This window comes from Streptomyces sp. NBC_00631 (genome assembly GCF_045206895.1).
In the GTDB taxonomy this organism is placed as follows: domain Bacteria; phylum Actinomycetota; class Actinomycetes; order Streptomycetales; family Streptomycetaceae; genus Streptomyces.
In genome coordinates this window covers 10104394-10216460 of record NZ_CP107734.1, presented here as the reverse complement: position 1 = coordinate 10216460, position 112067 = coordinate 10104394, and the positions used below count along the sequence as shown (strand labels likewise).

Annotated in this window: 108 protein-coding genes and 4 pseudogenes (2 of these 112 only partly in view); 46 read left to right on the top strand and 66 right to left on the bottom strand. The window is 72.1% G+C overall.

Features of this window, described 5'->3' with window-relative positions; translation table 11 throughout:
- The 3 genes in view from hisD to OHB00_RS46010 are tightly spaced (at most 29 nt apart) and all read right to left on the bottom strand, a layout consistent with a single transcriptional unit that may run on beyond the window.
- Positions 1–191: the start of a histidinol dehydrogenase gene (gene hisD / locus OHB00_RS46020; protein WP_406444272.1), read on the bottom strand. Its footprint begins 1111 nt before the window's first position; 191 of the gene's 1302 nt are visible here — the first part of the coding sequence; its start codon is at positions 189–191; the stop codon falls past the left edge of the window.
- A 29-nt stretch (positions 192–220) separates the two neighbouring features.
- The gene (locus OHB00_RS46015; protein WP_406444270.1) at positions 221–1156 is read right to left on the bottom strand and encodes a VOC family protein; all 936 of its coding nucleotides are present in this window, start codon (positions 1154–1156) and stop codon (positions 221–223) included.
- Complete coding sequence (locus tag OHB00_RS46010; protein ID WP_406444268.1) at positions 1153–2118, bottom strand: fumarylacetoacetate hydrolase family protein; 966 nt, start codon at positions 2116–2118, stop codon at positions 1153–1155. The genes OHB00_RS46015 and OHB00_RS46010 overlap by 4 nt, the downstream gene beginning before the upstream one ends.
- A gap of 254 nt (positions 2119–2372) precedes the next feature.
- Here OHB00_RS46010 and OHB00_RS46005 point away from each other — a divergent pair, with 254 nt between their 5' ends.
- From OHB00_RS46005 to OHB00_RS45970, 8 genes are all read left to right on the top strand, one after another.
- On the top strand, positions 2373–2678 hold the full coding sequence (locus OHB00_RS46005) for an antibiotic biosynthesis monooxygenase family protein (RefSeq protein ID WP_406444266.1): 306 nt from the start codon (positions 2373–2375) through the stop codon (positions 2676–2678).
- A gap of 49 nt (positions 2679–2727) precedes the next feature.
- Positions 2728–3852 carry an FAD-dependent monooxygenase gene (locus OHB00_RS46000; RefSeq protein WP_406444264.1) on the top strand — a complete coding sequence of 375 codons (1125 nt, stop codon included), beginning with the start codon at positions 2728–2730 and terminating at the stop codon, positions 3850–3852.
- Positions 3849–4853 (top strand): amidohydrolase family protein, encoded by a 1005-nt coding sequence (locus OHB00_RS45995; protein WP_406444262.1) that lies wholly within the window; start codon positions 3849–3851, stop codon positions 4851–4853. The genes OHB00_RS46000 and OHB00_RS45995 overlap by 4 nt, the downstream gene beginning before the upstream one ends.
- Positions 4850–5686, top strand: a complete 837-nt coding sequence (locus OHB00_RS45990; RefSeq protein WP_406444260.1) for a cyclase family protein — start codon at positions 4850–4852, stop codon at positions 5684–5686. The genes OHB00_RS45995 and OHB00_RS45990 overlap by 4 nt, the downstream gene beginning before the upstream one ends.
- A gap of 8 nt (positions 5687–5694) precedes the next feature.
- Entirely contained in the window at positions 5695–7065 is a 1371-nt protein-coding gene (locus tag OHB00_RS45985) for an FAD-binding oxidoreductase (RefSeq protein WP_406444258.1), read from the top strand.
- 6 nt (positions 7066–7071) lie between these two features.
- Positions 7072–8028 (top strand): fumarylacetoacetate hydrolase family protein, encoded by a 957-nt coding sequence (locus OHB00_RS45980; RefSeq protein WP_406444256.1) that lies wholly within the window; start codon positions 7072–7074, stop codon positions 8026–8028.
- A gap of 184 nt (positions 8029–8212) precedes the next feature.
- Positions 8213–9196, top strand: a complete 984-nt coding sequence (locus OHB00_RS45975) for a LysR family transcriptional regulator (RefSeq protein ID WP_406444255.1) — start codon at positions 8213–8215, stop codon at positions 9194–9196.
- Positions 9197–9239: 43 nt separating this feature from the next.
- Positions 9240–10010 (top strand): SDR family NAD(P)-dependent oxidoreductase, encoded by a 771-nt coding sequence (locus OHB00_RS45970; RefSeq protein ID WP_406444253.1) that lies wholly within the window; start codon positions 9240–9242, stop codon positions 10008–10010.
- 3 nt (positions 10011–10013) lie between these two features.
- Here the strand turns inward: OHB00_RS45970 and OHB00_RS45965 are convergent, their stop codons facing one another.
- Positions 10014–10910, bottom strand: a complete 897-nt coding sequence (locus OHB00_RS45965; RefSeq protein WP_406444252.1) for a hypothetical protein — start codon at positions 10908–10910, stop codon at positions 10014–10016.
- Positions 10911–11307: 397 nt separating this feature from the next.
- Here OHB00_RS45965 and OHB00_RS45960 point away from each other — a divergent pair, with 397 nt between their 5' ends.
- Positions 11308–12621: a cytochrome P450 gene (locus OHB00_RS45960; RefSeq protein WP_406444250.1), complete on the top strand. Its 1314-nt coding sequence runs from the start codon at positions 11308–11310 to the stop codon at positions 12619–12621.
- A 75-nt stretch (positions 12622–12696) separates the two neighbouring features.
- Here the strand turns inward: OHB00_RS45960 and OHB00_RS45955 are convergent, their stop codons facing one another.
- The 3 genes from OHB00_RS45955 to OHB00_RS45945 are packed head-to-tail and all read right to left on the bottom strand — an operon-like array spanning position 12697 to position 15472.
- Complete coding sequence (locus OHB00_RS45955) at positions 12697–14214, bottom strand: MFS transporter (protein ID WP_406444248.1); 1518 nt, start codon at positions 14212–14214, stop codon at positions 12697–12699.
- 13 nt (positions 14215–14227) lie between these two features.
- A complete protein-coding gene (locus OHB00_RS45950) occupies positions 14228–14695 on the bottom strand; it encodes a VOC family protein (RefSeq protein ID WP_406444246.1) in 468 nt (155 codons plus the stop codon).
- Between the two features lie 6 nt (positions 14696–14701).
- Positions 14702–15472, bottom strand: coding sequence for an SDR family NAD(P)-dependent oxidoreductase (locus tag OHB00_RS45945; RefSeq protein ID WP_406444245.1), 771 nt, complete (start codon positions 15470–15472; stop codon positions 14702–14704).
- Positions 15473–16000: 528 nt separating this feature from the next.
- On the opposite strand from OHB00_RS45945, the gene rho reads away from it, so the two are divergent.
- Together rho and OHB00_RS45935 are read left to right on the top strand one after the other, a co-directional pair.
- A complete protein-coding gene (gene rho, locus OHB00_RS45940) occupies positions 16001–17152 on the top strand; it encodes a transcription termination factor Rho (RefSeq protein ID WP_406444243.1) in 1152 nt (383 codons plus the stop codon).
- A 139-nt stretch (positions 17153–17291) separates the two neighbouring features.
- A pseudogene (locus tag OHB00_RS45935) lies at positions 17292–18137 on the top strand (D-alanyl-D-alanine carboxypeptidase family protein); the annotation flags it as partial.
- Between the two features lie 89 nt (positions 18138–18226).
- Here the strand turns inward: OHB00_RS45935 and OHB00_RS45930 are convergent.
- The 15 genes from OHB00_RS45930 to OHB00_RS45860 all read right to left on the bottom strand — a co-directional run bounded on the left by OHB00_RS45930 (position 18227) and on the right by OHB00_RS45860 (position 34405).
- A complete protein-coding gene (locus OHB00_RS45930) occupies positions 18227–19567 on the bottom strand; it encodes a glycosyltransferase 87 family protein (protein WP_406444241.1) in 1341 nt (446 codons plus the stop codon).
- A gap of 8 nt (positions 19568–19575) precedes the next feature.
- A complete protein-coding gene (gene mptB, locus OHB00_RS45925) occupies positions 19576–20970 on the bottom strand; it encodes a polyprenol phosphomannose-dependent alpha 1,6 mannosyltransferase MptB (protein WP_406444239.1) in 1395 nt (464 codons plus the stop codon).
- Between the two features lie 187 nt (positions 20971–21157).
- On the bottom strand, positions 21158–22096 hold the full coding sequence (locus OHB00_RS45920; protein ID WP_406444237.1) for a glutaminase: 939 nt from the start codon (positions 22094–22096) through the stop codon (positions 21158–21160).
- Positions 22097–22132: 36 nt separating this feature from the next.
- Positions 22133–23536, bottom strand: coding sequence for an aspartate ammonia-lyase (aspA, locus tag OHB00_RS45915; protein ID WP_406444235.1), 1404 nt, complete (start codon positions 23534–23536; stop codon positions 22133–22135).
- A gap of 136 nt (positions 23537–23672) precedes the next feature.
- Positions 23673–24683 (bottom strand): asparaginase, encoded by a 1011-nt coding sequence (locus OHB00_RS45910; protein ID WP_406444233.1) that lies wholly within the window; start codon positions 24681–24683, stop codon positions 23673–23675.
- Positions 24684–24726: 43 nt separating this feature from the next.
- Positions 24727–26166 (bottom strand): amino acid permease, encoded by a 1440-nt coding sequence (locus tag OHB00_RS45905; RefSeq protein WP_406444232.1) that lies wholly within the window; start codon positions 26164–26166, stop codon positions 24727–24729.
- Entirely contained in the window at positions 26163–26840 is a 678-nt protein-coding gene (locus OHB00_RS45900) for a FadR/GntR family transcriptional regulator (protein WP_406446293.1), read from the bottom strand. Before OHB00_RS45900 ends, OHB00_RS45905 begins: the two co-directional genes overlap by 4 nt.
- Positions 26841–27037: 197 nt before the next feature.
- Positions 27038–27874 carry an undecaprenyl-diphosphate phosphatase gene (locus OHB00_RS45895; RefSeq protein ID WP_406444231.1) on the bottom strand — a complete coding sequence of 279 codons (837 nt, stop codon included), beginning with the start codon at positions 27872–27874 and terminating at the stop codon, positions 27038–27040.
- 72 nt (positions 27875–27946) lie between these two features.
- Entirely contained in the window at positions 27947–28321 is a 375-nt protein-coding gene (gene crcB, locus OHB00_RS45890; RefSeq protein ID WP_406444229.1) for a fluoride efflux transporter CrcB, read from the bottom strand.
- Entirely contained in the window at positions 28318–28698 is a 381-nt protein-coding gene (locus tag OHB00_RS45885; RefSeq protein ID WP_406444227.1) for a DUF190 domain-containing protein, read from the bottom strand. Before OHB00_RS45885 ends, crcB (OHB00_RS45890) begins: the two co-directional genes overlap by 4 nt.
- Positions 28695–29156, bottom strand: a complete 462-nt coding sequence (gene crcB / locus OHB00_RS45880) for a fluoride efflux transporter CrcB (protein WP_406444225.1) — start codon at positions 29154–29156, stop codon at positions 28695–28697. Before crcB (OHB00_RS45880) ends, OHB00_RS45885 begins: the two co-directional genes overlap by 4 nt.
- 69 nt (positions 29157–29225) lie before the next feature.
- On the bottom strand, positions 29226–30179 hold the full coding sequence (locus OHB00_RS45875) for an SMP-30/gluconolactonase/LRE family protein (protein WP_406444223.1): 954 nt from the start codon (positions 30177–30179) through the stop codon (positions 29226–29228).
- A gap of 29 nt (positions 30180–30208) precedes the next feature.
- Positions 30209–30496, bottom strand: coding sequence for an ArsR family transcriptional regulator (locus OHB00_RS45870; protein WP_406444221.1), 288 nt, complete (start codon positions 30494–30496; stop codon positions 30209–30211).
- Between the two features lie 210 nt (positions 30497–30706).
- On the bottom strand, positions 30707–32266 hold the full coding sequence (locus OHB00_RS45865) for a glycosyl hydrolase 53 family protein (protein ID WP_406446291.1): 1560 nt from the start codon (positions 32264–32266) through the stop codon (positions 30707–30709).
- Between the two features lie 117 nt (positions 32267–32383).
- On the bottom strand, positions 32384–34405 hold the full coding sequence (locus OHB00_RS45860) for a beta-galactosidase (protein WP_406444219.1): 2022 nt from the start codon (positions 34403–34405) through the stop codon (positions 32384–32386).
- Positions 34406–34645: 240 nt separating this feature from the next.
- Here OHB00_RS45860 and OHB00_RS45855 point away from each other — a divergent pair, with 240 nt between their 5' ends.
- The 6 genes from OHB00_RS45855 (at position 34646) to OHB00_RS45830 (ending at position 39944) form a co-directional block, all read left to right on the top strand.
- On the top strand, positions 34646–35965 hold the full coding sequence (locus OHB00_RS45855; protein WP_406444217.1) for an ABC transporter substrate-binding protein: 1320 nt from the start codon (positions 34646–34648) through the stop codon (positions 35963–35965).
- Complete coding sequence (locus tag OHB00_RS45850) at positions 35962–36939, top strand: carbohydrate ABC transporter permease (RefSeq protein WP_406444215.1); 978 nt, start codon at positions 35962–35964, stop codon at positions 36937–36939. Before OHB00_RS45855 ends, OHB00_RS45850 begins: the two co-directional genes overlap by 4 nt.
- Positions 36936–37841 (top strand): carbohydrate ABC transporter permease, encoded by a 906-nt coding sequence (locus OHB00_RS45845; protein WP_406444214.1) that lies wholly within the window; start codon positions 36936–36938, stop codon positions 37839–37841. Before OHB00_RS45850 ends, OHB00_RS45845 begins: the two co-directional genes overlap by 4 nt.
- Entirely contained in the window at positions 37838–38872 is a 1035-nt protein-coding gene (locus tag OHB00_RS45840; RefSeq protein ID WP_406444212.1) for a LacI family DNA-binding transcriptional regulator, read from the top strand. The genes OHB00_RS45845 and OHB00_RS45840 overlap by 4 nt, the downstream gene beginning before the upstream one ends.
- Before the next feature lie 238 nt (positions 38873–39110).
- Positions 39111–39461, top strand: a complete 351-nt coding sequence (locus OHB00_RS45835; RefSeq protein WP_406444210.1) for a VOC family protein — start codon at positions 39111–39113, stop codon at positions 39459–39461.
- 81 nt (positions 39462–39542) lie between these two features.
- Positions 39543–39944 (top strand): MarR family winged helix-turn-helix transcriptional regulator, encoded by a 402-nt coding sequence (locus OHB00_RS45830; protein ID WP_406444208.1) that lies wholly within the window; start codon positions 39543–39545, stop codon positions 39942–39944.
- Here OHB00_RS45830 and pqqB read toward each other — a convergent pair.
- From pqqB to OHB00_RS45815, 3 genes are all read right to left on the bottom strand, one after another.
- Entirely contained in the window at positions 39941–40831 is an 891-nt protein-coding gene (pqqB, locus tag OHB00_RS45825) for a pyrroloquinoline quinone biosynthesis protein PqqB (RefSeq protein WP_406444207.1), read from the bottom strand. The genes OHB00_RS45830 and pqqB overlap by 4 nt on opposite strands.
- 62 nt (positions 40832–40893) lie before the next feature.
- A complete protein-coding gene (locus OHB00_RS45820; RefSeq protein WP_406444206.1) occupies positions 40894–42006 on the bottom strand; it encodes a hypothetical protein in 1113 nt (370 codons plus the stop codon).
- Positions 42007–42058: 52 nt separating this feature from the next.
- Positions 42059–42460 (bottom strand): SseB family protein, encoded by a 402-nt coding sequence (locus tag OHB00_RS45815; RefSeq protein ID WP_365707084.1) that lies wholly within the window; start codon positions 42458–42460, stop codon positions 42059–42061.
- Positions 42461–42934: 474 nt separating this feature from the next.
- Here OHB00_RS45815 and OHB00_RS45810 point away from each other — a divergent pair.
- Positions 42935–43357 (top strand): annotated as a pseudogene (locus tag OHB00_RS45810) (hypothetical protein); the annotation flags it as partial.
- Here the strand turns inward: OHB00_RS45810 and OHB00_RS45805 are convergent.
- Positions 43354–43899: a cysteine hydrolase family protein gene (locus tag OHB00_RS45805; protein WP_406444203.1), complete on the bottom strand. Its 546-nt coding sequence runs from the start codon at positions 43897–43899 to the stop codon at positions 43354–43356. The pseudogene OHB00_RS45810 and the gene OHB00_RS45805 sit on opposite strands and share 4 nt — an antisense overlap.
- Positions 43896–45371 (bottom strand): purine-cytosine permease family protein, encoded by a 1476-nt coding sequence (locus tag OHB00_RS45800; protein ID WP_406444201.1) that lies wholly within the window; start codon positions 45369–45371, stop codon positions 43896–43898. Before OHB00_RS45800 ends, OHB00_RS45805 begins: the two co-directional genes overlap by 4 nt.
- A gap of 74 nt (positions 45372–45445) precedes the next feature.
- Here OHB00_RS45800 and OHB00_RS45795 point away from each other — a divergent pair, with 74 nt between their 5' ends.
- The gene (locus OHB00_RS45795; protein WP_406444199.1) at positions 45446–45838 is read left to right on the top strand and encodes an SCO5389 family protein; all 393 of its coding nucleotides are present in this window, start codon (positions 45446–45448) and stop codon (positions 45836–45838) included.
- 97 nt (positions 45839–45935) lie between these two features.
- On the opposite strand, the gene OHB00_RS45790 is transcribed toward OHB00_RS45795, so the two are convergent.
- Positions 45936–46904 carry a pyridoxal-phosphate dependent enzyme gene (locus OHB00_RS45790; protein WP_406444197.1) on the bottom strand — a complete coding sequence of 323 codons (969 nt, stop codon included), beginning with the start codon at positions 46902–46904 and terminating at the stop codon, positions 45936–45938.
- 174 nt (positions 46905–47078) lie between these two features.
- On the opposite strand from OHB00_RS45790, the gene OHB00_RS45785 reads away from it, so the two are divergent.
- Positions 47079–47759: a transcriptional regulator gene (locus tag OHB00_RS45785; protein ID WP_406444195.1), complete on the top strand. Its 681-nt coding sequence runs from the start codon at positions 47079–47081 to the stop codon at positions 47757–47759.
- Positions 47760–47945: 186 nt separating this feature from the next.
- The gene (locus tag OHB00_RS45780; RefSeq protein WP_406444193.1) at positions 47946–48263 is read left to right on the top strand and encodes an ArsR/SmtB family transcription factor; all 318 of its coding nucleotides are present in this window, start codon (positions 47946–47948) and stop codon (positions 48261–48263) included.
- A gap of 160 nt (positions 48264–48423) precedes the next feature.
- Here OHB00_RS45780 and OHB00_RS45775 read toward each other — a convergent pair whose 3' ends face one another.
- Genes OHB00_RS45775 through OHB00_RS45765 form a run of 3 tightly spaced genes read right to left on the bottom strand, consistent with a single transcriptional unit; the run spans position 48424 to position 52714 of the window.
- Positions 48424–49905: a DUF2201 family putative metallopeptidase gene (locus OHB00_RS45775; RefSeq protein ID WP_406444192.1), complete on the bottom strand. Its 1482-nt coding sequence runs from the start codon at positions 49903–49905 to the stop codon at positions 48424–48426.
- Entirely contained in the window at positions 49902–51119 is a 1218-nt protein-coding gene (locus tag OHB00_RS45770) for an AAA family ATPase (RefSeq protein ID WP_406444190.1), read from the bottom strand. The genes OHB00_RS45775 and OHB00_RS45770 overlap by 4 nt, the downstream gene beginning before the upstream one ends.
- Positions 51120–51160: 41 nt before the next feature.
- Positions 51161–52714, bottom strand: coding sequence for a hypothetical protein (locus tag OHB00_RS45765; protein WP_406444188.1), 1554 nt, complete (start codon positions 52712–52714; stop codon positions 51161–51163).
- Positions 52715–52866: 152 nt separating this feature from the next.
- On the opposite strand from OHB00_RS45765, the pseudogene OHB00_RS45760 reads away from it, so the two are divergent.
- Positions 52867–53134 (top strand): annotated as a pseudogene (locus tag OHB00_RS45760) (hypothetical protein); the annotation flags it as partial.
- 28 nt (positions 53135–53162) lie between these two features.
- Here OHB00_RS45760 and OHB00_RS45755 read toward each other — a convergent pair.
- The gene (locus OHB00_RS45755; RefSeq protein WP_406444186.1) at positions 53163–53963 is read right to left on the bottom strand and encodes an SAM-dependent methyltransferase; all 801 of its coding nucleotides are present in this window, start codon (positions 53961–53963) and stop codon (positions 53163–53165) included.
- A 205-nt stretch (positions 53964–54168) separates the two neighbouring features.
- On the opposite strand from OHB00_RS45755, the gene OHB00_RS45750 reads away from it, so the two are divergent.
- On the top strand, positions 54169–54558 hold the full coding sequence (locus OHB00_RS45750) for a cold-shock protein (RefSeq protein WP_406444177.1): 390 nt from the start codon (positions 54169–54171) through the stop codon (positions 54556–54558).
- Between the two features lie 22 nt (positions 54559–54580).
- Here the strand turns inward: OHB00_RS45750 and OHB00_RS45745 are convergent, their stop codons facing one another.
- The 6 genes from OHB00_RS45745 to OHB00_RS45720 form a co-directional block, all read right to left on the bottom strand.
- Positions 54581–55357: an ABC transporter permease gene (locus tag OHB00_RS45745; RefSeq protein ID WP_406444175.1), complete on the bottom strand. Its 777-nt coding sequence runs from the start codon at positions 55355–55357 to the stop codon at positions 54581–54583.
- Positions 55354–56868 (bottom strand): ABC transporter permease subunit, encoded by a 1515-nt coding sequence (locus tag OHB00_RS45740; protein WP_406444173.1) that lies wholly within the window; start codon positions 56866–56868, stop codon positions 55354–55356. The genes OHB00_RS45745 and OHB00_RS45740 overlap by 4 nt, the downstream gene beginning before the upstream one ends.
- Positions 56865–57797: an ATP-binding cassette domain-containing protein gene (locus tag OHB00_RS45735; RefSeq protein ID WP_406444171.1), complete on the bottom strand. Its 933-nt coding sequence runs from the start codon at positions 57795–57797 to the stop codon at positions 56865–56867. Before OHB00_RS45735 ends, OHB00_RS45740 begins: the two co-directional genes overlap by 4 nt.
- A gap of 35 nt (positions 57798–57832) precedes the next feature.
- Positions 57833–58552, bottom strand: coding sequence for a response regulator (locus tag OHB00_RS45730; protein WP_406444169.1), 720 nt, complete (start codon positions 58550–58552; stop codon positions 57833–57835).
- A complete protein-coding gene (locus OHB00_RS45725; RefSeq protein WP_406446290.1) occupies positions 58549–59796 on the bottom strand; it encodes a sensor histidine kinase in 1248 nt (415 codons plus the stop codon). The genes OHB00_RS45730 and OHB00_RS45725 overlap by 4 nt, the downstream gene beginning before the upstream one ends.
- A 280-nt stretch (positions 59797–60076) precedes the next feature.
- Entirely contained in the window at positions 60077–60967 is an 891-nt protein-coding gene (locus OHB00_RS45720) for a DUF3152 domain-containing protein (RefSeq protein ID WP_406444167.1), read from the bottom strand.
- 139 nt (positions 60968–61106) lie between these two features.
- Between OHB00_RS45720 and OHB00_RS45715 the strand changes: the two genes are divergently transcribed.
- Genes OHB00_RS45715 through OHB00_RS45705 form a run of 3 tightly spaced genes read left to right on the top strand, consistent with a single transcriptional unit; the run spans position 61107 to position 63861 of the window.
- A complete protein-coding gene (locus OHB00_RS45715) occupies positions 61107–61799 on the top strand; it encodes a response regulator transcription factor (RefSeq protein WP_406444165.1) in 693 nt (230 codons plus the stop codon).
- On the top strand, positions 61796–63283 hold the full coding sequence (locus tag OHB00_RS45710) for an ATP-binding protein (protein ID WP_406444163.1): 1488 nt from the start codon (positions 61796–61798) through the stop codon (positions 63281–63283). The genes OHB00_RS45715 and OHB00_RS45710 overlap by 4 nt, the downstream gene beginning before the upstream one ends.
- Entirely contained in the window at positions 63277–63861 is a 585-nt protein-coding gene (locus OHB00_RS45705) for a hypothetical protein (protein WP_406444161.1), read from the top strand. The genes OHB00_RS45710 and OHB00_RS45705 overlap by 7 nt, the downstream gene beginning before the upstream one ends.
- A 37-nt stretch (positions 63862–63898) precedes the next feature.
- Here OHB00_RS45705 and OHB00_RS45700 read toward each other — a convergent pair whose 3' ends face one another.
- From OHB00_RS45700 to OHB00_RS45690, 3 genes are read right to left on the bottom strand one after another with little or no spacing between them, the layout of a single operon-like run.
- Entirely contained in the window at positions 63899–64567 is a 669-nt protein-coding gene (locus OHB00_RS45700; RefSeq protein WP_406444159.1) for a hypothetical protein, read from the bottom strand.
- On the bottom strand, positions 64557–65021 hold the full coding sequence (locus OHB00_RS45695; protein ID WP_406444157.1) for a DUF6114 domain-containing protein: 465 nt from the start codon (positions 65019–65021) through the stop codon (positions 64557–64559). The genes OHB00_RS45700 and OHB00_RS45695 overlap by 11 nt, the downstream gene beginning before the upstream one ends.
- A gap of 5 nt (positions 65022–65026) precedes the next feature.
- The gene (locus tag OHB00_RS45690) at positions 65027–65650 is read right to left on the bottom strand and encodes a DUF6230 family protein (protein ID WP_406444156.1); all 624 of its coding nucleotides are present in this window, start codon (positions 65648–65650) and stop codon (positions 65027–65029) included.
- Between the two features lie 346 nt (positions 65651–65996).
- Between OHB00_RS45690 and OHB00_RS45685 the strand changes: the two are divergent.
- Both OHB00_RS45685 and OHB00_RS45680 read left to right on the top strand, forming a co-directional pair.
- A pseudogene (locus OHB00_RS45685) lies at positions 65997–66390 on the top strand (LysR family transcriptional regulator substrate-binding protein); the annotation flags it as partial.
- Between the two features lie 160 nt (positions 66391–66550).
- Positions 66551–68287, top strand: a complete 1737-nt coding sequence (locus tag OHB00_RS45680; protein ID WP_406444154.1) for an alpha/beta fold hydrolase — start codon at positions 66551–66553, stop codon at positions 68285–68287.
- Here OHB00_RS45680 and OHB00_RS45675 read toward each other — a convergent pair.
- Together OHB00_RS45675 and OHB00_RS45670 are read right to left on the bottom strand one after the other, a co-directional pair.
- Positions 68277–69467: a beta-ketoacyl-[acyl-carrier-protein] synthase family protein gene (locus OHB00_RS45675; protein WP_406444152.1), complete on the bottom strand. Its 1191-nt coding sequence runs from the start codon at positions 69465–69467 to the stop codon at positions 68277–68279. The two genes, OHB00_RS45680 and OHB00_RS45675, sit on opposite strands and share 11 nt — an antisense overlap.
- Before the next feature lie 64 nt (positions 69468–69531).
- Positions 69532–69837: a hypothetical protein gene (locus tag OHB00_RS45670; protein WP_406444150.1), complete on the bottom strand. Its 306-nt coding sequence runs from the start codon at positions 69835–69837 to the stop codon at positions 69532–69534.
- A gap of 193 nt (positions 69838–70030) precedes the next feature.
- Between OHB00_RS45670 and OHB00_RS45665 the strand changes: the two genes are divergently transcribed.
- Positions 70031–70555, top strand: coding sequence for a transcriptional regulator (locus OHB00_RS45665; protein WP_406444148.1), 525 nt, complete (start codon positions 70031–70033; stop codon positions 70553–70555).
- A gap of 75 nt (positions 70556–70630) precedes the next feature.
- On the opposite strand, the gene OHB00_RS45660 is transcribed toward OHB00_RS45665, so the two are convergent.
- From OHB00_RS45660 to OHB00_RS45625, 8 genes are all read right to left on the bottom strand, one after another.
- Positions 70631–71362, bottom strand: a complete 732-nt coding sequence (locus OHB00_RS45660; protein WP_406444146.1) for a LuxR C-terminal-related transcriptional regulator — start codon at positions 71360–71362, stop codon at positions 70631–70633.
- Positions 71363–71453: 91 nt separating this feature from the next.
- Positions 71454–72881 (bottom strand): MFS transporter, encoded by a 1428-nt coding sequence (locus tag OHB00_RS45655; protein ID WP_406444144.1) that lies wholly within the window; start codon positions 72879–72881, stop codon positions 71454–71456.
- A gap of 62 nt (positions 72882–72943) precedes the next feature.
- Positions 72944–73876 (bottom strand): HesA/MoeB/ThiF family protein, encoded by a 933-nt coding sequence (locus OHB00_RS45650; RefSeq protein ID WP_406444142.1) that lies wholly within the window; start codon positions 73874–73876, stop codon positions 72944–72946.
- Entirely contained in the window at positions 73873–74862 is a 990-nt protein-coding gene (locus OHB00_RS45645; protein WP_406444140.1) for a hypothetical protein, read from the bottom strand. The genes OHB00_RS45650 and OHB00_RS45645 overlap by 4 nt, the downstream gene beginning before the upstream one ends.
- A complete protein-coding gene (locus OHB00_RS45640) occupies positions 74859–76088 on the bottom strand; it encodes an acyl-CoA dehydrogenase family protein (protein ID WP_406444138.1) in 1230 nt (409 codons plus the stop codon). The genes OHB00_RS45645 and OHB00_RS45640 overlap by 4 nt, the downstream gene beginning before the upstream one ends.
- Positions 76089–76146: 58 nt before the next feature.
- Positions 76147–76539, bottom strand: a complete 393-nt coding sequence (locus tag OHB00_RS45635; protein ID WP_406444136.1) for a hypothetical protein — start codon at positions 76537–76539, stop codon at positions 76147–76149.
- Positions 76540–76769: 230 nt separating this feature from the next.
- On the bottom strand, positions 76770–78290 hold the full coding sequence (gene glpK, locus OHB00_RS45630; protein WP_406444134.1) for a glycerol kinase GlpK: 1521 nt from the start codon (positions 78288–78290) through the stop codon (positions 76770–76772).
- A 42-nt stretch (positions 78291–78332) separates the two neighbouring features.
- A complete protein-coding gene (locus OHB00_RS45625) occupies positions 78333–79100 on the bottom strand; it encodes an IclR family transcriptional regulator (protein WP_406444132.1) in 768 nt (255 codons plus the stop codon).
- A 200-nt stretch (positions 79101–79300) separates the two neighbouring features.
- Here OHB00_RS45625 and OHB00_RS45620 point away from each other — a divergent pair, with 200 nt between their 5' ends.
- Positions 79301–79726, top strand: coding sequence for an ATP-binding protein (locus tag OHB00_RS45620; RefSeq protein WP_406444130.1), 426 nt, complete (start codon positions 79301–79303; stop codon positions 79724–79726).
- A gap of 32 nt (positions 79727–79758) precedes the next feature.
- On the opposite strand, the gene OHB00_RS45615 is transcribed toward OHB00_RS45620, so the two are convergent.
- Together OHB00_RS45615 and OHB00_RS45610 are read right to left on the bottom strand one after the other, a co-directional pair.
- The gene (locus OHB00_RS45615; RefSeq protein WP_406444129.1) at positions 79759–81105 is read right to left on the bottom strand and encodes a PP2C family protein-serine/threonine phosphatase; all 1347 of its coding nucleotides are present in this window, start codon (positions 81103–81105) and stop codon (positions 79759–79761) included.
- A gap of 97 nt (positions 81106–81202) precedes the next feature.
- Positions 81203–81961: an IclR family transcriptional regulator gene (locus OHB00_RS45610; protein ID WP_406444127.1), complete on the bottom strand. Its 759-nt coding sequence runs from the start codon at positions 81959–81961 to the stop codon at positions 81203–81205.
- A 528-nt stretch (positions 81962–82489) separates the two neighbouring features.
- On the opposite strand from OHB00_RS45610, the gene OHB00_RS45605 reads away from it, so the two are divergent.
- Entirely contained in the window at positions 82490–83758 is a 1269-nt protein-coding gene (locus tag OHB00_RS45605; protein ID WP_406444125.1) for an MFS transporter, read from the top strand.
- On the opposite strand, the gene OHB00_RS45600 is transcribed toward OHB00_RS45605, so the two are convergent.
- Together OHB00_RS45600 and OHB00_RS45595 are read right to left on the bottom strand one after the other, a co-directional pair.
- Positions 83706–84056, bottom strand: coding sequence for an alcohol dehydrogenase catalytic domain-containing protein (locus OHB00_RS45600; RefSeq protein WP_406444123.1), 351 nt, complete (start codon positions 84054–84056; stop codon positions 83706–83708). The genes OHB00_RS45605 and OHB00_RS45600 overlap by 53 nt on opposite strands.
- Before the next feature lie 60 nt (positions 84057–84116).
- Positions 84117–84431 (bottom strand): hypothetical protein, encoded by a 315-nt coding sequence (locus OHB00_RS45595; protein WP_406444121.1) that lies wholly within the window; start codon positions 84429–84431, stop codon positions 84117–84119.
- 501 nt (positions 84432–84932) lie between these two features.
- On the opposite strand from OHB00_RS45595, the gene OHB00_RS45590 reads away from it, so the two are divergent.
- Entirely contained in the window at positions 84933–86300 is a 1368-nt protein-coding gene (locus OHB00_RS45590; protein ID WP_406444120.1) for an MFS transporter, read from the top strand.
- 24 nt (positions 86301–86324) lie between these two features.
- Here OHB00_RS45590 and OHB00_RS45585 read toward each other — a convergent pair whose 3' ends face one another.
- From OHB00_RS45585 to lnt, 4 genes are all read right to left on the bottom strand, one after another.
- The gene (locus OHB00_RS45585) at positions 86325–88292 is read right to left on the bottom strand and encodes a helix-turn-helix domain-containing protein (RefSeq protein ID WP_406444118.1); all 1968 of its coding nucleotides are present in this window, start codon (positions 88290–88292) and stop codon (positions 86325–86327) included.
- Positions 88293–88368: 76 nt separating this feature from the next.
- Entirely contained in the window at positions 88369–89172 is an 804-nt protein-coding gene (locus tag OHB00_RS45580) for a 3-hydroxybutyrate dehydrogenase (protein WP_406444116.1), read from the bottom strand.
- A gap of 54 nt (positions 89173–89226) precedes the next feature.
- Positions 89227–89706 (bottom strand): NUDIX hydrolase, encoded by a 480-nt coding sequence (locus OHB00_RS45575; protein WP_406444114.1) that lies wholly within the window; start codon positions 89704–89706, stop codon positions 89227–89229.
- A 68-nt stretch (positions 89707–89774) separates the two neighbouring features.
- Complete coding sequence (gene lnt, locus OHB00_RS45570; protein ID WP_406444112.1) at positions 89775–91388, bottom strand: apolipoprotein N-acyltransferase; 1614 nt, start codon at positions 91386–91388, stop codon at positions 89775–89777.
- A 185-nt stretch (positions 91389–91573) separates the two neighbouring features.
- On the opposite strand from lnt, the gene OHB00_RS45565 reads away from it, so the two are divergent.
- Positions 91574–92602, top strand: a complete 1029-nt coding sequence (locus OHB00_RS45565; RefSeq protein ID WP_406444110.1) for an O-antigen ligase family protein — start codon at positions 91574–91576, stop codon at positions 92600–92602.
- Between the two features lie 116 nt (positions 92603–92718).
- On the opposite strand, the gene OHB00_RS45560 is transcribed toward OHB00_RS45565, so the two are convergent.
- Complete coding sequence (locus OHB00_RS45560) at positions 92719–93276, bottom strand: hypothetical protein (protein ID WP_406444108.1); 558 nt, start codon at positions 93274–93276, stop codon at positions 92719–92721.
- An 89-nt stretch (positions 93277–93365) separates the two neighbouring features.
- Complete coding sequence (locus OHB00_RS45555; protein WP_406444106.1) at positions 93366–94157, bottom strand: glutamate racemase; 792 nt, start codon at positions 94155–94157, stop codon at positions 93366–93368.
- 39 nt (positions 94158–94196) lie between these two features.
- Between OHB00_RS45555 and OHB00_RS45550 the strand changes: the two genes are divergently transcribed.
- Positions 94197–95390 (top strand): glycosyltransferase, encoded by a 1194-nt coding sequence (locus OHB00_RS45550; RefSeq protein WP_406444105.1) that lies wholly within the window; start codon positions 94197–94199, stop codon positions 95388–95390.
- 12 nt (positions 95391–95402) lie between these two features.
- Here OHB00_RS45550 and OHB00_RS45545 read toward each other — a convergent pair whose 3' ends face one another.
- On the bottom strand, positions 95403–96692 hold the full coding sequence (locus OHB00_RS45545; protein ID WP_406446288.1) for a TerD family protein: 1290 nt from the start codon (positions 96690–96692) through the stop codon (positions 95403–95405).
- 278 nt (positions 96693–96970) lie between these two features.
- Between OHB00_RS45545 and OHB00_RS45540 the strand changes: the two genes are divergently transcribed.
- The 4 genes from OHB00_RS45540 (at position 96971) to OHB00_RS45525 (ending at position 102359) form a co-directional block, all read left to right on the top strand.
- Positions 96971–97432, top strand: a complete 462-nt coding sequence (locus tag OHB00_RS45540) for a DUF6643 family protein (RefSeq protein WP_406444103.1) — start codon at positions 96971–96973, stop codon at positions 97430–97432.
- A 42-nt stretch (positions 97433–97474) separates the two neighbouring features.
- Entirely contained in the window at positions 97475–98299 is an 825-nt protein-coding gene (locus tag OHB00_RS45535; protein WP_406444101.1) for an MOSC domain-containing protein, read from the top strand.
- Between the two features lie 892 nt (positions 98300–99191).
- Positions 99192–99797, top strand: a complete 606-nt coding sequence (locus OHB00_RS45530; protein WP_406444099.1) for a hypothetical protein — start codon at positions 99192–99194, stop codon at positions 99795–99797.
- Between the two features lie 123 nt (positions 99798–99920).
- Positions 99921–102359, top strand: coding sequence for a right-handed parallel beta-helix repeat-containing protein (locus tag OHB00_RS45525; RefSeq protein WP_406444097.1), 2439 nt, complete (start codon positions 99921–99923; stop codon positions 102357–102359).
- Here the strand turns inward: OHB00_RS45525 and OHB00_RS45520 are convergent, their stop codons facing one another.
- A complete protein-coding gene (locus OHB00_RS45520) occupies positions 102360–104669 on the bottom strand; it encodes a hypothetical protein (protein WP_406444095.1) in 2310 nt (769 codons plus the stop codon).
- 293 nt (positions 104670–104962) lie between these two features.
- On the opposite strand from OHB00_RS45520, the gene OHB00_RS45515 reads away from it, so the two are divergent.
- Together OHB00_RS45515 and OHB00_RS45510 are read left to right on the top strand one after the other, a co-directional pair.
- Positions 104963–105781 carry a DeoR/GlpR family DNA-binding transcription regulator gene (locus tag OHB00_RS45515; RefSeq protein WP_406444093.1) on the top strand — a complete coding sequence of 273 codons (819 nt, stop codon included), beginning with the start codon at positions 104963–104965 and terminating at the stop codon, positions 105779–105781.
- An 88-nt stretch (positions 105782–105869) separates the two neighbouring features.
- Positions 105870–106340, top strand: a complete 471-nt coding sequence (locus tag OHB00_RS45510; RefSeq protein ID WP_406444092.1) for an SRPBCC family protein — start codon at positions 105870–105872, stop codon at positions 106338–106340.
- 3 nt (positions 106341–106343) lie between these two features.
- Here OHB00_RS45510 and OHB00_RS45505 read toward each other — a convergent pair whose 3' ends face one another.
- Positions 106344–107468 (bottom strand): PLP-dependent cysteine synthase family protein, encoded by a 1125-nt coding sequence (locus tag OHB00_RS45505; protein ID WP_406444090.1) that lies wholly within the window; start codon positions 107466–107468, stop codon positions 106344–106346.
- Positions 107469–107825: 357 nt separating this feature from the next.
- Here OHB00_RS45505 and OHB00_RS45500 point away from each other — a divergent pair, with 357 nt between their 5' ends.
- The gene (locus tag OHB00_RS45500; RefSeq protein WP_406444088.1) at positions 107826–108149 is read left to right on the top strand and encodes a hypothetical protein; all 324 of its coding nucleotides are present in this window, start codon (positions 107826–107828) and stop codon (positions 108147–108149) included.
- A 183-nt stretch (positions 108150–108332) separates the two neighbouring features.
- Positions 108333–108953, top strand: coding sequence for an ATP-binding protein (locus tag OHB00_RS45495; RefSeq protein WP_406444087.1), 621 nt, complete (start codon positions 108333–108335; stop codon positions 108951–108953).
- 37 nt (positions 108954–108990) lie between these two features.
- Here the strand turns inward: OHB00_RS45495 and OHB00_RS45490 are convergent, their stop codons facing one another.
- Both OHB00_RS45490 and OHB00_RS45485 read right to left on the bottom strand, forming a co-directional pair.
- Positions 108991–109149 carry a hypothetical protein gene (locus tag OHB00_RS45490; protein ID WP_406444085.1) on the bottom strand — a complete coding sequence of 53 codons (159 nt, stop codon included), beginning with the start codon at positions 109147–109149 and terminating at the stop codon, positions 108991–108993.
- Positions 109150–109160: 11 nt separating this feature from the next.
- Positions 109161–109451, bottom strand: a complete 291-nt coding sequence (locus OHB00_RS45485; protein WP_406444083.1) for an SHOCT domain-containing protein — start codon at positions 109449–109451, stop codon at positions 109161–109163.
- Between the two features lie 182 nt (positions 109452–109633).
- Between OHB00_RS45485 and OHB00_RS45480 the strand changes: the two genes are divergently transcribed.
- The 4 genes in view from OHB00_RS45480 to OHB00_RS45465 are tightly spaced (at most 15 nt apart) and all read left to right on the top strand, a layout consistent with a single transcriptional unit that may run on beyond the window.
- On the top strand, positions 109634–110188 hold the full coding sequence (locus OHB00_RS45480; protein WP_406444081.1) for a TetR/AcrR family transcriptional regulator: 555 nt from the start codon (positions 109634–109636) through the stop codon (positions 110186–110188).
- A 5-nt stretch (positions 110189–110193) separates the two neighbouring features.
- Positions 110194–110583, top strand: a complete 390-nt coding sequence (locus OHB00_RS45475) for a cupin domain-containing protein (protein WP_406444079.1) — start codon at positions 110194–110196, stop codon at positions 110581–110583.
- Between the two features lie 15 nt (positions 110584–110598).
- Positions 110599–111183: a DUF4865 family protein gene (locus OHB00_RS45470; RefSeq protein WP_406444077.1), complete on the top strand. Its 585-nt coding sequence runs from the start codon at positions 110599–110601 to the stop codon at positions 111181–111183.
- Positions 111180–112067, top strand: partial view of a phosphotriesterase gene (locus tag OHB00_RS45465; protein WP_406444075.1) — the 5' portion only. Its footprint extends 21 nt past the window's final position; the window shows 888 of its 909 coding nt (coding positions 1–888); the start codon lies at positions 111180–111182; its stop codon lies beyond the right edge, outside the window. The genes OHB00_RS45470 and OHB00_RS45465 overlap by 4 nt, the downstream gene beginning before the upstream one ends.

The window sequence follows — 112067 nt, the reverse complement described above, 5'->3', positions numbered from 1 at the left end:
TTCTCGACCTCCTCGGCGCTCAGCCGGAAGGAGCCGGGGCTCCACCTGTCGAACTTCTCGGAGTACGCGCGGACGGCCGCGTCACCGCGTTCACGGATGTCCGCGAGGACACCGGCGACCGTCTCGCGCACCTGGTCGAGGGAGGCGGCCACCTCGGCCTTGGGCACGGCGTGCTTCAGGATCTCTGCCACAACTGCGGCCTTTCTCGGAAGGGTCGGGGTCAGACCGGGGGCGCTTCGAAGAGCACGTCGGGGTCGTTGAACTGCTCCTTGGCGACCGACTCGCTCATCGGGTCGGCGGTGCCCCACTGGTCCTGGGTGATCGGGTCGTCCACGTCGTGCCGGCCGGGGTGCCACAGGTCCTCTTCGAGGACGGCGAGTTCGGTGGTGTACTCGACGGTGTTGCCGTGCGGGTCGTGGAAGTAGGAGAAGGTGTTGTCGCCCGCCAGGTGGCGTCCCGGACCCCAGGTGAGCCGGGTCCCGGCGCGCAGCGCGCGCCCGGTGCCGCGCATGTACTCCTCCACCCCTCGCATCTCGAACGAGGCGTGGTGCAGCGACACATGAGGTCCGCGCGCGATGGCGAAGGAGTGGTGCAGCGGGCTGCACCGCAGGAAGTACATGAGGTCACCCATGTGTGTGGAGTACAGGGTGTCGGTGAGCCGGAAGCCCAGCTGCCGGATGTAGAAGTCCCGCAGCCCCTCCGGGTCCTGGGAGTTGACCACGCAGTGCGAGAGCCGCACCGGGACGGCCTCGCGCTCCTCGATCTTGCGGTGGGTGCGGGTGGCCACGTCGGCCGAGACCTCCACCACCCGCCCGTCGGGGTCGAAGAACCGCAGCCCGTAGCCGCCGCCGGGGGTGTCCAGCACCCGGGGTTCGTGGATGATCCCCACCCCGGCCCGCCCCAGCCGCACCGCCAGCTCGTCCACCGCCGCCGGTGACACCGCGCCGAAGGCGACGAGGTCCATGCGCTTCCGCTCGTCCGCACGGATGCGCACGATGTACTGCTCGGGGCTGCCTTCGGCGGCGAAGAACGCGATGCCGCTGTCGTTCGCCACCTCGGTCAAACCCCAGGTGGTGCCGTAGAAGGCCCGCTGGGTGGCGAAGTCCGGTACGGCCAGGTCGACATGGCGCAGATGGGTGACGGGCTGGAAGCTCATGCGTGGCTCCTGACGGTGTTGCGCTGATGGCCGAGGCCGGTGATCTCCGCGTCGATCACGTCTCCGGGTCCGAGGAAGACCCCCCAGCGCGCGCCGTTGCCGGCCGGGGAACCGGTGAGCAGCAGGTCGCCGGGGCGCAGGGTGGTGGTCGTGGAGGCGTAGGCGATCAGCCGGGGAATGTCGAAGATCATGTCTTTGGTGGACTCGTCCTGCCGGACCACCCCGTTGTGCCGGAGCGTGATCCGCAGGTCCGCCGGATCGCCGACGAACTCGGCCGGGACCAGGAAAGGTCCCGTCGGCAGGAAGGTGTCGGCGTTCTTCGCGGTGAACCAGTCGGTGCCGATGGCCTTCAGATCGGGCCGGTACAGCCGGTCCCGGGTGGTGAGGTCGTTGCTGATCGTGTACCCGGCGACGTACGACATCGCCTCCGCGACCGGAATGTTCTTCCCGGTCCTGCCGATGACCAGGGCGAGTTCGAGCTCCCAGTCGTGCTGCTCGCCGAGCTCGGGCAGCACGACGTCGTCGTACGGCCCGCACAGTGCGCGCGGTGAGCCGAGGAAGATGTACGGGACGCCGGCGCGGATCCGTTCGTCCATCATCTTCTCGGCGTCGGCACGGGCCTCCTCCGGTGTCGCTCCGTGCACGCTCTCCTTCTCGGCGGCGACCAGATCGACCACGTGCTTGCGGTAGTTGGCGCCGCTCTGCAGGATCTGCCCCGGTTCGATCGGCGTAAGGACCCGCAGGTCCGCCAGGTCGTGCCAGGCGCCGTCGCCGGCCGCGGCCAGTTCGTGCAGCCGGGGCAGCCAGGTGTCCCAGTCCTCGACCAGCGCGCGTACCGACGCGACCAGGCCGGAGAGGTCGCGGACCCGGGTGGCGGCGACGAGGCCGGGGAAGGCGGCTGCGCCGTCGCTGAAGGTGCCGAGCGCGAAGGGTCCGGCGTGGGAGGGGGAAGGTTCGGGCACGGGCGGCTCTCCTCGTACGGATGGGGGCTCGCCTTCGACGCTAGGCATCGCACTCGGTCGGCGGAAATGGCCGTTCACGATGGCTGCCATCGCTCGCGCACTCCGCTCCCGCCTGCGTCGATGTGCGGTTGCGCCGGTCGGGACCGCCATCGCCGTCGGGGATGGATGACGTCCCCCTTGCCGATGCCTCGATCCGTTGACCCTGCACCTACCGCCGATCAGGCTCGATGCCACCCCGAACCGAGGAGCACACCGTGGTAGTCGAGCACGCCGAGCTGACCGTCGAGGAAGGCCGGGAAGCGGAGTTCGAGGAGGTCTTCGGCCAGGCCCGCGAGGTGCTCGCCGAGGCGGACGGGTTCCGCTGGGCCGAGCTGCTGCGCTGCGCGGAGCGGCCGCGGACGTTTCTCCTGCTCGTCGGCTGGGAGTCGGTCGAGGCGCACACGGCCGGGTTCCGGGAGTCGGAGCGGTTCGCGCGGTGGCGGGCCCTGGTCGGCCCGTTCTTCGCCGCGCCGCCGGCCGTCGAGCACTACCACGAGCTGGGCCCCCGCTTCACCGGCTGAAGGCTGCCGGCCCCCACATCTGTCTTTCTACTTTTCGCAAGGATCGCCCATGCCCGTGAACAAGGTGCTCGTCGTCGGTGGCGGCATCACCGGAAGCGTGCTGTGTCTCGCCCTCGCCCAGCGCGGGGCCGAGGTGGAGCTCGTCGAGGTCTCGCCCCAGTGGTTCGGGGTGGGCCATGGCATCACCATCCAGGGCAACGCGCTCAAGGCGCTGCGTTCGGTCGGCGTGCTGGACCGGGTGCTGGCCCGCGCGGTGCCGTTCGACCTGATGCGGCTGCGGCGGGCGGACGGCGGTCTGATCACCGAGCTGGAGACCCCGCACACCGGCGGCGCGGACCTGCCGTCCACGGCGGGCGCGCTCCGCTCCGACCTGCAGAACGCGCTGTGCGACGCGGTGTACGCACACGGCGTCACCGTCCGGCTGGGCCTGAGCGTGCGCGGGCTCGACCAGTCCGCCGACCACGTGGACGTGACCTTCACCGACGGCTCCGCCGGCCGCTACGACCTGGTGGTCGGCGCGGACGGCATCAACTCGGCGATGCGCGCGCTCATCGGCATCACCACGAGGCCCCGCCCGGTCGGCATGTCCATCTTCCGGGTGGTGGCCCGGCGCCCCGCCGAGATGGACTGCGCCGAGGTGTACTACGGCGGTCCCCGCTACAAGGCCGGCTACAGCCCGATCTCCGACGACCAGTGCTACGCCTACCTCCTCGACGAGAACCTGGACGCCTCCCTGATCGGCCCCCGCGCCTCGCTGGACCTGCTGCGCGAGCGCGGCGCCGGGTACGGCGGCACCTGGGGGAGGATCCTCGCCTCGCTGCCGGACGACACGGCGGTGGACTACCGCTGGATCGAGGCGGTCCTGGTCGACGAGGACTGGCACCGGGGCCGGGCCATGGTGATCGGCGACGCGGCGCACGCGTGTCCGCCACTGATCGCGCAGGGCGCCGCGATGTGCATGGAGGACGCGGTGCTGCTGGCCGAGCTGGTCACCGCGGACGAGCCGGCGGACAGGGCCCTGGAACGGTTCATGGCCCGGCGGCTGCCCCGCGTCCGCATGGTGCTGGACAACTCCCTCCGGCTCGCCGAGTGGGAGATCCACCCCGACACCCCGGGCGCCGACCCGGCCCGGATCATGTCGGAGACCCTCGCTTCCCTGACGGTGGCCGCATGAGCGCGCCCGTCGTCGACTTCCACGGCCATCTCGCGGTCCCCGAGGCCGACGCCCTGGTGGCCGGCAGCGCGGGCTTCAGGGCCGAGATCGCCGCCGAGCAACGCGCCCACTCCGCCGCGTCGCTGGCCGCCAACAAGGCCCAACTCAAGCACCTGGCCCGCAAGTTGACGGACGTGAGTACCCGGCTCGCCGACCTGGACGCGATGGGTGTCGACCTTCAGGTGGTCGGCCCGATGCCCATGCACCACTACTGGGCGGGCCCCGGCCTCGCGGTTCACCTGGCCCGTACCGTCAACGAGGCGGTGGCCGCGCACTGCGCCGCCGCGCCGGGCCGGCTGTACGGCCTGGGCACGGTACCGCTCCAGCACCCGGACCTCGCGGTCGCCCTGCTGGACAAGGCGGTCACCGAGCTGGGGCTGTACGGCGTCAGCGTCTCCACCACCGTCGAGGGCCGTGAGCTGGCCGACCCCGCGCACGACGACGTCTGGCTGAAGGCCGAGGAGCTGGGCGCGGTCGTCTTCGTCCACCCCTGGGGCTGCTCTCTGGGCGAGCGGCTCGCCTCCCACTATCTCGGCAACACGGTCGGCCAGCCCACCGAGACCACGGTCGCGCTCTCCCACCTGATCTTCACCGGGGTCCTGGACCGCTTTCCACGCCTGAAGCTGGTGGCCGCGCACGGCGGTGGCTATCTGCCGACGTACATCGGCCGCTCCGACCACGCCTGGCAGGTACGGCCGGACGCTCGCGGCTGCGCCGACCCGCCCAGCTCCTATCTGCGGCGGATGTGGTTCGACGCCCTTGTCTACACCCCGCGTGCGCTGCGCCGGCTGGTCGAGGAGGTGGGCCCGGACCGGGTGGTGCTGGGCACCGACCACCCCTTCGACATGGGCGTGACCGACCCGGTGGCCCGTCTGGACGCGGCGGGGCTCGACCCGGCCGCGCGGGACGCGATCGCCGGAGGCAACGCTCTTGATCTGCTGCTGAAAGGACACACCCGATGACCCTGGGTCCCATCGAGGAAGAGCTGGCCAAGGCCCGTGCCGCCTACCGCAACCGGGGCCGTTGGGGTGAGGACGACGCACTGGGCACGCTCAACTTCGTCGACGACGCGATCCGCGCGCATGCCGCGAGTCTGGTCCGGCGCGGCCGCTCCTTCTCGCTGGCCCAGGGGTATGACGAGTCCGGCTCCCGAGCAACCACGCGGTGGCACGGGCTGGGCCGCGGTCACGACACCGGGCGGACGTGGCACGGCAGTTCACACCCCGCCGCCGACGACGACGGCGCCGTGACCGGCGTCGAGCACCTGCGGGACGCCTTCACCGGCCGCGGGGTGCTGCTCGACGTCGGCCGGGCGGTCGGCGACGGCCGGGGTGAACTCCCGGACGGTTTCCCGATCCTGGAGGAGCACCTGCGGGACACCGTCGAGGCGCAGGGTGCCACCTCCAGTGTGCGCCGGGGTGACATCGTTCTCGTCCGCACCGGCCGGCTCGGCCGGGTACGACGGCTCGACGCGTGGGGCGACTACGCGACCGGGGACGCGCCCGGCCTGTCCTTCACCACCCTCGGCTGGCTGCACCGCACCGAGATCGCGGCCATCGCCACCGACACCTGGGGCCTGGAGGTGCGGCCGGACGAGTTCGCCGAGCCGGCGATGTCGCCGCTGCACCGCATCGCCATCCCCCACCTGGGCCTGCCGCTGGGTGAGCTGTGGGACCTGGAGGCCCTCGCGGAGGACTGCGCGGCCGACGGTGTCTACGAGTTCCTGCTGGTCGCGGCGCCCTTGCCGGTGACCGGCGCGGCCGGTGCCCCCGTCAGCCCCATCGCAGTCAAGTGAGCCGCCCCGTGGACACCAACCGATTCTCCGGCACCCTCCACCTCCCCGGTGACGAGGACTTCGATGAGGCGGTGTACGGCAGGGTCTTCAATGCCCGCCGCCCGGCCGACCGCACGCCCGCCGCCGTACTGAGGGCGGTCACCGAACAGGATGTCGTCGAGGGCGTACGGCTCGCGCTGGAGCGCGGCTGGCAGGTCGCCGTCCGCTCCGGGGGACACAGCTGGGCCGCCTGGTCGGTGCGCCGGGACACGCTGCTGATCGACCTCGGCGGCTTCCGCGAGATGGCCTACGACCCTCGGACGGAGATCGTGACGGCCACCCCCAGCGTCAAGGGCGGCGACGAACTCAACCCGTATCTCGGCGAGTTCGGGCGCTTCTTCAACGGCGGGCACTGCCCGTCGGTGGGCATCGGCGGTTTCCTGCTCCAGGGCGGCCAGGGCTGGAACGCGCGCGGCTGGGGCTGGGCGGCCGAGAACGTCGTGGCGATCGACGTCGTCACGGCCGACGGCGAACTGGTCCGGGCCGACGAGAGCCGGCACAGCGACCTGTTCTGGGCGGCGCGCGGGGCGGGCCCCGGCTTCTTCGGCGTCGTCACCCGCTTCCACCTGCGCACCCGCCCCCTCCCCCGGCATCTCGCGCACACCGTGCACGCCTACCCGCTGGACCTCTTCGACGAGGTCATGACGTGGCTGCACGACATCCACCACACGGTCTCCGACCTGGTCGAGATCGTCGCCCTCACCCAGACCCCGCCCGACCTCGACGTACCGGTGCTCCTGGTCACCGGTGTGTCGATGACGGACACTCCGCAGGAGGCTGCCGAGGCGCTCGCCCCGCTGCACGCCAATCCCTGCGCCGACCGGGCCCTGTTCCGCGTCGAGGCCCGGCCCACCACCCTCGCCGAACAGCTGGCGGGCCAGCGCACCGCCAACCCCGAAGGTCACCGGTACCTCGTCGACAACGCCTGGCTGACCGGCACCGCCGAGGAGGTCGTCCCGGCGATCCGCACGGCGTTCACCGCGCACCCGACCAGGCAGACCTTCACCATCTGGTTCTCCATGGCACCGCTGCGCCGGCTCCCGGACATGGCGTTCTCGTTGCAGTCGGAGATCTACTGCGCCTGCTACGTCGTGTTCGACGACGCGGGGCGGGACGCGGAGCTGCGCGGCTGGCTGGACGAGGCGATGGCGGCGATGCAGCCGGTCACCGCGGGCCAGTACCTCGGCGACTCCGACTTCACCGTACGGCAGCTGAGGTTCATGGGCGACGAGCAGTGGCGGCGGCTGAACGAGATCCGCACCGCCCGGGACCCCAAGGGCGTGTTCGCCGGTCATCTGAGCGCCGGGACCGTCACCAACACCAACCACTGGGAGCAGTGAGCAGCGATGCGTTTCGCGACATACGAGCACGAGGGCGAGGAGCGCGCCGGTGTGGTGCGGGACGGGGTGCTCCACCCGCTGCCCGAGGGGGTGAGCGTCCTGACGCTGGTCGAGGCGGGCGTCCTGTACGCGGCCGGGATCGAAGCCCTCGGCTCTCCCAGTGAATTGACGGTGGATCAAGTGCGGTTGCTGCCGCCGTTGAAGCCGCCGTCCATCCGGGACTTCGTCGGGTTCGAGGCGCACATCGAGGGTGTGTCGAAGTCGCTGGACGGCCTGGAGCACGTCCCCGAGGAGTGGTACCGGGCGCCCAACTTCTACTTCACCAACCCGCACGCGGCCTACGGCGCCCACGACGACGTACCGGTGCCGGCGGGCTGCTCGGTGCTGGACTTCGAGCTGGAGGTCGGCGCGGTCATCGGCCGCAGCGGCCGCGACCTCACCCCCGGGCAGGCGAGGGACCACATCATCGGCTACCTGGTCTTCAACGACTGGTCGGCCCGTGATCTGCAGAAGCCGGAGAAGAACCTCGGCCTGGGCTTCTCCAAGGGCAAGGACTTCGCCAACACGCTGGGGCCCTACCTGGTGACCGCCGACGAGGTGGAGGACCGGCGTGATGCGGACGGGTTCCTGGACCTGGAGATGGCGGTCACCCTGAACGGCGAGCTGATCGGCCGCGACACCCTCGCCAACGTCTCCTGGACCTTCGAGGAGATGATCGCCTACGCCAGCCGGGACGCCTGGGTGCGCCCCGGCGACATCCTCGGCTCGGGCACCTGCGGCTGGGGCGCGCTGGCGGAGTTCTGGGGCCGGGCCGGGGAGCGCACCCCGCCCCCGCTGAAGCCCGGTGACGAGGTCACGCTGACCGTCGAGGGGCTCGGCACGGTGTCCAACAGGATCGTGCCGGGACGGGCGGACGCCTATCTTCCGCGCGCCCGCAGGAGAGGCCGTACGCCTCGCCCGTAACACGTGGAGCTGTGGGGGGCCTGTGCCGTGCACGGGTCCCCCACCTGCGTGCATCCAGGGGCCCAATGGCTGTCATCACATCTTCCTGAGAGTGTGACGACCCCCCTTCCTGGACCGCCGTCCGCTGGTTAACCTCGCGTTTCACCGAAGCTTCAAGGACGTGGCCGGCCGGAAGGGGACACTCGTGGGTCTCGGAGCGATCGATCTCAATCTTCTGGTGGCACTGGAAGCGCTCCTGGAGGAGAAGAACGTCACCCACGCGGGTGTGCGGCTGTCGACCAGCCAGTCCGCGATGAGCGGCTCGCTGGCCCGGCTGCGCCGGCACTTCAACGACGAGCTGCTGATCCGGGTGGGCCGCGAGTACGAGCTGACGCCGCTCGCGGAGCGGCTGCTGCCGGTCGTCCAGGGCTCGCTGCAGAAGGCCGAGGAGGCGCTGTCGCTGACCCGGCACTTCGACCCGGCCCGCAGCCGCCAGCGGTTCTCCGTGGTCATGTCGGACTACGTGATGACGGTGTTCGTGGAGCCGCTGCTGCGGGTCATCGCGGCCGAGGCGCCGGGCGTGCGGATCGACTTCCATCCGATCGTGGACGGGCAGCTGGAGACGGAGACGCATCTGCGCTGCCACGACCTGATGATCGTGCCGCTCGGCTACCAGCTCCCCGGCGTCAGCGAGGCCGTGATGCATGACCGGTTCGTGTGCATCGTCGACCCGGGCAATCCGCGCCTGGTGGACGGCCGGCTCACCCTCCGCGACCTCGCGGAGATGCCGCACGCGGCCTGCGCCATCGGCAAGAGCCACACCCCCGCCGAGCGCCAGCTGGAGACCCTCGGGATCAGCCCGAAGGTGCAGGTCAGCACGCCCGGCTTCAGTGTGCTGCCGTTCCTGGTGAGCGGTACGGACCTGGTGGCCATGGTCCCGGAGCGGCTGGCCCGCCGCTACGAGGGCTTCGCGCGCTGTGCGGTCGTACCGGCGCCGTTCCCGGACGTGCCGCTGGTGGAGGCCATGTACTGGCACCACAACCGGCACGCGGACCCGGCGCACCGGTGGCTGCGGGACACGGTCCGCAGGGTGGGGGCGGCGCTGGGCGAGGAGGCTCCGCCGGAGATCGCCGAGGCGGATGCCACCCATCCCGACAGCGCGTTTCCGGAGCTGTCCGCGGCTTCCTAGCGTGGACGGGAGGACCTCTCCCGTACCCCCCTTGGAGGAAGCCGTGAGCCGCACACGTCTGGCGGGCCGAACCGTCGTCGTCACCGGAGCCGCGCAGGGCCAGGGCGCCGCGGAGGCGGCCGCGGCCGCCCGGGAGGGCGCCACGGTGATCGCGACCGATGTGCTGGACGAGGCCGGCGAGAAGCTCGCCGCGGCCCTGCGCGCCGACGGCCTCGATGTCCGGTACGTCCACCTGGACGTGACCTCGCCGGACGACTGGGCGTCCCTGGCCGCCTCCCTGGACGTCGTGCACGGCCTGGTGAACAACGCGGGCATCCCGATGCGGGCCCGGCTCGGTCACGTCGAACTCGCCGACTGGAACCGGGCGTTCGCCGTGAACACCACCGGCGCCCTGCTCGGCATCCAGGCCCTCGCCCCGAGGATGCCGGCCGGCTCCTCGATCGTGAACGTCGGCTCGGTCGCCGGGCTGACCGCGCACCACGCGGTGGCGTACACGGCCAGCAAGTGGGCGCTGCGGGGCCTGTCCAAGGTGGCGGCCCTGGAGCTGGCTCCGCGCGGCATCCGGACGAACGTCATCCACCCCGGCTACATCGAGACCCCGCTGATGGCCACCGCCAACCCGGTTTTCGTCGCCGCCCACCTCGCCATGACCCCCCAGGGCCGCCCGGGCACGGTCGACGAGGTGGCACCGCTGGTCGTCTATCTCCTCTCCGACGAAGCCGCGTACGTCAACGGCGCGGAGATCACCGTCGACGGCGGCTACGCCGCGCACGGCCCGGTGAAGGCGATCACCAACGCCCTCGACCAGGACTGATCGTCAGTCCTTGAGCTGCTCCAGAGTGGACTTGGTGTCGGTCTTCAGCCAGCCGGTCACGTCGTCGAGGCTGGGCGGGTCGGTGTCGCTGTCGTAGGAGGAGAAGTACGCGCTGTAGTACATGGTGAACGTCATCCACCCGTCCCGGACCGCGAGGGTGGCGTATCGCGAGCCGCTGGTGGTGGAGCCGTTGCTGGTGTCCTGGGTGACCAGGTAGGCCTCGTCGCCGATGCCCTGCACGGGTGTCACGTCGTAGTCGGTGTGGCTGTCGCCGTAGTTCTTCCAGGTGGCCGTGAACTCCGGTGCCGGGTCGGTCTTCCTGTGCAGGTCGAGCTGGAGGGAGAGGTAGGCGTCGCCGTAGCTGGAGCTGGTCTTCTTGAGACTGAGGCTGCAGGAACTCTCGTCCAGCGCCGGGTCCTTCATCGAGTTCTTCGTCGGAGCCGAGTCGTCCACGGGGTACTCGTCCTTGAACGACGAGTAGTCCGCGCTGGAGCAGAGGTTCGCGGGTGCCCGGTAGCCGCGCAGGTCGGCGCCGGTCCCGAAACCCCCGGTCAGGAAGAGTCCGGCCGCCCAGCCGGCGGAGGCGACCACCGCGCCCACGACGGCCCACAGCACGGCTCTCCCGGCCGCGTTCCGGCCGGTCGGCGATGCCGCGGCCGGCGGCGGGTACCCGTAACCGGGCTGCGTGGCATAGGGGTTGGGCTGCTGAGGCGGGGCTGGCTGGGTGTAGGGGTTCTGCGGGAGTGGCGACTGCGGGTTCGGATACGGGTAGGCGGTCGGCTGCGGCGGGACCGCGAGCGGCTGCTGCCCGGGCGGCGGCGGGGCGGGAGACGGTGCGGCGGGAGACTGTGGAGCCATCGGCTCAGGGGTGGACTCGGGCTGCTGCGGTGGCGTGGACATGTCGTGAAGATAAGGCATAACCAGACACCAAGTCCTGTGACAGTCACGACCGTTATGGATTGCGGACATTCGTGACAACCCCGGGCTGACGTGCCGTCAGGTTTTTGCGCCGCTGCCAGGGGAACCTCGGTCCGGCATATTGCCCGCCCTGGGAGACCATGCCACGATCGGACAAATATTCGCCCAGATGGCATGGGGGTGTTCATGAAACGGACACGACGCCTGGTGGCTCGTCTGGTGGGCAGGAAGCGGGTCAGCGGACGCTACCCGTACTGGCCCTACCAACTGCGGTAGCCCGACCCCGCTCCCTTCAGGGCCACGTCCACCGGAAACAGTGGAAGAACACCGGTCGCAGGATCCCGCACGAGGGGTCCTGCGATCTGCTGGGGGAGGCCGGATGGCACAACGCGAAGCGCTCGGACGGCCGCCGGGCCCGCGCGGGCACTGGCTGACGGGCAACACCCGTGCGTACGAGGCGGACCGGATCGGATTCCTGCGCCGCTGCCACCGCGAGTACGGAGACGTCTTCTCCTACGACGAGCAGACGGTGTTCGTGATCGACCCGGATCTCACCCATGACGTCCTCGCGCGCACCGGCAACGGCTTCGTGACCGAGCTGGCGCCCTTCGACATGCGGCGGGACCTCGACGAGGCCACCGCACAGGCCACCGCGTGGATGTCCGCACGCCGTGCCACGTGGCCGGGGCTCAATCACGCGGCGGCGGCCGCTTCCGACGACCGGACCGTCGAGATCCTCGACGCGGTGACGGCCGAGGGGGCCGGCCGTGAGGTGGACGTGCTCACCACGATGCGAGCGTTCACCGCGCAGGCGATGGCCGAGTACTGCTTCGGCGCGGATGCCGCCGAGGTCCCCGGCCTGCTGCACGAGCTCATCCGCGCCACCCAGCCGTTCACGGAGTCGTCCTACGAGTTCCCCGCGTGGCTGCCGATCCCTCGCCACCGCCACTTCTTCCACGCCTCCCGGCGCCTGACCGACGCGCTCACCGGGATGGTCCGGCAGCGGCGCGCGTCGAACGCGGCGGAGCCCCGCGGCGACCTGCTCGGGTTCCTGCTGGCCGTCGATCCGGCCATGCCCGACGACACCGTGACGTCGACGCTCCACAGCATCCTCATGGGCGGCCACGGGGTGCCCGCCGCCGCGCTCACCTCCGTCGTGTGGGAACTCGCGCTCCGGCCCCGGCTCGCCGTTGATCTGCGCGCCGAGGCGAACGGACCGGCGAGCGGCGCCGCCCCCTCGTCGTCGGCCCCGTTGACGGCGGCACGGCTCCCGCTGGCCGAGGCGGTGGTCCGGGAGACGCTCCGCCTGTATCCGCCCGCGTGGCTGATGACCCGCACCGCCCGCACCGCGACGACGCTCGGCGACTGGTCGCTCGGTCCCGGAGACGACGTGCTTCTCAACGCCTACCTGATCCACCGGGATCCCCGGTGGTGGCAGCGGCCCGACGAGTTCGACCCCACCCGGTGGCTGGACGGGCGGCCGGCGCCCGGTCCGGCCTACCTCCCGTTCGGTGCCGGGCCTCGGGTCTGCCTGGGTTCGGCCCTGGCCATGCGACAGCTCACGCTGGCCACTTCGCGGCTCGCGCAACGTTTCGCCATCGAGTCGCCGAACGCCTCCTCGGTGGCTCCGGAGTTCATGGGCAGACTCGCACCAGCGGGCCTCAGGGCCCGTTTCTCGTCGCGCCCGCAGTAGCCGGCGCAGCCGCCCGCGGCCGGCGCGCACGTGAAGGCCGGGGCGTGGGCCCCGGCCTTCACGGTGTGCTGCGGATCAGGCGGATGCCGGCTGCACCGGCACCTGGGCCGCCGCTCGTGCGGTGTTCTTGCGGACCAGCAGCAGGGTGACCAGCGCGCCGAGCAGCGAGGCGCAGCCGCAGATCACCACGCCCAGGGCCATGCCGTGCGCGAGGGCGTCCTGCGCCGCGGCCCTGGCGCCGCCGCTGCCCGCGTTGACCACCGCGAGCGGTCCGGCCGCGGCCTCCATGCCGGCGTCGGCGCCGCTCAGCTTGCCGACCAGCGCGGAGGAGGCCGCGCTCATCGCGATGGTGCTGATCACGGCCGGGCCGAGGCCCTGCCCGAACTCCCGGACCAGGCTGGTGGCGCCGCTCGCCATGCCGGTCATCTCGATCGGCACCGCGTTCACGGCGGCCGAGGTCAGCGAGGAGACCACACAGATGAAGCCGACGCCGAGCAGCAGCACCGGGCCGATGAAGGCCGCCAGCGAGGTGGTGGTGATGGGCAGCGCGGCGATCCAGAACTGGCCGGCGGCCATCGGCAGCAGACCGCCCATCAGCAGCCAGCGCGGTTCGACGCGGGTGAGCATCCTGCTGAGCACCGGCGCCAGGAGCAGCGGGATCAACTGGAGGATCACGAAGGGCAGGCCGGCGCGCAGGGCGCTGAGGTGCATCACCGCGCCGAGCCGGATGGAGACGCAGTAGGCGGTGCCGATGAAACCGAACATGCCGGTCAGCGCGACCACCGCGGCCGCCGCGAACGACGGGATCCTCAGCAGCTCCAGGTTGAACATCGGTGAGGTGGCGCGCCGCTCCGCCATCACGAAGCCGGCCAGCGCCACCGCGGCGAGCGTCAGCGCGAAGACGATCGAGGGGCTGCTCCAGCCGCGGTCACCGCCCTCGATGATGCCCCACAGCAGGGCGGTGAGGCCCACGGCGATGCTGATCTGGCCCGGCCAGTCCAGGGCACGGCCCTCGGGCGCCTTGGAGTCGGTGACCAGCGCCCAGCAGGCGATGCCGACCGCGAGGCCGAGGACGACCGGCGGCACGAACGCCCAGCGGAAGTCGGCGACCGTGGCCAGGATGCCGGAGGAGAGCGGGCCCACGGCGGAGGCGAGGGAGATGCTCAGCGCCCAGATGGAGACGGCCTTGGCACGGTCCTTCTCCCCGGGCGTCGCCGCCGCGATCACGGCGAGGGAGCTCGGGAACAGCGCGGCGGCGCCGACGCCCGCGAGGGCCTGGCCGATCCAGAGCATGGTGATGTTCTGGGAGGTGGCGTTGAGGAGTTCGCCGGCCGCCAGCACGAATCCGCCGAGGACCAGCAGCCGCTTACGGCCGAACAGGTCGCCCACCACACCGAAATTCAGTTCCAGAATCGCGGTGGGCAGAATGAACGCGGAGGTGACCCAGGCGACCTGCGATCCGGAGGCTCCGAACGCGCTCTGGATTTCCCCGTTGATGGGCGAGGGGACGGTAATGCACAGCTGCGCGGCGGCAACTGCCAGACAACAGGCTATGAGCGTGCCCACGTCCAGTCTTTTCACAGCGTTTGTCATTCCCTGCTCCATCTCACGGGTTAACGGTGGTGCCGCGCTCTTCGGCTTCGGCGAGTTCGCCGTGCTCGCCGAGTTCGCCGCGCTCTATGAGTTCGATGAGATTTCCCTCGGGATCCTTGACCCAGGCCATCCGCACCCCGGGTTCGGGGGACGGACCCGGGGCGAGGACCTCGTCCGCCCCGAGAGCCGTCAACGCGGCGTACACGGGGTCGAGTTCGGGGGTGGTGACCGCGAAGTGCCCGTACCCCTCGGTGAGGACGGCGGTCATCGGGTCCGGCGCCCTCAGGCCGGGCGCGGACCCGGGCCTGGCGAGCAGTTCGAGTCGCCAGCCGTGCGGGTGTTCCAGGACGACACCGGCCAGACCGGGACCGTCGAGTCGGAACTCGAAGACGGTCTTCAGGCCGAAGGCCGTCCGGTACCAGGCAAGTTGGGCGGGCAGGTCGCGTACGTTGACGCCCACGTGGTCGAGTCGTGCGTGCATCCGCGCTCAGCCCGCCATCGCGCTGTCGCCGCCGTCGACCATGAGGTTGGCGCCGTTGACGAAGGCCGCCTCGTCGGAGCAGAGGAAGGCCGCCGCGCGGGCGATGTCCTCGGGCTGTCCGACCCTGCCCACCGGGATCCGCGCCTCCAGCTGCGCCTTCGGACCGTCGGGGTCGTCGAGGAAGGACGCGGTGGCCGCGGTGCGGGTCATGCCGGGGGCGATGGTGTTGACGCGGATGCGGTGCGGGGCACCGGCGGCGCACAGGTGCTTGCTCATCGCGAGGACCCCGCCCTTGGCTGCGCCGTGCGGCACCATCGGCATGAACGGCGCGCCCCGCACGGCGGCCACGGAGGCGACGTTCAGGACGGCGCCGCCACCGCGTGCGACCATGTGCGGCCAGGCCGCCCGTGTACAGAAGTACGGGATGTCCAGCTCGTTCCTGATGGTGAAGTACCAGTCCTCGGCGGGCATCGTCTCGAAGGGGCCGTTCCGCAGGGCGGAGGCGTTGTTGTAGAGGATGTCGATCCCGCCGAATTCGGCGATCCCGGCCTCGATCCACTCCCGCGCCCCGGCCTCGGTGGAAAGGTCGACCGGCGCCAGTGAACGCATGACACCGCCGGCGTTCTCGACGAGTTCCACGGTTTCCGCGGCGCTCTTCTCGTCGATGTCGCAGCCGAATACCGTGGCGCCCTCGGCCGCGAACACCTGTGCCGCGGCCCGGCCTATTCCGGCCCCCGTTCCACTGATGAAAGCGATTTTTCCGGCCAGTCGACCCATGATTGCCAAGTCCCTTGTCCCAAGCCGCCGAAGTGCGGTGGTGGCAGCGTAGGTAGGGCCTATGGCGAGAACAAGAAATGCGTCAGCGAAACGCCATCGGGGGTTCGTATGGCTGGTATGCGCCTCAGCCGCCGACGGCGCCGGTCATGCCTCGGACGGTGGCGAAGGTCCGCAGCGGCCGGCCCGCCGGGATGCACCGCCACGCCCCAGACGCCACCGGGGCGGACCACCGGCGGGAATATCGGTGGCCGGTGTCAGGTTGACGATGCCGGAACCCCGGGTATAGTGCGATCAGCACGTGTGAGCGCCCCGCTACGGGCGCCGAGTGCCGGTTCCACTCCTCCAGCCGTATCGCCCGTCGCTTCCCGACCGGCTCACCGGCTTCTCAGCACCACCTCGTGTCCTGGGCCTTTCCCGTCGTTCCCGAGGTGCCGTTCCCTGCCGCACGGGGGCTGTGCACACGCCCTCCCGCTCGCGGCCCACTCCCCCCTTCACTCATGTCTTCCGTCCGCGAAAGGACCACCTCTCATGACCACCACACTCGAACCCCCAGTACAGCAGCAGGACCGGGCCGCGACCCGGCCCGTCACCGGTGTCCTCGACATCGACGCGGGCGGGAAGGGCCGGCTGCGGGCCCCGGACTGCCTGCCCTCCCCCGCCGACTCGCAGGTCTCGCCGGCGCTGATCCGCCGTCACGGCCTGCGCAAGGGCGACCTCGTCGAGGGCGTCCACGGCGACCGGCGCACGCTGACGGACGTCACCCGCGTCAACGGCCGTACGCCCGAGGAGCTGCGCGGCCGCCGTCACTTCCGTGATCTGACGCCGCTGAACCCGCACGAGCGGATCCGCCTCGAACATCCCGCAGCCGGGCTCGCCGGACGGGTCGCCGACCTGTTCGCGCCGGTCGGCAAGGGGCAGCGCGGGCTGATCGTCGCCCCGCCGAAGACCGGCAAGACCGTGCTGCTCCAGCAGTTCGCGGCAGCCGTCGCCGGCAACCACCCGGAGTGCCGTCTGATGGTGCTGCTGCTCGACGAGCGCCCGGAGGAGGTCACCGACATGCGGCGCTCGGTGCGTGGCGAGGTGTACGCCTCCACCTTCGACCGGCCCGCCAAGGAGCACATCGCCCTCGCCGAACTCGTGGTCGAGCGCGCCAAGCGGCTCGTCGAGGACGGCCAGGACGTCGTCATCCTCCTGGACTCCCTGACCCGGCTGTGCCGGGCCCACAACAACGCGGCCGCCTCCAACGGCCGTACCCTCAGCGGCGGTGTCGACGCCGGCGCGCTGCTCGGCCCCAAGCGGTTCTTCGGTGCCGCCCGCAAGGCCGAGGAGGGCGGCTCGCTCACCATCCTGGCCACCGTCCTGGTGGACACCGGCTCCCGGGCCGACGGCTACTTCTTCGAGGAGCTGAAGAGCACCGGCAACATGGAGCTGCGCCTGGACCGCGAACTGGCCTCCCGGCGGGTCTTCCCCGCCCTGGACATCGCCCCCTCCGGCACCCGCCGCGAGGAACTCCTGCTGCCCCCGGCCGAGTTGACCGCCGTACGCGGGCTGCGCCGGGCCCTGCAGAGCCGCGAGGGCACCCCGGGCGGCGGCCTGGAGACGCTGCTGGAGCGGATGCGGGAGACCCCGGACAACGCGACCTTCCTGCGTCGCGTGCAGCCGACCCTGCCCGCGGGCTGACGGCGGGACACCGGGCCCCGGGAGCTCGCCCCTCCGGCGGGCCGCGACCACGGCCGGACGTGCGGCATCCGGGTTGCTGAGGGCGCCCGACCGGCCCTGGCAGCGCGCCGGACACCGCCCCCATTCCTACGTTGATCATATGACGATCGGATTCCCTGACCGATTCCCTCGGCGAGCGGCGGTGACGACCTGCTCCGTCTGCCTGGCGGGCCTGCTGGCGCTGACGCCCGGCACGGCCGCCGCCGGCACCGCGGCGCTGGACCCGGCCCCGCCCCCGAGGGCGGTGGTGCCCGGCCCGTCGCTGCTCTACCACTCCGGCACACAGGTGCGGCCGCACCCAGGGGCCCCGGAGCTCCCGGACCTCTCCGCGCTCTCCTGGCTGGTCGCCGACGCGGGCACCGGGCAGGTGCTGGCGGCCAGCCACGCCCACCGCAGACTCCCGCCGGCCAGCACGCTGAAGACCCTGTTCGCGCTCACCGTGCTGCCCGTCCTGCCCGCGGGCCTCCAGCACCGCGTGACGGCCGCGGAACTGGCGGACGTCGCCGAGGGCAGCAGCCTGGTCGGCGTCGAGGAGGGACACACCTACCGGGTGGCCGACCTGTGGCGCGGGGTCTTCCTCAGCTCCGGCAACGACGCCGTGCACGTCCTCGCCGCACTCGACGGGGGCTGGAGCCGCACCGCCACCCGGATGCAGGCCAACGCCCGGGCCCTGGGCGCCCTCGACACCCACGTCGAGTCCCCCGACGGCTACGACGCACCGGGGCAGGTCTCCTCCGCGTTCGACCTGGCCGTGTTCGGGCGGGAGGGGCTGCGCAACCCCGACTTCGCGCGGTACTGCTCCACCGCCGAGGCCCGCTTCCCGGACGGCGCCGGCTGGTCGTTCGGCATCGAGAACACCAACCGGCTGCTGACCGGCGAGGACGGGGTGGGGCGCTACCCCGGCCTGATCGGGATCAAGAACGGCTACACCAGCAACGCCGGCAATACCCTCGTCGCCGCCGCCCGGCGCGGCGGACGCACCCTCGTCGTCACGGTGATGAACCCGCAGGACGGCGGGGTGTACGACGAGGCACGTCAGCTGCTCGACTGGGGTTTCGAGGCGGCCGGACGGGTCGACCCGGTGGGCTCGCTGGACGGTCTGCGGGCCAGGCCCCGGCCAAGCCCGGGTCCCAGCACCGTACCGATGGCCGCGGCCACGGCACCCGAGGACGACTCCGGCTGGCCGGAGACCGCCGTCGTCGCGGTTCTCGCGGTGCTCGGCGCGGGCGCCGTCACGCTGGCGATGCGGCTCAGGGGCGAGCGCTCCGGACGGGACTGACCGACCGGCAGGCCCAGCAGCAGTCCCAGCGTGATCCAGGTGTAGAGGTTGCTGCCGAGGAACCCGTCGATGCCGGACGCGTCGTCGAACCACAGCCAGACCACGCTGGTGCACATCACCGCGTAGAGGGCGCCCGCGATCCGCGGGTGCCCGGCGCGGGCCAGCAGCGCGAACGACGGCAGCACCCACACCAGGTGGTGCACCCAGGTGATCGGGCTGACCAGGCAGGCCGCGAGACCGGTGAGCGCGAAGGCGGACGTCCAGTCGCCCACCGCGACGGCCCGGCGGGTCCGCCACGCCCACACGGCCAGCGTCAGCAGCACCACGATCGCCCACAGCGGCTTGTCCGGATGGCCGAGCCGGGCCAGCACGCCCTGCAGCGACTGGTTGGAGACGTAGTCGAGCCGGCCGACCCTGCTGGTGTCCCAGAGCGCGTGCGTCCAGTAGAAACGGGAGGCCTTCGGGTCGGCCCAGGCCGCGAGAGCGGTCGCGGCGAGCGCCACGGCCGTGGCGACGCCGGCCGCCCGCCACTTACGGCCGATCAGCAGCATGCCGATGAACAGCGCCGGCGTCAGTTTGATCGCGGCGGCGAGCCCGACGCCGACCCCGGCCCAGCGGCCCCGCCCGCTGCGCAGCAGACAGCAGTCCCCGAGGACCAGGGCGAGCAGGATCAGGTTCACCTGGCCGAAGCTGAAGGTGTCCCGCAACGGCTCGAACAGCGCCAGCGCGCACAGGACCAGCGCCCACCGGTACCAGCCCCGGCGCCGCCACCCCGGCCCGGCCAGGATGCGCAGCACGAACGCCAGCGCGGCCAGGTTCAGCAGCAGCGAGGCCACGATGGCCAGATGCAGCCCCACCAGCGCCATGGGCAGCATGCCGACGGCGGCGAACGGCGGATAGGTGAAGCCGTACGTCGTCCCGGGCACCCGGTAGTCGTAGATCCGCCCGCCGTGATGCACCCACGTGTGCACCGTGCCGTAGTACACGCGCAGGTCGAACCAGTCGCGCAGCAGCGGCACGGTGGCCGTGAACACGGTCACGGCGGTGACGAGTCCCAGGACGAGCAGCAGTCTCCCCCGGTCGGTCCGCGGTCGCATCGGGCCCCTCATGCCGTACGCCCCACGGCCGGGGCCTGCGCGGCCTGGTGGGCCTGCCACAGCACGACCACGCCGAGCACCCCGCCGGAGACGGCGAGGACCAGCTGGCCGATGTCCGCCGGGCCGCCGCTGGGCAGCACGGCGAGGGCGAGCACGCCGGTGACGGCCGCCACCCGGTGCCGTACCGAGGTGCTGGGTGCCGCGGCCGCTATCAGGAACAGGCCCCAGATGGCGTACCAGGGGCGGATCGCCGGCCCGAAGGCGGCGACCGCGGCCAGGCTCAGGCCGAGGGCGTAGACCGGGCGGGGCCGCAGCCGGACCCATATCAGCAGCACGGTCACGGCGGTGAGCGCCAGCCCGAGCAGATGCCAGGCCGGGACGGCGAGTGGTGCCAGACCACTGCCGAGGTGTTGGAGGAGCGCGCCGGTGGCCCGGCCGAGCAGGCTGCTGAGCGCCCAGTTGTGCGGGGAGACGGGCGTGTCGAGCGCCCTGATCCACCCGTACCCCGTCCCGGCGACGGCGGTCGCCACCACCGTCGTCGCTCCGGACGCGAGCACCGTCGTCAGGGTGGCCCGTACCGGACTGCGGCCCTTGCGCGCCTGAACGACGACGACCGCGAGCAGCCCGAGCGCGGCGGGTGCCTTCACCAGCGCCGCGAGGGTGACCAGTACGGCTCCCAGGGCCGGCCAGCGGCCGAGCGCCGCGACCAGGCCGAGGCCGAGCAGACCGAGCATGATCGCGTCGTTGTGGGCGCCCGCGACCAGGTGCAGCAGGACCAGCGGGTTCAGGGCGCCGAGCCAGAGCGCGGCGGCCGGGTCGGCGCCGCTGTGCCGGGCGAGCCGGGGCAGCGCGGCCGCCATCAGGCCGACGCCGAGCAGGGCGACCAGCCGCATCCCGAAGAGCCCCGCCGGGAGTTCACCCCGGGTCAGCCCGGACAGCAGCGAGGCCACGCCCATGAAGGCGGGGCCGTACGGGGCGGCGGTGTTCTGCCACACCGGCGCGACCTCGTCGGCCAGCGGGCCGCCGAGCTGGGCGGGTCCCGACGTGTAGACGTCCATGTGCGCGTCGACCATCGCGCCCTGCGCGAGGTAGCTGTACACGTCCCGGCTGAACAGCGGCGGCGCCAGCAGCAGCGGGGCCGCCCAGACGGCGAGGACCAGCAGCAGCTGCCGCGGGGTGGGCGGCTGCGTGCCGCGCACGAGGCGGCCGAGCAACAGCCACGCGGCTATCAGCAGCACGACGCCGAAGTAGACCCCGACCAGGCCGAACGCCGCCTGCACGGAGCTGGGTGCGAGCAGATCCTCCACGGGCAGGGCGCCGGCTGTCTCCCCTCCCAGGGCGAGGAAGGCGGTGCCGGCCAGGCCGAGTACCTGGCAGCGGCGTAGATCGACGGGGAAAGCCATGGCCAACACTGGGTCAGCGTGGCAAGGGCGGGTGGCCGGGAGACGACAGCGCCATTTCTTGGGAGCGGCCTGGTTGTTACCTGTGCGTGCGGGTGCGTTGCCGGGTGCGGGTGGGCGGGGGTTGAGCGCGCAGTTCCCCGCGCCCCTGAAGGGGCGCTCCAGCCGCGGCGAGGAAAAGAATCGGTCTCTAGAACACCGACAGACCCGTGAGTGTCGTGAATCTGTCCAGGGCCGCCACCCCCGCCACCGAGTTGCCCCTCTCGTCCAGGCCCGGGCTCCACACACAGATGGCGCACCGCCCCGGGACCACGGCGATGATCCCGCCGCCGACCCCGCTCTTGCCCGGCAGGCCCACCCGGTAGGCGAAGTCGCCCGCCGCGTCGTACGTGCCGCAGGTCAGCATCACCGCGTTGACCTGCTTGGCCTGGCTTCTGGTCAGCAGGCGGGTGCCGTCGGCGCGGATGCCGTGGCGGGCCAGGAAGGTGGTGGCGAGGGCGAGGTCGGCGCAGGAGGCGGCGACGGAGCACTGGCGGAAGTACTGGTCGAGGAGGACCGGGATGTCGTTGTCGATGTTGCCGTAGGAGGCCATGAAGTGGGCCAGGGCGGCGTTGCGGTCGCCGTGCTGGGACTCGGAGGCGGCGACCTCCTTGTCGAAGTCCAGGGAGGCGTTGCCGCTCTCGGCGCGCAGGAAGGCCAGCAGTTCGCCGGCCGCGTCGCCGGTACGGGTCTGGAGGCGGTCGGTGACGACGAGGGCGCCCGCGTTGATGAAGGGGTTGCGCGGGATGCCGTGCTCGTACTCCAGCTGGACCAGGGAGTTGAAGGGGTTGCCGGAGGGCTCGCGGCCGACGTGTTCCCAGAGTTCGTCGCCCTCGCGGGCGAGGTCCAGGGCGAGGGTGAAGACCTTGGTGATGGACTGCGTGGAGAACGGCTGCCGCCAGTCGCCGACCCCGTAGACCGTGCCGTCCAGCTCGGCCACGGCCATGCCGAAGCTGCGGGGATCGCAGGCGGCGAGCGCCGGGATGTAGTCGGCGGGACGGCCGCGCCCCGGCGTACGCCCTGTTTCCTCGGCGATGCGCTCCAGGACCGGCAGGAAGGCGTGGGACGACGTCGTTGTCATGATCACCATTGTGCCTCCGGGCCGGTCCTGGTGCGGCACCACAGGTCAGGCGAGGGGCGAGCCGTTGCCGGCGACGACCTCGGGGCGCAGCAGTCCGGCGAGCCGCTCGGCCGGCAGCAGGCCCTTCTCCAGGACGAGTTCGGCGACACCGCGGCCGGTGACGAGGGCCTCCTTGGCGATGTCGGTGGCCGCCGTGTACCCGATGTACGGGTTGAGGGCGGTGACCAGTCCGATGGAGTTCTCGACCGTCGCGCGCAGCACCTCGGTGTTGGCGGTGATGCCGTCCACGCATCGCTCGGCCAGCGTCAGGCAGGCGTTCCGCAGGTGCGTGATGCTCTCCGACAGGGAGTGCAGGATGATCGGCTCGAACGCGTTGAGCTGGAGCTGCCCGCCCTCGGCGGCCATGGTGATGGCGACGTCGTTGCCGATGACCTCGAAGGCGACCTGGTTGACGACCTCGGGGATCACCGGGTTGACCTTGCCCGGCATGATCGACGAACCGGCCTGCACGGGCGGCAGGTTGATCTCGCCGAGCCCCGCACGCGGCCCGGACGACAGCAGCCGCAGGTCGTTGCAGCTCTTGGAGAGCTTGACCGCGATCCGCTTGAGCACGCCGGACATCTGGACGAACGCCCCGCAGTCCTGGGTCGCCTCGACCAGGTTGGCGGCGGTGACCAGGGGCAGCCCGGTGATCTCGGCAAGGTGCCGGCGGGCCGACTCGGCGTATCCGGCGGGCGCGTTGAGGCCGGTCCCGATCGCCGTGGCACCGAGGTTGATCTCGTGGATCAGCTCCACGGCCTCGGCGAGCCGGCTGCGGTCCTCGTCCAGCATGACGGCGAAGGTGGAGAACTCCTGCCCGAGCGTCATGGGAACCGCGTCCTGCAACTGCGTACGGCCCATCTTCAGCACGTCACGGAACTCGACGGCCTTGCGCCCGAAGGAGTCCTGCAGCACGGCCATCGCCCGCAGCAGCCCGCGCACCGCGAACACGGTCGCGATCTTGACGGCGGTCGGGTAGACGTCGTTGGTCGACTGACCGAGGTTGACGTCCTCGTTGGGGTGCAGGTACGCGTACTGGCCCTTCTCGTGCCCGAGCAGCTCCAGCGCCCGGTTCGCCACGACCTCGTTGGCGTTCATGTTCGTCGACGTGCCGGCACCGCCCTGGATGACGTCGACGACGAACTGGTCGTGCAGCTTGCCGCCGCGGATCTCCCGGCAGGCGGCGACGATGGCGGCGGCCTTCTCGGGTGCCAGCAGCCCGAGTTCCTCGTTGGCGAGGGCGGCGGCCTCCTTGACGGCGGCGAGGGCGTCGATCAGATGCGGGTAGGCGGAGATCGGCATGCCGGTGATCGGGAAGTTCTCCGTGGCCCGCAGGGTGTGCACACCCCAGTAGGCGTCGACGGGCACGTCACGGTCGCCGAGCAGATCGTGTTCGCTGCGAGTGGTCATGGGTCTTCTTCCAGGAGAGTGAGGGTGAAGCGCCCCGTAAGGGGCGCGGGGCGCTGTTGACATGCGGCTACCGCCGCGCGGGCGCGACCGGCCACACCCGGCCCGCAGCCGCCCGACGACAAAACGGCCCGCCCCACTAGGCGCAAGCCGCAACCGGCTCCAGCGAACGAACGGGCCGCACGAACCCGACCGGACGCCCACCGCCGAGAAGCGGCTCACCTGCGAAGTCGGTCAGCAGCGCCGGATCAACCCCGGCCCGCTCCAACGCCGCGGCCGCCACCGGGATCCGCGCCCGGTTCGCCCCGTCGGCGATCTTGACGGCCATGGCCCGCCCGTCCGGCAGCGCCGCGACCTCGACGCCCTCGAAGCCGTCCTTGGCCAGCAGCCCCGGCACGGCCGCCATCAGCGCGGCCACATCACGCCCCGCGCCGGACGCCATCTCCGCGTGCTCCCGCATCGCGTCGGCGACCCGCGCCTCGGGCGTGCCCGGCGCGGCGGACACGATCCGCGACACCGCGCGGGCCAGCCCGTGCAGGGAGATGGAGAACAGCGGCGCACCGCAGCCGTCCACGGTCGTACGCGCGATCCGCTGCCCGGTCAGGTCCTCGACGATCTCGGCGATCGCCTGCTGGAGCGGATGGGCAGGGTCGAGGTAGTCGTCCAGCGACCAGCCGTTCAGCTTTGCGGTCCACAGCATCGCCGCATGCTTGCCGGAGCAGTTCTGCGTGAGCCTCGACGGCAGCCGGCCCTCCCGCACCCAGGTGTCCCGCACGACCGGGTCGTACGGCATGTCGGGCACGTTGCGCAGGTCGTCCTCCGTCAGTCCGGCGAGGTCGAGGATGCGCCGGGTGCCGGCGAGGTGCCGCTCCTCGCCGGAGTGGCTGGCGGCGGCCAGTGAGAGCAGAGCGCCGTCGAGGGGCAGCCCGGCCCGCAGCATGGCCACGGCCTGCACGGGCTTGAGGGCCGAGCGCGGGTAGAACGCGGCCTCGATGTCGCCGAGCTGGAACTGGACCCGGCCGCCGGCGTCGAGGACGACGACGGAACCGTAGTGGATGCCCTCGACGACCCCGCCGCGGATGAGGTGGGCGACGGGGGCGTGGAGGGGTTCACGGACGATGGGTGCGTCCGCGGGGGAACTGCTGTACATCACTTCCTGGTCTCAGGTGAGTCGGGACGGACCCGGGCGCGGTTCACGCGCCGGTTCCGGTGGACGAGCGCGCGAGGCGGCCGCGGATGGCGTACCAGCCGGCGACCAGCGCGGCGACGATCAGCGGCAGGCACAGCACGGTGGTGCGTCCGGCGCCGCCGTCGGCGTACATCAGGACCAGGACGGAGGCGAGGAACGCCAGCGTCACGATCTCGGTCCAGGGGGAGCCCGGCATTCGGTAGCCGGGTCGGGTGAGTTCGCCGTTCTGGGTCTTCCGCCAGAAGAGCAGGTGGCAGAGCATGATCATGCCCCAGGTGGCGAGGATGCCGATCGCCGCGAAGTTGAGGACGATCTCGAACGCGTCGGCGGGGACGACGAAGTTGAGGCCCACGCCGAGCACGCAGATACCGCTGGTGAGCAGGATGCCGCCGTACGGCACCTGGGTACGGCTCATCTTGGCGGTGAACTTGGGGGCCGAGCCGTTGACTGCCATGGAGCGCAGGATGCGGCCGGTGGAGTAGAGGCCGGAGTTGAGCGAGGACATGGCCGCGGTGAGGACGACGAGGTTCATGACGCCGCCGGCCGCCGGGACGCCGATGTGCGAGAGCACGGTGACGAAGGGGCTCTGTCCCGCCGTGTACCTGTTCCAGGGCAGCAGCATCGAGAGGAGGACGACCGAGCCGACGTAGAAGAGGCCGACGCGCCACATGATCGAGTTGATCGCCTTCGGCATGATCTTCTCGGGGTTCTCGGTCTCGCCCGCCGCGACACCGACCAGCTCCACCGAGGCGTAGGCGAAGACGACGCCCTGGATGATCAGCAGCATCGGCAGCAGGCCGTTGGGGAAGACGCCGCCGTTGTCGGCGATCAGGGACGGGCCGGGGGTCGCGCCGTCGACCGGGTGCTGGGTGACCAGCAGGAAGATGCCGATGACCATGAAGATCACCAGGGCGCTGACCTTGACGATCGCGAACCAGAACTCCAGTTCGCCGAAGATCTTCACTGAGATCAGGTTCACGGTGAGGACCACGGCGAGGGCGATCAGGGCGATGACCCACTGGGGTATGTCGGAGAACATCCCCCAGTAGTGGGTGTAGGTGGCGACCGCGGTGATGTCGGCGATGCCGGTGGTGGCCCAGTTCAGGAAGTACATCCAGCCGGCCGTGTACGCGCCCTTCTCGCCCATGAACTCCCGGGCGTACGAGACGAAGGCGCCGGAGGACGGGCGGTACAGGACGAGTTCGCCGAGGGCGCGGACGACGAGGAACGCGAAGACTCCGCAGACCGCGTACGCGACGAAGAGGGAGGGGCCGGCGTCGGCGAGGCGGCCGCCGGCGCCGAGGAAGAGGCCGGTGCCGATGGCGCCGCCGATGGCGATCATGTTGACGTGCCGGTGCTTCAGCGACTTGCTGTAGCCGTGGTCGCCGGCGTCGACGTGACGGGACGAGGGGCGCGTCTCGTCTTTGAGGTGCTGTTCGCTCACGCCTCGGTTCCGCCTTCCTGGTGCTGGTCCGTGCGCGCGGGGCGCACGATGTGGGTGAGGGTCGTCTCGACGCGGTCGAGGTGGTGGCTCATGGCGTCCACGGCGTCGAGTTCGGAACCGTCCATCAGCGCTTCGACGATGGCCCGGTGCTCCCGGTTGGACTGCTCGCGGCGGCCGCCCAGTTCGTTGAGGAAGGCCGACTGACGCGCCAGTGCGTCCCGGATCTCCTCGATGACCCGGCGGAAGACCGGGTTCTGGGCGGCCTCGGCGACGGCCAGGTGGAAGAGGGTGTCCATCGCGACCCACGCGGTGGTGTCCGTCTCCCGCTCCATGCGGTCGAGCAGATGGGCCAGGTGGTCCAGGTTCTCCGGGGTGCGGCGCAGCGCCGCGTACCCGGCGACCGGGATCTCGATGTGCCGGCGCACTTCGAGCAGGTCGCTGGCCGCGTAGTCGCCGAAGGTGGGGTCCTCGACGGCGCTGGCGACCACGAAGGTGCCCTTGCCGGTCTTGGAGACGGTCAGGCCCATGGTCTGCAGGGCCCGCAGGGCCTCGCGCAGGACGGGCCTGCTGATCTCCAGGGTGCGGCAGAGCTCCGCCTCGGAGGGGAGCTTGTCGCCGACGGCGTACTCGCCGCGCTCGATGGCGGCGCGCAGGTGGGCCAGTACCGCCTCCATGGCGCTCACGCGCCGCGGGGGCTGTCCGGCTGTCGGGCTGTCTGACAGGTTCACGGATGAGATGTTCCGGGTTGCGGGACGAGGCTGTCAAGGTGTCGCGAAAGGAAACGTTCACGGGGTGCGACACCTTCCTGCATGCGCAGGCGTCGCACCCCGTGGCGGAGCGGTGACCGGAGGGCGCGGAGCGGCCCGGCCGCTCAGGCGTCGATGGTTCCGGCGGCGAGCAGGCCGAAGAGAGCCAGGCCGATGACGATGCGGTAGATCACGAACGCGTTGAAGGAGTGCTTGGCGACGAACTTCAGCAGCCAGGCGATGGACGCGTAGGCGACGACGAAGGAGACGATCGTGCCGACGGCGAGCGGTGCGGCGCCGACGCCCGCACCCAGGGCGTCCTTGAGCTCGTAGAGACCGGCGCCGGTCAGGGCCGGGATGCCGAGGAAGAAGGAGAGCCGGGTGGCGGCGACGCGGTCGAGGTCCAGGATGAGCGCGGTGGACATGGTGGCACCGGAGCGGGAGAAGCCGGGGAAGAGCAGGGCGAGGATCTGCGAGCAGCCGACCAGCATCGCGTCCTTGAAGGAGGTGTCGTCCTCACCGCGCTTGTGGCGGCCCATCTGGTCCGCGCACCACATCACGACGGAGCCGACGATCAGCGAGCCGCCGACCACCCAGAGGGAGCCGAGCGGTCCGTCGATCAGCGGCTTCGCGGCGAGGCCCACCAGGACGATCGGGATGGTCGAGTAGATGACCCACCACGCGAACTTGTAGTCGTGGTGGTACCGCTCCTGCTTGTTCGTGAGGCCCCGGAACCAGGCGGAGACGATCCGCTTGATGTCCTTGAAGAAGTACACGAGCACGGCGGCGATGGCGCCCACCTGGATGACGGCGGAGAACCCGACGACGGACTTGTCGTCGACGGGGATGTGCATGAGCCCCTCGGTGATCTTGAGGTGACCGGTGGAGGACACCGGGAGGAACTCCGTCACCCCCTCGACGACACCGAGGACGACGGCTTGACCGACGGAGATGGCGCTCATGGGATCCAGTTCTGCAGAGTTTGGTCGACAGTGCTGTAGACAGTGTTACAGCGCGCAGGTGTGAAGCAAGTCCTAGGCCCAGACGGCCTGGGAGATCGCCACTCCGGCGAAGGCCGCCGCGAGTCCGGCGACGAGACTCGCGACGACGTTGGCCGCAGCGTAGAGCCCCGCGCCGGTCTCGGTCAGCCGGAGGGTCTCGTAGGAGAACGTCGAGTACGTCGTGAGCGCCCCGCACAGGCCGGTGCCGAGCAGCAGCTGGAGGTGCGGGCTCGCGGCGCCCGCCGACGCCGCGCCGGTCAGGAGGCCCAGGATCAGGCAGCCGGTGACGTTCACCACGAAGGTGCCCCAGGGGAAGACGGAGTCGTGCCGGGCCTGGACGGCGCGGTCGGTGAGGTAGCGCAGCGGAGCCCCGACGGCGGCACCGAGGACGACCAACAGCCAGTTCACAACGAGTTCTTACCTTCCGCGTCCGGTTCGCCCGTGTTGTCTGCGCGGCCGACGTACCTGATGACCTCGCAGTCGTCCAAGGTCACGAGGCCTTCGGTCACCAGTTCGTCGAGCTGGGGCAGGAACGCCCGGATCCGCTCCTCCGTGTCCACGACCACGACCGCCACCGGCAGGTCCTCGCTCAGCGACAGCAGCCGGGAGGTGTGGATACGGGAGGAGGCGCCGAAGCCCTCGATGCCCCGGAAGACGCTGGCCCCGGCGAGCCCGGCCGTGTGGGCACGGTGCACGATCTCCGTGTACAGGGGCTTGTGGTGCCAGATGTCGTCCTCGCCGATGTAGACGGTCAGGCGCAGGGCGCGGCCGGTCAGTCTCGTCATCGCTGCCTCCGGGTGAGGACACGGCGGGTCACGGCGGCCGCGCACCACACCGCCGCGAGCGCCGCGCACAGCGTCCCGGCGAGATAGACCAGCCCGACGGCGGGCCGGCCGTGGTCGACCAGTTTCTGGATGTCGACGGTGTAGGTGGAGAAGGTGGTGAAGCCGCCGAGGACGCCGGTGCCGAAGAAGGGCCGGACCAGCCGGTGCGCGGGGAGTCCCTCGGTGATCAGGACCAGGAACGCGCCGATCACCGCGCAGCCGATGACGTTCGCCCAGAAGGTCGCCCAGGGGAATCCCCCGGCGGCCGTGGGCAGGGCCAGGGCCAGGGCGTAGCGGGCCACGGCGCCGATCGCGCCGCCGGCGGCGACCACCGCGACGACCGGGGCGTGCCCGCGCCACTCGGACCGTCGCCGAGCAGTCGGCTGGACGCGGAGGCTCTCGGCTTCCGGGGCTGTCATGGTCGTACGTCTCCTGTTCGGCACCGCCCCTGACGGGTGCCCCAGGGTACCGCCGGGCGTACCCGGCGGTCACTTCGCGGCGGGTGCCGCGCAGACCGCGACGCCGGGCTCCCACACGCTGCCGACGACCAGGTGGCGGCCGGTCCGGCAGACGCTGGTGGCCATGCGGAAGCCGGAGCGCTGCCGGGCCAGGTGGTGGACGACGCGGCCGTGGTCGTCGAGCGCCATGACGGCGAGGGCGCCGACCGGGCGGTAGGGGGCGTGCACGGCGGCACGCGCGGCCGCCCGGCGGACGGCGAGCGGGGTGCGGTGAAGGACGTCGAGCGGGGGGTTGCGCGGACCGGCGAGGGCGACCCAGGTGAGATCGCCGTCGCGCCACATGTTGTCGGGCATGCCGGGGAGCTCGGCGAAGAACTCGGCGCGGCCGGCCCGCGGGCCCGTGAGCCAGTAGCGGGTCAGCCGGTACGCGCCGGTCTCGGCGACGATCAGAAACGTGCCGTCGCCGCTCACGGCCAGCCCGTTGGCGAACTGCAGCCCGTCGCAGGCCACTTCGGCCGTGCGCGCGCCCGGTGCGAGGCGCAGCAGGCGGCCGGTGCCGCTGTGCTCGACGATGTCTCCGATCCACTGGGCGAGGGGGAAACGGCGGCTGGCGGCGGTGAAGTACACGGTGCCGTCGGGCAGGGCGACCACGTTGCTCGCGAATCCCAGCGGCTCTCCCTCGACCGTGTCGGCGAGGACATGGACGGCGCCGTCGGCGAGGCCGACCCGCAGCAGGCCGCGTTCCGCGTCGCAGACCAGCAGATCGCCGTCCGGGAGGAGGTCGAGCCCGAGCGGGCGGCCGCCGGTCCGGGCGAGTGTCCGGACCCGGGCGGTGTCCGGATCGCCGAGGCCGTCCAGGCGGAGGATCCGGCCGTCCTCGACGCCGGTGAGCACCCGGCCGTCGGGATCCGTGACCACGTCCTCCGGGCCCCGGCCGCCGACGGCGACGTAGTGGAGGGGGACGAGGCGCGCAGGTCGGTCCATGGGTCCCATGGTGGCAGGCCGAACCGGTCTCACCAGCCTTTCTCGAACATCCGGGCCACCTCGGCGATCCGGATCTCGTCGCGCCGGTAGTAGACGCGGTACCGGATGCGCTTGGTGCGGAGCAGGCCGAGGCGGGCCAGCAGACCCAGATGGGTGCCGGCGACCCTGCGGGAGACCCCGAGCTTGGCGGCGACGGCCCGGACCGTGACGCCGTCCTCGGCGAGGTCGGCATGGCGCTGGGGCGGGAAGTGGGCCGCCGGATCCTTGAGCCAGTCCAGAATGTCCAGGCGGCTTGCGCTCGTGGCGTTCCTCAGCATCCGACCGGCCTCCGTCCCTGCCTCCTCGCAGTCTGTCTTCCCACTGTCCCGCAGCCGAAGCCCGGTCGTCAGGGAGTCGGGGCGCGTTGTCCGAGATCGAACGGCCGTGCGAGGTCGGCCGGTCGGGGACTTGCCCGCAGGCCGTGTTTCAGGGCAGAGCGGAGGGGCCCGACCGTCCCCTTACGGCCGGGCCCCTCGGTCAGTGGTGGTTCAGCGGTGGCTGAACCACGCCATGGAGGACAGGGCCTTGTCGTCGTAGCCGAACAGGGCCTGGTTCTCCCAGCCGTTGCCGGAGGAGGCGTCGGTCGGGTCCCAGCCGTTGCCGGTGACGGCGGTCCAGGTCGCCTCCCAGTAGAAGACGCCGAGCCCGCGGCCGTTCGGGACGGCCTCCACGATGCTCGCGACGGCGTTCATCCAGGCCAGCTGGCCGGCCGCGCTCGCCGGGTAGCCGGTGACCAGTTCGCTGCTGGTGTCGATCTGGTTCTCCAGCGAGTCGTCCTGGGCGAGGGTGAACGGGTAGGCGGTCTCGGCGATGAAGACCGGCTTGGAGTAACGGGAGGCGACGTCGTCCAGCGTGGTCTGGGCGGCGGCCAGCGAACCGTGCCAGTAGCCGTAGTACGACAGCCCGATCACGTCGTAGTTGATGCCGTAGGTCTTGGCGTTGTCGAACCACCAGCGGACCGTGGCGTCGTCGCCCGCGTTGGCCAGGTGCAGGGCGACCCGGGTGGAGGAGGAGACCGCCTTGGCCGCGCTGTAGCCGGAGTTGATCAGACCGGCGAGCTGCGACCAGTTGTCGGTGGAGCCCTCGGACCAGAGCATGCCGCCGTTGATCTCGTTGCCGATCTGGACCATGTCGGCGGTGGTGCCCTGGGACTTCAGGGCGTTGAGGACGTCGTACGTGTGGTTGTACACGTCGGTCTTCAGCTGGCTGTAGGAGTGGCCGGACCAGGCGGCGGGCTTGGTCTGCTTGCCCGGGTCGGCCCAGCTGTCCGAGTAGTGGAAGTCGACCAGCAGCTTCATGCCGGCGGCCTTGATCCGCTTGGCCATGGCCAGCACGTGCGCCTTGTCGTTGTAGCCGTCGGCCGGGTTGACCCAGACCTTCAGCCGCGCGTAGTTCATGCCGGCGTTCTTGAGGATGGTGACCGCGTCCCCGGTGGTGCCGGAGCTGGTCTTGTAGACCCCGCCCTTGGCCTCGCTCTTGGCCAGTGACGAGATGTCGGCGCCCTTGACGGACAGCCCGGTCGAGCCCGACGCGAAGGTCAGGTCGTCGACGTTGATCCAGTTTCCGGCGTTGGCGTCGGAGTTGATGCTGACCGTGCACTGGTTGTTGGTGACCGCGATCGAGGTGACGATCCGGACCCAGCTGCTGGTGGAGACCGGCAGATCGGTCCTCTGCTCCGAACTGCCGCAGTTCTTCAGCGATATGTAGGCGGAGTTCTGGCCGCCGCTGGAGCGGACCCAGGCGGTGAGCGTGTAGTTGCCGTTGGTCAGCCCCGACAGGTACTGGTAGGTCTCCACCTTGTAGGCGGAGGCCGAGTAGTGGCTCAGCCGGTAACTGCCGCCGTGGCCACCCGATTCGGTGTACGAGGCACCCGTGTCGCCGTACTCCGACCAGCCGGTGGGCGTGGCCACGCCCGCACCGTCCGATTCGAAGCCGCCGTTGGTGAGGGTGCTCGCGGCCCGGGCGGTCTGGGCGGGGAGGGCGGTGAGGGCGAGCCCGGCCAGGAGCGGCAGCAGCAGGGCTCTGAGGGTGCGTCTGGGATGGAACATCATCGTCCGTCGTCCCTTCGACGTGACTGGGGTGGGGAGGCCTCCGGTGAGGCCGGAGGAGGCCCCTCCGCCCGCGGCTCTCGTGGCACTCGCGGACGGAGGGGAGTCTCGGCGGGCTCAGCCGTCGAGTCGTACGACCCGGACGGTGCCCGCGGGGACCGCGAGGTTGCCCGCGGCGCGTTCGCCCGTCAGCAGTTCGGTGCCGTGCGCCTCCAGCGGCACCTTGGCGTCGCTGGCGGTGTGGTTGACGGCGAAGAGGAAGGAGCCGGACTCGCCGGTGCGGCGGATGACCTCGACGTCGCGGGGCAGTTCGGCGCGGGGTGCGATCCGGGCGTCCTCGGCGGCCCAGCCGAGCAGGGCGTCCAGGCCGTGCGCGTCCAGGCGCGTCGACACGTACCAGGCGGTGCCCTCCCCCAGCGGGTGCCGGGTGACCGCCGGAAGGCCGGCGGTGAGGCCGTCCGCGTAGCTCCAGACGGTCTCGGCGGCACCCGGGACGACGAACTCGGTCCACACGTCGCCGGTCAGCTCGGATCCTTCGGGGCCGGTCAGCCGTACCCGCTGGTCCTTCAGGAGCGGTGAGAACTCCTCCACGGTGAGGCCGAGGGTCTCGCGCAGGGGGCCGGGGTAGGCGCCCTCGTGCACCGCGTCGTGCTCGTCGACGATTCCGGAGAAGTACGAGACGACGAGCGTGCCGCCGTTCTCGACGTACTCGCGCAGATTGTTCCCGGCCGCCTCCGTCATCAGGTACAGGGCCGGCACGACGACAAGGGGATAGGCCGACAAGTCGCTTTCCGGGTGGGCGAAGTCGACCGTGAGGTGGCGGTCGTACAGAGCCTCGTAGAAGGCGTCGGCGCGCTCGCGCGGGTCGTGGTCCTCGGTGGGGCGCCACTGGAGGTTCTGCGCCCACCAGGACTGCCAGTCCCACAGGACGGCGACGTCGGCCTGGGTGCGGGTGCCCCTGATCTGGCTCAACGAGTCCAGGGAGGCGCCGAGTTCGACGACCTCGCGCCACACCCGGGTCTCGGTGCCGCCGTGCGGGAGCATCGCGGAGTGGAACTTCTCGGCGCCGCGCCGGGACTGCCGCCACTGGAAGAACAGCGCGCCGTCGGAGCCGCGGGCCACGTGCCCCAGGGAGTTGCGGGCCATCTGGCCGGGGGCCTTGGCAGGATTGCGGGGCTGCCAGTTGACGCCCGAGGTGGAGTGTTCGAGGAGCAGCCAGGGGGCGCCGCCGGCCACCGAGCGGGTGAGGTCGGCGGCCATCGCGAGGTTGACGTGGGTGCGGCGGCCGTCGGTGATCAGGTAGTGGTCGTTGGTGACCAGGTCGACCTCCCGGCCCCAGGCCCAGTAGTCCATGGAGTCGCACTGGCTGAGGGCGGTCATGAAGTTGGTGGTCACCGGGACGCCGGGCGAGAGGCGGTGCAGGATGTCCCGCTCCATGCGGAAGTTCTCGCGGATGGTGGCGTCGGCGAACCGCTTGTAGTCCAGGGTCTGGCCCGGGTTGCCCACGGTCGGGGTGACCCGCGGCGGGTTGATCTGCGCCAGGTCGGTGTAGTGCTGGCCCCAGAAGGCCGTGCCCCAGGCCGCGTTGACCGCGTCCACGGTGCCGTAGGCACCGGTGAGCCAGCGGCGGAAGTGGGCCGCGCAGGAGTCGCAGTAGCAGGCCGACACGGGGACGCCGTACTCGTTGTGGACGTGCCACATCGCGAGCGCCGGGTGGTGGCCGTAGCGCTCGGCGAGTCGGGTGGTGATGTCCGCGGCGGCGGCGCGGTAGTCGGCGTTGGAGTGGCAGATGGCACCGCGCGAGCCGAACTCGTAGCGCACGCCCTCCGCGGTCACCGGCAGGGCCTCGGGGTGGGCGCGGTAGAACCAGGCGGGCGGTGCCACGGTGGGAGTGCCGAGGTCGACGCGGATGCCGTTCTCGTGCAGCAGGTCGAGGACCCGGTCGAGCCAGCCGAAGTCGTACTCCCCCGGCGCCGGCTCCAGCAGGGCCCAGGAGAAGATCCCGACGCTCACCATCGTGACCCCGGCCTCGCGCATCAGCCGGACGTCCTCGTGCCAGACGCTTTCCGGCCACTGCTCGGGGTTGTAGTCCCCACCGAAGGCGAGCCTGGTCAGGCCCCTGGGGGTGGTGTCCGGCATGGATCTCTCCCGTTTAATCGATCATTTGGGAACGTTCACAGACGTGGGTCGTGGCGTGAGCCCAACATAACCGCACAGCAACAACCATTGACAAGTGTCCGGGATGTTTCTCTACTGTGAACGCTCACAGAGCAGGACACGGACTCGCGACGGGCGATGATCCAGGTCTGAGAACGCTCACACATCATCTGCATGGCAGGTTCCCGCGAGGTGCGGGGGCCCAGGTCAGGGGAGAGATCCATGCCGCACACGAAGCGCCGCCGCCTCGTGACAACCGCCGTCGCCGTCTCGCTCGGCGCCACCGCCCTCGCCGCCTGCGGCTCGTCCGACGACGACAGCAAGGCCGACTCCGGTCCGGTCTCGCTGACGTACTGGGCCTGGGCGCCCGGTATGGACAAGGTCGTGGACCTGTGGAACAAGGGCGAGGGCAAGAAGGAGCAGATCACCGTCACGGTGAAGAAGCAGGCGTCCGGCGACACGCTGGTCACCAAGATCCTCACCGCGCACAAGGCGAAGAACGGCCCCGACCTGGTGCAGGCCGAGTACCAGGCGCTGCCGACGCTGGTCAGCAACGACGCGGTCGCCGACATATCCAAGTCGGTCGGCGACGCGAAGTCGAAGTTCGCCGACGGCGTCTGGCAGCAGGTCACGCTGGGCACGGGCGCGGTGTACGCGGTGCCGCAGGACATCGGCCCGATGATGTTCTACTACCGCGCGGACCTCTTCAAGAAGTACGGCCTCAAGGTGCCCACCACCTGGGACGAGTTCGCCCAGGACGCCCGTCAGCTGAAGAAGAAGGCACCCGGCCTCGACCTGACCACGTTCTCCGCCAACGACTCCGGCCTCTTCGCGGGCCTCGCCCAGCAGGCCGGCGCCAAGTGGTGGACCACCTCCGGCGACAAGTGGAAGGTCGCCATCAACGACGCCGCCACCCAGAAGGTCGCCAAGTTCTGGGGCGGTCTGGTCAAGGAGGGCGCCATCGACAACCAGCCGATGTACACCCCGGCCTGGAACAAGGCGCTGGACACCGGCAAGCAGATCGCCTGGGTCTCCGCCGTGTGGGCGCCCGGCACGCTGACCACCGCCGCGCCCGACACCAAGGGCAAGTGGGCGATGGCCCCGCTGCCCCAGTGGTCCGCGTCCGAGAACGTCACCGGCAGCTGGGGCGGCTCCTCCACCGCCGTCACCACCGACTCCAAGCACCAGGCGGCCGCCGCCAAGTTCGCGGCCTGGCTGAACACGGACGGCGAGGCGCTCAACGCGCTGGCCAAGGAGAGCGGCATCTACCCGGCCGCCACGAACGCCCAGACCAGCGGCGCCTTCGCCACCTCTCCGGACTACTTCTCGAACCAGTCGGACTTCTACGCCAAGGCCGCCGAGATCGCCAAGACCACGGCGCCCTCCGCATGGGGCCCGAACGTGAACGTCGCCTACACGACCTTCAACGACGCGTTCGGCGCCGCCGCCAAGAACAAGTCGGACTTCGTGACCGCCCTGAACACCATGCAGGACGCCACGGTCGCCGACATGAAGAAGCAGGGCTTCGAGGTCTCTCAGTGACCAGCCCCACCAGCCGGAGGTCGTACGGGGTCAAGGGGGCCCCGTACGCCCACCCGTCTCCCACCACCACCCTCAAACGAGCGCGGAGCGCGCCCTACTTTTTCCTCCTTCCCGCCACGATCCTCTTCGCGCTGTTCTTCGCGCTGCCCATCGGATACGCGGTCTGGCTCAGCTTCCGCAAGGTGCACGTCTCCGGCCTCGGCCTGGGCGCGGGCGCCCGCACGGAGGTCTGGGCGGGACTGGAGAACTACCACGACGCCCTCACCGACAACGAGTTCTACGCCGGTGCGCTGCGCGTCCTCGGCTACGGCTGCATCGTCGTGCCGGTGATGCTGGGCCTCGCCCTGCTGTTCGCCCTGATGCTCGACTCCGAGCGGGTCCGCCTCGCCCCGTTCACCCGGCTCGCGATCTTCCTGCCGTACGCCATCCCCGGCGTGGTGGCCGCGCTGCTGTGGGGCTTCCTGTACCTGCCGGACGTCAGCCCCTTCTACTACGTCCTCGAAAGGCTGCACCTGCCGCAGCCCGACCTGCTGGACGGCGGCCCGCTGTTCCTGGCCCTGTCCAACATCGCGGTCTGGGGCGGCACCGGCTTCAACATGATCGTCATCTACACCTCGCTCAGGTCCATTCCGGTCGAGGTGCACGAGGCGGCGAAGCTGGACGGCGCCACGCCGCTGCAGATCGCCCTGCGGATCAAGATCCCGATGGTGGCGCCCTCGCTGGTGCTGACCTTCTTCTTCTCGATCATCGCCACGCTCCAGGTGTTCAACGAGCCGATGACCATCAAGCCCTTCACCAACTCCGTCAACCTGAGCTGGAGCCCCCTGATGAAGGTGTACCAGGACGCCTTCCGCCGGGGTGACATCTACTCGGCCGCCGCCGAGGCGACCCTGATCGCCATCGCCACGCTGGTGCTGTCCTTCGGGTTCCTGCGGGCCGCGAACCGCCGCAACAGGCAGGAGGCAGCGCAGTGAGTTCTCTTGCCGTCCGCAAGGCCGCACCGGCGGCCGGTACGACGCCCGGCACCGCCCAGGGGCCGCCGCTGCGCCGCCGGATCGCCCTCATCCCGACGGTCACCCTGCTCCTCGGCGCGATCTACACCCTGCTCCCGGTGGCCTGGGTGGTGATCGCGTCCACCAAGTCCGGCAGCGAGCTGTTCTCCACGTTCACCTTCCTGCCCGGCTCCGGCTTCGCCGCCAACCTCAAGGACCTCGACGCCTACCGCGACGGCATCTACTGGAAGTGGATGGGCAACTCCGCCCTGTACGCCGGTCTCGGCGCCGTGGTCTCCACGGGCGTGTCGGCGTTCAGCGGCTACGCCCTGGCCACGTACCGGTTCAAGGGCCGCGAGGCGATCTTCAACGTGCTGCTGGCCGGCGTGCTGATGCCCCCGGTCATCCTCGCCATCCCGCAGTACCTGCTGCTCGCCAAGGCGAACCTCACGGACTCCTACCTGTCCGTGCTGCTGCCGCAGATCCTGTCGCCGTACGGCGTCTACCTCTCGCGGATCTACGCGGCCGCGACCGTGCCCGCCGACGTGGTGGAGGCGGGCCGGATGGACGGGGCGAGCGAGTGGCGGATCTTCACGCGGATCGCGCTGCCGATGATGATCCCCGGCATGGTGACGGTGTTCCTGTTCCAGTTCGTGGCCGTGTGGAACAACTTCCTGCTGCCGTACATCATGCTGAGCGACGACGAGAAGTTCCCGCTCACGGTCGGTCTGTACACGCTCCTGGAGCAGGGCGCCAACACCCCGGCCCTGTACACCCTGGTGATCACCGGCGCGTTCCTGGCCGTGCTGCCGCTGATCGCGCTCTTCCTGGTGATTCAGCGCTTCTGGAGCCTTGACCTGCTTTCCGGGGCCGTAAAGTCATGACCATGAGCAGCAGTGCCGGGGGCCGGCGCAAACCGCCGACGATCCATGACGTGGCGCGCGAGGCCGGTGTCTCCCGGGGCACCGTCTCGCGGGTGCTCAACGGCGGGCACTACGTCAGCCCCGCCGCCGCGGAGGCGGTCAACGACGCCATCCGCAGGACCGGTTATGTCGTGAACCGGCACGCCCGTTCGCTGATCACCGGGCGCTCGGACTCGGTCGGCTTCCTGCTGACGGAGCCGCAGGAGCGGTTCTTCGAGGACCCCAACTTCAACGTCCTGCTGAGCGGTTGCACCCAGGCGCTGGCCGGTCACGACATCCCGCTGCTGCTGATGCTGGCGGGCACGAAGGACGAACGGCGGCGGATCACGCGGTACATCACCGCCGGGCACGTCGACGGGGTGCTGCTGGTGTCGAGTCACTCCGGTGACCCGGTGGCGGAGGAGCTGCGCGAGGCGGGCGTGCCGCTGGTGGCCTGCGGCAAGCCGATCGGACTCGGCTCGAAGGTGAGTTACGTGGCCGCCGACGACCGGGACGGCGCCCGGGACATGGTCCGGCACCTGCTGGACGTGGGGCGCCGCCGGATCGGCATGATCACCGGCCCGCTGGACACCCCGGGCGGTGTCGAGCGGCTCGCCGGGTACAAGGAGGTCCTCACCGAGGCGGGCGTCGCGATCGACGAGGCGCTCGTCGTGTCCGGGGACTACAGCAAGGCGAGCGGCGAGGCGGGGGCCGAGCGGCTGCTCGCGCAGGCCCCGGACCTGGACGCGGTGTTCGTGGCCTCCGACCTGATGGCGCAGGGGGTGCTGGCGGTGCTGCAGCGAGCCGGCAGGCGGGTGCCGGATGACATCGCTGTCGGCGGTTTCGACGACTCCCCGGCGGCCACCGCGGTGACCCCCCAGCTCACCACCATCCGCCAGCCCTGGGACCGGATCAGCAACGAGATGGTCCGCGTGCTGCTCGCCCAGATAGGGGGCGAGGACCCGGCGGCGGTGATCCTGCCGACGGAGCTGGTGCGACGCGAGTCTGCGTGAGCCGGGCGCGGCCGGGGGTTGGCGGGGCGCGTTGTCGGGCGGCTGCGGCTGTGTGGGGGCTGGGCGCGCCCACCCGGCGGTAGCCGCACATGCAATACAGCCCCGCGCCCCTTCGGGGAGCTTTCGGCGAGGTCCGCAAGCGGTCAGGATCGGAGAAGCTGCGATGGGCTCCCGGGTCCTAGCGTGGGATCACCGGCCGAAAAGCGCCGGTTCCCTTATCGCGAGGAGTGAGAGCGCCATGACCGCAGGCGTGCAGACGATCATCTACCCCGTCAAGGACGCGGCGCGGGCCAAGGCTCTGTTCGGGGCGCTGCTGGGCGTCGAGCCGTACGCCGACGAGCCGTACTACATCGGGTTCAAGGCCGCGGGGCAGGACGTCGGCCTCGACCCGAACGGGCATGCCCAGGGGCTGACCGGGCCGACGCCGTTCTGGCACGTCACCGACCTGCGCGAGCGGCTCGCGGCGCTGCTGGCGGCGGGCGCCGAGCTGGTCCAGGACGCGCGGGACGTCGGCAACGGCCGGCTGGTCGCCTCGGTGAAGGACGCCGACGGCAACATGGTGGGCCTGCTCCAGGACCCGGTGGCCTGAGCCGCGTACTCCTCGAAGACTGCTTGCACCCGCACTAGTTGCACACTCAACAATTGGCTTGATCGGTGTTACGGTGCGGGTATGGCAGTGAAGACGGCCGAGGCCCGGCTTGAGGAACAGTGGCGGGACATCCTGTCGGTGCACGCGCGCACGATGTGCGAGATCGACCGGGTGCTGCATCCGCACGGGCTGGGCGCGAGCGACTTCGAGGTGCTCGACCTGCTCGCCACCGAGACCCCCGCCGAGGGTGACCACTGCCGGGTGCAGAACCTGGTGGGAAGGGTCCATCTCAGCCAGAGCGCGCTGTCCCGGCTGATCGGACGGCTGGAGAAGGAGGGCCTGGTGGAGCGGTCGGTCTGCGTCGAGGACCGCCGGGGCGTGTGGGTCGCGCTCACCGCCAAGGGCCGCGCCCTGCACGCCGAGGTACGCCCGCTGCAGCGGGCGGTGCTGGGCCGGATGCTGGAAGGCGGGGGCACCCCCTAGAGCGCGAACTCGATCCCGTCGGGGAGGACCTCGACGCCCTCCGCCGCCACCCGGGCACGGGCCCGGGACGCCGGGTCGAGCAGGGGGTTGGTGTTGTTGAGGTGCGTGTAGATCCGGCGGGTGCGGGGATGGCCGGCCAGGGCGGCGAGGCTGCCGTGCGCGCCGGAGACGGGGAGATGGCCCATCGCCGCCTGCCTGGGTCCGGAGCGGAGCGTGCCGCCCATCTCGCCGGCCGTGAAGAAGGTGCCGTCCAGCAGTGCGCAGTCGGCCTCCGTGCACAGTTCGTCCAGGGCGTCGCTCCAGGCTCCGAAGCAGGGGGCGTAGAGGAGCACTCCCCCGGTGGCGAGGTCCTCGACGCGGTAGGCCGTGACCCAGCGGCCGTCGGCCTCGGCGAGCGCGGCCGGGACGTACGCAGGGACCTTGGCGCCGACCGGGTGGGCGGTGACGACCAGGCCACCGGCCAGCACGAAGCCGCCGTCGGCCAGGCTGTCGGCCCACTCCCAGGGGGCATAGCGGTCCAGGGCGCCCTGCGCGGGGGCCAGCACCGTGCGCACCGGCGGGGCCGCGTACACCTTGAGCTCCGGCGCCCCGCGCAGCACGGCCAGGCCCGCGACGTGGTCGGCTTCGGCGTCGGTGAGCAGCACGCCGCGCACCGGGGTCTCGCGGGGGCCCGGTCCCGGCCACAGCGCGGCCGTGGCGGTGAGCTGGGCTCGGATGTCCGGGGAGGCGTTGAGCAGCCACCAGTCCCGGCCGTTGCCGGTCAGGGCGACGCTCTCCTGGCTTCGGGAGGGCAGCTTGCCGTCCCGGGCGGCGGCGCACAGCCCGCAGGCGCAGTTCCACTGCGGGAATCCGCCGCCCGCGGCGGTGCCCAGCAGGACGACCCTCACGACGATCCGCCCCTCTCGGTCTCCCCGACCCCTCCTGGGATCTTCCCTCAGGATGCGCCGCGCTACCCGCGCCCGGGGGGAACTTCCGGCCGTCCTTCGGAAGGCCGCCGGTCCACCGGCCGCCGCGGCGGAATCGGCTCCGACGGGAAGTCGCGCCCACCGGTCCACAGCGCGGGTACGGCATCGCAGCGCCGGCACAGCTCGTAGGCGACAGCCTCGTAGTTGACCCGCCAGGCGTGGAAGTGCGGCCAGGCTTCCTCGGTGCCGCGCTCGGCCCGGAATCCGGTCTTCTCCAGCATGGTCACGGCTTCCTCGAACGCCCCGTAGGTCAGCTCGATGGGGGCGTCCGGTGCCGGGTCGGGGTCGAAGGTCGCCCGCACGGAGGCGGCGATGTCCCGCAGTGCGGTGAACCCGGCGCGCAGCACCAGGCGGGCCTGCGGCGGAGCGGAGCGCGGGGAGAGCGCGAGTTGCATGGCGGCCGCGTCCATGACGGCGATCAGGCCGACCAGCCAGCTGCGGTAGGGACGGGGCGAGCGGAACGCCAGCAGCACCGGATAGGTGGCATGGCTCTCCCCCATGTCCGCGGCCAGCCGCTCCCAGGACCGGTACAGCTCGGGCAGCGCGGTCTCGGTGTCCACCAGCCACTGCCGGGCGAGGATCTCCGGCCCCCAGGCGGGCTCCCCGGCGCGGGACTGGAGAAGGGTGACCTCCAGTTCGCGGCGGTTGTAGGCGGCGTACAGCGTGGGCAGATAGGCGATCTGCAGCGCGATGACGACCGGGCCGGTGGCGGCGGCGACGAAGTCGAGCGCGGACAGCCGCAGCCGGGCGCCGCTGGCGAAGCCGAGGGTGAACAGGCTGGAGCCGGCCTCCCGGAACGCGGTGCTCCAGGAGAGCGGGGACAACGCGTACAGCAGCATCCCGAAGCCGAGGAACGCCCCGCCGAGCCAGGCCGCGAGCATGCCGATCAGCATGAGCGGGGCGAGCCAGGTCTGGGCGCGGTCGATGGCCCGGTAGCCGCCGCGGTGCGCGGTGAGACAGAGCACGCGGCGCAGGCCCCACCACAGCCGGTACACCAGCACGGAGTACAGGCCACGGGGGACCACGAGCGTGCGCAGGATGCTGCGCAGGACCAGGATCAGTACCAGGCCCCCGGCCACCCCGGAGATCCATTCCATGGCGCCATTCTGGCCCCCACGGCGGCCTCCCGGTGACCGGAGAGCCCTTCGGTCAGCCCGCCGGCCGGGCCAGCAGGGTGCGCACTCCCTCCGAGGTCAGCGTCAGCGCGTGCGCCGAGCTGCCGTCTATGGCGAGCGAGAGGTTCTCCTCGGGCCACTGCGAGGCGAGCGCGCCGAGCGGCACCACGCGGTAGCGGGAGACGGTCGGCAGCAGGCCGGTCAGCTCCCCCTCCGAGGTGAACACCGGGACGACGGGGTCGCCGTCGGGGCGTTCCAGGACGGGCAGGGCGATCATCGCGGGGTCGGCCGCCTCCGCGGCGTCGTCCGGCACCGGGACCAGCACGTCACTGTGCGCGAGCGTGTCCAGGGCGTCGTGGTCCTCGGCGTTCACGGCCAGCGAGTCGAGCGCCCGCTGGGCCGGCGTCGGGAAGTCGTCGTGTGCGGGTGTCTCCATGGCAGATCCCCAGGTAGCTGTGGTGGTACGGGCCGCGGGTCCGGCAGGGCACCGGGCGGCCACGGCACGCGTACCCGGTCGGAGCCGGGGCATGCGCCGGGGACACCACCAGGGCTTTCGTCGCACCCGTGGCATCCCGCTCGGGAGCCTCGCTCCCGGTGGCTCCCACCTGTCCCCCGGCCGGAAACCGGCGGCCGGGGGTGGGACAGGTGGGAGCGAGGGGTGGCGCGGGGGTAGGGCTGACCACGGGAGGTGATGGTCCGTGTCCGTTCCGTCACCCCTGCGACGCGAGAAGAAGGCAAGCGATGTCGGTCGAGACCGGTACGACGCACGCGGCGGACGCCGAGGAGCGTGAGCAGCAGAGCCTCCGCACCGCCGCGGCACGGAATCTCACCACGACGACCAAGTCCGCGCCCCAGATGCAGGAGATCAGCTCCCGGTGGCTGACTCGGACGTTCCCGTGGGTATGTGGAGACGAACGCCTTCGGCGAGGCCCGGATCGCGCTCAGCGCGGGCCATGCCGGCGAGCCGGACATCCCGCACACCTTCGTGGACTACCAGCCGGCACCGCGCGAGTACGAACTGAGCATCGCGCGGACCGTGTTGCGCGTCCACACCCGGGTGGCGGACCTGTACAGCCGGCCCATGGACCAGACCGAGCACCAACTCAGGCTCGCCGTCCAGGAGTTGCGCGAGCGCCAGGAACACGAGCTGGTCAACGGCCGGGACTTCGGCCTGCTGCACAACGCCGACCACGGCCGGCGCATCTCCACCCACGCGGGCATCGACGAACAGGCGGTCGCCTCCTACCTGGTCACCGCCTGCTACTCGGCCGCCGTCCTGGTCCCCGACGCCCTCGGCATCCTGGAGAACGTGGAGGTGTCCCGCAGGGACTAGGCCAGCACTTCGGCGGTGGTGGTCACCCGGATCAGGGGGCGGTAGAGGTCCAGCAGGTGCAGTGCCTTCGCGTGGGAGTCGTCGTCGGCGCCCGCGCAGGCGTCCGCGACGACCAGGACCTCGATGCCGGCGTCGGCCGCGGGCAGGGCGGTGGACAGGACGCAGCAGTCGGTGCTGACGCCGGCCAGGACCAGGCGGCCGTGCGGGGCGGCGCGGGCCGCGAGTTCGGGGGTCCACTTGCCGAACGTCGGGGCGTCCAGGACGACTTCGGCCTGCTCGGCGAACTCGTCCGTCAGCCGCCACAGGGCGGCGTCGGGGGGCCGGAGCGCGAAGGGCCACTGGTCGTAGTAGGCCCGCCAGGCTCCGTCGGGGTGGGTGGGGGCGACGAAGCGGGTGAAGACCGTGCGGTCGCCGAACGCCGGGAGCAGGCGCCGTACGCCCGCCGCCGCCTCGGCGTAGCGCGGGGCGCCCCAGGGGCCGGCGGGGTCGGCGAAGACGTGCTGCATGTCGATGACGGCCAGGAGGCCGGGCGAGAGCGTCATACGGTCATCGCCGGGGTGCTCGCGGGCAGGCTCTCCTGGGCCCGGACCCGGCCACGGCCCAGGGCCAGGGTGCCGAGGAAGCCGAGCGCCAGGGCGGCCAGGACTCCCAGGTTGGCGTACGCCCAGGCGCCGGACCTGCCGCCGAGACCGAGCGGGTCCAGCAGATAGCCCTGCCAGGTCAGCCAGCTCGCGGCGGTGTTGGTGACCAGGCCCCAGCCGAGGGCCGTGGCGGCGAGCGTGAGAAGCAGGGGCAGGAGCGGGACGTCGCCGTAGCGGCCCTGCGGCCGGTAGAGGTCGGCCTCGTCGTAGTCGCGGCGCCGCAGTGCCAGGTCGGCGAGCACGATCCCGCACCAGGCGGCGATCGGCACGCCGAGGGTGGTGAGGAAGCCCATGAACTGGCCGAGGAAGTCGTCGGCGAAGAAGACGATGTAGACCGCGCCGGCGATCATCAGGACGCCGTCGACCAGGGCGGCGAGGTAGCGGGGCACGGGCAGGCCCGCCGACAGCAGGGCCAGTCCGGAGGAGTAGATGTCGAGGACGGCGCCGCCGACCAGGCCGAGTACGGCGACGACGGCGAACGGGACCAGGAACCAGGTGGGCAGCAGGGTGGTGAGGGCGCCGATGGGGTCGGCGGCGATCGCCTTGTTCAGGGTCGTGGAGGAGCCCGCGAGCAGCAGGCCGAAGACCAGCAGGAGGAGCGGGGCGACGGAGCCGCCGAAGGTGGTCCAGCCGATCACGCCCCGGCTGGAGGAGCCGCGCGGCAGATAACGCGAGTAGTCGGCGGCCGCGTTGACCCAGCCGAGGCCGAAGCCGGTCATCATGAACACCAGCGCGCCGATGAACTCCTGGGCGGAGCCGGACGGGATCGCACTCACCGTCGCCCAGTGGACGTGGTCGGCGACAAGGACGACGTAGACGACGGTGAGGACACCGGTCACCACGGTGATCACGGTCTGCAGCCGCATGATCAGGTCGAAGCCCGTCACACCGCCGGCCACGGTCAGCGCGCAGACCACGATCAGCGCGACCACCTCGGTCTCGGTGCCGCCGCCCCAGCCGAGCCGGGTGAAGACGGTCGCGGTGGCCATGGTGGCGAGGGCGATCAGGACGGTTTCCCAGCCGACGGTGAGCACCCAGGAGACGACCGAGGGCAGCCGGTTGCCCCGGACCCCGTACGCCGCGCGGCTGAGCACCATGGTGGGGGCCGAGCCCCGCTTTCCGGCGACCGCGATGAAGCCGCAGAGCAGAAAGGAGGCGAGGATGCCGAGGACACCGGCGGCCAGCGCCTGCCGGAAGGAGATGCCGAAGCCGAGTGCGAAGGCGCCGTAACTCATCCCGAGGACGGAGACGTTCGCGCCGAACCAGGGCCAGAAGAGGATGCGTGGGGTGCCCTTGCGGTCGGCGTCGCCGATCACGTCGAGCCCGTGCTTCTCGACCTGGAGCTGTCTGCCGGGTTCCCGTGCGTCCGCCATCGTCGGCCCATCTGTCCAGGTGTGTTGGCTGGAGGCTAGGTCGGCCGGTGACGACGGTCAAGGACACCACTCACATGTCGCTCGACGTCTCCCCGCAGCTGCTCGACGAAGCCGAGAACGGCGCGGTGCGGGATGAGGACTTCGTGGAAACCGTCCGTACGTCACTGCCGTACGCGTATGAGCTGATCGCCCGGCCGGCCGTCGAACTGCGCGGCGGGAAAGCCGAGTTCGCCGACAACCAGACCCCGCCGCCCTCGGAGAGGGAACGTGGGCGGCTGCTTCGGGCGCTGTCCTCCGACGCGATCCGCGGCAGCCTGGAGCGGCACTTCGGGGTCGCTCTCGCCTTCCGGAACTGCCACCGGGTCGCGGTGTTCCCGCCCGCGGCGCGGGGCGGCGAGACGCACACCCGGTTCAGCTCGGCGCGCGCGCAGATCCTCAACCAGTCGCCGGAGTTCCGCGACTGCTGAGCCCTCCCCGGGCGGCCGCACGAGAGCCGCCCGGCAGGTCCCGCACTGCGGCGGTGTATGGCACCCCGCTTCGGGGTGCCGTCGCTCGTCTGCGTGGTCAGCCGGCGATGATCTCGGCGAAACGCTCCGCGCCCACGTTGCCCCCGGACAGGACGACGCCGATCCGGCGCGGCAGCGGCGCCACCCGGTGGGCGAGCAGCGCGGCCAGACCGCTGGCGCCGCTCGGCTCCAGGACGGTCTTCAGTCGCTCGAAGGCGAACCGCATCGCGTCCCCGATCTGGTCGTCGCCGACCAGCGAGATGCCGTCCACCAGGCGCTGGTTGACGGAGAAGGTCAGCGCCCCGGGGATGTCCGCGGCCTGGCCGTCGGCGATGGTGCGGGGCACCGGGATCGACACCCGGTGCCCCGCCGCCAGGGACCGCTTCGTGTCGTCGCCGGCCTCCGGCTCGACCCCGACGACCCGGATCCCGGGCAGCAGCCCCTTGGCGGCGGTGGCGCTGCCCGCGATCAGCCCGCCGCCCCCGACCGGCACCACCAGGGCGTCCAACTCGCCGACCTCCTCGATGAGTTCGAGCGCGGCGGTGCCCTGTCCGGCGATGACGTGCGGGTGCTCGTACGGCGGGATGAGCGCGAGCCCGCGTTCGGCGGCGAGGGCCTCGCCGATCGCGACCCGGTCGCCGGTGTAGCGGTCGTACGTCACGATCTCCGCGCCGTATCCGGCGGTCGCCTCCAGCTTGGCGCGCGGGGTGTCCTCGGGCATCACGATGACGGCGGTGGAGCCGAGTTCACGGGCGGCCAGGGCGACGGCCTGGGCGTGGTTGCCGGAGGAGTAGGCGGCGATGCCCTTGGCGAGCTGCGCGGCGGACAGGCGGGACGCGGCGTTGTAGGCGCCCCGGAACTTGAACGCGCCGATGCGCTGGAGGTTCTCGCACTTCAGGAAGACCTCGGCACCGACCAGCTCGTCCAGGGTGCGGGAGCGCAGCACGGGGGTGCGGTGGGCCACTCCCTTGATCCGCGCGGCCGCGTCGTGCACGTCCTGGAGGGTCACGGGCGGGGTGTAGGGCATGTTCGTCCTCCGTTCCGGGCGCCGCCGGGCGCCGGGTGGGTGGCGGCCGCGGGACGCGACATCGGCCGTTCGGTGTCGGCCCGCGACCGGCCGGCGTCGACCGCTTGGACTGATTGTCTATCATCTGGACGTGAAGTCCAGACCCGTCGGGTCAGGGGGCACGGAGGCGAGCGGATGGCACAGGAACCGGCGGCTGCGGGCGGCGAGGCCGCGGCGCGGGCCGAACAGGACGCGATCATCGGGGCGCTGTCCCCGGTCATCGACGGGATCGCGGCGACCTTCGGCACCTTCTGCGAGGTCGTCGTCCACGACTTCCGCCGCCCGGAGCACTCCGTCGTCGCCCTCGCCGGATCGGTCACCGGCCGTAGTGTCGGCGGCTCGATGAGCGAGATCGGCATGAAACTGCTGGCGTCCGGCGACGCGGCGAGCGACGAGCTGAACTACCTGACCCGCACCCGGGACGGGAAACTGGTCAAGTCGTCCACGATGGTGCTGCGCGACTCGCGCGGTACGGCGTTCGGGGCGCTGTGCGTGAACCTCGACGTCACGGCCGTCCACCAGGTGCACGCCCTGGTCGGCGGCCTCGCCGGGGTCACCGCCGGGCCCGGGGCGCCGCCGACCACCACGTTCGGCGACGACATCACCGCCGTACTGGACTCGGTCGTCGACGCCCGCCAGCTCCGCCGGGCCAAGCCGTGGCCCCACCTCACCCGCGAGGAACGGCTGGAGCTGTTCCGGGACCTCGACCGGCAGGGCGTCTTCGCGGTGCGCGGTGCGGTCCAGCAGGTCGCCACCCGCCTCGGCATCTCCCGGGCCTCCGCCTACAACTACCTGTCGGCGACCCGCGCCGGCTGACCGACCGGGCGCGTGGGTGGTGCGGGTGACGGTGGTGGCGGTGAAGGGGCCGCACTGGGTCCAGGTCGTGCCGCCGTTGGTGCTCCTGTCCATCCAGACGCGGTCGCCGTAACGGACCCCGGTGATCCGGGCCCAGACCACTTCGCTGCCGTTCAGGGTGCCGGTCAGCAGCTGGACGGTCGGTGTGTGTCCGATCCCGCGCAGCCGTACGGGCGCGACGACGACCTGGCCCGCCGTCAAAGAGGTGGTCGGCCAGGGTCCGTTCCGGCAGGCGCTGTCCTGCTGCGCGTCGGCCGCACCCGGGCCCGCGTCCTCACCGCGCTCCTCGCGCCCGCCACCACCGGCGAACTCGCCCGCCGTCTCCCCACCTCCCTCGCCACCGCCGGCCAGCACGTCCACGCCCTGCGGTACGCGGCCCTGGTCCTCGGCCGCCGCGAGGGCAACCAGGTGCTGCACATCCTGACCCCACTGGGCGCCGCCCTGGCGCACGGCACGGCCGTGTGACCGCCCGGCGCCCCGGGCACCGGCCCGTGGCTCTACCGGACCGGCGACAGTCCTGCCCGGCGCATGCCGGCCGCCCACTCCAGCCGGCTCACCACCGTCGACCCGCTGCCGGTCGCCTCGGTCACCAGCTGCGTACCAGGCGGCGGCTCGGTCGGGTGCGCTACCCGATGTCGACGACCCGTGCCCAGGCGGGCGGTGCGTCCGGTACGTAGTCGGAGTCGTCCGTGTGCCATGAGGTGCTGCCGTACTGCCGGGGGAACAGGCCCACCACCGTCCGGCAGGCCGGCTGGGTCTTCGGCCAGGGTGTCTGGCCGTCGGTGAGAGCCACCACGACGTCCGGGGCCGGCCGCGCCCGCAGCGCCCTGGCGAAGCCCGCGCGCAGGTCGGTACCGCCGCCGCCGACCAGCGCGATGCCCTCGGCGCGGCACAGCGGCTGCACCGTCCGGGCGGCCGCGTCGCAGGACAGCACGGAGACCAGGTCCCGGCGGCCGCCGACGGCACGGGCGATCGCGGCCACCTCCAGCAGGGCGCTGCCCAGTTCGGCGTCGCTGACCGAACCGGAGGTGTCGATGACGACCGAGACCCGGGGCGGGCGGCGGCGCAGGCTCGGGAGGATCACGCCGGGCAGCCCGGCCGAGCGGCGCGACGGGCGGCCGTAGCTGTAGTCGTCACCGGCGCCCGCTGCCGAGGCCGCCGAGCGGACCGCGGCGCCCAGCAACTCCCGCCAGGGCTGGGGCGGATGGAAGGCCTCCTCCGCCCAGCGCCGCCAGCCGTCCGGCGTGCTGCCCGGCCGCCCGGTGATGGCCTGCGCCACCCGGAACCGGACCCCGTCACGCTCCTGTTCGCTGAGGCCGTGCGCACCGTCCGGCCCCAGGTCCCACTCCCGTTCCCGGCCGTCGGCCCCACTGCCGCAGTCCAGCCAGGTGAGGTCCTGCGTCAGCGGCCCGAGCCGGAACTGGCGCAGGTAGTCCTCCATCAACTGGCCTTCGGGCAGCCGCAGCATGTACGGCCGGACGGCGCCCCGGGGCTGGGCAAGGCCGTCGCCGTACGCGTCGTCGTTGATCTCCAGGTCCGCCGCGATGTTCATCCGCAGCCGTTCCCCGGCTCCGGTCAGCCCGCGTTCCCGCGCCACCCGGTCGCTGCGCGTGTGGTGGTCGCGCAGCAGGTGCGACACCTCGTGCACCCACACCCCGGCCAGGTCCTCCTCCGGCATCCGGTCCACGAAGGCGGGCGAGACATAGCACCGCCAGTGCTTGTCGACGGCCATGGTCGGCACCTGCCGGGACGCCACGACGTGCAGGGCGAACAGCGCCGTCGCGAGATAGGGCCGGACCCGGGCAGCCTGCAGCCGGGCGGCGTAGAGCTTGTCCAGGTCCAGCGCCACGGCCGGGTCGGGGCGCAGGTCGGTGCCCGGGTCGGCGCTCGGGTCGGTGCCCGGGTCGGCGCTCGGGTCGGTGCTCGGGTCGGTGACCGCGTCGGCGCACGGTTCGGCGCACGGTTCTGCGCTCGGGTCGGTGACCGCGTCGGCGCCCGGTTCTGCGCTCGGGTCGGTGACCGCGTCGGCGCCCGGTTCTGCGCTCGGGTCGGTGGCCGCGTCGGTGCTCGGGTCGGTGACCGCGTCGGCGCACGGTTCCGTGGTCATCGGCCGGCCTTCGCGGTGACGCGTTCGGCGGCCCGGTCGGCACGGCGGGACACCGCCGCCACTCCGGCGAGCCTTTCGATCGCCGCCGGGACGTCCCAGTCGTCCCGGCGCAGCGAGGCCAGGGTGGTGGCGGGGACGACCACGAGGTCGGGGGCTCCGGTGTCCAGGGCCCGCACCAGCAGGGCCCAGGCGGCGTCCCAGCGGGGCCGGTCCGGCCGTTCGCGGACCGCCGCGACCACGCCGTCCAGCACGGCCTGGCGCAGATCACCGCGCTCGGGCAGGTCGGCCGCGGCCGGGTCGGCGAGCAGCGTCTCGGGGTCCGGGAGCTCCATCCGGTCCACGCTCGCCAGCAGTTCGAGCCCTGGCCCGTCCCCGACCGTCCCTCTCACCAGCAGGGAGAGCACGTCCCGGGAGGAGCCGGCGGCCTGCGCGAAGGCGACCAGTCGCAGTGTCATGTCCCAGCTGCGAGGTGACGGCCAGGCGCCGCCCCGCCGCATCTCGCCGCTCGGCAGCCGGTGCACGAGCGTGGGGCGGGTGGCGAGCAGACCGCACACCGCACGGCGCGCGAAGTCCACGGCGGCGGGCAGCCGGTCCGGGTCGAGCCGGGGCAGGGTCGCCCGCGGCCAGGTGCCACCGAGACCGCGGACGACGACCTCGTGGTCGTGGGCCCACTGCAGGTGCACGAACCGGTTGGCCAGCGGCGGGCTCAGCTCCCAGCCGTCCGCGGCCGAGGAACGCGGGTTGGCGGCGGCCACGATCCGTACGCCGGGCGGGAGTCGTAGCGCGCCCACCCGACGCTCCAGGACCAGCCGGAGCAGGGCCGCCTGTACGGCCGGGGGCGCGGTGGACAGTTCGTCGAGGAACAACAGGCCACGGCCGGCCTGCACCAGCCGTACCGCCCAGTCCGGCGGCGCCATCGGGACGCCCTGGACGGCCGGGTCGTCTCCCACGACGGGCAGGCCGGAGAAGTCGGACGGCTCGTGCACACTGGCGATCACCGTGGTCAGCGGCAGGTCGAGCGCCTCGGCCAGCCGGTTCAGGGCGGCGGTCTTGCCGATGCCGGGCTCGCCCCACAGCAGGACGGGCAGGTCGGCGGCGACGGCGAGGGTGAGCGCCTCCAGCTGGGTGTCGGGCCGGGGTTCGGTGGCGGAGTCGCCGAGCAGCCCCAACAGGGTGTCCGCTACGGCGAGTTGGTCAGGGGCATGAGTGGTCATGAACGATCACCTCGGGGTGTGAGAAAGCAAGTGGGTGGGTGTCAGCGCCAGTCGGCGGGGCGAGGGCCCAGGCGTGGGTCGCGGACGGACCGGCGTCGCCGGGTGCGGACGGGTCCGGTGCGGGATCCGACGAGTCCCGCCCGGTAGAGGCCGTACGTGATCCGGCGTTGCGCGGCCGACTCCAGCTCGTCCTTCAACGGGCCCTCGCGCAGGACGGCTTCGGGACCCAGCAGGCCTTCGACGACCGCGAGCGCGCCGGCGACGTCCCCGTGGTCGAGGCGTTCACGGACGCCGGTGAGGCAGTCGGGGCGGCGGTGCGCCTCGTCGATCACCCGCAGGCAGGGCAGCGGCGGGCCACCGAGTGCCACCAGCAGTTCCTCGCGCCGCAGTTCGTCCGGGGAGTGGTCCAGCGGGGACAGCACCCCGTCGACCATGCCGATCCGGTGCCGGGCGCCCCGGCACTCCACGAGGCCCGGCTGCCGGCCCGGGTCCGGGTCCGGGAGCGGCGTCCGGGCGGCCGCCTCATGGCCGGGGACGAGCGCCGCGGCGACCAGCGGATGCAACCTGCCGGCGTCGACCAGCCCGGCACGCAGCAGCTCCAGATCGGGGAGCGTCCAGGTCGCCGCGTCGGGCAGCACGGGCAGCGCCCCGGTGCCGGCATCCCGGCCGACGGACATGGTCCCGTCGCCCGCGAGGCACAGCGCGAGCCGCTGCCGGCCGCTCAGGCGTACGGCGACGGTCCCGCTGTCCCGCCCCTCGGCGCCCAGCACGATCCGCGCCTCGTCCGCCCAACGCTCCGTGGCACACGAGCTTCCTTCCCGGGGCGGGAGCCGTGCGGCGAACGAGAACCCGTCCGCAGCCGCGAGCCGCTCGCCGCCCGGAGGACGGCCGCCGCCCGGGAGATCCCCGCCGCTCAGGGGGTCGTCGCCGCTCGGAGGCCACTCCCCACCTGAACCTGAAGGCCATATGTCACCCGCGGCCCATACGTCACCCCAAGACCGTTCGCCGCCCGGGAGTCGGCCGGCGCCCGCAGCATGTTCCCGGCCCGCCGGCCGGTCGGCGCCCGAGCGGGTCCGCAGCTCTCCGGCGGCATCCGCGTCCCACAGGTGGCGGTGCAGGTCGAAACGGAACCGCCGGCTGGGGTGCGGATGTGGATGCCCCCGGGCGGCGGGCTCGCTCAGCGTGCCGTCCCACAGCGCGAGGCTGATCCGCTGCCCTGCGTCGGCCCAGGCGGGTGGGGTCCGGACCACGAGGCACAGCGAGCCGTCCCCGGCGTCGTAGCGGGCGAGTGGCATGGTCAGCCCCGGCCGCAGCAGCCCGTCGGGCGCGATCCGCGGCAGATGCCAGCGCAGCAGGTCGGGCGCCAGCCGGCGCAGGTCCGCACGGACCCGTGTCTTCACGTCCCGGCCCCAGGCACGGGCCAGGGCACGCAGGTCGAGGTCGATGTCGAAACCGGCGGCGGCACAGGCCCCCGCCCAGTCCCCGACGGTGCGGCGGGCGGTCGCGGTCTCGATCATGAGGGGCGGCACGGCGAACTCGCGCACGCGCCGCCACAGGCAGAGGCGGGTGTCCTCGTCCGTGAAGTGAGTGGCCATCAGCACTCACCTTGAACGGACGGGGCCCCCAATCTGACAGCAGAGTGAGTGGTCATCGCGGGGAGCATACGGCGGCCTCGTCCCGGCCTGCCAGTCAATTACGCACCGGCCCGCACTTCACAGCCGGCCTCAACCGGCCCACCGCCGCCGCCCTGGCGCTCCTGCCGTTGCCGTTACGGCTGCGGCCGCCGGCGGTGCCGGTCGTCCACACGGTGCTCACCCTCGCCCTGGTACTGGGCGGCCAGCAGTACTTCGCGAACGTCTCGCGCCATCTGCTGCCCGCCTTCCCGCTGTTCGTCCCCCCTGGCGGTCGCGCTGCGCCGGATCAGCCTGCCCTGCCTCGGCGTTCTGCTGGGCATCGCGGCAGTGGCCTCCGGCTCGTACGCGGGCCACGCCCTGTTCGAGCTCGGAGTGCCCTGACGACGGCGCGCTCCGCCCGGACGACGGCTCAGGCCTTCTTGACGGCCACCCCGCCGTAGAAGCCGATCTCCTCGGAGCCGGCCGGCGGGGTGGTGTCCGGGCGCCAGAACGGGACCTGGGCCACGCCGGGTTCGACCAGCTCGAACCCCTCGAAGAACCGCTCGACGCGGTCCCGGGGGCGCAGGTTCATGGAGGCGGTCGCGTTGTTGTAGACGGCCTGGGCCTCGCTGCGGTCGCCGGCGAAGTCGTCGGTGGCGTGCGAGAGCACCAGGAAGCTGCCGGCCGGGAGCGCGTCGCGCAGGGTGGCCACGATCCGCTCGGGCTCCTCCTCGTCGCGGATGAAGTGGAGGATGGCGACGAGGAAGAGGGCGACGGGCCGGCCGAAGTCGATGATCCGGCGCACCTCGGGATGGTCGATGACGGACCGCGGGTCGCGCAGGTCGGCGAGGACGATGCTGGTGGTGCCGGCCCGGCTGAGCAGCGCGTCGCCGTGGGCCTTGACGATCGGGTCGTTGTCGACGTAGGCGACGCGGACGTCCGGTGCCAGTTCCTGGGCTATCTCGTGCACGTTGGGCGAGGTGGGCAGCCCGGTGCCGATGTCGAGGATCTGGCGGACGCCGCTGTCGATGACGTGCCGGACCGCGCGCTGCAGGAAGCCGCGGTTGGCCCGTACGGAGATCCACACCTCGGGCGCGGCGGCGGCGAGCTGGTCGCCGGCCTTGCGGTCCACCTCGTAGTTGTCCTTGCCGCCCAGCAGGTAGTCGTAGATCCGCGCGGGATGCGGCTTGCTGGTGTCGATATCCACGGCCCCGGTGCCGTCCTGCGTCACGTGCGCTCCTCTCAACGACCGTCCCGGCCCCCCATGGCTCACCGACGGCTGGCGACAGCTTTCCACATCAACTTCTGCAGCCGTGCACGGAGTTCCCCGCTCCCTCTCTTCTCTGCTCCCCCTACGGTCGACCGACCGGGCCGGACGTGACTACCATCGGGGCCAGGTGCCCGGGCAGGTGGCCCGGATTGGTTGGGGGTTTTACATGGTTACTGGTCGTGTGGTGCGGTTCGACAGCTCGCGCGGGTACGGGTTCATCACTCCGGACGGTGGTGGAGAGGACGTCTTCCTGCATGTGAACGACATGCAGATGCCGGAGTCGTACGTCCGCCCCGGCGTGGCCGTCGAGTTCGACATCGACAGCGGCGAACGCGGTCCGAAGGCGTCCGGGGTCCGGCTCGCCCGGGGAGCCGACGTCCGCACGCTCGGTCCGGACGACGACTCGCTGTGCGATCTGCTCAGCGCGGAGGAGTTCACCCGCGAGGTCACCGAGACGCTGCTGGCGTCGGCGCCCACGCTCACCGCCGAGGAGATCGTGCGGGTCCGGGGCGCGCTGGCCCAGTTCGCGAAGAACCACGGCTGGATCGAGGGCTGACCGCCCGCGGCGGGCGGCCGGTTCACGCGTCGCGCGAGCGGAGCAGCCGGCCGCCCGCCGTGAGGGCGGCGACCGTCCACAGGGTGAGGACGCCCAGCCCCTGCCAGGGGCCGACGGGCAGCCGGTCGGCGCCGACGGTCGCCTGGACGGCCAGGCCGGCCGTCATCGGCGAGAACTGCCGCAGGTGGCGCTGCCAGTCGGGGTCGGCCACGACCTGGGCGAGGACCGGGAGGACGAACAGCAGGGCCAGTACGAGGCCGATCGCGGTGGCAGAGTTCCGCACGGCGAGCGCCAGGCCCAGGCTCAGCAGACCGATCAGGGCCAGGTAGAGCACGGAGCCCGCCGCTGCCCGCAGGGTGGGTCCGTCGGTCAACGACAAGGCCGCGTAGCCGTGTTCCGGGGTGAAGCCCCGGCCCGGCTCGACCAGCCGGCCGATCAGCAGTGAACCGAGCACCGAGACCGTCGCGGCCGCCAGTGTCACGGCGGTGAGGACGGCGGCCTTGGAGAAAAGGACCGTCAGCCGTCGCGGGACCGCCGTGAGGGTCGTGCGCATCATGCCGGTGCCGTACTCGTTGCCGGCCGCCAGGACGGCGAGGACCGCGACCGCGACCTGCCCGGCCATCACCCCGGTCAGGCTCAGCCGCGTGGGGTCACCGCCGCAGCCCCGGACGTCGCATCGCGAGGTCATCGCCACCCCGGCGCCGACCGCCACGGTCAGCGCGACCAGGCTGAGCACCAGCCAGCCGTTGGCCGCGTCGGTGCGCAGCTTCGTCCACTCCGCGTGCCCGGCGCGCCTCATACGTCCCTCCGGCGCAGCAGCACCACGGCGGCACCGAACGCGACCGCGGCGTAGCCGCACAGCACCGCGAACCCGGCCCAGGGCGAGAGCGGGAAGTACCCGGACGACGGCGCGTAGACGGTGACCACCTGGTCGTACCGCAGGACGCTCTGCTGGACGGCGAACCCGGCGGCCGGGGTGACCCGCAGCAGCCACTCGGCCGGCCCGTCGGGCAGCACCGACGCCGTCGCGAGCAAGTAGGGCAGGACCATGCCCACGACCACCACGGTGACGGCGACGGCGCCGCGCCGCAGGATCGTGCCGACGCCGAGGGCGAGGACGGCGGCGGCGGCGAGCAGCAGGCCGGTGCCGACGACGACCCGCGCCTCGGTGCCGGCCGGCACGGTGAGCACCGGGAAGCCGCCGGCCCGCGAACGCACTGCGCCGAGCGGGACCATCACCGCGGCGGCGGCCGTCCCGGCGAGGAAGGCGACCCCGCCCACCACGAGCGCCTTGGCCACGAGGACCCGGCCGCGGCGCGGACTGGCGGCGAGGGTGAGGCTGATCAGTCCCCGCCGGTACTCGACGGTGATGGAGCCGGCGGCGACCACCACGACCAGGACGAGCCCGGCGAACGCGCCGACGAGGAAGTTCTCGATGGTGCGCACACCGCTGGCGGCCGGGCCGCCGACGACCGGCGCGATGTCCCCGGCCCCGGTCACGGTGTAGCCGGGGCCGGACCGGACGGCCGCGCCCTTCGTGTTCTCGGCGTAGCTGCCCGAGACACCGGCGTCGTCGCCCACCTGCCGGTACCGCCAGTTGCCCGCGGTCCACCCACCGTCCAGGGCGATCCGGTCGAAGCCGCCGGTGGCCACCGCGGGCGCGAAGCCGGAGCCGGTCCCGGTGGACTGCTCGGCCGACGGCGAGGTCACGAACAGCCCGGCCTGGACGGTGTCCTGGAGCCCCGCCAGCCGGGCGGTGCCGACCTCGCTCCAGGCATGGCCGTCGGCGGACTGGTAGCCCGTGAGGAGGTCGCCCTCGCGGCGCAGTCTGAGCCAGCGGGGTGACGTGACGGAGACCGTGCCGGCCGCTCCGGCGACGTCGTGGGTGTAGTCGTACTGCATCCGCACGCCGTGGGCGCCGGTGACCATGAGCGCCGCGTACGCCGAGCCCTGCGTCAGGCCCTCCTTGACGATGATCCCGGCCTTCGCCCAGGGGGCGAGGCCGGGTCTGGTGTGGCCGGGGCCGGTGGCGATCACGCCGGTGAGCGAGGTCACGGCGACGGTGATCGTGCCGTCGCCGGTCAGCGGCCGGTGCACGAAGGAGAAGGCGTCGTTGACCGCCTCCCCGCCCGGCCCGACGGGGAGGGACGAGCCGGTGCCCTGGTTGCCGGCCGCGGTGGCGAGCAGCCCGACCAGGCAGACGACGAGGGCGGCGCCGACGGTGCTCGCCCACCAGCCGCGCACGGTACGGAACTTGGTCCACTCCGCGTGCAGCAGCGGTCCGAACCCGCCGAGGGCGGCCGTGGTCATCGGCCGGCCTCCTCGGGCAGGGTCCCCTGGTACTGGACGGCGTCGCGGGTCAGCTCCATGTACGCCTCTTCGAGGGAGGCGCGGTGCGCGGTGACCTCGGCGAACGGCACGCCGTGCCCGGCGAGCAGCGAGACGACCCGCTCGGCGGGCAGCCCGGTGACGGTGACCGTGCCGGGGCCGGTGGAGCTGGCGGTGGCGCCGGCGCGGGCGAGCACGGTCATGGCGTCGGCGCGGGCGGAGGTACGCAGCGTGACCTGTCCTCGGGAGACGGAGTCCAGCAGCTCGGAGACGCTCATGTCGGCGACGACCCGGCCCCGGCCGACCACGATCACCTGGTCGGCGGTGTCCTGGAATTCGCCCATGAGGTGGCTGGAGACCAGGACGGCCCGGCCCTCTGCGGCGAGGGCGGCGAGGAAGCCGCGCATCCACCGGAACCCCTCCGGGTCGAGGCCGTTGAACGGTTCGTCAAGCATCACCGCGGGCGGGTCGCCGAGCAGGGCGGCCGCGATGCCGAGCCGCTGCCGCATGCCGAGCGAGAAGCCGCCCGCCCTGCGGTCGGCCACGTCCCGCAGCCCGACCTGCCGGAGCACCTCGCCGACCCGTCCGGCGCGCAGGCCCTGGGAGTGCGCCAGCCACAGCAGGTGGTGGCGGGCGGTGCGGGCGGGCTGGACGGCCGCGGCGTCCAGCAGCGCCCCGATGTGGGTGAAGGGGGTGCGCAGGTCCCGGTACGGGCGGCCGCCGACGAGGGCGCTGCCCTCGTCGGGCCGGTCCAGGCCGAGGATCACCCGCATCGTGGTGGACTTGCCGGCGCCGTTGGGGCCCACGAAGCCGGTGACCCGGCCGGGCCGGACGGTGAACTCCATCCCGTCCAGCGCCCGCACGCTCCCGAAGCGCTTGTGCAAGTCCCTGACCTCGATCGTCGTTTCCATGACCGCCAGGCTAGGAAGCGCGGCGGCCGGACGCGTCACCCCTCGGAGCCAGCTTTCGCATCCCTCACGCGGGGGACGACCAGTCCGGACTCGTAGGCGGCGACGACGGCCTGGGTGCGGTCGCGCAGGCCGAGCTTGGCGAGGATCCGGCTGACGTGGGTCTTGACCGTCTCCTCACCGACGACGAGGCGGGCCGCGATCTCCGGGTTCGACAGGCCCTCGGCGACGAGCAGCAGCACCTCGGTCTCCCGGGCGGTGAGGGTGCCCAGCCGGGGCGGCGGGGTGTTCGCGGCCGCGCGGTCGGGCAGCCGGGCGAACTCGCCGATCAGCCGGCGGGTGATGGCGGGCGCGAGCAGGGCGTCCCCGGCGGCGACGACCCGTACGGCGTCGAAGAGCCGCTCGGCGGTGACCTCCTTGAGCAGGAAGCCGCTGGCGCCGGCACGCAACGCGTCGTAGACGTACTCGTCCAGGTCGAAGGTGGTGAGGATGAGGACGCGCGGCGGGCCGGTCCGCTCCGGTGCCGTGCCGACGAGCCGGCGGGTGGCCTCGATGCCGTCCAGACCCGGCATGCGGATGTCCATCAGGACGACGTCCGGGCGGGTCGCGCGGCACACGCCGACCGCCTCGGCGCCGTCCACGGCGGTGCCGACCACGGTGAAGTCGGGCTGGGAGTCCAGCAGCGCGGCGAAGCCGGTCCGGACGACCAGGTGGTCGTCGGCGATCACGACGCGGATCGGCGGGGCGGGGACGCTCATGCGCTCTCTTCCGTCCTGGGCTCGGGGTCGTCGCGCGGGGGCGCGGGGAAACGGGCCGCCACCAGGAAGCCGCCGACGTCCGCCGAACCGGCGCGGACGTCTCCGGCCACCGCTGCGGCCCGCTCCCGCATCCCCAACAGGCCGTGCCCGTCGGGTGGTCGCCCGGTGGCCGGGCCTGGGCCGTTGTCGCGGACGCGCAGATGCAGGCGGTCGTCGGCGTAGTGCAGTTCGACGTCCACCGCGGCGCCCGGCGCGTGTTTGCGGGCGTTGGTGAGGGACTCCTGGACGATCCGGTAGACGGCGAGTTCGACCCCGGGGTCGAGGGCGCGGGGAAAGCCGCTGAGGACCAGGCGGACGGAGCCGTCGGTGGCCGAACGGGCCTCGTCGAGAAGGCCGTTGAGGTGGCGCAGGTCGGGCTGGGGGCTGCGCTCGGCGCCGCCCGCGGTGCCGGTGTCCTCGCGCAGCACGCCGAGCAGGCGGCGCATCTCCGTGAGCGCGGCGCGTGCGGTGTCCCCGATGCCGAGGAGGCGTTCGGCGCCCTGGGCGGGCATGCCGGAGGTGGCCACCCGGGCGGTCTCGGCCTGTACGGCGATCATGGAGAGGTGGTGTCCGACGACGTCGTGGAGTTCGCGGACGATCCGGGCGCGCTCGCCCCGCGCCGCGTTCTCCCACTCGGTCACGGCCATGACCCGGCGTACCGCGGAGTGCGCGCGGCGGTGCTCGGCGGCCCGCCCGGCGAGCCCGGCACAGACGGCCACGGGTGCCAGCACCGCGAGCAGCAGTGTGCGGGCGGCCGGGCCGGCAGCCGTGTCCGTGACCGTGTTCAGGGCCAGGGCGAGGAAGGGCGCGCCGAGCAGGAGCGCGGTCAGGGTGCGACCGGTGCGGGCCAGCCGGTACTGGGCGACGAGCTGGGCCGCGAGTCCCGCGATCGTCAGGGTGTGCAGGATCGTGAGTGAACCGAGGCTCGCGGCGGTGACCGTGACACCGGCCGCAGGCGGGCGCAGCAACAGCGACGGCAGTGCTGTCGCCAGACAGAACAGCGCTATGACCAGGGTGAGTTGCACCCGGCCGGTAGCGGAGGCGGCATCCGCCGACAGCCGCGGGACAAAACCGTGGCCGGCGACGAACTCCGCGAGCGACTCGGAGACCGCCAGGAGTCCGAGCAATGCCCCGTAGACGTACGGCCGTCGGTCGACCCGGCGGCGCAGCCGGCGCCAGGTGTCCCGCCATGCCCCCGCACGCATCACGCGGGTCAGTATGACAGCGGACCGCCGTGCCGAGGGTCCGCTCGGACTTCGGCACGATCGGCCGCGGACCAACCCACCGTCGTGCGCCGCGTCGTGATCGGCGTCTCCGCCGCGGCCCCCGACGCGGCGCTGAAGAACCACACCGGCGTCGCGATCCGCCGCCCCTTCACGCCGGCCGTCGCCAACGCCCTCGCCGTCGGCGGCGCGGTGGGTGCCCCGGCACGGGCCGCAGCCGGGTCGGTCGGAGCCAGGGCGGGCTCGTGGTGGGCCGGCCGGGTCAGGACACGGCCGGGCCGGTCAGGTACCGGCCCTTCTCGTCGTACGGCCAGACGTTGGGCAGGCAGCCGTGCATGCCCTTGATCTGCTGCATCATCACGGGGGCGGGCTGCCCCGCTCCCGGGCAGCCGACGTGGCCGTGGTGCAGGAAATGGCCGACCTCGTGGTTGATGATCAGCGCCCGGTAGTCCTTGACGCGCTGGGCGTAGACGGGGGTCGCGAGCAGCCAGCGCTTCAGGTTCACCATGACGTTGTCCGCCACGTTGCAGTTGACCTCGCCCCCGGTGTCCAGCCCGTACTCCCCGCAGATCTTGTCCACCGTCCCGGGCGTCGCGACCCGGACGACGAAGTCGGTCGGACCGCTCGACACCCGTTCGAACGCCGAGTGGCCGTCGGCGGTCCAGCCGCGCGGGTCGGCCAGGATCCGCTCGACCTGCCGGGCGACGTCCGCCGCGGACAGGTCGATGCCTTTCTCGACGTCGACCCGGTAGCGCAGGACCGTTCCGGATCCGACCCTGGTGCTCGCGCCGGCCGCGGTGACGAACGTGCCCGGGCCCGTGGCCGGGATCTCCGGGGTGGCCGAGGTGCTGGGGCGCGAAGAGGCGGAGGTGGTGGCCGGAGTGGGTGACGGGGAGCGGGAGCCGGGCGCCGGGCCGGTGGCGCCGAGGCGGCCGGACCGGGCACGCTCGGTGGGCCCGGCCGGTGCCCCGCCGTGGGCCGCCCCCGTACCGGACGAGCCCCCGTCGACGGCCACGAAACCGGCGGCCCCCAGGACGGCAAGCGCGGTCACGGCCCCCCAGAGCGGCCCGCTCCGCCTCCGTCCGCTGGGGACGGCGTGGGAGGGGCCGCTCTGGCGACGGCCACGGGAGGAACGTGCGGTGCGCGTGGTCATGACCGTCAGGCTGTGATCGGAATGTGATCGGATCTGGCGCACGCGATAACGAAAAGATAACAGGCAATGGGTTGCAGGTTTATATGATCATCCCGTAACAAACGCACAGCTGTGCGGATGCGATGCGGATACTGAGCGCATGCCACGCGTTCTGCTGATCGAAGACGACCGTGCCGTGCGGGAGGGGGTGGCCCTCGCCCTGCGCCGCCAGGGTCACGAGGTCTCTCCGGCCGCCACCGGGGAGGACGGGCTGGAACGGGTGCGGTCCTTCCGGCCGGACGTCGTGGTGCTGGACCTCATGCTGCCCGGGATGTCCGGACTCGACGTCTGCTCCCGGATCCGTGGCCTCGACCAGACCCTGCCGATCGTCATGGCGACCGCGCGCGGTGACGACGAGGACATCGTGGTGGGCCTGGAGGCGGGGGCCGACGACTACGTGGTCAAGCCCGTGCAGGCGCGGGTGCTGGAGGCCCGCATCCGCGCGGTGCTGCGCCGGGCGGCCGGCACACCCCCCGAGGGCGGCATACCGAAGATCGACACCTACGGCGACCTGTCCGTCGACCGGGCCGGGCTCGCGGTCGCCCGCGGCGGCGTACCGGTCCCGCTCGCCCCGTCCGAACTCCGGCTGCTGCTCACCCTGTCCGCGGCACCCGGCCAGGTGTTCAGCCGGCAGCAGCTGCTTGAGGCGGTGTGGGAGCACAGCTATCACGGGGACGCGCGGCTGGTGGACGCCTGTGTACGGCGGCTGCGCGCCAAGCTGGGCGAGCCGCCGCGCGAGCCACGCCACATCCAGACCGTGCGCGGCTTCGGCTACCGGTTCGCGGCCCGGTGAGGCGCCCCCGTCTCCCGCAACTGCGCGGTCTGCGGATCCGGCTGGTGCTCGCGTTCACGCTGGTCGCCGCCGTCACCGCCGCCACCACTGGCGCCCTGACCTTCCGCGAGGCCCGTACCGGCGTGCTCCAGCAGAGCCAGGACGCCGTGATCCAGCAGTTGCGCACCCAGGTCGGCCGCCTCGCCCCGGACCTCGCCTTCCCCCCGGACGAGGCCGCGCTGGCCCGGTTCGCGGCGGACGTGGCCCGCTCCGAGCCCTCCGGCACCTGGCGGGTGCTGACCGCCTACGGCCACCTGAGCGCCACCTCGGCCCCGGGCGACCGCTTCGAGGAGCTGACCCCCGCCGTGCGCGCGGCCGTCGGCTCCAGCTTGGCCACCGTCTTCCAGCGGGTGGCCGTCGGTGACCGCACGGCACTGGTCGTCGGCATGACGGTCACCTTCGCCGAGGCGCCCGCCAGGGGCGTCTACAACTCCGGCGTCCATGTCTTCCTGACGGTGCCGCAGACCACCGAACTCGCCTACGTCGACGCCCTGGTCACCGCCGCCGAGCGCGCCGCGGTACCCGCGCTGACGCTGGCTGTGCTGCTGGCGCTGCTCGCCGCCCGCGGAGTGCTGCGCCCGGTACGGGCGCTGCGCCACGCCACCCGCAGCATCGCCGAGGGGCGTCTGGACACCCGCCTCGCCGTCGACGGGTCCGACGAACTCGCCGATCTCTCCCACACGTTCAACGAGACGGCCGCCGCGCTGGAGAAGTCGGTTGCCGAGCTGCGCGGCATGGAGGCACGGGCCCGCCGGTTCGCCGCGGACGTCTCCCACGAACTGCGCACCCCGCTCGCCGCCATGTCCGCCGTCACCGACGTCCTCGACGAGGACGCCGCCCGCCTGGACCCGGACACCGCCACCGCCGTCCGCCTGATCAGCGAGGAGACCGTGAAACTGGCCCGGCTGGTGGACGACCTGATGGAGATCTCCCGTTTCGACGCGGGCGCCGCGGTGCCGCACCTGGACGAGATCGACCTCGCCGAGTCCCTGCGGCGCACCCTCGACGCCCGCGCCTGGACCGGCCTGGTGGAGTGCGACCTGCCGCCGCCCGGCACCCTGCGCGGCCGCGTCGACCCGCGCCGCCTCGACGTCGTCGTGGCCAACCTGGTCGGCAACGCGCTACGGCACGGCGCCCCGCCCGTCACCCTGCGCCTGTACGACGGCACGGAGTCCGGCGGGGCACGGCTCGCCGTGATCGAGGTGCTGGACGGCGGTCCCGGGATCCCGGAGGACGTGCTGCCGCACGTCTTCGAGCGGTTCTACAAGTCGGACGCCGCCCGCACCCGTACCGAGGGCAGCGGCCTGGGCCTCGCGATCACCGCGGAGAACGTCCGGGTGCACGGCGGCACGGTGCGCGCCGGGAACCTGCCCGAGGGCGGCGCGGTCTTCACCGTACGGCTCCCGCTGCCGGCCGGCGAGCCGCCCCAGGAGGACCCATGGTGACCCTTCGGCGCCGGGCCCGCCGTGCGTTCCTGCTCCTCGTTGCGACGGGCGCCCTGGCCTCCTGTGGCATCCCCACGACCGGTGTGGTGCAGGCGGGCGGTCCCGCCAGCGGGGCCGTGCCGTCGACGCGCCTGTACTTCGTGCGGGGCGACGCCCTGATCGCCGTCCGGCGCGCGACGGACGCGCCGGGCGACGTCGAGTCGGCGCTGCGGGCACTGTTCCTGGGCCCGACCGCCGCGGAGCGGCGCAAGGGACTGACGACGCGGCTGCCGCTGCTCACGGCCGTGCCGACGACGGTCCCGTCCGTCCCGGCGGACGGCGGCGCCGCCGTCGTACCGGACTTGCCCCGCTGGGCGGATCTCGTGAAGGTGACAGCGCGCGACCACCGGATCTCCGTCGAACTGTCGGTCGCGCTGGGCGAGTTCCACGATCCCCGCCTCGCGGCCGCGCAGCTCGTCTGCACGGCGGACGCGGCGCAGCGCGTAGCCGCCCCCGGTGCCGATCCCGAGCCGGTGACGGTCACGCTCCCGGCCGGCCGACGCGTCGAGGGAGCCGCCACGAGCTGTCCCGGCACCTGACACGGAACCCTGCCCCAGCCTGTCGGCACGCCCCGCGTCACGCACCGTGCCGCCCCTGCGCCGTCGTCCGCAGTTGCGGGCCCCTGATGGACAGCCGGCCACCGAACTGGGTGAGCTGTGAGGCGGTCGCCTCGGCCAAGGTGATGGTGCGCGTGGCCGCGCGGGTGGCCGGGTGCGCGAGCCAGCGGGGTACGGCGTCGGGGGTGACGGTGACGGTGCGGCGCGCCGGTAGTGGGCTGCCGCCGAGGCCCGTGACCCTGCCGGTCAGCTTGCGGACGTAGAGGGTGGCCACCCCGCCGGCGCCCTGCCCCTTGAGCGTGGAGGTGGTCGCCGGCCTCGCCCGAAGGCGCATCGCCGCGCGGCCCCGGCCCGCGGTCAGATCGAGGTTGACGGCGTCCAGCGACCGTACGGTGAACTTCAGGGCGCGGACGGTCCCGCCCCCCGTATGCACCGAGACCACCCCACGGAACCGCGCGCCACGGAGCACGAGCCGGTCGGCGCGGAGCACGCAGGGGCCCTTCGCAGCGCGGACCGGGGGCGCCGAATCGAGCCGCGCGGCGGAAGCGCCGGCGACGCTGCCGGCCGTCCGCGGTACGTCGAGGTGCAGGAGCACGGCCACGCCGGCCACGGCCAGCGCGGCCGCGAGCGGCCGGGCCACACGCCCGAGCACGAGCCCGGCGGTACTGGTGCGCGAGTCAGCTGCCACTGCACTCCTCACCCGTCGTCGGCTGGTCGGCCTGGGGTGGCAGCCAGGCACAGGCCAGGGAGCCGCCGATCAGGCCGGAGGCCACGCCGAGGAAGAGACCGCCGAAGTTCGCGACGGGGAAGGAGACGAGGGCGAGCAGCAGGGTGGCGATCCCGGCGAACACCCGGAGATGGGGACGGCAGCAGAGCGCGACCCCCAGGGCCAGGAGCAGGGTTCCGATCACCAGGGACCCGGCGCCGGAGGTGGTCGACAGGGCGAGCGGAATCCCGCCCAGGTTCAGGTTGGCGTACGGCCAGTAGAGGATGGGCAGACCGGCGGCGAAGGTGAACAGCCCGGCCCAGAAGGGGCGTTCACCTCGCCAGGTGCGGAACCCGCGCCGGAACCCCGGCGCCCTGGTGAGCAGTTGCCGTCCTCTGCCGAAGAGGCCGGTGATCACGCGTCCTGTCCTGGTCACGGGGGTCAGAAGCATGCGTGGTTGCCCTGTTCGAGCCGCAGGCGCAGGCCCGGGATGCTGAGCGTGCCGGCGGAGACCGCGACCGCGCTCACCCGTACGTCGTTCAGGGTGGTCGACAGCGCCTGCTGGGCGACGCCGTCGGGGTCGAAGAACTGCGAGTTCCGGTCGCCGGACCTGACCGGGCCCTTGGTGACGGCGCCCTGGGCGACACCGATGTCGAGGCCGCTGAAGTTCGCTTCACCGACCGACTCGGCCGTCGCGTCGATGAAGAAGTTCGAGGTCTCGACCGACCGGCCGCCACCGCCGGTGAGCCGCAGGGTCTGCGTGCCCAGCACCGGGACGTCGACGACGACGGACTGGCACAGCCCGTCGATCGTGGCGTGCCGGAAGCCGGTGACCGCGACGGGGACGAGTTCGTGTTTCCTGGTCACGTCGACCATGCCGTAGAGGCTGAACCCACGGGCGGTCAGGGAGTCGGCGGCGAGCTGGAACTGCTGTCCGGAGATGAAGAACGAGGCGGCGAGCACTCCCTGTGCCATGGCGATGCCGACGGTCGCACAGGCGCCGACGCTGGGCACCAGGACCACTGCGAAGCGTCTCCAACGGGTTCGTCCGGCACGGTGCGACATCCCGTCTCCTTCGGTCGTGAGGTGGACCCGCCCATGCCGACGAGGCAACGGATGCCCTGTTTGTCCGGTGATGGATCCTAGGCTCCCGGCTGCGCGGACCGACTGCACGCCAGGCCCGCCGGACGAGTGACGCAAGTTCTGCTGCTCTCTTCGGGCGACGGCGCCCCGCCTGCGGCCGGCGGAGCACGGAGGCCGGCACCTCGGCCTCCGCGGCCACTGGCTCCCTCACTTCCGCCTCGACCGCTTCGCCGCGTACCTCGGCACAGGCACAGGAACAGGCACAGGAGGCGAACGGCACCTGCGGCGAAGGGACTTCGGCCGCCCCTGCGGGGTGTCGCCACACGCCCTGCGCGGCCAGCCGGTGGTGTGCGTACGGCCGGACAGTCCGCTCGCCGGCCGGGCCGAGGTGTCGGCCGGCGAGCTGCTCACCGTGCCGCTGGTCGCCATGCGCACCGGTTATGTGATGCATCGCCATGTGCACCGGCTGCCGGCGGACCGTACCCCGTCTTCTCGTACTCGACGGACTGCGCCGAGATGGGCAAGCTGATGGTCGCGGAGGGGCTGGGCGCGACGGTACTGCCGGACTTCAGTGTGGACGGCGACCCGCTGGAACGCGGCGGGACGATCGTGTGCCGGCCGCCGGCCGGGGACGCCACCGCCGACGGGCCGGGTCGGTGCCGCAGGCCGCGCGGGACCGGTACGAGACGTTCGTGCGCCGGGCGGCCGAACCGGGCGGGACGGTGGCACGGCAGCCTGACGTCCGCGCACACGGGGGCCTGTCGGCATGGTTCGTCCGCTTCGCCCCCGTTGTTTCGGTACGGTGGGAGCCGCTCCGCGGACGGGGCCCCGGTCCGGTTCCCCGAGCGCTGACACGGCATTCAGGCCCGGCAAGGAGACAGCATGCTCTCGGACTCGATCGTCTTCGGCGCCGGGGGCTTCATCGGCCGCTCCCTCGTGGCGGAACTCCTGCGCGGGGGCCACCGGGTGGCGGCCGCCGTGCGCGGCTCCGGGGACGGCCTGACGGCTTGGCTCGACGGACAGGGGGTGGACCGTACCGGCCTGACGGTGGTCCGGGCCGACATCACCGCGCCCGGTCTTGGACTGGCCGAGGAGGGTCTGGCCGGGATCCGTGATGTCTACAACACCGCCGCCCGCTTCGCGTTCGGCATCGCGGCGGCCGAGGCCCGGGCGGTCAACGTGACGGGCGCCGTACACGTGGTCGCCTGGGCGGCGGGCCTGCCGAAGCTGCGCAGGGTGGTCCACATCAGCGGTTACCGGATGGCCGCCGCCGACGGACGGCCGCCGGACTACCGCGGGCAGGGCGCGTACGAGGCGTCGAAGCAGGAGGGCGACGCCGCGGTGCGGGCCCGCGCCCGCGAGCTGGGCGTCCCGCTGAGCATCGCCAATCCCAGTACGGTGATCGGTCCGGGACAGTACCTCGGCCTGGCCGAGGTGGTCGCCACTCTCTGGCAGGGGCGGCTGCGGGCCCTGCCCGGCGGTCCCGGCATCTTCCTTCCGGTCGTGACCCTCGACCACTTCGTCCGGTTCCTGGCCGCTCTTCCGCAGGACCCCGAGAGCGCGGGCCGCACCTACTGGGTGCTGGACGACTCGACCCCCGAACTTCCTGCGCTCGTCGGCCTGCTCGCGGAGCACATGGGGGTGCGCTCCCCCCGTCGCTCGATCCCGGTGGGTCTGCTGCGCAGGCTGCCCCGCGCGATCACCCGGGCGGATCCCGAGACCCTGTCGTTCCTGTCGGCCGACCGCTACGACACGGCCGCCGCGCGCGCCCTGTCCGAGGCACACGGACTGTCCATGGCCCCCGTGCGGGCGGCGCTGCGCCAGTGGGCCGACGACCTGGTCGCCACCCGCTTCGGCCGCTCCGGCCCGTGCCGCCGCCCTTACGGCTTCCACCATGTGGCGGGTACCCGTACCTGGGTGACCGGAGAGCGGCGGCGCCCCGGTTACGTGCTGTTGCACGGACTCCTGCTGAGCGCCGACGCCTGGGCGGGGGTGGCGGACCTCTTGGACGCGCCCGCCCTCGCGGCCGACCTCCCCGGCTTCGGCAGGTCGGGAGCGAGCACCGGACCGCTCGACGACTGGCTGGCCGACCTGCTGCGCCCGGTGGCGGACCGGCCGGTGCTCGTGGCGCACTCGCTCGCGTGCGGCCCCGCCCTGCGCTACGCGGCGGCCCACCCCGACCGGCTCGCCGCACTCGTGCTGGTCGCTCCGGCCTTTCTCCAACGGCCGTCCGCCGCCTTGCTGCGCTCGCCCCTGGCCGTACCGCTGCTGCGCACGGCTCCCGCCTCCCGCCTGGCTCGTTCACTCGGTCTGCCCGAGAGCCCCGGGCTCGACTCCCTCGCCCTGGACCTTCGGCGGGCAGGGACGTCGCGCCGGGTGGTCGCCGCGATGCGCGACGCCCACGGGCAACGCGCGGAACTGCGCCGTGTGCTGCGGGAGTTGCGGCTTCCCGTGGACATCGTCGTCGGGTCGGCGGATCCGCTGGCGGAATCCGTGAGCACGCCGGTGACGGTGATCGAAGGGGCGGGGCACTGTCCCCAGGTCACCCATCCGGCCTCCGTCGCACACCTGCTGACGTCCTGCCGGGACCGGGCCGCCGCCCCGCGCACTACCGCGTGAAGGCGAGGACCACGTTGTGTCCCCCGAATCCGAAGGACGTGGACAGGGCCGCCCGGGCTGATGCCCGCCGCGGTGCGCCGGCCACCAGGTCCAGTTCGATCCCGGCCGAGGCCCTGTCCAGGTTGCGGACCGGCGGGATCAGCCCGTGCACCAGGGTGAGGACGGTGAAGACGGCCTCGACCGCGCCGGAGGCACCCAGCAGGTGGCCGGTGGCCGACTTGCAGGCGGTGACCGCCGGATGCCGGCCCACGGCCTCCTGCACGGCCCTGGCCTCGGTGGCATCGCCCACGGGCGTACCGGTGGCATGCGCGTTCACGTGGTCGATGTCGGCCCCGGTGAGGTCCGCGTCCCCCAACGCCGCCGTGATGGCCCGCGTCTGCCCCTCGGCGGCGGGGAGTGTCACGTCGTACGCGTCGGACGTGACACCCGCGCCCGACAGGGTCGCGTGCACGCGCGCGCCGCGTGCCCGCGCGAAGTCGGCGCGCTCAAGGACGACCATGCCTGCGCCCTCGGACATGACGAACCCGTCGCGTTCCTGGTCGAACGGCCGGGATGCCAGGTCGGGGGCGTCGTTGCGCAGGGAGAGGGCGCGCATCCGGGCGAACGCGCCGAGTGCCAGGGGGTGCAGGCAGGCGTCCGTGCCGCCCGCGACGACCACGTCGGCACGGCCGGTGCGGATCAGCAGCGTGCCGACCGCCAGCGCCTCCGCACCGGACGCACAGGCGCTGGTCGGGGCGTGCGTGCCGGCCCGGGCCCCCAGCAGCAGGCCGACCGCCGCGGCACTGCCGTTGGGCATCAGCATGGGCACCGTGTGCGGCGAGATGGCGCGTGGGCCCCGTTCCTCCAGCCGGTCGTCCTGTTCGAGGAGGGTGAGCCCGCCGCCGATGCCGGTCCCCACGACCACGGCGAGCCGTTCGGGCTCGACCTGCGGCACGCCGGCGTCCGTCCACGCCTCCCGGGCCGCCACCACCGCGGCCGCCTGACTGCGGTCCAGCCGCCGCCGCTGGATCCGGTCCAGCCGGCCGGTGGGGTCCTCGCACATACCTCCGGCGATGCGGACGGGCAGTTGCTCGGCCCAGGGGGTGTCCAGCCGGGACACGCCGGACCGGCCGGACAGCAGTGCCGCCCAGCTGGAGGGCACGTCACCGCCGAGCGGGGTGGTCGCTCCCAGGCCCGTCACCAGCACATCGGCTCCCGATGGCGGACGCCGGCCGGTGCGGGGCCGGTTCGTTTCAGTGGTCGCGTCAGTGGTCGCGGGCAGCATGACGGGTTCCTTCCGCGCGGTGTTCCTGTCTCTTGCCTTGCGTCGCCGGCGGGAGGCTCCCCGCCGTCTCCCGGGCCGCTCGTGGGAGCCCGGCCGTCACCAGCGCCATGATGGCGATCAGCAATTCCCCGGTGGTGAGAATGTCTTCGGCCTTTTCCATGCCTTTCCCGGAACCTTCGAATATCGACCGTTTTCTTCGGCACATCCGCCCGGAGAAATCTACTGGTCCGGAACGGTCCGGCGCTTCATTCTTTCTCACGAGATCGGGGCGGTCCCGGAAGGCCACCCAAAGGACCATTAGAACTATTAACAGCCTGCCATCTGTCCTATTTTATGCAGAAACCCGGGCGGCATCCCCGTCAATTCAGTTGTTGCAGCGACGCTTGGCGGCACTGCATAGTGAGGTAGTAATGCCGCAGGGGGAGCGAAACGAACAGTCCGGTGCATTATTCCACCCATCCGAAAGGGGAAGTCAATTCGTGCCTCAATACAGTGAGGGGCAGTTATTCTCAGCCACCCAGGACGTACGGGTCCTGCGCTGGCCGGTCGAGGTGCAGGAACTGGAGCGGTTGCGGCGCCGGGGAATCCTCCGCCTCCTCGTGGTGGAGAACGGCGCGACTCCGCCGGTTCCGAGCGACTCGCGGGAGGACTGGATCCGGGCGCCGGTCAGCAGGGCCGACTTCGCCGCCCGGGTCGCGGCGCTCCGGGCCAGAGCCGGCACACACCGGATCCCCGTCCTCGACCAGGACGGACTCCTCCGGTACGGCAGCCGGATGGTGCCCGTGTCACCGACCCAGATGGACCTGCTGCGACCGCTGGTCGAGCGGTACGGCGCCCTCGTGGCCCGGGACGAGCTGATCGCCCTGCTGCACGCGCGGCGTGGAACGGCCAGCCAGAACGCCCTGGACCTGCACATCATGAGGATCCGGCGCAAGGTGGTCTGCCTCGGACTGCGCGTCAGGACCGCAAGCGGACGAGGATATCTCCTCGAATCGAGCGACTGATTTTCACAACAGCCAACGAAACGCGCCCTGTTGAGCGCCGTGCGCTCGACAGGGCTCGCGCGGAGCACCGCAGGCTCACTGGAGCGCCACCGGAGCGCTGGGGCCGGTCCGCTGCCGGACGGGCTCCGGGCAGGGCAGCGCCATCAGGCCCGATCGATAGGCATGGATGACCGCGTGCACCCGGTTGCGCAGGTTCAGTTTTTCCAGCAGTCGTTGCACATGGGATTTCACGGTGTTTTCGCTGAGCACCAGCACCGCGGAGATCTCCGTATTGCTCAGCCCCTGGGCCAGCAGCCGGAACACCTCCCTCTCCCGCCGGGTCAGCAACTCGAATCCCCCCGTTCCCGTCGCGGTGACCCCAGGGAATTCGCCGGCCTCGGAAAACCCGCCGTCGCCGCCCGCCCGAGGGCCCTCCTCGTCGAAGAAGATCCGGTAGCCGGCCGCCACGACGTGAATCGCGGACAGCAACTGTTCCGGGGTGACCCGGTGGAGCACGACGCCGTGCACTCCGGCCCGCAGGGCGCGCCGCGCGCCGGTACCCCCCTCAGGGGCCATGAGCAGGACGCCGGGCCTCCCTTCGCCGCAGCACGCGGACAGTTCGTCGACCAGTTCCACGGCGTCGGGAACCCGGAGGGCACCGGCGAGCAGCAGATGCGGTCGCAGTTCACGGGCCTTTTCCACCGCGCTCACCTGGTCGGACACCTCGCCGACCACCTCGATACCGGGGTCCTCGTCGAGGACGGACCGGATTCCGGTGCGGGCGATGGACCGGTCGTCCACCAGCAGGACCCGGATCGGTGGGCTCATCGCCGTCCCCTCCCCTCCTGCCGGACGTGTGTCATGCGGACGTGTGTCATGGGCACATGTGCCGTTCCGTACGCCGGTGACGTGCATGCCGTCAGACCATGTCGCCCACGCACCCGGGCTCGGCCGGTGCGGGGTCCTCGGAGCCGCCGTCGCGGGGGCGCCGCGGTACCAGCAGGACCGCCAGCGCGCCGCAGGTGATCAGGGCGACGCCGGTCCACACGGCCGGAACCATGCCGTCCGTGAACCGGTCCGCCGTGCTGAGGTCTCCGTGCGCGGAGAACACCGAGGCGAGCACCGCGATGCCGAGGACACCACCGAGTTCGCGCAGTGCGCTGATCGCTCCGGAGGCCATGCCGCGCTCTCCCGCTTCGACCGCGCTCATCACCGTGTTCGCGGTGGGCGTGAAGTAGAAGGTCATGCCCAGACCGCACAGGACCAGCGCGGGAACCAGCGACGGATAGGGGACCTCGGGCGAGACCCGGGCGGCGATCCACCCCAGCCCGAGGGCCTGCAGGGCCAGTCCGAGCGCCACGATGGTCCGGCTGCCGACGCGGTCGGAGACCAGACCCACCAGGGGCGCCACGAAAACGGGCACCGCGGTCCACGGCAGGATCCGCAGTCCCGCCTCCAGGGGCGTGTAGCCGCGTGGGCCCTGGAGGAACTGGGTGAGCAGGAAGACCGACCCGAACATGCCGGCGAACATCAGCAGCCCGGCGCCGTTCATCGCGCTGAAGGTCCGGTGGCGGAACAACTTCATCGGGAACATGGGGTGTTCGGCCCGCAGCTCCCAGCGGACGAAGGCGACCAGGACGGCCGCGCCACCGGCCAGCGACAGCAGGACGCGCGCGCTGCTCCAGTGGTCGGCGTGACCGTTGATGATGCCGAAGACGACCCCGAAGAGTCCGGCACTGGCCAGGACGGTGCCCACCAGGTCCAGGCGTGGGCCGGGGCCGTGGCTCTCGGTGAGCTTCCACCGGGCCACGGGCAGCACCACCGCTCCGATCGGCACGTTGATCCAGAAGATCCACTGCCAGCTCAGGTGCTCGACCACCGCTCCGCCGAGGAGCGGTCCCATGGCGATCGCCACGCCCTCCACGGCGCTCATCGCCCCCAGCAGGGCACCACGGCGCCGCTCGGGCGCCGCGTCCGTGAGGATCGTCAGGTTCAGCGGCATCAGCAGCGCGGCGCCGAGCCCCTGCACGGCGCGCGCGGCGATCAGGGCGCCGATGCCGGGGGCCAGCGCTGCCCCGGCCGACGCGACGACGAAGACACCCAGCCCGATGCCGAACATCCGCCGCCGGCCGAACCTGTCCCCGAGGGCCGCGCCGGTCAGCATGAGCACCGAGTAGGTGAGGGTGTAGGCGTTGACGGTCCACTCAAGCTGCTGGATGCTCCCGCCGAGGTCCTCGCGGATCGACGGCAGGGCCGTGATGACGACGAGGTTGTCGAGCGACACCATGGCCACGCCCAGGCCACAGCAGAAGAACGTCCACAGCACGCTCCGTTGCCGAACACTCATGTCCACCTCCATGGTCGGACGGGTCGCGCGGGCACCGGCGGCACGGCCTCGCCCGGTCCGCGTCACGAGGCCGCGCCGGGGCGACGGGCCAGCCGCAGGAGTTCCGGCAGCAGCGCCCCCAGTTCCACCGGCCATCGCGCCCGGGTGCGCCACCGCTCCCCCAGCGGCCTGGCCTTCTGGTGCACATCGAGACGGACCTCGGGCCGCACCCGCTGACCGGCCAGCAGCCGCACCACCATGTGGGAGCTGATCACGCCGAACGCCATGGCGGTGTAGGCGACCTGAGGAAAGCTGTAGTCGGTCCGGGCGTGGTTGGCCCGGATCTCGGCCAGCATGTCCGTCGGCACGTGCCGCAACGGCACGGCCCGGCGCAGCAGCTCCCACATGTCGTAACGGTCCGCGTCGTGCGGTCCGAGGGCCCCCGCGAACGGTTCGCGGACGTGCCGGTAGTCGTAGCAGCGGACGTACTGGGTGCCTGCCATGTCCCAGCCGGTGATCAGCGGCAGCCGGCGCCGTACGGCGTGGCGATGCAGCAGGAGTTTGGCCCGCCAGCCCTCGGGGGTCGTGACGTCCACCCCGTCGATGACCACCTGGCAGGAGGCCGTCAGCTTCTCGACGGTCTGCGGGGTGACGCCTTCGGTGAAGACCTCGACCGAGGCATGGGGATTGATCGCCCGTACCCGGTCCCCGGCCAGCGAGGCCTTGTTGCGGTCGAGGTCGGCGACGGTCGCCGACTGCCGGTTGAGATTGTTCAGTTCGTACGTTCCCGGGTCGGCGAGCACGAACTTCTGCAGGCCGAGCCGGGTCAGCGGTTCGACTGCCGCGCCGCCGATCGACCCGCAGCCGGCCACCAGGACGGTGGCCGTGCGCAGCGCCCACTGATCGGCCCCGGGCACCACGCCGGCGTTACGGGCGGTCAGTTCGGCGTAGAACCCGGCTTTCGCCGCAGGACCTGCCGGCGCCTCGGTCATCGGCTCCCTGTCGCCGTTCGTCACCTGCGAGCCTCTCCTCGTGCGGGATCGGGACGGTGTCCGGTGCCCCTCCTGTGTGCGGCCAGGGTGGTGATCACGGCCTGCCACGAGGCGAGGCCGCCCGTCCCGTCGAGGTGGGAGCGGACCACGTCCCGGTACCAGGTGATGTCCGCGGGCACCGGGGCGGCGAACGGCTTGGCCACGACCGTCTGCCGGTAGATGGGCGCCATGGGATCCGACTCGCGGAGGTACGGCGACGTGCCCTCCACCACGTGCAGGTCGAAGCCGACCAGCCGCAGATGGCGCAGGGCGACGTGTTCCTTGGCGTCGCCGAGTACGACGCGCACGCCGTCGCCCAGCGCGAGCAGCGCCTCGCCGATGCCGAGCATGAGATGCCAGGGGACGCGGGTGCACTGCTCGTCCCGTGGCATCGTCTGGTCCCGCAGGAACCGTTTGAACTCGAAGGCCTGGTGGGTGCCCAGGCCGGGCCGCGCGTACCTGGCGAGCAGGTCGATGCGGTGGGCCGCCTCCGTCGGGAACGGGGTACGGCAAGGGGAGTCCAGGGGCAGACTCTCGGTGTCCGCCGAGCAGGCCAGTCCCACGTAGCCGCGGATCTTCCCGGAGCGCGCGCAGAGCGTGACGGTGTGGATGTTCTCCACGGGCGAGTGCGGCAGTGGTTCGTGGAAGGCGGCGGTGCGGTGGACCGCGTCGGCGGAGATCCAGTTCAGGCGGAGGTACTGGGCCAGGCGGAATCCCAGCACCCCCTTGAGGTAGCGGGCGGGGAACTGGCTGTCGCGGCCCGTGACGGTGACCAGGGCACCGTGCGGGTCCTCGACGAGGGAGAGAGGGTCGCCCCGGAACTCCACGGGCAGCCGCCGGTAGCTGAGCCGGTCGTGGAGCCCGATGATGTCCCGGGCGTAGCGCCGGGCGCGGGGGTCCTCGGTGCCGTCGGGCTCCAGGGCGGGGGTGTCGCACAGGACGGGGCCGATGCCTCGGCCGGCGGCCCTCACCACTCGTCCCGCTCGGCGTAGAGGCTGTCGGTGATGGCGAGCGCCAGGACCTCGGGGGTGCCCTCGTAGATCCGGGTGCCCAGCGCGTCGCGCATCGTCTTCTCCACGCCGTACGAGCGCAGATAGCCGCGTGCGCCGAGCAGGGACAGGGCCGTCTCCGCCACGTCGATCGCGGTCCGGTCCGCGAACAGCTTGGCCGCGGCCGGTTCGTAGACCGGTGGCGGCAGCTCGTTGTCGACCTTGTCGGCGGCGCGCAGGTACAGCATGCGGGCGGCGTCCACCTTGGCGGCCATGCCTGCCAGCTTGGCCGCCGTGAACTGCTGGTCCTTGAGGTGGCGGCCGCCCTGGACCCGTTCACCGCACCAGGCGATCGCCTGCTCCAGGGCGCTGCGCGCCACCCCTGTGGAGATGCCGGCCACCGCGGCGCGCGCCATGTTGCTCTGCGCCATGTTGATGGCCATGCCCTCGCCCTCCGTGCCGATCATGTACTCGGCGGGCACCCGGACGTCGTGGAACTCGAGTTCGCTGCCCAGGCAGGCGCGGTAGCCCATCTTGTCCGCCACGGGCCCGCGGACCACGCCGGGCAGGTCGAGGGGAACGATGAAGGAGGTGAGGCCGGACGCGCCCCGGCTGCCCTCCATGGTGGCGAACACGGAGGCGAACACGGCGACCTTCGCGTTGGTGATGAATCGCTTGCGGCCGCGCAGAACGTAGTCGTCGCCGTCCCTGCGGGCGGTCGTGACGTTGCGCGCGTGCTCGGCCTGGGAGGGGATGATGAGGTCGCAGCCCGCGTCCTCCTCGGTGACCGCGTTGCAGGCGAGGACCGGTTCGTCGCCCGAGAACAGGGGCAGGAAGCGGGCCTGCAGCCGCGGGTCGCCGGACAGCAGGATCGGCGCCTGGCCGAGCAGGGTGGCCCCGAAGATCAGTGCCGTGCCCGGGCAGACCGCGGCCACCTCCTCCAGCGCGGTGGCGACGCCCAGCATCCCCACCCCCAGGCCGCCGTACTCCTTCGGAATCGCCGCGCGGGTGAGACCGATCCGGTGGCCGTGACCGACGAGGTCCCAGTCGAAATGCGCCGCAGGTTTCTGGTCCAGGTCCTGGACGCGGGGTTTGACGACGTTCCGGGCGAATTCCTGCACGGTTTTCCGGAACTGTTCGACGCCGTTCGGAAGTACGTCGAAATTCAGCGCCGTCGCGGACACGGATTCGGAGAGAGCTGTGTTCACGTGCGGTGTCACTCCTTTGCGTCGGTTCGGTGTTCGGGCCGGGTCGCTCCGCGGCGGTTCACGGGCCGATGCCGGCGGCTGCCGCGATCTCGGGGTACCGGTCGAACGCGGGCCGCAGCATGGGCACCAGTTCCAGCACCTCGGCCACCTTGCCGCGGATCCGGAGCCGGCCGGTGGCGACGGCGACGGGCACCGGAAGTCGCCCCATCCACAGTGCGTGGGCCGTGTCGCAGGACATCTTGAGCGTGATCGCCGCCGGCCCCGCCGGCTCCTCGCCGACGCGGACACCCTGCGGTGACACGAAGATCTCGCAGTCGGGCTTCGTGTGGACGAGCCGGACCGACAGCCCGTCCTGCCGGGCCTTCGCCACGAAATCGGCGTCCTCCAGCAATACGGTGAACAAACCACTGAAGACCTTCACGGCCATTTCGCTGGACGGAAAAACGGACATGTTCCCCCTTCGCTGTTGGCTCGCTTCACGTTAGGGGGTGTCAGGACCGGATTCCACCACGCCAACACAAGGCCGAAGGGAAGCGGACAGGACATCGAAAGGAGGCGCGAGAAACGCGCGACCGGAAACAGATACCGGAAAGGAAATTCACCCACAGAGCACTTGGCGGGTTCTGGCACGCACCAACCGCGACTCTCTGCGTTTCCACCTCGTCAGCGTGCTGTCGGCGCTCAGGGAGCGCCGGGCGATCTGATCCAGCCCAGCGAGCGTTCGACGGCCCGCTGCCAGTTGTCGTACTCCGACTCCCGGTGACCGGCGTCCATTCCGGGCAGCCAGCGGGCCGCCGGGTGCCAGTTGCGGCGCAGTACCTCAAGATCCGGCCAGTAACCGGCGGCGAGCCCGGCGGCGTAGCCGGCTCCCAGGGAGACCGTCTCGGAGACCATGGGCCGTACGACGGGCACGTCGAGCACATCGGCGACGAACTGCATGAGCAGGTTGTCCGCCGTCATGCCACCGTCGACCTTCAGCTCCTTCAGGGCCACCGACGAGTCGGCGTTCATGGCGTCGACGACCTCACGTGTCTGCCAGCCCGTGGCCTCCAGGACGGCTCGGGCCAGGTGCCCGCTCGTGATGTAGGAGGTGAGGCCGACGATGACGCCGCGGGCGTCGCTGCGCCAGCGGGGTGCGAACAGGCCGGAGAAGGCGGGGACGATGTAGCAGCCGCCGTTGTCCTCGACGGTCCTCGCGAGGGTTTCGATCTCCGGCGCACTGCTGATCAGTCCCAGCCGGTCACGGAACCACTGGACCAGCGCCCCGGTGACGGCTATCGACCCTTCCAGGGCGTAGACCGGCGGCCGGTCCCCGATCTTGTAGGCGACCGTCGTGAGCAGTCCGTGCCGGGACCGTACGACGTCGGTGCCGGTGTTGAGCAGCAGAAAGCTGCCCGTTCCGTACGTGCACTTGGCCTCGCCCGGGGAGAAACAGGTCTGGCCGAAGAGCGCCGCCTGCTGGTCGCCGAGCGCGGCGGTGATGGGAACGCCGGGAAGCAGCGCGCGGGCCTCGCCGTAGGTCTCCGCGGAGGATCTGATCTCGGGGAGCATGGGACGGGGGACGCCGAAGAACGCCAGGAGTTCCTCGTCCCAGCTGAGCGTGTGGATGTTCATCAGCATGGTGCGGCTGGCGTTGGTGGCGTCGGTGATGTGCAGACCGCCGTCGGCGCCGCCGGTGAGGTTCCAGACAAGCCAGCTCTCCATGGTGCCGAACAGCACGTCACCGTCCTTCGCGCGCTGTTCCAGGCCTTTGACGTGGTCGAACAGCCAGCGGATCCGCAGCGCCGAGAAGTAGGTGGAGGGCGGCAGGCCGCACCGGTCCAGGAAGAACTCCTCGCCGGGCTGCTGCCTGAGCTCCTCGACCAGCGGCGCCGTGCGCGTGTCCTGCCAGACGAGCGCCCGGCCCAGCGGGGTGCCCGTACGGCGGTCCCAGAGCACCGTCGTCTCCCGCTGGTTGGCCAGGCCGATGGCGGCGACCTGTTCCGCGTCGACGGCCGCACCGGAGCCGGTCAGCACCTCGGCGACCACCCGTCGCAGGTTGTGCCATATCTCGACGGCGTCGTGCTCGACCCAGCCGGGCCTCGGGAAGTGCTGCTGGTGCTCGCGCTGTGCGACGGACACCAGCCGGCCGCCCCGGTCGAACAGAATGCATCGCGTGGAGTTGGTGCCCTGATCGATGGACATCACATAACGCTCCACCATGATCGGGTCCGCCTTCCGATGGGTCGCGGAGGAAGCCGGCGCCTACCAGCGGGCGGCGCCCAGGTCTCTGGAGATCGCCCGTGCGGCCTCCCGGATCAGTGTGATCAGGCTGGGCCGGGGGCGCCCCTGGCTGTCACAGATCCGCTCGACCGGACCGGACAGCCCGATGGCGCCGACGACAAGGCCGCCATGCCCCCGGATCGGCACGGCGAGCCCCGCCTCACCCATGCTCATCTCCTGGTTCTCGACGGCCCAGCCCACTTCCCGGACCTCGGCGAGTGCCCGGGTGAGCTGTTCCTGGGTGACCAGGGTGTGCCGGGTGTACGCGTCCAGCCCCGACTCCAGGGCGGAGTCGAAGGGCGCGGTCCCGTAGGCCAGCAGCACCTTGCCCAGCGAGGAGGCGTGCAGCGGCAGCAGCGCGCCCACGTCCAGCGTCTGGAGGGTGTCGTCGGGCCGGAACACGTGGTGGACGACCAGGACCATGCCTTCCAGGGGGGTGCCCAGGCGTACTGCTTCCCCACTGCGGGCGGCCAGGGCGTCGGCCCAGTTGATGGAGCGGGACCGCAGCTCGTTGACGTCGAGGTAGCTCGTGCCGAGGTGCAGCAGGGCCGCTCCGAGCTGGTATTTCCCGGTCGTCGCGTCCTGCTCCACGAAGTCCACGTGCTGGAGGGTGCGCAGAATGCCGTGGGCGGTTCCCTTGGCCAGACCGAGGGAGGCCGCCACCTCCCCGAGTCCGAGTCGGCGAGGCCCACCGGCGAGCAGCCGCAGAATGGCGGCCGCCCGTTCGATGGACTGGACCGGACCGGTCATGAAGCGAGCTTATTACCGTCTCGGGCGGTCCGCCGTACGGGCGCAGGGCCGCCGCGGCACCGGAGGGGAGGGGAGCGTTCGGTAATGCCGACCCCCGTTCATTGACCGGCCCGGCGCGGCTGCTTAGCGTGCTTGGAGGCCTGGCAACGTGCCGAGGCACGACATGCAGGGCCTGTGGCACCGACCCCTGGAGACACGAGATGGCGGTACAGCTCAACACGCGGGTGCGGGGGGCAAGCGAATACGTCTTCGCGATGCCGCCCGTCGCCGGCGCCGTACCGGACGTACGTCGACGGGCCGGCGCGGTCCTGGCTGCCTGGAAGTTGTCCCCGGACGTCATCGAGGACGCGCTGCTGGTGGTATCGGAGCTGCTCACGAACGCGATCGTCCATGCCCTGCCCCCGGCAGTGCTGCGGCTCTCGTGGCTGCGGGACGGCGGACTCGGCACCCTGCGCATCGAAGTCACGGACGCGGGTCCCGCCCGTACGGGGGGACAGCCGCCCGCGGGGATCGACCCGGACGAGCACGGCCGGGGCGAGGAGATCGTCCACGCGCTGGCGACTCGGTACGGCGTGCAGACGCGTCCGGGCGCGATCACCCGGTGGGCCGATCTCGTCGCCGTGTGACCTGGTGGGCGCCGACGTGGGAGCTCTTCCCGTCAGCGGCCGGGTACCGGCGCGGACGCGGCGTCCCTCCGCTCGGCCGACCGGTTCCCGGCGTCCGGGCCCACGGTGGCGCACCGGCTGCGCGACACCAGAGGAACGACTTCCCGGCCGTCCCGGCCGACCCGGCCGTCCTGGCCGTCCTGGCCTTCCGGTTCCGGGACGGCCGTTTCCCGTGCCTTCGATGCGGTCGGGAGCGGTTCGCCCGCGGCCTGCATGCGGAGCAGGAGCAGCGCCGCGTCGTCGTGAAGCCGGCCGCCCACATGTGCCAGCAGTTCGTCGTGGACCGCGGAGAGGATGTGCTCCGGCTCGTCGGACACATGGCGGGCCACCCTTGCGGCCAGCGGGTAGAACTCACGGGCGCGGTCGCGGGCCTCGATGACACCGTCGGTGTAGAGCAGCAGCTGATCGCCCTCGGAGAAGGGCAGGATCTCCAGGCAGGGGGGCTCGCCGACGAGGGCGCGCAGGCCGAGGGGCGGAGCCGGACGGGTGGCCTCGACCGCGACGACGTCCCCGGACCCGGATATCAGCAGCGGGGACGCGTGTCCGCAGTTGACCACCTCAAGCTGCCCGGCGCCCGGGTGGCCGACGACCACCGCGGTGACGAAGTCGTCGGACCCGAGGTTGCGCGCCAGGCTCCGCTCGATCCTGCCGACGACGGCGAGGAGATCGGGCTCGTCGTAGGCGGCCTCGCGAAAGACACCGAGGACGAGTGCGGCGATCTCCACGGCCGGCAGCCCCTTGCCGCGTACGTCGCCGACGATCAGCCTGACCCCGTGCGGGGTGGACACCAGGGCGTAGAGATCACCGCCGATACGGGCCTCGGCCGCTGCCGCGCTGTAGCGGACCGCCACCCGGAACGGGCCGACGGTCTGCGGGATGGGCTTGAGAACGGCGTGCTGGGCGGCCTCCGCGACCGAGCGGACGGCGGCGAGCACCCGTTCCCGGCGGCCGCGCAGCGCGCTGGCCAGGGCGCTCGCCAGGGTGACGGCCAGCAGCGCCGAGAGCACGGCCGCCAGCTCGTGCCCCGGACCCGCCTCCCTGACGCCCAGGGTGGCGCCCAGCACGGCGGCGAGGAATCCCACGCTCAGGACGCCGCGGGGACCGTTGGTACTGGCGGCCAGGGCAGGCCCGGCCGCCAGCAGCGGCAGCCAGAACATCCCTGAGCCGGCGAAGGCGTCGCCGAGCGCGACGCCGGAGACGATCAGAACCGGCGCCACCGGCATTCCGGCCGCCAGCTGGGAGGCGGCGCGCCTGGGGACCGGTGTCCCGGGGCCGGCCCCTGGTTTCCTGAGCGGCCGCAACGGCCAGTGGTTGCCACCATGGTCTCGCGCCTGCCTCATGTCCTTGTCCGCACCTCACCCGTACAGGCCTTAAGCCCGACTTATCCGTTTCATCCAGGAAACGGGGTCCGGTCGGCACGCCACAAGGAGTGGGATTTCAGATAGTGAGCGACAGGCCTCTGGTCACGCGGTCCGCGGTCAGGAGCAGCCGGCCCCGGACCTCCGGGAGGCGGGAGAGCCGTTCCGCCGGCAGGGAGACGCCGAGCGAGCCGAGGACGTCGCCACGGTAGATGGGAACGGCCACACACACCGTGCCCAGGGCGTACTCCTCAAGATCCGTGACGGCCGGGGCCAAGGGGGAGGCGTCGAGGTTGCGGAGCAGCTCCGGGAGGCTGGTGATGGTCCGTGGCGTCAGGTCGGCGAGATCGTGCCGGGAGAGGTAGTCACGGCGGGACTCCTCGTCCAGTTCGCGCAGGACGGACTTGCCCAGCGCGGTGGCGTGTCCCGCGTCCTCGAATCCCACCCAGAGGTCGACGCGGGGCGCGCGTGGGCCGTCGACGATCTCGGCGACGCTGATCTCGCCGCCCTCGTAGAACGTCAGGTAGGTGGCAGTGGCCATCTCGTCACGCAGCGCGGCGAGCGCGGGCCGGACGCGGCTGAGCAGCGCCTGGGTGTGCCCCGTGGTGTGCAGCGTCTGCACCTTGTCACCGAGGACGAAGCCGCCGTCGGCCAGCTTCCGCAGGTACCCGTCGTGGACCATCGTCCGCAGCAGGTGATAGGCGGTGGCCAGGGGCAGCCCCGTCTCACGGGCCAGCTGCTTCGCGGGCGCGCCGTTCTCGTGCGCGCTCACCGCCTCCAGCAGGCGGAAGGCGCGCTGCACGGACATGATGAGCGTGGGGCTCTCGTGAACGCTCATGCCACCAGCGTGCGCCCGACACGCGGTGCGAGCAAGGCGCGGGCCCTTCGTACCACGATCGAGTGGTACGACAACTCATTCGATCAGGGCTGGGATCTGCGGTTCTCTGCAATTCTGGGCATGGAAGTCAGCAGGCCAATTCGTCGAGCAGGGTGTGGTCGAAGCGTTCGGCCTGGCCGTTGGTCTGCGGCCGGTACAGGACCTTTCAGACCGGAAAAGGGCATAACACTTTCCGCCGGGGGATCCCTGCGCCGTATACGCCACACCACTCCGAGAGCGGTATAGTTCAGCCGTCAACTGCCGCTGCCCGCGCGCCGGTTCCTCTTCCTTCCTCAGAGCGGAGGCCAGGTGCCCCTTGTACGTCTCGTGATGAGCACGGATGCACCTCGGGCCCACCACGGACTGCATCGAACAGCCATCACGAGCACCTGCCGCAGCCTGGTCCATTCCACCTACGCATTTCCCACACAGTGACCGGGATCTTTCCTCCCCTCTCCCGACACATCTCATCGAAAGTCTCCCTCTTTCGTGGCCATCACCGTGCACGAGGACCGGCCTGTCGGTCGGCATGCCGCCATTCCGTCCGGCAGTCTCTTTCGGCGAATATATGCTCCGCGCGCGAGTGACGCGCTGGCATTCTCCATGGCGACGTACGCCATGCCACTCCTGGTCCTGGCAATTACCGGCTCTTCGTCTTTGACAGGCCTGGCGTTCGCGTTGGAGTGGACTCCGCGGATCGCGGCGTTCGTCCCCGCCGGCAACGCGGTGGACCGCCGGGGGGCCGCGATCGTCTGCTTCATCGCCTCTCTCACCCGGGCCACGGTGGTGGCGGTCTCGGCGGTCGCCCTGCTCATGATTCCTCGGGGCACTGCCGAGACCGCGGTGGTCCTGATTCTGGCAGCCGTCACCGGCACTCTCTCCCAGTTCGGTTTCGTTGCCAACGAGGCCGTCGGAGCGATCGTCACCCGCCGGGACCGAGGCCGGCCTCAGGGGATACAGGCAGTCCTCGTCGGTATCGACCAGACGGCCACGGTCATCGGGCCGCTGCTCGCCGGCTTCCTTCTCCTGGCGGGACCGGGATGGATGCTCGGGTGTCTGAGCGCAGTGTCCTTGATCGCCGCCGTGCTCGGCCTGCAGACTCCGCCGACCCCGCTCCGCGCCGCACGTGCCGACGCCACAGGAAACGACAGCGCACTGCGCTTGGGCCTGCGAACGTTGCTGAGGCTACCCGCCCTGGGCTGGCTGGTGGGAGGCCTGGCCTGTTCCAACCTCGCGCTCGGGCTGCTCCAGTCCGCGAGCCCTGTGATCGTGGTGGAGACTCTCGGGCGCTCGTCCGCCGATGTCGGCGCCATGTGGTCCGCTGCCGCCGTGGCGACCCTGCTGGCCATCGCGGGCTGCCGGCTCGTGCTGAGCCGCCTCGACCTCTGGGGCGTGGGCATGGTGTCCGCGACGCTCGCCTGCGCCGCATGTCTTGCCCTTACCCAGGCTCCGTCCTTCGCCTCCTACACCGTCCTGATAGCAATCTTCATGGCGGGAGACGGTGGCCTCACTGTCGTGCTGCGTACGGTGCGCTCGCTGATCATCCCTACCACGGCACTCGGCGCGACGCTCTCACTGACGATGCTCCTTCTGCTGCTGCCCTTCCCCGCGGCAGGCATCCTCGTGGCGCTCACTCCGCCGCCGCACCTCGGCAACGTCATACTGGCCTGCGCTCTCGTTCAGGCTGCCGCTCTGGCCACCACCTTCATAAGGCTGCGCAACGAGCCCACCCTGCGCATGGTCGCCGCCCGACGATGAAGAACAATGCTCTGGCCAGATCGAGCGGGACTCCGCCGGGAGGAAGCACCACCGACCGCAGGGGCAGGACTGCCTCCTCGGCGCGGGCGCCGACACCCTGGACCGCGGTGCACGGCCACGGCTCAGCGTGCCGGCAGAGCCGGCATTCACGGCAGGGCACGGCCCAGTCGAGAACGGGCGAGAACGGGCGGTCCCTCGGGCCGGCACCGGTGACCTGCTCTGCGATCCCGGTGATGACGCCGAGCGCCTCGTGTCCGCGGACGAGCGGGTAACCGGGTACGAGAGCGCCGTTGCACATCGCGCGTCGGCGAGGAGGGCCCTGACAGGTCTCGGGCGTGACGCCGCAGCCTGTCCGGCATCACGCCGGATGATCCACCGCGTCGTTCCGCAACCGCACCGCCGCCATCAGGCTCAGCCCCGGCTCGGCCTGCCGCAGCGCCTTCACCGCCGCGGCGGAGGTGAGATCTCCCGCAAAGCCGACATCGGCCAGCCGGGCGCGGACCCAGTCACCACGCAGCCGACTCGCGGTGGCTGCGGCGGTGGATTCGACGATGGTGACCGCGCGTTCGAGGCCTGCGCGGGTCTCCGCCGAGGCGTCGGCAAGGGCCCCGCGCAGTGCCGCCGACACCACCTGCGCGTCCCGGATCACCACGATGTTGTCGCTCTTGCCCATCTTTCGGATTCCTTTCGCAGAAAACAGCTGTTCTTGCAGGACGCACCTCCGGCGGACAAGAAGGCGTCAGCGAGATTCCTGGCGCAGTGCGGGTCCTGCCCCGCCCGGTGGTTGCGACGACGGGACCGGGACGCGAGCAGACCGCGGCCGCGAGGAAGGAGGCCGCCAGTGCGGACGAGCCCTCAGCGCCGGGTCGGCCTCGGTCAGCCGGTGAACCTCGCGCCGAGGGCTCCACCGCCGCCACGCGCTGACCACCTTTCCAACCAGCCGACCACAGCCCCTAGTTGATGGTCAGAATAGTCAAGCCCGAACAATGCAACCCGGACAGCACTCTTCGCGCCCTCGTTGAGGCCCCCATGAGGGCGTGGCACCACCTCCATGGACGACGCACGCACTCCTGCACCCAGAAGTATGGTGTCCCACCACATACGCCTCTGACCTGCGCGTTCCTACGGTATGGGACACACGATCGTCCCCGTCGAACGCCAGGAAGTGGTGCCGATGTCGTCACCGACCAGTTCCCCGCCCGCTCCGTCGAACCTCCCCCGCATCGTCGCCGCCGGCCTCATCGGCACCACCATCGAGTGGTACGACTTCTTTCTCTACGGCTCCGCGGCCGCCCTCGTCTTCAACAAGCTGTTCTTCCCGGACTCCGACCCGCTCGTCGGCACACTGCTGGCCTTCCTGACGTACGCCGTCGGATTCGCCGCCCGGCCGCTCGGGGCCCTGGTGTTCGGGCACTACGGGGACCGGCTCGGGCGCAAGCGGCTGCTTGTGCTGAGTCTCCTGCTGATGGGTGGGGCCACGTTCGCGATCGGGCTGCTGCCCACGCACGCGACGGTCGGCGGCGCGGCCCCGGTGCTGCTGACTCTCCTGCGGCTCGTCCAGGGGTTCGCACTGGGCGGTGAGTGGGGCGGAGCCGTCCTGCTCGTCTCCGAGCACGGCGACCCACGCCGGCGCGGCTTCTGGGCGTCGTGGCCGCAGACCGGGGCCCCGGCCGGCCAGCTGCTGGCGACCGGCGTGCTGTCGCTGCTCACCGCCGTCCTGTCGGACGACGCCTTCGCGAGCTGGGGCTGGCGGATCCCGTTCCTGCTCTCCGGGGTGCTGGTCGTCATCGGCCTGTGGATTCGGCTCTCCGTCGACGAATCACCCGTGTTCCGGGAGGCGTTGGCGCGGTCGGAGGCCCGGCGGCGTGCCGGGGCGGCCGAACCGCCGCCGCTGGTCTCGGTGTTGCGCCACCACTGGCGTGACGTGCTGATCGCGATGGGTGCGCGCATGGCGGAGAACATCGGCTACTACGTCATCACGGCCTTCGTCCTCGTCTACGCCACCACCTCCGCCGGGGTCTCCGAGCAGACCGCCCTGAACGCCGTACTCATCGGCTCCGCCGTGCACTTCGCCGTGATCCCGGCGTGGGGCGCGCTGTCGGACCGGATCGGGCGGCGGCCCGTCTACCTGCTGGGCGCGGCTGGGATCGGGCTGTGGATGTTCCCGTTCTTCGCCCTCGCCGACACCGGCCGATTCGGTTACCTGGTCCTGGCGGTCACCGTCGGCCTGGTGCTGCACGGTGCCATGTACGCGCCCCAGGCCGCCTTCTTCGCCGAGATGTTCGCGACCCGGATGCGCTACTCCGGCGCTTCCGTAGGCGCCCAGTTCGCCTCCGTCGCGGCCGGTGCGCCCGCCCCGCTCATCGCCACCGCTCTGCTGTCCGGCTACGGCAGCCCGACCCCGATCGCCCTGTACGTGATCACGGCGTCCCTGCTCACCCTGGTCGCGGTGGGCGTGGCGAAGGAGACCCGGCGGCGCGACCTGGCCGACGACGGCGCCGCGGCCGTCTCGCCGCGCACCGACGACGTACCCGCCCGCTGAGGGTGCGCCGCTGGTCCTGCGGGATCAGCGGCGCTCCGGCTGCGCCCCCAACCGGTGCAGGCGCAGCGCCAGCTGGATCTCCAGGGCGCGGGCGGGGCTCTGCCAGTCGTCGCCCAGGAGGCGGCCCACCCGCTCCAGCCGCTGGGCCACCGTGTTCACGTGGACGTGGAGTCCGTCCTTCGTGCGGGCCGGGCTCATCCCGCAGGCGAAGTACGCGTCGAGGGTGCGCAGCAGCTCCGTGCCGCGCCGCGTGTCGTACGCGACGACCGGACCGATGGTGCGGGTGACGAACGCGGCGACGTCCCGTTCACCGGCGAGGAGCAGGCCGAGGAAGCCGAAGTCCTCGGCGGCGGCGCCGTCTCCGCCCCGGCCGAGGAGGTTCATCGCGTCGAGGCAGCGGCGGCCCTCGGCGTACGCGACGGCCACGGTGTCGGGGCTGGTGGCGAGGTCGGCGACCGGGGCCGAGGCACCGACGGTCACCGGCTGGTGGACGGCGGTGCCGAGGTGCCGGGCGGTGCGCCGGGCCAGGCCGGTCGCGGTGTCGCCGGGGCCGAGGGGCAGCAGCAGGACGGTCCCGCCGTCGCGGGCCGCTGCCAGGCCGTGCCGGGTGGTGGCGAGGTGGGACGCGGCCGACCACAGCCGGCGGCGCGCTGTCGCGGCCTCCTCGGCGTCCGCCGCCGGGCCGTCCACGCGGGCGGCGAGCACGACATGGGTGGCATCGAGGTCGGCGTGCAACCGGGCAGCGCGGTCGCGTAGTTGACGCGGCTCCCGGGCGCGGGCGTCGAGGAGGTCGTCCAACAGCTCGCCGCGCACCCGCTGTTCGGCCTCGGCGGCGGAGCGGCGGGCGAGCAGGAGCAGTGAGGTGACCATCGCGGCGCGCTCCAGGGTGCGCTGGTCGACGGGGTCGAGCCCGGGATGGTCGCGCAGTTCCAGCGCGCCGAGGAGTTCGCCGCCCGCGGCGACCGCGGCGATCCAGTCGTCGCCGTGCCGTACCGCGTGGCCCTCCGTACGCGACCTCTCCAGCGACCGGGGATCGGCGGTGTCGGTGAACTCGACCGTACCGCCGAGGACTTCGGAGACGGCGGCGGCCACGTCATGGACCTGGCCGCCGCGCAGCACGAGTTCGGCGAGCCGGTCGTGGATGTCCGAGGCGCGTTCGATGACCGCGCTGTGGTCCTTGATGATCTCGTTGGCCCGCTCCAGGCCGGTCATGGCCGAACGGGTCTCGGTGAGCAGGTTCGCCGTGTCGATGGCGGCCGCGGCGAGCGCGGCGAAGGAGCCGAGCAGCGCGATCTGCTCCCGTTCGAAGACGCGTGCCCGCCGGTCCGCCGCGAACAGCACACCGATGACGTGCGGCCCGAGCATGAGCGGGACGCCGAGAATGGCGACCAGGCCCTCGTCGCGCACCCCGGCGTCGATGGTGAGCGTGTGCTGGAAGCGGGCGTCCTTGAAGTAGTCGTCCGTGACGTACGGCCGCGCGGTCTGTGCGACGAGCCCGCCGAGTCCTTCCCCCATGCCGAGCCGCAGCTGCTGGAAGCGGGCCGCGACCGAGCCCTCGGTGACCCGCATGTAGGTGTCGCCGCGCGCCGGGTCGTTCAGGCTCAGGTAGGCGACGTCCGTGCCGAGCAGGGAGCGGGCGCGCTGGACGATGGCCTGGAGCACGGCGTCCACGTCCCGCAGCCCTGCCAGGTCGTGGGCGGTCTCGAACAGGGCGGACAGCTCGGCCTCGCGCCGGCGTCTGCCCTCCAGCTCGGTGCGCACCCGCAGCGCGAGGAGTTTGGCCCGCTCCAGGGCGGCGATCCGCTCCGGCGGCCGGTTCTCGGCGCGGGCGAGCAGCACCGGCTGCTCGTACGCCTCCGCCGAGGCACCCCTGGCCAGCAGTTCGAGGTACGCCGGCTCGGCGCCCCCCGGCACTTCGGCGCCCAGGTCGAGGGCGCCGGCCGCCGGAGCCGGGGCCGGCCGCCTGACGGACTGCACGTGATCGCGAGACATGGTCACAGGATTCCGTATCGTCGCTCCGGCCCGTCGGGCCTGTGGAAAACTCGCGGGCCGACGGGTGCCCGGTGCGTCAGTGGGCTGTCCAGCCGCCGTCGAGCACCAGCGAGGTCCCCGTGACGAAGGACGCCTGGGGAGCACAGAGGTAGGCCACGGCCTCGGCGACCTCCTCGGGTTCGACGAGACGTTTGACGGCGCTGTCGGTCAGGAGCACCTCGGACAGCACGCGCTCCTCGGGGATGCCGTGGGCGCGAGCCTGGTCGGCGAGCTGCTTCTCGACCAGTGGGGTGCGCACATAGCCCGGGTTCACACAGTTTGAGGTCACGCCGTGGGGCGCGCCCTCCAGAGCGGCTGTCTTCGACAGGCCCTCCAGACCGTGTTTGGCGGCCACATAGGCGGACTTGTAGGCGGAGGCGCGCAGCCCGTGGACGGAGGACACGTTCACGATCCGTCCCCAGCCCTGTCGGTACATGTGCGGCAGCGCGCCCCGGATGAGCCGGAACGGCGCCTCCAGCATCACGGTCAGTACGGTGTGGAAGACGTCCGGTGGGAACTCCTCGATGGGCCGCACCAGCTGGAGGCCGGCGTTGTTGACGAGGACGTCGGTGCCGGCGGCGGCGCGTTCGGCCGCGTCCAGGTCGGCGAGGTCGAGGACGTACGGTTCGACGGCGCCGCCGGCCGGGCCCAGGGCCCGGCCGGCGCAGTCCGCAAGCCCGGCCAGCCCCGTCTCGTCCCGGTCGACGGCTCTGACCCGGGCACCGGCCGCCGCGAGACGCAGGGTGCAGGCGCGGCCGATGCCTCCGGCGGCACCGGTGACGAGGGCGGTGCGGCCATGCAGGTCGAGGGCGGGGGCGGTGCGGGCGCTGGGCGAGCTCATGGGTCGACCCTAGGGGGCACCCACCCGCTCCCCCATAGCGTCAGCACACATACTTCAGCTGAAAGCCGTAGCGTCGAACCATGTGGGTGCATCCGACATAGCCTGCTTGATCCGGAACACCCCGAACTCGTTCAGCTCCGGCAGGGCGTCCACGTCGAACCAGGCCACGTCCAGCGACTCGTCGTCGTTCACGCGGGCCTCGCCGCCGACGGCCCGGCAGCGGAACGTGATGTCCATGTACTGGCAGACATCCGTGTTCGGGTAGGTGACGGGCTCCAGCGCCTGGACGAGGACCACCCGCTCGGCGACGCAGCGCACGGCCGTCTCCTCGAAGACCTCCCGTACGGCGCAGGCCGCAGGCTGCTCCCCCGGCTCCGGAATGCCGCCGATGACCGACCACTTGCGGGTGTCGGTGCGGCGGCCCAGCAGCACTCTGCCCTCGTCGTCGAAGACGATGGCGGTGATCCCGGGGAGCCAGAGCAGCTGGTGGCCCGCGGTGGCCCGGATCGTGCGGATGAAGTCAGGAGTAGCCATGCGCCGACCCTAACCCGGCCGCTTCCCCGCACCTGGCCGAAGCCACGGGGCGTACAGCGGGTGTACGGCTACGCGTCACCGGCGCGCCGGCCGCGCATTCCGGCCCCGATCGCCCAGCCGACCCCACCCGCCGCGACCAGCACCAACGCCATCTCCGGCAGGATGCCCAACCGGGTCGCGGGCGTCTCGGAGGTGCGCAGCGGCACCTTCTGGACCAGGTAGGCGGGCACGAACATGCCGGTCTTCTGGGTGATCCTCCCGTCCGGCATGATGATCGCGCTGACGCCGCTGGTCACCGGCACGGTGACGGTCCGGCTGTGCTCGACCGCGCGGATCCGGGACATGGCGAGCTGCTGGTAGGTCATCTCGCTGCGGTCGAAGGTGGCGTTGTTGCTCGGCACGGAGATCATCTCGGCGCCGTGCGTGACGGTGTCCCGCACGTCCCAGTCGAAGGCGGCCTCGTAGCAGGTGGCGAGGCCGACCCTGGTGCCGTCGATGTCGAACACACCGGGCTTCGTGCCCCGGCTGAAGTCCTGGCGGACCATGCTGGTCCAGTTCTTGTTGATGGCGCCGACCAGGCCGCGCAGCGGGAGGTACTCGCCGAAGGGCTGGATCTGCCGCTTGTCGTAGGTCGAGGTCGGGCCCTTGACCGGGTCCCACAGGATCTGCTCGTTGAGCAGCTTGCCGTCCCGCTCGACGACCCCGCCGACCGAGATGGGCACGCCCATCGCCCTGGCGGCCTCGTCGATCACGGCGGCCGCGTCGGCGTCTGCGTAGGGATCGACGTCGGAGGAGTTCTCGGGCCACAGCACGAAGTCCGGCTTGGCGGCCTTGCCCGCCTTGACGTCGGCGGCCAGCTTGAGCGTCTCCTTCACGTGGTAGTCGAGAACCGCCTGCCGCTGGGAGGCGAAGTCCAGGCCCGCGCGCGGCACGTTGCCCTGGATGACCGCGACGGTGACCGAGCCGTCCTCGGCCTTGTCGCTCACCAGCGTCCGCGCGACGACCGCGCCCACCACCGGCACGGCCACACTCAGCAGGGCGGCGGCCGCCGCCCCGCGCCGGATCTCACGGGTACGCCGGCCCTCGACGGCCAGCCGCCCCACCTCGCACAGGCCGAACCCGCACAGCACGACGGCGAAACCGAGCACCGGGGTGCCGCCCACCGCGGCGAGCGGCAGGAAGACACCGTCCGCCTGGCCGAAGGCGATCTTGCCCCAGGGGAAGCCGCGGAAGGGCACGCGCGCGCGTGCCGCCTCGCCGGCGATCCATATGGCGGCCGCCCACACCGGCCAGGCCGGCAGCTTGGAGACGGCAGCCACGCCCACACCGACCAGAGCGATGTAGATCGCTTCGATCGCCACCAGCGCCAGCCACGGCCCGGGGCCGACCTCCACGCCCGTCCACACCAGCAGCGGCAGCAGGAAGCCGAGCCCGAAGACATAGCCGAGACCGAGGGCCGCCTTCCACGAGCGGCCGCGCAGCACCCACCCGAATCCGGCGAAGGCGGGCAGGGCAAGCCACCACAGGGGGCGGGGCGGGAAGCTGACGTACAGCAGCACTCCGCTGAGTGCGGAGGCGGCGGCCGGAACCAGGCGGCGAAGCAGCCGGAGGGCGCGTGCCCCGGGCGCGGGGCGCGGCGTGAGCTGGTCCGACTGGTCCACGGAGGTTGCGGTGACGGTCACTCGGGGAGTGTACGGCGGTTGACCTTGCTGCCGACAGCGCGGTCTCGGCATGCAGGAATCACACCCTTCCCGCGCAAGTCGTCCACAAAGCGGGCATCACCGGTTACGGTGTGCCGAGGCGGGCGGCGGGGCCCGCCACAGGTCGGGGGACCGGGGTACGGGGGGCGACGGTGGGGTCGACCGGGATGACGTCCGCTGCCGAGAAGGAAACGGACAACGACAGACGAAACGTTTCTGACGCGCTGGGCGTCGTGATCCTCGGGGCCTGCGCCGGGTGGCCGCTGATCGCGGCGATCGGACGCGACGCACGGCCCGAGGGCGTGCTGCTGGCGGTGCTCGCGGTGGCCGCGGGCTATGCCGCGGGCCGGATGTCCGGGTCGCTGCTGCCGGTGGCGGCGCCGTGTGCCGGCGCACTGGCGGGGCTGGGGCTCGCCGTGGCGATGCCCCGGGTGGCCCCGGGTCCGCAGTTCACGACCCCGCTCGGCCATACGGGCGCCGTAGCGGCGCTGCTGGCTCTCGCGACGGGCGCCGCGTGCTGCGCCGCGTGGGCGACGCCGGTTCCGGCGCTGCGGTTCGGGCTGCGGATGCTGGCCGCCGGGATCACCGCGGCCGGGGCGGTCATGGGTTCGGCGGCCGCCTGCGCGGCAAGTGCCGTCGTCCTGCTGTGCTCCCTCGCCGCCGGCCGGATGCGGCGGCGGGGGCCGGGCCTCGCCGGGCTGGCTCTGGCGGCCGCGCTGGTGACCGGCGCGCTCTGGGCGGTCGCCGCGAACGTCCTGCCCGCCGGGCTCACCTCCGCCCTGGAGGGGCCCCTCCCCGAGCACCGCGTCCAGCTGTGGCGGGACGCCCTGCGCCTCGCGCACGGGAACACCGCCGTAGGCGTCGGCCCGGGGCGGTTCGGCGAGCTGAGCGGCGCCGCGTCCGGGGTGCTGCCGCCGGACGGCAGACCACACTCCGCGCCGCTCCAGCAGGCCGCCGAACAGGGCCTGGTCGGCGTCCTGCTGCTGGCCACCGCGTTCTGCTGGATCCTCTACGCCCTGTGGCGGTCACCCCGCTCCACACCGGTCACCCTCACGGCGGGCGCGGCGCTCACCGTCCTGGCCGCGGTCGCCGCGGTCGGCAACGCGCTCAGTTTCACGACGGTGTCGGCGGGCGCGGGCCTGCTGGCGGGCCTGGCCACGGCACACCCATGGGTGGCGGGGGTGTCAGGCAGTTGAGACGTGCGGCTGTATGGCCCGGCCGCATGTGGCCTCATCCCTATGTGGCCCAGCACTATGTGGCCCAGCACTATGTGATTCAGCCCCAGGTGTCCCGGCCCCAGCTGCGGACTGTGTCAGTGCGCCGTACCCGGTGTGATCGTCCGCAGGCGTTCCCTGATGACACGCACCGCGGACTCGGCGTTGTCCACGGTGATCGTGAAGGTGTGGCCGTCCCACAGACTCAGGACGATGCCCTCGCCACGGCGGACCACGACGGCCGTGCCCTTCTCGGGGCGCCAGCGGTAACCCCAGCCGCCCCAGTGACGCGGGGTGATCTGCGGGGAGAAGTCGGCGCCCACCACATGGGAGAGCGGAATACGACGGCGCGGTACTCCTATATGACCGCAGCGGATTTCGAGGCACTCCCTGTCGAGCTTCAGGTCGACGTGCACAAAGGCGAGGGTGCCGAAGAGGACCAGCAGTCCGGCCGCGATGCAGCCCACGACCGACATCACGAGCGGGGCGACCCCCGACGTCCAGGCGGAGTCCACGGCCAGTTCGATGCCGAGCGCCATGCAGGCCGCGCCGACCAGCGCCAGCAGCCACTGGACCCGGTTCGTGGCACGCCCGGTCCAGACATCCGGGGGCGAGGCGTCCTTGTCCGGAGAGTGGTCGCGGGGGTGGTCCCTCATGTCTACGAGATTACTCAGGTTTCGCTGCGCGGGCACCGCGTCGCGGAGGGTGACTGCTCACATCGGCGGCATCCGCGGCCCCGCGGCGTTCACTGGGAGGCGGCAGGACTGGCCGTACGCAGCAGGCGGGCCTCGGCGTAGCTGAGCGCGGCCTCGGGCAGTTCGCCCTCCCGGCCGTTGAGCAGCACCGTCACCGTGCCGGTGGCCGGTGCGCCGGGGGCGGGCTGGGCACCGATCCGGCGCAGCGCCTGGGCGGCCACCGCGCCGGCGGAGCCGTGCAGGGCGAGAGGGGCGGCGCCGGGGCGCTGGACGGCGGCGCGGATACGTTCCGCCAGGAGTTCGTAATGGGTGCAGCCCAGGACGACGGTCGTCACCTCGTCCGGCGTGAGCCGGGCCGCCGCCGTCACGGCGGCGTCGATGGCGGCCTGGTCGGCGTGCTCGACGGCCTCGGCCAGCCCCCAGCAGGGCACCTCGGTGACCGGCACGCCGCCGGCGAAGTCCTCGATGAGGCCCCGCTGGTACGCGCTGCCCGTGGTCGCGGGGGTCGCCCAGATCGCGACCGGGCCGCCGCCGGCGGCGGCCGGCTTGATCGCCGGGACCGTGCCGATGACCGGGATGCCGGGTTCCAGGCGCGCGCGCAGCGCCGACAGGGAGTTCACGGTCGCCGTGTTGCAGCCGATGATCAGCGCGTCGGGCCGGCGGGCGGCGGCGGCCTCGGCGACTGCCAGGGCGCGCTCCGTGATGCCCTCGGGGGTGCGTGGCCCCCAGGGCATGCCCTCAGGGTCGAAGGAGAGGACGAGATCGGCGTCGGGGCGCAGCCGCCGTACCGCTGCGGTGGCCGCCAGCAGGCCGATTCCGGAGTCGATGAGCGCGATCTTCACCCGGCCACGATAGACGATGGGCCGTTGGGAGCAGGCCCCATGGGGCAGACTGCGCGGGTGAGCGCCATCGCGTGGACCGCCGCCGTATCCCTTGCCGCATGGCTGTGGCTGCTGCTCTGCCAGGGCTTCTTCTGGCGCACCGACGTCCGGCTGCCGCCCCGGCGCGAGCCCGCCGAGTGGCCGGACGTGTGCGTGGTGGTCCCGGCCCGGGACGAGGCGGCCGTACTGCCCCTGAGTCTGCCGTCGTTGCTGGCGCAGGACTATCCGGGGCGGGCGGAGGTGTTCCTGGTCGACGACGGCAGTACGGACGGCACCGGGGAGCTGGCCCGGGAACTGGCCGCGCGCCACGGCGGGCTGCCACTGACCGTGATCTCGCCCGGCGAACCGCCGGCGGGCTGGACGGGCAAGCTCTGGGCGGTACGGCACGGCATCGCACTGGCACGCGCGCGTGGCCCCGAGTACCTGCTGCTGACGGACGCGGACATCGCGCACGAGCCGGACAGCCTGCGGCTGCTGGTGGCGGCCGCCCGCACCGGGGGCTTCGACGTGGTCTCGCAGATGGCCCGGCTGCGGGTGGCGAGTCTGTGGGAACGGCTCGTGGTGCCCGCCTTCGTCTACTTCTTCGCCCAGCTCTATCCGTTCCGCCGGATCGGACGGAAGGGTTCGCGCACCGCGGCAGCGGCGGGCGGCTGTGTCCTGCTGCGCGCCGACACGGCGGCGCAGGCGCGCATCCCGGACGCCATCCGGCACGCCGTGATCGACGACGTGGCGCTCGCCCGCGCGGTGAAGGGCACCGGCGGGCACATCTGGCTGGGGCTCGCCGACCGGGTGGACAGCGTGCGCCCCTATCCGCGCCTGCACGACCTGTGGCGGATGGTCTCCCGCAGCGCGTACGCGCAACTGCGGCACAACCCGTTGCTGCTCCTCGGTACGGTCGCCGGTCTGGTGCTGGTGTACCTGGTGCCGCCGGCGGCGGTGCCGGCGGGCGCGGTCACCGGCGACCCGCAGGCGGTACTCCTCGGCGCGGCGGCGTGGCTGGTGATGACCGCGACGTACCTGCCGATGCTCCGCTACTACCGGCAGCCGCTCCGGCTCGCCCCGCTGCTGCCGTTCACCGCGTTCCTCTATCTCCTCATGACGGTCGACTCGGCGGTGCAGCACTACCGGGGGCGCGGCGCGGCCTGGAAGGGCCGCACGTACGCGCGTCCCGACACGGTCGCCGACGAAGGCTGACCGCCCGGTGCGTCACTTGCGGCCGGGCGTCCAGTTCATGCCCCAGCCGTAGGCACGGTCGACGGTCCGCTGCGGGCTCACCCCGCGCTCCGGGACCAGATAGCGCGCCTCGCGCTGCACGACGAGGTCGCCACCGGTGTTGGTGAGCAGGGCGAGCACGCACACGGTGGAGGGAACCGTGCACTCGTCCAGGGAGAAGTCGACCGGGGCACCGTGCTGGGGCTGGAGGGTGACCGTGGCGTGCAGGTCGGCGAAGGACGACGCGCCCTGGTAGATCGTCACGAAGACGAGGATGCGCCGGAAGTCCTGTCTGTGATCGAGGTTGACGGTGAGGTTCTCGCCGCTCGACACGGCGCCGGTGCGGTCGTCGCCGTCGAGGTGGATGTACGGCGGCCGGTTCAGGGAGCCGAAGGCGTTGCCCAGCGCCTGGACGACGCCCTTGCGGCCGTCGGCGAGTTCGTACAGGGCGCACAGGTCGAGGTCGAGGTCGCCCGCCCCGCCGTGCCGGCCGCCCCAGCCGGGGAGCTGTTTGCGGACCTGCCAGTTGAGGTTGACCCGCAGCGCGCCCGAGGTACCGCCCTGTTTGGCCAGCGAGACGGAGGGCGCCGCCTTGGTGAGCGTCACCTTGGACAGCCGTACGGGCGCGGTCGGCGGAGGCGGCGGGACCGGCAGACCCGCGGAGGCCTGCGCCGGATGCTGCGGGAAGGGCAGGCCGGCGGGCTGCGGAGAGGTGGGCTGCGGCGTGGGTGGCCGCGTCGGATGCTGCGGCTCGTCCACCGTGATCCCGAAATCGGTGGCGAGCCCTTCCAGTCCGCTGCTGTATCCCTGCCCCACCGCACGGAACTTCCAGCCGCCCTGACGCCGGTACAACTCACCGAGTACGAAAGCGGTTTCCACCGTGGCGCCCATACTGTCGAACCGGGCGACCACACTTTCGTCCGCCGCGTTCCGGACCTCGATATAGAGGCCGGGGACCTGCCCGAACGTTCCGCCGTCGGCCGAGGCCGCCAGGACGATCCGCTCGATCGGGGTCTCCACGCATGCGAGGTCGACGAAAAGAGTGTCGGTGACCAGGTCACCGGAGCGCCGCTTGCCCTCGTGCCGGACCGCGCCCGAGGCATGCGCCGGCTGGTTGTAGAAGACGAAGTCGCCGTCGGAGCGCACTTTGCCGGAGACCAGCAGCAGCGCCGAGGCGTCCGCGTCAGGGGCACCCGGACCGGAGCGCCAGCCCCATTCGACCCGCAGGCCCGCGGTCGGCACCGGCGTATTCGATCCTTTCGACATTGACATGTCCGCCCCCATCGCTGTCGGCACGCCGGACGCGTCCCGGCGGTCCCCCGTCATCCCTACCCTCACAACCTATTCCCGGGGACAGAGATCTCCCATGAACGGCACAGGAAGATCCCCGGCCAACTGCCGGTAACCGGCTCGGAACTCGGCCTTTACACGATCAGGACGCCGATTGCCGTCCTTTTTTGCCGAGTTCGCTCGGATTAGGGATCCGGCGTCACGGCCGACACGGAAAACAACCCTCTTATCGGTCTCCCCAACCAGCACATCGTGGGCTTAACTTATGTGCCATGACCTCCCCCCGCTCCACCTATGGCGGCGGCTACTACTCCGCCTCCTTCCCGGACACCCCGATCTACGACTCGCTCGTGGCCGAACGGGGCACCCCGCAGATCGCCCCGATCCGGGTCCCTCCCGCCTACGACGCGCCCAGCAGCTTCAGCAACCTGCCCGCGCTGCCGTCGGCGCTGCCCGCCCTCCCGGCGGGCCCCTCCCAGCCGGCCCCGGGTTACGGCTACCCGCAGCAGATGCAGCAGCCCGCACCGCTGCAGCAGGCGCCCACGGCGTACATCCCCCAGCAGGCGACGGCACCGCGTGGCTACCCCGCGCAGCAGCAGCCTCAGCCGCCCCGTCCGATGATGGGCGGCACGGGTTACGAGGCGATGCGCCCGGCGGCTCCGCGTCCCACGCAGTCGGCTCCGTACCAGGACCCGTACAACCAGCAACAGCAGCAGCAGTACCGCGGCTACTGATCGGCACCCCCTGATGTCCGTGCGGCCTGGCACGATGGCGTCATGGGGATTGCCGAACTGCAGTCGATTCACGTTCACCCGGTCAAGGCGCTCCGGGGCTTCTCGCCCCGGGAGGCCGTCGTGGAGCCCTGGGGGCTGGCCGGTGACCGACGCTGGGTCCTGATCGACGACGGGGGAAAGGTCGTCACCCAGCGGGAGCAGCCGCGCCTCGCGCTCGCCGCTGCCGAGCTGCTGCCCGGCGGCGGTGTACGTCTGTCCGCGCCCGGGCGCACACCCCTGACCGTGCCGGTCCCGGAGCCGGGGGCCACGGTGCGGGTGGACATCTTCGGTACGAAGGTGGAGGCGGTCCTCGCGGCGAAGGCGGCGCATGCGTGGTGCGGCGCGTATCTGGAGGCCGACGTCCGCCTCGCCCACATGGACGATCCCGCGACCCGCCGCCTGATCGACCCCGACCACGCGCTGCCCGGCGAGACCGTGAGCTTCGCCGACGGGTTTCCCCTGCTGGTGACCGCGCAGGCCTCGCTGGACGCCCTCAACTCCCTCATCGCGCACGGCGAGCACGCCGACGAGGGTCCGCTGCCCATGAACCGGTTCCGGCCCAGCGTGGTCGTGCGCGGCACACAGGCCTGGGCCGAGGACGACTGGAGACGGATCGCCATCGGCGAGGTCGAGTTCCGGGTCGCGAAGATGTGCGGGCGGTGCGTCGTGACCACGACCGACCAGGCCACCGCCGAACGCGGCCGAGAGCCGCTGCGGACGCTGGCACGGCACCGCAGGTTCGGCAACCAGCTGATCTTCGGCCAGAACCTGGTACCGCACTCACCAGGCACGATCCGGGTCGGGGACCCGGTCCGGATCCTCGACTGAGATTCCGGGACCGAGCGGCACCGAGAGCCGGAGAGTGCCGACAGCCAAGGGGTGCGAGAGCCGAAGCGTGCCGAGGGCCGAAAGGCGTCGAGGGCCGAGAGGCGTCGAGGGCCGAGAGCTGAAGCGCACCGAGAACCGCGGGGCCTCGTCGGTGCCCGCACGATGCCGTTGACCGCGCGGCATCGATGGCCTGGCGGCATCCACGGCGGCGGTCTCGGTGGCCGAACGGTCTCGACGACCGAACGGGGCGGGTGCCGGCCACCCGCGCTCCAGCCGGCCCCTCCCCGACGGCCTCCGGCCGCGCGCCGGCCGCCCCGTTTCCCTACGAGCGAGCCGGCACAACGCGATCCGGCCTCGCTCGAACCGTCATCAACCGAGTTCTCACCATCCGAACCGTAACCACCCGAACCGTCACCGCCCGCAGCGCAAGCACCCGCACCGTCACGCCCGAGTTCTCGCCATCCGAACCGACGTCACCCGGCCCGTCGCCCCCAGGCTCGGGTGGCCCGGCCGTCAACTCCCGATCACCGTCCCGCGACCGTCGTCGTCGCATTTGCACCCCCGTCCGAGCCGTCGCCCGTCGCTCGGCCTCCCGTCCTCCCCGACCGTCGCCGTCGCCATCCCCTCGCCCGACCCGTCGCTCGGCCTCCCGTCCTCCCCCACCGTCCAAGGCGGCTTCTCCCCAGCCGTCGTCCTCCGAGCGCTGTTCTCTTCCGGTGCGTCGCGCGATCTCCGGCGGACGGCGGGAACCCCAGCCCGCAGCCCGGTCGTTGAGGTCGTGAGAAGTTCATGAAAGTCCCGGCCGGGGGTGATTTCGCTCTCTCTTCGGCCAGGGTCTCGGGTGAACGGGCCGGGCGGGGGTTATCACGGAGCGGGAAGGGGGTGGTGGCCGGTGCGAGCTATCCGCGGCCTGTGGCGGTGGCGGCGCAATCCGCTGCGCCGCGCGACCGACCTGGTCGAGGCGTGGGTGGCCCTGGCGGCGCTGGTGCTGATCGTGGTGGCCGCGCCGGTGCTCGGCTCGTTCGTCGGCGCCGCCGCCCAGGGCGCCCTCCAGCGGTCGGTCCGGCAGCAGCACCACGACCGGCATCTCGTCAGGGCCACGGTGGTGCGCAAGCTGGGCGGCGCCCCGGTGGAGCCCGACCCCGACGCCACCAGCGCACACGACAACCGCAGCCGCGTCCTCGCCGACTGGACCGCACCGGACGGCACCCGGCGGCACGGACCGGTCCTGACGACTCTCGAATCCCCGCACAAGGGCGACCACTTCGACGTCTGGACGGACCAGCACGGCGTCATAACAGCCCGCCCCCTGGACTCCACCACAGCCACGACACACGCCGTCCTGGCCGGGTTCGGCGCGGCCCTGCTCACCGCGGGGCTGGTCGAGAGCGGCAGACGGATGATCGTCTGGCGTATGGTCCGTCGCAGGTACGCACGTTGGGACCAGGCCTGGGACCGGGCGGGCCCCGACTGGGGCAAGGCCGGCACGGGCAGCTGACGGCCTTTTTGTCTCTGGTCAATCCACCACCTCGGCGCACGCTACGGTGGACCGGCCGAAGCGCATTCGGCATCGACCCGCGCGCGAGCGATCCGTACGACGAGGTGGGGGCACAGCAACGCCATGGCACAGGGCACGGTCCAGGTGACGCACACCGGTACCTCGCGGTGGCGGCGCCGCACAGGTGAGTACGCATCGCTCGCCGCCGCCCTGGAGGCCGCCGCCGACGGCGATGTCCTCACGGTCGCGCCCGGCACCTACCGGGAGAACCTCGTCGTCCAGCGCGCGGTGACGCTGCGCGGACCGGAGGGCTCACCGGGCTCGGTGCGCATCGCCCCCGTGGACGGCGTCCCGCTGACCGTGCGCGCCTCGGCGGTCGTACAGGACCTGCATGTCGAGGGCCAGGACGCGGCCGCGCCCGCGCTGCTGGTCGAGGAGGGCACCCCCGAGCTGCTGGACGTGCGGATCGTCACCCGGTCCGCCGCCGGGATCGAGGTGCGCGGCGGAGCCCGGCCGACCGTGCGGCGGTGCACCGTCGACAACCCGGCCGGCATCGGCATCGCCGTACTGGACGGCGGCGGCGGGGTGTTCGAGGAGTGCGAGGTCGTGGCGGCCGGCCAGGCGGGCGTGGCGGTGCGCGGCGGCGGCCACCCACGGCTCGATCGCTGCCGGGTGCACCACGCCTCGGGCACGGGCATGACGGCGACCGGGGAGAACTCCGCGCTGGAAGCGGTGGGGTGCGAGATCTACGAGGTACGCGGCTCCGGTGTGCAGGTCACCGCGCGGGCGACCGCGCACCTCACGGACTGCGATGTGCACCGCACCACCGCCGACGGAGTCACCCTCGACACCGACGCGGTGCTCACCCTCGCCGACTGCCGCATCCACGACATCCCGGAGAACGCGGTCGACCTGCGCTCGCGGTCGGTGCTGACGCTGACCCGGACGACCGTGCGCCAGTTCGGCCGCAACGGCCTGTCGGTGTGGGACCCGGGCACCCGGGTGGACGCCAACCAGTGCGAGATCTTCGACAGCACGGGCGACTATCCGGCGGTGTGGGTCAGCGACGGCGCCACCGCGGTACTGGACTCGTGCCGGGTGCACGACGTGCCGGACGCCCTGTTCGTGCTGGACCGCGGCTCCCGCGCGGACGTGGTCGACAGCGATCTCTTCCAGGTGCGCAACACGGCGGTGTCGGTGAGCGACGGCGCCACCGCGCAGCTCGACGACTGCCGGATCCGGGACGCGGCCACCGGCGCCTGGTTCCGCGACCACGGCAGCGGCGGCACCCTCAACAACTGCGTGGTGGACGGCACCCAGACCGGCGTGATCGTGACCAAGGGGGCCGACCCCACGATCGAGCGCTGCGCGGTCGACTCCCCGGCCGAGGCGGGCTTCTACGTGTCGGCGGGCGGCCGCGGCACCTTCGAGAACTGCCGGGTCAGCGGCAGCGGCGGTTACGGCTTCCATGTGATCGACGGCTGCCGTACGACGCTGCGCAAGTGCCGCACGGAGCGGTGCGCGCGCGGGGGTTACGAGTTCGCGGAGGGTGGTCCGGACACGGGCTCGGGCACCGGCCCGGTGGTGGAGGACTGCACCAGCGACGAGAGCGGCAGCCTGCGGCCGCCCGCGGCGCGCGAGACGGCCGTACAGACCTCGCACCAGTCCCCCGGCCTGCTGGGCGCGATCCCCGGCCAGCGCAGCGCCGAGCAGGAGCCGCTCCTGACTCCGGTCGCGCCCGAGGAGCCGGCCCGGACCTCGAAGGCCGTGCTCGGTGAGCTCGACGCGCTGGTCGGCCTGGACAGCGTCAAGCGCGAGGTCCGTGCGCTGACCGACATGATCGAGGTCGGCCGGCGCCGCCAGCAGGCCGGTCTCAAGGCCGCCTCCGTCAAGCGGCACCTGGTGTTCACGGGCTCCCCCGGCACCGGCAAGACGACGGTCGCCCGGCTCTACGGCGAGATCCTCGCCTCCCTCGGGGTGCTGGAGAAGGGCCATCTGGTCGAGGTGTCCCGGGTCGACCTGGTCGGCGAGCACATCGGTTCCACGGCGATCCGTACCCAGGAGGCCTTCCAGCGGGCGCACGGCGGTGTGCTGTTCATCGACGAGGCGTACGCGCTGTCGCCGGAGGACGCCGGGCGGGACTTCGGCAAGGAGGCCATCGACACGCTGGTGAAGCTGATGGAGGACCACCGGGACTCCGTGGTGGTGATCGTCGCGGGCTACACGGAGGAGATGGAGCGCTTCCTTTCGGTCAACCCTGGTGTGGCGTCGCGTTTCTCCCGGACCATCACCTTCAGCGACTACGGCCCGGAAGAGCTGCTGAGGATCGTGGAGCAGCAGGCCGACGAGCACGAGTACCGGCTGGCGCCGGGTGCGTCCGAGGCGCTGCTGACGTACTTCACGCTGCTCCCGAAGGGCCCCGCGTTCGGCAACGGCCGTACCGCCCGGCAGACGTTCGAGGCGATGGTGGAGCGGCACGCGAGCCGGGTCGCCCAGCTCGCCGACCCGACCACCGACGACCTCAGCCTGCTGTTCCCGCAGGACCTGCCCGAGCTCGCCTGATCAGCCGTCCGGTTCCGGCTGCTGCCCGGGCAGCTCCGGGCGCAGCCGGGCCAGCAGCCGTCGGCGTTCCTCGGCGAAGGCCGGGTCCGCCTGGTAGTCGGAGTGGCCCAGGATCGGGGCGGGGAGCGGGTGCCCCGGGGCGCGGCCGTAGGCGAGCGGGTCCTTCAGGGGCGGGTGGTCGACCTCCGGGCCGTCGCCGTCGGGGATCCGCACGGGGCCGCCGATGGGGTCGGTGAGGCGGTAGAGGTTGCGCCAGCAGGCGACCTCGCGGTGCAGGGAGCCGAGTTCGGCCGGACCGAAGTGGGCCGGGAACCAGCGGCCGTACAGCCGCTCCAGCGGGGAGCCGTACGTGAGCAGGGCGACCCGCTTGCGGACGGCGGGGGTCAGCTGCCAGGCCGCCGCGGCCGCGAGGACGCTGCCCTGGGAGTGGCCGGAGATGACCAGCCGGCCGCCGGTCCGGCGGGTCCAGGTGACCATGCGCCAGGTCAGGTCGGGGACCGCGCGCTCGGCGTAGCAGGGCGGGGCGAAGGGGTGGGCGGCGCGTGGCCAGAAGGTGCCGACGTCCCAGAGGATGCCGATGGTGCGCCGCGCGGAGGCGTCCTTGTAGGCGCGTCGGCCCCAGGTGACGAAGAGTACGAAGCCGAGCCCGACCAGCCAGGAGCCGAGCGCCTGCGAGGTCTGGGCGGCGCCGTGCACCAGGGCGTACGTCCGGTCGGCCGCCGTGTCCGGGGTCTTCCCCGTGCCCAGCGCACCCACCAGCGCCCCGGCGCCCAGCACCAGCGTGGCGGCGCACAGCACGGTGACGACGAGCGGCGAACGGTCGGTGAGGGCTGCCATGGCCCGGACCCGGGCGATACGGCGGCTGCGGGCCATGTCCTGCGGCTCCCCGGGGTGGCCGAGGTCGACGGCGGCGCGTTCCACGCGGCTGAGCCGGCAGGTGCGCCAGGACAGCCAGGCGACCGCGGCGAGCAGCACGGTGAGCACGGGCGGGATCACCGAGGCCTGCCAGGTCAGCAGTACCGGTGGTCCGGCGATGGAGGTGCCGGTGCCGTCCAGCCAGTCGGAGACCCGTTGGGCGACCCCGCCCGAGATCACCCCGCCCAGCGCGCAGGCGAGCAGCGCGACGGCGGGCCCGCCGAGTCCGCGCATCGCGGCGCGCCGATCGGGCAGCCGGCGGTGCAGGTCGTGGGCGACGACCGCGAGGACGATCACCAGCACGCCCTGGGCCAGGACCAGACCGCCGAAGGTGGTGTCCCCGGCGAGCCGCCCCCCGGAGCGCCACCCCGGGCGGGCCCAGCCGGCGTACACCACCACGAGCACGAGCAGGGCGAGCGCGCCCAGCGGCAGGCGTCGTACGAGGTGGCGGTCGAGTTCCTGGTCGAGGAGGTGCTCGCTGCGGCCCCGGCGGCAGACGACCCACACCGTGGTGAGGGCCGCGGCGATCAGCGCACCGGTCAGCAGCCGCCCGCTCGTGTCCAGTACGGCGGCTCCGCCGGGCCGGCGGTCGAAGGCGGCCGCCGGCGCGTGGACCGCGGCGGCGACGGTGAGCAGGCCCGCCGCGGTGTGGGCGGCTCGCAGCCGGGCGACCAGTCGGCGCCCGTACCAGAAGCCGGGGCTGGCGAGGGAGGTGTGGCCGGGCTCGGGGTGGTGGGCCAGGGGCCGGGTGGACTCGTAGGCGCTCCAGGTGCGGTGCGAGAGGTACCAGAGCAGGCCGGTCAGGGCGGTGGGGACCAGCGCGGCCAGGGCGAACCGGCGTCCGGGTGCGCTCCACCAGCCGCCGTCCGAGCCGGCGGGTGAGAGGAAGCGGAGCCAGGTGTGCCGGCCGGCGCAGGCGGTGACGCCCGCGCACTGCCAGGCGGCGAGGTCCAGGGCGACCTCGCAGGCGGCCGCGACCAGCAGGACGGTGAGGGTGAGTCCGGCGAGCCGGACCAGCAGCCCGTAGAAGCGCACGGTGCGTGGCCGGTCCTGGGCGGCGGGGCGCATCCAGTGGGCGAGGTTGACCACCATGAACGGCAGAAGCAGCAGCCACAGCGCCCGGGAGGCGTCGCCGGAGGTGAGGTTGCACCAGACGTACGCCTCGGGCACCGGCCGGCCGCGGTGGTGGCCGGGCCGGGACTCGGCGTCGACGTCCTCGGCGCGCCGGAAGACGGCGGCGGTGTCGTCGCCGGTGATCCGTACCGTGCGCGGATCGTCGAGCATCTTCTCGGGCGTGGTGCCGCCGACGCCGTGGACCCGGAGCTCCAGGTCCATCTCCGGTGCCTCGGGCCGCTCGGCGGGACTGCCGGCGGTGCGTTCCTGCGCGCGTTCCACTCTTCTCGCACTTCCCCCGTGACGCGCCGATGGCCTGTGTCCGTGCGGGTTTCAGGATCGCCGATTCCGGTGTGACGCACACCACTGGTCACTGAATCTCACCGTTGTGTGTGACACCCGGGGCAACACATGGTGTCCAAATGACATGTGTGCACGGGCACAGGGAGTGGCGCAACCCGTGTGGTCCCGTGAAAGGATGGGGCGCCCGCGCACCGGAGCCGGCCGGAACGTCCTGGTCGGAGCTGGTACGCAGGGCGTGTCGGACGGTTTGAGGCGAGAGGACCGGAGCGTACGTGAGCGAGAACCAGAACCTCCTCGCGGAGCAGCGCCGCGCCCTGATCCTGGACGAGGTCCGGCGCCGGGGCGGCGTGCGGGTCAACGAGCTGACCCGCAAGCTCGGTGTGTCGGACATGACGGTGCGCCGGGATCTGGACGCGCTGGCCCGGCAGGGTGTGCTGGAGAAGGTGCACGGCGGCGCGGTGCCGGTGGTCGAGGCGAGCACCCACGAGCCGGGGTTCGAGGCGAAGTCGGGGCTGGAGCTGACCGCCAAGGAGGACATCGCGCGGTCCGCCGCCGAGCTGGTCGTGCCGGGTACGGCGATCGCTCTGTCCGGCGGTACGACGACGTACGCGCTGGCCCATCATCTGCTGGAGGTCCCCGACCTGACCGTGGTGACGAACTCGGTGCGGGTCGCGGACGTCTTCCACGCGGCCCAGCGGGTCTCCGGGCAGCGCCAGGGCGCGGCCACGGTGGTCCTGACCGGCGGGGTGCGCACCCCGTCCGACTCGCTGGTCGGCCCGGTGGCCGACCAGGCGATCGCGGCCCTCCACTTCGACCTGCTCTTCCTCGGCGTGCACGGCATATCGGTGGAGGCCGGACTGTCCACGCCGAATCTCGCGGAGGCGGAGACCAACCGCCGCCTGGTGCAGTCGGCCCGCCGGGTCGTGGTGGTCGCCGACCACACCAAGTGGGGCACGGTGGGGCTGAGTTCGTTCGCCAAGCTGGAGCAGGTCGACACACTGGTCACCGACGCGGGCCTGCCGGCCTCGGCACGTGCGGAGATCTCGGAGCATCTGCGCCGGCTGGTGGTGGCCGGCGAGGCGGAGGCCTGATCGCGACGGCGGTACAGACATCTGACGGGTCGCCAGTTATCGTGGCGGGGCCGGTCGACCGCCTTCTCGGCCAAGGGGGTTCTCGTCCATGACGCGCCGTCTGCGCCCCGTGGGGCTCGACTTCGTCGAGGTCGCGCCCGTACGTCTGGTCTTCGCACAAAAGATGTCCGCGCCTCCCGAGCGGGTCTTCCACGCGCTCAACGACGACGTGCCCGGCTGGGCGGAGTGGTTCGCCGCGGTGACGCACGCCGAGTCCGTCGACGACGGTGCCGGGCGCGACGTCCGGCTCAAGGGCGGCGGGCATTTCCGGGAGACGGTCATCGCGGCCAAGGAGGCGGAGGTGTACGCCTACCGGGTGGACCTCACCAACGCGCCCGGCGCGCACGCCATCGCCGAGGAGTGGCGACTCGTCCCCTCCGGCGGCGGCACCCGCGTGCAGTGGACCTTCGCCGTGGACGGCACGGCGCCGTTCCGTCTCGCGGTCAGGGTCGCACGCGCGGGGCTGGGCCGGGCCTTCCGGGGCGCGGTGACCGAGCTGGACCGGCGCCTTTCGCGGTAGCGGCTAGCCGGGCCAGACCCCCGTCTCCAACAGCGAATCGATCACCGCCGCGTACGGTGCGATGTCCAACCCCTGTTCCTCCAGCCAGGAGTCCGAGTAGTACTTGTCCAGGTACCGGTCCCCCGGGTCGCACAGCAGCGTCACGACGCTCCCCGTACGCCCCTCGGCCACCATCTCGGACACGATCTTCAGCGCGCTCCACAGCCCGGTCCCGGTGGACCCCCCGGCCTTCCGCCCGATCGCCTGCTCCAGCGCCCGCACCGCGGCCACGCTCGCCGCGTCCGGCACCTTCATCATCCGGTCGATGGCCCCGGGCACGAAGCTCGGCTCCATCCGCGGCCGTCCGATGCCCTCGATCCGGGACCCGCAGTCGCATGTGACGTCCGGATCGCCGGTGGTCCAGCCCTCGAAGAAACAGGAGTTCTCGGGGTCGGCGACACAGATGCGTGTATCCCGCTGGGTGTAGTGGACATAGCGGGCGAGTGTCGCGGAGGTACCGCCGGTGCCCGCCGTGGCGACGATCCAGGCCGGCTCCGGGAACCGTTCCAACTCCAGCTGGCGGAAGATGGATTCGGCGATGTTGTTGTTGCCGCGCCAGTCCGTGGCCCGTTCGGCGTAGGTGAACTGGTCCATGTAGTGGCCGCCGGTCTCCACCGCGAGGCGCGCGGACTCCTCGTACATTTTCCGGGAGTCGTCCACGAAGTGGCACTGCCCGCCGTGGAATTCGATGAGCCGGCACTTCTCGGCGCTGGTGGTGCGCGGCATGACGGCGATGAACGGCACGCCGATGAGCTTGGCGAAGTAGGCCTCGGAGACGGCCGTCGAGCCGCTGGACGCCTCGATCACCGGTCGGTCCGGCCGGATCCAGCCATTGCACAGGCCATAGAGGAAGAGGGAGCGGGCCAGCCGGTGCTTGAGGCTTCCTGTCGGGTGCGTCGACTCGTCCTTGAGATACAGGTCGATGCCCCAGGCCTCGGGCAGCGGGAAGCGCAGCAGGTGCGTGTCCGCCGAACGGTTCGCATCCGCCTGGACTTTGCGGACGGCCTCTTTGAGCCAGTCGCGACAGGCGGCGTCGCTGCGGTCGACGTCGAGGGTGGCGCCGGTCCGGATCTGCGGGGTGGTGCTCACGGCGGGACTCCTTACGCTTCGCGCCGACGGCGTCCGAACGCGGCCGACGCATCGATCATAAACACCTTCCGCACGCTTCTCACCTGCATAAACGCATCTTTGGGCACCTCAAAGGCACCCCTGGGGAACAGTGGCGCGAACCCTTCGGGGCGCATTGTGGCGAGTGCTCCGAGCGCCCCCCGCCCGGCGGGGCGCGCGTACTGGTGCTCCGCGCCGAGGGCGGGCAGACTGCCACCGGACGGGACGAACGTCTCGAACGGGGGCGCATACTCGATCACAACACGAGCCGGAGCACGCCGGGCCGGGGCCACGAACCCGCGGTCGGCGACCGAGGTACTCGAAAAGGGGCGGGGCAGGATGGCGGAGCCGGAGTTCACGGCGAAGGGCGTGCGGATCGACAAGCGGCTGCGTTCGCTCACCCGGGCCGGGCAGGTCCGGATAAGGGACGGCAGGCTGCAGTTGCTGACGAGCTACGGCAGCGAGATCGACAGCGCGCCGGTGCAGGCCGTGCGGGCCTCCAAGCCGTGGTTCGCGTCGGACGACCGGGCCCTGGCCGACCTCAACGGCCAGCGCTACTCACTCACTCTGGGTGACCACGATCCAGCGCCGGGCGAGCCCGGTCCGCCCGCGGCGCGCCGCTTCATCGAGGCGGTGCGGCGGGCCGCGGGGCGTGACCGCTGAACCACGGCGAGTTGCGGGACCGTGCGCACTGGGTCACGCTTGTCTCACGTCACTCTGGGTTTACCGGCGATAACGCTGCGAACCAGCCCGCCGGCCACGACAGCAGGCGGCTCCATGGACGGCGGCGCCCTGCTGGATCCGTTCTCCGTGTTCTTCCGGACCTCACGTCGGGGAGTCGCAGCCGTGATCAAACACCCAAGCAGACACTGCTCGGTGGAGCTCCAAGCATTGCCCTCGCGGATCGGCCAGGTCCGCAGAATCGTATCTGCGCAGTTGCGCTACTGGCGCCTCGACCCGTTGATAGACCGCGCCGCGCTCGGTGTCACGGAGTTGCTGACCAACGTCCACCGGCATGCGCAGCCCGACAAGAACTGCACCGTGGAGATCGAGCTCCAGCTCGACCGCCTCACGGTGTCGGTCCGTGACCACGATCCGCGCCTGCCGGTGGTGGAGGACGGCACGGAGATCGCGCCGATGGCCACCTGCGGCCGGGGGCTCGCGATGGTGGCGGCGGTCAGCGAGAGCTGGGGGGTGCGGCCGCACGACGACGGCAAGGTCGTGTGGTTCACCCTGCCCGCGCCGACGGCCACACCGAAGACGGCCCGCCCGCAGCGCCGGGGCGACGAACCGGCACCCCGCCGGATCATCGAGCCGGAACCCGCGCCGGCCGGCGCGTCCGCCCCCGCACACGCGATCGCGGGTGCCCCCGCACACGCCATCGCCGGCGCCCCGGCCCCCGCACACGCCAGCGCCGCCGTCCCCGGCGCCGCACACGCTCCCGCCCGCTCGGCTGTCGCCAGTTGAGCGGGCGGTGAGTCTCCTCGCCGAGTCTCCCCCGTGTTCAACCCTCGTCGATGACCCGTGGCACGTCGAGGCGGGCCGCCGGCCCGCCGATGCGTGCCGTGGACACCGCCGCGGCCACGCCGTCCCGGGCCTGTACGGCGGTGTCGCCACCGCCGTACACCGTCGCGGCGTCCACGCGAGCCGCGGCCGGTGCCATGGCGGGCGCGGTCACGCCGCGCCGGGCTTGCCGAGGCGGCCGAACTGCTCCTCCAGGACGGACAGCCTGCGCCAGTACTCGTCCTCGTCGATCTCGCCGGAGGCGAAGCGGCGGCCGAGGACCGCGAGCGGCGAGTCGCCGGACGGACGCCCCGCATCCATCGGACGCCAGGGCCCGCCGCGGGCGCGCCACGCGGTGCGGCGCAGGAACGTGACGGCGCCGATCACGACGGCCGCCCAGATCAGCGGGAAGAACAGGATCCAGGGGCCGGGTCCGCCGTCCCAGTTCGCCAGGGTCTGCATCGTGGTCCAACTCCTCCGTGGGGAAGGTCTCGATCTGCTGCCTAGAGCCTGACTCCGAGGCGGGGTCCAGGTCGTCGTGCGGCCGACGTCAGTCGCCGTACGTCCCGGGGAGTACGTGGCGGCGGGCGCCCTGCTGCCGAAAGGACTGGTGTTCTGTACCTACTAGTATGTACAGTCGGCGTATGAGCACGTCGGAACGGCTGATCGAGTCCACTCGCGAGCTGCTGTGGGAGCGCGGTTACGTCGGTACGAGCCCCAAGGCGATCCTGGAGCGCGCGGGCGCCGGCCAGGGCAGCATGTACCACCACTTCAAGGGCAAGCCGGATCTGGCACTGGCCGCGATCCGGCGGGCCGCCGAGGAGTTGCTGGCCACCGCCGAGGGCGTGCTCACCGGACCGGGTACGCCGTACGAGCGGATCGAGGCGTATCTGCGGCGCGAGCGCGACGTGCTGCGCGGCTGCCCGATCGGGCGGCTGACCATGGACCCGGACATCGTCGCGAGCGACGAGCTGCGCGCGCCGGTCGACGAGACGCTCGACCGGATCCGGGAGCTGATCGCCGGGATCGTCGAAGAGGGCAAGGAGCAGGGGCAGTTCGGGCCCCGGGTGGACGGCGAGGAGATCGCCGCGACCGTGCTCGCGACCGTGCAGGGCGGCTATGTGCTCGCCCGCGCGTCCGGCTCCCCTGCCGCCTTCGACGCCGGCGTGCGCGGACTGCTGTCCCTACTGAGGAGTTGACGTACGTGCACATCACCAGAAGCCGCCCGGACACCCGGCGGGGCCCGGCGGAGAACTTCACCGGCACGGTGTGGCTGGACGAGATCGCCGCGCCCGCCGCGCCGTCCCGGCTGCGCATGTTCAGCGTCCATTTCGCGCCCGGCGCCCACACTGCCTGGCACCGGCATCCGCACGGCCAGGTGCTGCACGTCCTTGAGGGCGAGGGGCTGGTGGCACGCGAGGGTGGCGAGGCGGAGGCGATCCGCGCCGGCGACACGGTGTGGATCGAGCCCGGCGAATGGCACTGGCACGGCGCCGCGCCGCGCAGCTTCATGACGCATCTCGCGGTCGTGGAGGCCGCCGAGGACGGCACGACCGCCGAGTGGCATGAGCACGTGACCGACTACCCGGCCTGAGAAGGAGCCGGCCCGATGCACGCCATGCAGTACGAGTTCACCCTGCCCGCCGACTACGACATGGATGTCATCCGCTCCCGCGTCGCCCGCGTCGGGCATCTGCTCGACGGCTGGGACGGCCTCGGCGTCAAGACCTACCTCATGCGCGAGCGGGGACACCATGGCTCGCCGGTGAACCAGTACGGGCCGTTCTATCTCTGGAACACCGTGGAGGGCATGAACGGTTTCCTGTGGGGAGGCGCCTTCCAGGGGCCGGTCGACGACTTCGGACGGCCGCGGATACGGCAGTGGACGGGCCTGGCCTTCGAGGAGGGCACCGCCGCGGGCTCCCCCGCCGCCTTCGCCGTACGGCGGCGCCGACCGGTGCCGGACGGCGTGGAGTTGGCCGCCTTCATGGCGGACGCGGCGGACGAGACAGGGCGGCTGGCAGCCGAGGACGGTGCGGTGCTGGCGGCGTCAGCCGTGGACACGAACACCTGGGAGCTGGTTCATTTCTCGCTCTGGGCGCACGAGGCGCCCAAGGCCGAGGGTGATGTGTTCCAGGTGCTGCATCTGTCGCAGCCGGGGCGCGGCGCGCTGCCGCGCGGGCGGCAGTGGTGAGCGGTGTCCGTACGGTCCTCGGTGACATCCGGCCCGTGGACCTGGGTGTCTGCGACGCGCACGACCATCTCTTCCTCCGCAGCCCCCGACTGCCGGGGCAGGAGCTGAACGACGCGAGCGCCGCACGGGCCGAGCTGGCGGCGTTCCGCGCGGCGGGCGGGGCGGCTGTCGTGCAGTGGACACCGTACGGGATGGGACGGCGGGCCGCCGATCTGCGGTTGCTGTCCCGGTCCGCAGGCGTGCACGTGGTCTGCGCGACGGGGCTGCACCAGGCGGCGCACTACGACCCGGAGTTGCTCGAAGAGCTGCGCGGGCGGCTCGCCGAGGTCTTCGTCGCCGAACTGACCGAGGGCATCGGTACGTCCGGGGTGCGCGCCGGTCTGGTCAAGGTGGCCGGCGGCTTCCACCACCTCGACGCGCACGCCCGCTGGACGATGGCCGCGGCGGCCGAGGCCCACCGCGCGACGGGGGCGCCGATCGCCGTCCATCTGGAGCTGGGCACCGGCGCACTCGACGTACTCGACCTGCTCTGCGGGGAGTTGGGCGTCCCCGGCGACCGGGTGATCCTCGGCCACCTCAACCGCTCCCCCGACCTCGTCGTCCAGCGGCAGGCCGCGGCCTCCGGCTGCTGGCTGGCCTTCGACGGGCCCTCCCGGGCCGACCACGCCACCGACTGGCGGATGCCGGAGGCGGTACGGGCCCTGGCCGAGGCCGGGTTCGGGGACCGGCTGCTGCTCGGCGGGGACACCGTGGTGGCGGGGGCACGGTCGGTGGACGGCGGGCCGGGGATGCCGTATCTGCTGCGGCGGGTGCGGCCGCGGCTGGTGGCGGAGCTGGGTGCGGACCTCGTCCAGCGCGTTCTCATCGACAACCCGGCCCGGGCC

Bases quoted from the DNA above. Each gene is read 5' to 3' on its own strand.
- OHB00_RS46015 (WP_406444270.1), bottom strand. From the start codon at position 1,156: ATGAGCTTCCAGCCCGTCACCCATCTGCGCCATGTCGACCTGGCCGTA.
- OHB00_RS46000 (WP_406444264.1), top strand. From the start codon at position 2,728: ATGCCCGTGAACAAGGTGCTCGTCGTCGGTGGCGGCATCACCGGAAGC.
- OHB00_RS45995 (WP_406444262.1), top strand. From the start codon at position 3,849: ATGAGCGCGCCCGTCGTCGACTTCCACGGCCATCTCGCGGTCCCCGAG.
- OHB00_RS45990 (WP_406444260.1), top strand. From the start codon at position 4,850: ATGACCCTGGGTCCCATCGAGGAAGAGCTGGCCAAGGCCCGTGCCGCC.
- OHB00_RS45980 (WP_406444256.1), top strand. From the start codon at position 7,072: ATGCGTTTCGCGACATACGAGCACGAGGGCGAGGAGCGCGCCGGTGTG.
- OHB00_RS45965 (WP_406444252.1), bottom strand. From the start codon at position 10,910: ATGTCCACGCCACCGCAGCAGCCCGAGTCCACCCCTGAGCCGATGGCT.
- OHB00_RS45960 (WP_406444250.1), top strand. From the start codon at position 11,308: ATGGCACAACGCGAAGCGCTCGGACGGCCGCCGGGCCCGCGCGGGCAC.
- OHB00_RS45955 (WP_406444248.1), bottom strand. From the start codon at position 14,214: ATGACAAACGCTGTGAAAAGACTGGACGTGGGCACGCTCATAGCCTGT.
- OHB00_RS45950 (WP_406444246.1), bottom strand. From the start codon at position 14,695: ATGCACGCACGACTCGACCACGTGGGCGTCAACGTACGCGACCTGCCC.
- OHB00_RS45945 (WP_406444245.1), bottom strand. From the start codon at position 15,472: ATGGGTCGACTGGCCGGAAAAATCGCTTTCATCAGTGGAACGGGGGCC.
- rho (WP_406444243.1), top strand. From the start codon at position 16,001: ATGACCACCACACTCGAACCCCCAGTACAGCAGCAGGACCGGGCCGCG.
- OHB00_RS45930 (WP_406444241.1), bottom strand. From the start codon at position 19,567: ATGCGACCGCGGACCGACCGGGGGAGACTGCTGCTCGTCCTGGGACTC.
- mptB (WP_406444239.1), bottom strand. From the start codon at position 20,970: ATGGCTTTCCCCGTCGATCTACGCCGCTGCCAGGTACTCGGCCTGGCC.
- OHB00_RS45920 (WP_406444237.1), bottom strand. From the start codon at position 22,096: ATGGTGATCATGACAACGACGTCGTCCCACGCCTTCCTGCCGGTCCTG.
- aspA (WP_406444235.1), bottom strand. From the start codon at position 23,536: ATGACCACTCGCAGCGAACACGATCTGCTCGGCGACCGTGACGTGCCC.
- OHB00_RS45910 (WP_406444233.1), bottom strand. From the start codon at position 24,683: ATGTACAGCAGTTCCCCCGCGGACGCACCCATCGTCCGTGAACCCCTC.
- OHB00_RS45900 (WP_406446293.1), bottom strand. From the start codon at position 26,840: ATGGAGGCGGTACTGGCCCACCTGCGCGCCGCCATCGAGCGCGGCGAG.
- OHB00_RS45895 (WP_406444231.1), bottom strand. From the start codon at position 27,874: ATGAGCGCCATCTCCGTCGGTCAAGCCGTCGTCCTCGGTGTCGTCGAG.
- OHB00_RS45885 (WP_406444227.1), bottom strand. From the start codon at position 28,698: ATGACGAGACTGACCGGCCGCGCCCTGCGCCTGACCGTCTACATCGGC.
- crcB (WP_406444225.1), bottom strand. From the start codon at position 29,156: ATGACAGCCCCGGAAGCCGAGAGCCTCCGCGTCCAGCCGACTGCTCGG.
- OHB00_RS45875 (WP_406444223.1), bottom strand. From the start codon at position 30,179: ATGGACCGACCTGCGCGCCTCGTCCCCCTCCACTACGTCGCCGTCGGC.
- OHB00_RS45870 (WP_406444221.1), bottom strand. From the start codon at position 30,496: ATGCTGAGGAACGCCACGAGCGCAAGCCGCCTGGACATTCTGGACTGG.
- OHB00_RS45865 (WP_406446291.1), bottom strand. From the start codon at position 32,266: ATGTTCCATCCCAGACGCACCCTCAGAGCCCTGCTGCTGCCGCTCCTG.
- OHB00_RS45860 (WP_406444219.1), bottom strand. From the start codon at position 34,405: ATGCCGGACACCACCCCCAGGGGCCTGACCAGGCTCGCCTTCGGTGGG.
- OHB00_RS45855 (WP_406444217.1), top strand. From the start codon at position 34,646: ATGCCGCACACGAAGCGCCGCCGCCTCGTGACAACCGCCGTCGCCGTC.
- OHB00_RS45840 (WP_406444212.1), top strand. From the start codon at position 37,838: ATGACCATGAGCAGCAGTGCCGGGGGCCGGCGCAAACCGCCGACGATC.
- OHB00_RS45835 (WP_406444210.1), top strand. From the start codon at position 39,111: ATGACCGCAGGCGTGCAGACGATCATCTACCCCGTCAAGGACGCGGCG.
- OHB00_RS45830 (WP_406444208.1), top strand. From the start codon at position 39,543: ATGGCAGTGAAGACGGCCGAGGCCCGGCTTGAGGAACAGTGGCGGGAC.
- OHB00_RS45820 (WP_406444206.1), bottom strand. From the start codon at position 42,006: ATGGAATGGATCTCCGGGGTGGCCGGGGGCCTGGTACTGATCCTGGTC.
- OHB00_RS45815 (WP_365707084.1), bottom strand. From the start codon at position 42,460: ATGGAGACACCCGCACACGACGACTTCCCGACGCCGGCCCAGCGGGCG.
- OHB00_RS45805 (WP_406444203.1), bottom strand. From the start codon at position 43,899: ATGACGCTCTCGCCCGGCCTCCTGGCCGTCATCGACATGCAGCACGTC.
- OHB00_RS45800 (WP_406444201.1), bottom strand. From the start codon at position 45,371: ATGGCGGACGCACGGGAACCCGGCAGACAGCTCCAGGTCGAGAAGCAC.
- OHB00_RS45795 (WP_406444199.1), top strand. From the start codon at position 45,446: ATGTCGCTCGACGTCTCCCCGCAGCTGCTCGACGAAGCCGAGAACGGC.
- OHB00_RS45790 (WP_406444197.1), bottom strand. From the start codon at position 46,904: ATGCCCTACACCCCGCCCGTGACCCTCCAGGACGTGCACGACGCGGCC.
- OHB00_RS45785 (WP_406444195.1), top strand. From the start codon at position 47,079: ATGGCACAGGAACCGGCGGCTGCGGGCGGCGAGGCCGCGGCGCGGGCC.
- OHB00_RS45775 (WP_406444192.1), bottom strand. From the start codon at position 49,905: ATGACCACGGAACCGTGCGCCGACGCGGTCACCGACCCGAGCACCGAC.
- OHB00_RS45770 (WP_406444190.1), bottom strand. From the start codon at position 51,119: ATGACCACTCATGCCCCTGACCAACTCGCCGTAGCGGACACCCTGTTG.
- OHB00_RS45765 (WP_406444188.1), bottom strand. From the start codon at position 52,714: ATGGCCACTCACTTCACGGACGAGGACACCCGCCTCTGCCTGTGGCGG.
- OHB00_RS45750 (WP_406444177.1), top strand. From the start codon at position 54,169: ATGGTTACTGGTCGTGTGGTGCGGTTCGACAGCTCGCGCGGGTACGGG.
- OHB00_RS45745 (WP_406444175.1), bottom strand. From the start codon at position 55,357: ATGAGGCGCGCCGGGCACGCGGAGTGGACGAAGCTGCGCACCGACGCG.
- OHB00_RS45740 (WP_406444173.1), bottom strand. From the start codon at position 56,868: ATGACCACGGCCGCCCTCGGCGGGTTCGGACCGCTGCTGCACGCGGAG.
- OHB00_RS45735 (WP_406444171.1), bottom strand. From the start codon at position 57,797: ATGGAAACGACGATCGAGGTCAGGGACTTGCACAAGCGCTTCGGGAGC.
- OHB00_RS45730 (WP_406444169.1), bottom strand. From the start codon at position 58,552: ATGAGCGTCCCCGCCCCGCCGATCCGCGTCGTGATCGCCGACGACCAC.
- OHB00_RS45725 (WP_406446290.1), bottom strand. From the start codon at position 59,796: ATGCGTGCGGGGGCATGGCGGGACACCTGGCGCCGGCTGCGCCGCCGG.
- OHB00_RS45720 (WP_406444167.1), bottom strand. From the start codon at position 60,967: ATGACCACGCGCACCGCACGTTCCTCCCGTGGCCGTCGCCAGAGCGGC.
- OHB00_RS45715 (WP_406444165.1), top strand. From the start codon at position 61,107: ATGCCACGCGTTCTGCTGATCGAAGACGACCGTGCCGTGCGGGAGGGG.
- OHB00_RS45705 (WP_406444161.1), top strand. From the start codon at position 63,277: ATGGTGACCCTTCGGCGCCGGGCCCGCCGTGCGTTCCTGCTCCTCGTT.
- OHB00_RS45690 (WP_406444156.1), bottom strand. From the start codon at position 65,650: ATGTCGCACCGTGCCGGACGAACCCGTTGGAGACGCTTCGCAGTGGTC.
- OHB00_RS45680 (WP_406444154.1), top strand. From the start codon at position 66,551: ATGCTCTCGGACTCGATCGTCTTCGGCGCCGGGGGCTTCATCGGCCGC.
- OHB00_RS45660 (WP_406444146.1), bottom strand. From the start codon at position 71,362: ATGAGCCCACCGATCCGGGTCCTGCTGGTGGACGACCGGTCCATCGCC.
- OHB00_RS45655 (WP_406444144.1), bottom strand. From the start codon at position 72,881: ATGAGTGTTCGGCAACGGAGCGTGCTGTGGACGTTCTTCTGCTGTGGC.
- OHB00_RS45635 (WP_406444136.1), bottom strand. From the start codon at position 76,539: ATGTCCGTTTTTCCGTCCAGCGAAATGGCCGTGAAGGTCTTCAGTGGT.
- glpK (WP_406444134.1), bottom strand. From the start codon at position 78,290: ATGGTGGAGCGTTATGTGATGTCCATCGATCAGGGCACCAACTCCACG.
- OHB00_RS45625 (WP_406444132.1), bottom strand. From the start codon at position 79,100: ATGACCGGTCCGGTCCAGTCCATCGAACGGGCGGCCGCCATTCTGCGG.
- OHB00_RS45620 (WP_406444130.1), top strand. From the start codon at position 79,301: ATGGCGGTACAGCTCAACACGCGGGTGCGGGGGGCAAGCGAATACGTC.
- OHB00_RS45615 (WP_406444129.1), bottom strand. From the start codon at position 81,105: ATGAGGCAGGCGCGAGACCATGGTGGCAACCACTGGCCGTTGCGGCCG.
- OHB00_RS45610 (WP_406444127.1), bottom strand. From the start codon at position 81,961: ATGAGCGTTCACGAGAGCCCCACGCTCATCATGTCCGTGCAGCGCGCC.
- OHB00_RS45600 (WP_406444123.1), bottom strand. From the start codon at position 84,056: ATGTGCAACGGCGCTCTCGTACCCGGTTACCCGCTCGTCCGCGGACAC.
- OHB00_RS45595 (WP_406444121.1), bottom strand. From the start codon at position 84,431: ATGGGCAAGAGCGACAACATCGTGGTGATCCGGGACGCGCAGGTGGTG.
- OHB00_RS45590 (WP_406444120.1), top strand. From the start codon at position 84,933: ATGTCGTCACCGACCAGTTCCCCGCCCGCTCCGTCGAACCTCCCCCGC.
- OHB00_RS45585 (WP_406444118.1), bottom strand. From the start codon at position 88,292: ATGTCTCGCGATCACGTGCAGTCCGTCAGGCGGCCGGCCCCGGCTCCG.
- OHB00_RS45580 (WP_406444116.1), bottom strand. From the start codon at position 89,172: ATGAGCTCGCCCAGCGCCCGCACCGCCCCCGCCCTCGACCTGCATGGC.
- OHB00_RS45575 (WP_406444114.1), bottom strand. From the start codon at position 89,706: ATGGCTACTCCTGACTTCATCCGCACGATCCGGGCCACCGCGGGCCAC.
- OHB00_RS45565 (WP_406444110.1), top strand. From the start codon at position 91,574: ATGACGTCCGCTGCCGAGAAGGAAACGGACAACGACAGACGAAACGTT.
- OHB00_RS45560 (WP_406444108.1), bottom strand. From the start codon at position 93,276: ATGAGGGACCACCCCCGCGACCACTCTCCGGACAAGGACGCCTCGCCC.
- OHB00_RS45550 (WP_406444105.1), top strand. From the start codon at position 94,197: ATGGGGCAGACTGCGCGGGTGAGCGCCATCGCGTGGACCGCCGCCGTA.
- OHB00_RS45545 (WP_406446288.1), bottom strand. From the start codon at position 96,692: ATGGGGGCGGACATGTCAATGTCGAAAGGATCGAATACGCCGGTGCCG.
- OHB00_RS45540 (WP_406444103.1), top strand. From the start codon at position 96,971: ATGACCTCCCCCCGCTCCACCTATGGCGGCGGCTACTACTCCGCCTCC.
- OHB00_RS45535 (WP_406444101.1), top strand. From the start codon at position 97,475: ATGGGGATTGCCGAACTGCAGTCGATTCACGTTCACCCGGTCAAGGCG.
- OHB00_RS45525 (WP_406444097.1), top strand. From the start codon at position 99,921: ATGGCACAGGGCACGGTCCAGGTGACGCACACCGGTACCTCGCGGTGG.
- OHB00_RS45510 (WP_406444092.1), top strand. From the start codon at position 105,870: ATGACGCGCCGTCTGCGCCCCGTGGGGCTCGACTTCGTCGAGGTCGCG.
- OHB00_RS45500 (WP_406444088.1), top strand. From the start codon at position 107,826: ATGGCGGAGCCGGAGTTCACGGCGAAGGGCGTGCGGATCGACAAGCGG.
- OHB00_RS45490 (WP_406444085.1), bottom strand. From the start codon at position 109,149: ATGGCACCGGCCGCGGCTCGCGTGGACGCCGCGACGGTGTACGGCGGT.
- OHB00_RS45485 (WP_406444083.1), bottom strand. From the start codon at position 109,451: ATGCAGACCCTGGCGAACTGGGACGGCGGACCCGGCCCCTGGATCCTG.
- OHB00_RS45480 (WP_406444081.1), top strand. From the start codon at position 109,634: ATGAGCACGTCGGAACGGCTGATCGAGTCCACTCGCGAGCTGCTGTGG.
- OHB00_RS45470 (WP_406444077.1), top strand. From the start codon at position 110,599: ATGCACGCCATGCAGTACGAGTTCACCCTGCCCGCCGACTACGACATG.